The organism is Streptomyces sp. B3I8 (assembly GCF_030816915.1).
Lineage (GTDB): Bacteria > Actinomycetota > Actinomycetes > Streptomycetales > Streptomycetaceae > Streptomyces.
Genome location: NZ_JAUSYN010000002.1, coordinates 6,807,124 through 6,922,466, shown reverse-complemented (window position 1 = coordinate 6,922,466; position 115,343 = coordinate 6,807,124). Strand labels below are relative to the sequence as shown.

Sequence of the window (115,343 nt, the reverse complement as noted above, 5' to 3'; positions counted from 1 at the left end):
GCCATCCGGCCGTCGGCGGGCAGCGGCAGCACGGCGAGCCCGCCGGGGCCGACCTCGGCGAGGGCGGGTTCGAGTACGGCGCCGGCGGGCCGGATGGTGATACGGCCCTCGCGCAGGGTGGCGGCGAGCGTCGGCATGGCGCCCACGGGGGCGTCAGGCCACTCCGAGCGCCATTCCGAGCGCCACAGGGCGGGCCAGGCCTCGGGGTCGGGCGGGTCGAGGACGGTGACGACGAGGCGGTCGCCCTCCAGCTCGGCGAGGGCTAGGCGGTCGGCGCGGAGCGGGACGCGCAGTGCGGTCGCCACCGCCTCGCCGACGCCGCGGACCGTTCCGGCGGTGGCCAGGGCGGCGGCGAGGCGCTGGATGCGGGTGACGTCGCTGAAGCCGGGGCGCAGGGTGGAGGCGTCGGCGACGGTGCCGACCAGGCGCGGCGGGCCGGGTGCGCCGCCGCCCCGGCCCGCGCCCGGAGCCGCGGAGGAGACCGGAGCCGCTGTGAGGTCCGCAGGGGCGGCCGGGTCCGAAGCCTCGGAGGGACTCGCGCCCGCGGAGACGCCCGTGTCCGCCGGCAGCAGCCGGCCGCGCATCCGCAGCCAGCGTGGCTCCCCGGAGGGCTGGAGGATGCGGAACTCCAGCTCGCGTTCGCCCAGCGACATGTGGTCGGGCTCGACCAGGGACATCAGGGAGGGCAGGTCCTCGGGGACGGTGCGGGCGAGCAGGGTCTCCACCCGGCCGTCGAAGTCGTCCCGGGCCAGACCGAACAGGTCGAGCACGGCGTCGTCGACCTCGATGCGGCCGGTGTCCATGGCGAGACTGAAGAAGGCCGAGCGCGGGGTGTCGTGACCGTCGTCGGGGACCGGGGCCGGGGTGCGACTGGTGAGGGCCTCGGCGATCACGGCGAGGCAGGCGCGGTCCTCGGTGTCGAAGCCGCCGGGCGCGTCGTGGACGACGACGAGGCAGCCGCCGTCCCGCAGCGGCAGGACGCCGAGGGAGAAGTCGGCGAGGGGCGGAAGGAAACGCGGGTCGGAGCGCCGGGCGAGGTCGGCGGCGGTGAGCCAGTGGGGGGCACCGGCGCGGTGGGCGTCGACGAGGAGCGAGGAGGCGGTGAGGGGGTAGGTGTCGCGGAGCCCGTACAGGGTGCGGGGGACGCCGACGGACTCGGCGAGGGTGAGGGCGTCGGACGCGTCGGCGGTGTAGAGCGCGGCGGCGGTGGCGTGGGCGAAGACGAGGGTCTGTTCGAGGGTGCGGCGCAGGCGGTCGTGGGCGGAGAGGTCGGCGGCGAGGGTCTTGAGGGCAAGCTCGGTACGCGGTGTTCTCGATCCGCTTTCCGCGGTGCGCCGCTCACTGACCACGCCGTCATTACAGCGCGTATGGGGCGGATGTGCAGCCCCTGTGACACCTACGCGGTTTCCCGCCCCTGCCGCCTCCCGGGGTCCGGGCGCCGTCGGGGGCCTTTCGCCGTGCGGGCCGGGCGGCCGTGCGGGAGGCTGGATTCCGTGTCGAGGGAAGGGAGGAGGTGGTCGGCGTGGCCGACGTACCGCCGTCGCCGCCGGTCTCCGACCCGCCCGGTCACCCTTCGCTGTCCTCGACCCTCGCCGCCGTGCTGGACGACCTCCACGCCCTGTCCGGCGCCATCTACCTGCTCTCCTCTCGCGAACCGGTGCTGGAGATGACGGTCATGGCGGGCCTCCCCCGCGTGTTCGCCTCGCCCTGGGAGCGCGTGAGCCTCGGCTCGTCCATGCCCGTCTCGGACGCGCTCCGCGAACGGCGCCTGGTGTGGGTGGGCGGCGAGGTCGAGATGGCCCACCGCTACCCGCGCATCGCGGCCGTCCTCCCGTACCCGTTCTGCCTGGCCGCGCTGCCCCTCGCGACGGACGACACCGCGTACGGCGCGGTGTTCGTGACCTGGCCCCAGACCCACGCCCCGCAGCTCTCCGACCGCGAGCGCCACCACCTCGACGCTGCCTGCGACCGGCTGGTGAGCCGGCTGGAGCGGGCGGCCGCCGAGCACCGTCCGGTCGGACCCGAACCCGATGTGCTGCCGCCGCCCGCCGAGGCGGAGGTGAGCGACCCCTCCGGTGCGCTGGCGGCGGTCCGCACGGCGGCCCGGCTGCCGTACGGGCTGTGCGGGCTGGACCTGCACGGCAGGATCACCTTCGCCAACCGGGCGGCCGGCGAACTGCTCGGCATTCCGGCCGCGGAGCTGCCGGGCGCCCTGCTGTGGGCGGCCGCCCCCTGGCTCAACGACCCCGGCTACGAGGACCGCTACCGGGCCGCGCTGCTCACCCGGCAGGTCACCACGTTCGTCGCGCTGCGACCGCCGGGGAGCTGGCTCTCCTTCCGGTTCTACCCCGGCGACGACGGGCTCAGCCTGCGCATCGCCCCTTCCGACGCGGCCTCCCGCGACAAGCGGGGGGGCCGGGCCGACACCGTCGATCCCACGCGCCAGGTGGGGGGCAGACGGCTGGTGACCATCGGGCACGTGCTCAACCTGGCGGGCGCGCTCACCCAGGCGGTGGGGGTCGAGGACGTCGTCCAGCTCATCGCGGACGAGATCGCGCCGGCCGTCGGCAGCCAGGGCTTGATGATGCTGGGCACGCACGCCGGCCGGCTGCACATCCTCGGCCACCGCGGTTTCCCCGACGACGCCGCCGTCGAGCGCTGGAACGGTACGCCGCTGACCGCGCCGATCCCCAGCGCCCGGGTGCTGGCCACCAGCGCGCCGGCGTTCTTCGAGTCCCCCGAGCAGCTCGAGCGGCTGTACCCGCGACGGACGCCCACCTCGGACGGCATGGCCGCGTGGGCGTGCCTGCCGCTGATCGCCTCCGGGCGGGCGGTGGGCACCTGGGTACTGGCGTACGCGCAGCCGCACGCGTTCCCCGCCGACGAGCGGGCGGTGCTGACCAGTCTGAGCGGCCTGATCGCGCAGGCACTGGAACGGGCGCTGCTGTACGACGCCAAGCACCGGCTCGCGCACGGGCTGCAGCAGGCACTGCTGCCGCCGTCGCTGCCGTCGCTGCCCGGTCTGGAGACGGCGGCCCGCTATCTGCCCGCCACCCAGGGCATGGAGATCGGCGGCGACTTCTACGACGTGGTGCCGACGCAGGACAGGGCGGTGGCGGCGATCGGGGACGTGCAGGGGCACAACGTGACCGCGGCCGGGCTCATGGGGCAGATCCGTACCGCCGTGCGCGCGTACACGACGGTGGGGCAGGGTCCCGGAGAGGTCATGCGCAGCACCAACCGGCTGCTGATCGACCTGCGCACCGATCTCTTCGCGAGCTGTGTGTATCTGAGCATCGACAGGGAGCGGGAGCGGATGCTGCTGGCGCGGGCGGGGCATCCGCCGCCGTTGCTGCGGCGGCCGGACGGGCGGGTACGGGTGCTGGACCTGGCAGGGGGGCCGCTGCTGGGGATCCAGGAGTCGGCGGTGTATCCGACGGTGGAGGTGGCGTTTCCGCGGGGGGCGGTGCTGCTGCTGTACACCGACGGGTTGATCGAGTCGCCGGAGGTCGACCTCGACGATGCGCTGGGGGAGCTGGCGGAGCGGCTCGCGGGGGACCCGGTGGAGCCGATGGACGCGTTGGCGGACCGGTTGCTGGGGCGCGAGGCGGCGGGTGGCGAGCGCCTGGACGACGTGGCGCTGCTCCTGCTACGAGCGGTGTGAGGCCGGTCCTTCTCCGCCCCCGCCGCCCCTGCCCTTCCCCTCCCAGGGGGGCTCCGCCCCCGGACTCCCGGAAAGATCGCGCCCACGTGGCGGGGCCGCATGTCGACACAGCCCCGCGCCCCTTCCGGGGGCGCGGGGAACCGCGCGAGCAACCACCCACCAACCGCCACGTCCGGGGTCGAAGGGGCAGCGCCCCTCGAGGGACGGGAAGGGCAAGGGCGGCGGGGGCGAGAGAATTGTTCTTCGCGGACCCCCGCCTCACCCGTCAGCGACCGCGCCGGTGCCCGTGGTGCGCCGACTCCAGCCCGGCCCCGCCGGCCTGCGCGTCCCCACCGGCCTGCGCGTCCCCACCGGCCTGCGCGTCCCCACCGGCCTGCGCGTCCCCACCGGCCTGGTCACCGGCCTGGTCACCACTCTGATCGCCTGCCTGGTCACCGGCCTGGTCACCCGCCTGACCGCCGGCCTGATCACCCCCGCCGTCCCCCAACGTCGCCCCCGTCGCCTGCAACGCGGTCGTCACCGGCTGGAAGAACGTCTCGCCCCCCGCCGTGCAGTCCCCGCTGCCCCCGGACGTGAGCCCGACCGCGCTGCCGTCCTGGGTGAACAGCGACCCCCCGCTGTCCCCCGGCTCCGCGCACACGTCGGTCTGGATGAGCCCGGTCACCGTTCCCTCGGCATAGTTCACCGTGGCGTCGAGGCCGAGCACCGATCCGTCGTGCAGCCCCGTGGTGCTGCCCATCCGGAACACCTGCTGCCCGACCGTCGCCTCCGCGGCCTGGGTGATCTTCACGACCTGACCGCCGCCCACGTTCACCTCGCTGGGCGCCTGCGTGGCCGGGTCGTCGTACTTGACCAGGGAGAAGTCGCCGTCACCGGGGAAGGTGGCCTGGTCGACCGCGGCGATGGGCTGTCCGTTCTGGTCGTCTGCCCACTGGTCCGCCGCGACCCCGCAGTGACCCGCCGTCAGGAACGCCGGGCTGCCGTCGCCCGCGGTGACGTTGAAGCCGAGGGAGCAGCGCGCGTTGCCGCCGAAGATGGCGTCGCCGCCGGAGACGAACGTCTTCAAGGTGCCCTCGGACTTCTTGAGGGTCGCCATGCCGGAGCCGAGGCTCTTGACGGTCGACTGGAGCTTGTCCCACGTGGCGCCGGTGACGGTGCTGTCGGCGGTGACCCGGATCTCGTTGGTCTTCGGGTCGACCGCCCAGGCCGTGCCGGGGATCGTGGCGTCCGTACGCAGCGTCTTCGCGGCGTTCTCGAGCGCGTCGGTGCTGTTGCGCACCTGGTGCGGTACCGCGCCCGCCTCCTGGACGGCGTTCATCGTGCTGTCGTCGTCACCCACGACGTTGACGACGATCCGCTTGGTGTCCGCGTCGTAGTAGGCGCCCGCGAAGGTGTCGCCGAGCCGGTCCTGGAGCCGGGAGGAGAGGGCGGGGACGTCGACCGCCTTGAACGTTCTGGGCGTGGTGTCGTCCGAGTCCGTCTGCGAGGCGTTGGCGTTGGGCAGCAGGAGCGCCGCCGCTCCGAGTGCCGCGACGCCACCCACCGCGATGACGGCTTTGCGCTTGGGTATGCGTTTGTGACTCAACTCTGGACCTCCTGGGGGACCAAGTCGCGTGTTCGCCGCCGTGCGGCAGCGGGCTGGGGACGCCTTGTTGCCCGTTGGTACGCGAGAGAGCTGTCGGATGTTCAAATGTCTTTCGGGCGATCCGATTTGACCGGTTCCGTGACGCCCGCGACGCTCCGACGGTCCGTCACCGGAGGGGCACCCTCCGCATTTGCGATGGAGCGGAACGTCGGCTTCAGCAAATCTGCACATCGAATACGCAACGGGGTCACCGGTCGCCACGACCGTCCACATCCCCGGCACCGGTCGGCGCCCGCGGGGGAGGACGCCCCCTCGTGCGGGGCGCTCCGCAAGGGAGGAGACGCGGCGATGCCGCGCAGCATGTGAAGAAGTGACCGGCGCGACGTGCCCGCGTCTGCACCCGACGAGCCGTCCCTCCGGCGTCCGTGCTGGTGAGCGTCGCTGTCGGGTGGAAGCCCGGCGCGGGGTCGTGCTTTGATCCATCGCACCGCGGCGGTCACCCCCACGGCCTCGTCTCACACAGGGCCCGACCGTCCGCGGAACGCGGCCGACCACTGTCCGCAGAGGCCATCTGCCGGCGATGGGGGCCGCTCCCCCCTTGTTGCACACACTTACGAAGGGAAGTTCCCTGATGAACTCCACCCCCCAGGTCGAGACCGCCGAGATCTCGGACGCCGACCTCGACGCCGTCTCGGGCGGGCTGTCCCTCCACGCCGTCGGCACCGTCACCGGCCTGGTGGACGGCGTCGCCCCGGTGTCCGGTGTGGTGAACACGGCCGTCAACACCGTCGAGGGTGTCACGGGCCTGAACACCGCCCCGGTCACCGGCCTGGTCGCCGGTCTCTGACCGAGCCCCGCTCGCGGACGTCCCGGAACCGCCCCCCGGTTCCGGGACGTCCCGGTGCCCGCCCCATGCATCGGGACGTCCCGATGCCCGCCCCCATGTCCCGGGACCGCCGGGTGCCCGCCCCGTTCCGCCGTTCGTCACCCACCAGGTGAGGCAGTAGCCCCGTGCAGTTCCGACAGCAGGCCCTCGCCAAGCTGCAGTCGCCCGAGGAGCTCGATCTCCCGGTGCGGCTGGCCCGCCCGCAGGGCTGGCTGGTGCTCTGCGTGACCGTCCTCGTCATGGCGGCCGCCTCGGTGTGGGCGGTCACCGGCTCGGTGCCGTCCACCGTCGACGCCCCCGCCGTCCTCACCCACGCGGAGGGCAGTTACGTCCTGCAGAGCCCTGTCGCCGGGCAGGTGACCGCGGTCCTGGTGAAGGAGGGCGAACGGCTGTCCGCCGGCGCCCCGGTCGTCAAGGTCCGTACGCGCGAGGGTGACGCGGTGGTGCGTACGGTCGCCGCGGGACGGATCTCCGCGCTCGCCGCCGACATCGGCCGCATCGTGCAGGCCGGTACGGACATCGCCGCCGTGGAGAAGGTCGCGCACGCCGACGACCCGCTGTACGCGACGGTGTACGTCCCCGCGCGGAACGCGGCCTCCGTCCCGGAGAACGCGGTCGTCGATCTCACCGTGCAGTCGGCGCCCGCCCAGCGGTACGGGGTGCTGCGCGGGCGGGTCGTCCGGGTCGACCGCACCGCCCAGACCCGTACCCGGATCGCCGCGTTCCTCGGCGACAGCTCGCTCGCCCGGCAGTTCACCGCGGACGGCCCCCCGGTGGCCGTCCTGGTACGGCTGCCGACCTCGTCCACCACGAAGAGCGGTTACCGCTGGTCGTCCGCGGACGGACCGCCGTTCCGGCTCACCTCGATGACCACGGCCACCGCCTCGGTCCGGCTGACCGACCGGCGTCCCCTCGATTGGCTGCTGCCGTGACCCCTGCACAGGAAACCCTCCCCCCGCGCGGCCGGCGCCGCGCGGCCCCGCCGAGGCGCACCCGGCCGAGCGGCACCCCCCGCACCCCGCGGGGGCGGCGCCGCACCGTGCGCACCCCCACCGTGCTGCAGATGGAGGCGGTGGAGTGCGGGGCCGCCTCCCTGGCCATGGTGCTCGGCCACTACGGCCGGCACGTGCCGCTGGAGGAGCTGCGGATCGCCTGCGGCGTCTCCCGCGACGGCTCACGCGCGAGCAACCTCCTGAAGGCGGCGCGCAGTTACGGGCTGACCGCCAAAGGCATGCAGATGGACACCGCCGCCCTCGCCGAGGTGGCGGCGCCCGCCATCCTGTTCTGGGAGTTCAACCACTACGTCGTCTACGACGGCACCGGCCGCCGCTTCGGCCGGCGCGGTGTGTTCGTCAACGACCCCGGAAAGGGCCGCCGGTTCGTGCCGAGGGAGGAGTTCGACACCGGTTTCACCGGGGTCGTCCTCGTCATGGAACCCGGCGAGAGCTTCACCGAGGGCGGCCGCCGTCCCGGGGTGTTCGGTGCGCTCCCGGCGCGGCTGCGCGGCACCGCGGGCACGCTGCCCGCCGCCGTCCTGGCCAGCCTGCTGCTGGTGGTGGTCGGGGCGGCCGTGCCCGCGCTGAGCCGTACGTACATCGACACCTTCCTCATCGGCGGGCAGACCTCCTCGCTGGGCGTGCTGTTCGCCTCCATGGCGGCGTGCGTGCTGCTCACGGTGGTGCTGACCTGGCTGCAACAGGCCAATCTGCTGCGCGGCCGGCTCATCTCCTCCACCCTGTCCAGCGCCCGCTTCCTGCGCCATCTGCTGCGGCTGCCGGTCACGTTCTTCGCCCAGCGCAGCCCCGCCGACCTCGTCCAGCGCCTCGGCTCCAACGACGCCGTCGCCGAGACCCTCGCCCGGGACCTGGCGGCGGCGGGCGTGGACGCGGTGGTCGTCGTGCTGTACGCGCTGCTGCTCTACACCTACGACCCCCAGCTCACCTTCGTCGGCATCGGGGTGGCGCTGCTCAACATCGTGGCGATGCGGGTCGTCGTACGGCTGCGGGCGACCCGGACGGCGAAGCTGCGCGCGGACACCGCACGGCTCACCAACACCGCTTATACGGGCCTGCAGTTGATCGAGACGATGAAGGCGACCGGCGGCGAGGACGGCTACTTCCGCACCTGGGCCGGGCAGCACGCCACCACGCTGGAGGAGCAGCAGCGCCTCGGGGTGCCGAGCGCCTGGCTGGGCGTGGTGGCGCCGACGCTCGCCACGCTGAACAGCGCGCTGATCCTGTGGATCGGCGGGCTGCGCGCGGTCGAGGGGCATCTCTCGGTGGGGCTGCTGGTCGCCTTCCAGGCACTGGTCGCCCGGTTCACCGCGCCGCTGACCCGGCTCAACGGGGTGGCGGGCCGGGTCCAGGACTTCGCGGCGGACGTGGCCCGGCTCAAGGACGTGGAGAGTTTCCGCGCCGACCCGCTGCACACCCGGGGCACCGGCCGGACGTCCACGCGACGGCTCCAGGGGCACGTCGAGCTGGCGAACGTCTCCTTCGGCTACAGCCCGCTCGACGAGCCGCTGCTCACCGGGTTCGACCTGACCGTCGGGCCGGGCCGGCAGGTGGCGCTGGTGGGCGGCTCGGGCAGCGGCAAGTCGACGGTGTCCAGGCTGATCGCGGGTCTGTACACGCCGTGGGAGGGCGTCATCCGGATCGACGGACAGCGCCTCGACGACATCCCGCGCGGCGCGCTCGCCGCCTCCGTCTCCTTCGTCGACCAGGACGTGTTCCTCTTCGAGGGCTCGGTCCGCGACAACGTGGCGCTGTGGGACCCCTCGGTGCCCGACGAGGCGGTGGTGGCGGCGCTGCGGGACGCGGCACTGTACGAGGTCGTCGCGCGCCGCCCGGGCGGGATCCACAGCCGGGTCGAGCAGGACGGCCGCAACTTCTCCGGCGGTCAGCGCCAACGTCTCGAGATCGCGCGGGCGTTGGTGCGCGACCCGAGCATCCTGGTGCTGGACGAGGTGACCAGCGCGCTGGACGCGGAGACCGAACAGGTCGTCATGGACAACCTGCGGCGGCGCGGCTGCGCCTGCGTGGTGATCGCGCACCGGCTGAGCACCGTGCGCGACAGCGACGAGATCGTGGTCCTCGACCGCGGCACGATCGTCGAACGCGGCCGGCACGCGCAACTGGTCGCGGCCGGCGGGGCGTACGCGGCCCTGGTCAGGGAGCGGTGACGTGATTCCGGAGCAAAGGGGCCACACGGCCCACGCGGACCGTTCGGGCCACACGAACCACATGGATCACGCGCCCCACGCGGACCAAGTGGGCCACGCGGGCGAGGTCGACCCGGTGCTGTCCGCCCTCGGCGGGCTCGGCACCTCCCTGGACCGCGCGGCGGACGGGTCCCGGCTGGATCTGGACGGCCCCCAGGTGCTGTGGCTGGTGACGTCCGGCGCGCTGGACCTGTACGCGGTGGACGCGGCCGCTCAGGGACACTGGCACCACCTGGGCCGGCTGGAGCCGGGGGCGCTGCTGCTCGGCCCGGTCGCGGGGCCGCGCCACACCCTGGTCGCACGCCCGGTGCGGGAGTGCGCGGTGCGCCGCATCGCGCTGCGCGAGCTGTACCAGCAGGCGGAGACGGCGACCTGGTCCTACGACGCCTACGGCAACCCGCAGTACGTGCCGCCGGCCACCAGCCCGCTGGAGCACGCCCTGGCGCTCGGCGTCGGCCGCGGGCTGTCCGTCCTGTTCCAGGCGCCGATGGCGGGCGAGGCGGCGGCCACGCCCGCGGACGACGACGTGTTCTGGATGCAGGTGCCCCCGGGCAGCGTGGCGTACGGCTCGCTGTACGGGGCCGAGGCCGCGGCCGACCTGCTGATGGACCCGGGGCTGTGGCAGGGCCTGGTCGACCAGCAGTACCGGCTGCTGACCACGCTCGACCGGTGGATAGAGGAACTGGAACGCGGCCACGAGAACCGTACGGCGGCGGGCATCCGCGCCGGTGAGGCGGCCCGCGCGCAGGCCGACCGGACGCTGCTCGCCTCCCTCGGCCCCACGACCGGTGCGACCGGCGCAGCCGGCCGGCGCGCCACGGCCGCCGACACGGACGCCACCTACGCCGTGTGCGCGCTGGTCGCCGAGGCGGCCGGCCTGGCCCTCACCGACCCCGCGCGGGGCGGCGCCGGCAGCGAACGCCTCGACCCGGTGGAGCGCATCGCCCTCGCCTCCCGGGTGCGCACCCGGACCGTGCGGCTGGCCGGACGCTGGTGGCGGGAGGACATCGGTCCGCTGGTGGGCCGGCGGGCCCTGTCCGGGGCGCCGGTGGCGCTGCTGTGGCGGCGCGGCGGCTATGTCGCGGTGCACCCGGCGACGGGGCGCGAGACGCCGGTGGAGAAGGTCAACGCGGTGGAGTTCGAACCGGGGGCGGTGATGTTCTACCGCCCGCTGCCCGAGCGGCGGCTGTCCCTGCCGCGGCTCGCCCGGTTCGTGCTGCGCGGCAGCCGCCGCGACCTGGGCCGGCTGCTGCTGAGCACCGTGGTGACGCTCACGATCGGCGCGCTGGTGCCGGTGGCCACCGGCAAGGTGCTCGGCTCGTTCGTGCCGCGGGCCCGCGAGGACCTGATCGGCCGGATGTGCCTGGCGGTGATCGTGGCGGGCGTCGTCTCGGCGGCGTTCACGCTGCTGCAGAACATGACGCTGCTGCGCCTGGAGGGCCGCATCGAGGCGACGCTCCAGCCGGCCGTGTGGGACAGGCTGCTGCGGCTGCCGACCGCGTTCTTCGCCGAGCGGTCCACCGGCGAACTGGCAAGCGCCGCGATGGGGGTGAGCGCGATCCGGCGGCTGCTCGCCGGAATCGCGCCGGTGCTCGTGCAGTCGGTGACCGTCGGCGCGATGAACTTCGGCCTGCTCCTGTGGTACAGCGTGCCGCTGGCGCTGGCCGCGCTCGGCATGCTGGTGGTGATCGCCGCCGTGTTCCTGGGGCTCGGGCTGTGGCAGGTGCGTTGGCAGCGGCGGCTGAACGTGCTCACCAACAAGCTGAACAACCAGGCGTACCAGACCCTGCGGGGGCTGCCGAAGCTGCGGGTCGCGGCGGCCGAGAACTACGCCTACGCCGCCTGGGCACGGCAGTTCGCGCGCAGCCGGGAACTGCAGCGCGGGGTGGGCGGGATCAAGAACCTCAACACCGTGCTGGGCGCGGTCTATCTGCCGCTGTGCTCGCTGCTGATGTTCATGCTGCTGGCCGGTCCGGCGCGCGGGTCCCTGTCGGCGGCGGCGTTCCTCACCTTCAGCACCGCTGTGACCATGGTGCTCACCTCGGTGACCCAACTCACCGGCGCGTTCGTGTCGGCGGTGGCCGCGCTGCCGCTCCTGGAGGAGATCCGCCCGGTGCTCGACACCCCGCCCGAGGTCCGTTCCGGCAGCACACCCCCGGGCGAACTGAGCGGGGCGCTGGAGGCGCGGCGGCTGTCGTTCCGGTACGGCGACGACGGCCCGCTCGTCCTGGACGACGTGTCGTTCGCCGTCCGGCCGGGCGAGTTCGTGGCGGTCGTCGGGCCGAGCGGCTGCGGCAAGTCGACGCTGCTGCGGCTGCTGATCGGCTTCGACCGGCCGGTCTCCGGCAGCGTCCTGTACGACGGCCAGGACCTCTCCGCGCTGGACCGCTCCGCGGTACGGCGGCAGTGCGGGGTGGTGCTGCAGCACGCGCAGCCGATGACGGGGTCGATCCTGGACGTCATCCGGGGCACCGAGCCGTGCACCCCGGAGGAGGCGATGGCGGCGGCCGAACTGGCCGGGCTCGGAGAGGACATCCGCCGGATGCCGATGGGGCTGCACACGATCGTGCAGGGCAGCGGCTCGCTCTCGGGCGGCCAGCGCCAGCGCCTGATGATCGCCCAGGCGCTGCTGCGCCGCCCCCGTGTCCTCTTCCTCGACGAGGCGACGAGCGCGCTGGACAACGCCACGCAGCGCACGGTGATCGAGAGCACCCGCGCGCTCAACGCCACACGCGTGGTCATCGCCCACCGCCTCTCCACGGTGCTGGACGCGGACCGTGTGGTGGTCATGGAGGACGGCAAGGTGGTGCAGGAGGGCCCGCCCGGCGAGCTCCTGTCCCAGGAGAACGGCCGCCTGCGCGAACTGGTACGGCGGCAGCTGGCCTGACCGGCCGCGGCACGCACCGCACGGGCGGTCGCACGGGCGTCGCACGATCCCGCCCGCGAACGCCGGGCACCCGCCCGCCGCCGTGTCCCGCAGCGCATCGTTGCGTTCGCGGGGCGCACTCGGCCGCCGAAGGCGTGCGCGGACGCAATCCGGGTAGGCGAACACCCATGCGTGTGAGTGTGGTGGACGTGGGGTCGAACACGGTACGGCTGGTGGTCGCGGACGCGGTCGGCGGCATACCGCTGCCGGTGCACACCGCGAAGTGGCGGCTGCGGCTCTCCGAGCACGTCGAGCCGGGCGGTCCCGTGCCCGAGGAGGCCGTGGAGCGCCTGGTGGCGGCGGTCGCCGCGGCCGACGCGGCGGCGCGGCGGTGGGGTGCCCCCGACCCGTCGGCCTTCGCCACGGCCGTCGTACGCAACGCGCCCAACCGTCAGGAGGTGCTGGACGCCGTACGGGCCGGCACCGGGGTGCCGCTGTGCACGCTGCCCGGCGAGGTCGAGGGCGAGCTGACGTTCCTCGGGGCCCGGCGGTGGATGGGCTGGCGTTCGGGGCCGCTGGCCCTTCTCGACATCGGCGGCGGCACGCTGGAGGTGGCGTTCGGTCGGGGCCGGCTGCCGGACTTCGTGGCCTCGCTGCCGCTGGGGGCGCGCCGGCTGACGCACGAGTTCTTCGCGGACGAGGACGACCCGCCGTCGGCGGAGAGCATCCGGGCGATGCGGCGCGCGGTCCGCCACCAGTTGCGGGACGCGGCCGCGCGGATCCGCTGGGAGGGCCCGCGCACGGCGGTCGCGACCTCGCGCACGTTCCAGCAGCTCGCCCGGCTCTGCGGGGCCGCGCCGGGCCGGCGCGGCCCGTTCGTGGAACGGGAGCTGCACCGGGACGAGTTGGGCCGGCAGCTCGACCGCCTGGCCGGCCTCCCCGCGGCCGAACGCGCCCACCTCCCCGGCATTTCCGCACCGCGGGCCGGCCAGAGCCTGGCGGGCGCGGTGGTCGGCCACACGGCGATGAAACTGACGGGCATCAAAACCGTGACGATCTCCCCCTGGGCGATCCGCGAGGGCATTCTCCTCCGCCACATAGAGGACGGCCCCACCTGGTGGTCGACCATCGCCCAGACCCCCACGGACCCCCACCCCGCCCCTCCGGTCCCCCTGAGAGTGGCCCCACGAAGCGCCCCGTAGGAGAAACTCCCGTGGGCCGCGCCGCGTAGGGGCGCGGCCCATGAGGGGCGCGGGGCTGTGCGTGTCTGCGGCTGCCGCCGCGTGGGCGCGGGGAGCCCCACCGGCGGTCGGCCCGGAACGCACCCCGGCGTCCAAAGGGCTCCGCCCCTTGAAAGGACGGGCAGGGCAGGGGCGGCGGGGGCGAAAAAGGGTACCCGCACCTCATGACCGACCGCACGCCCCGCCGGGCAGGCCCCGCCGCCCTCCCCACCCCCCGCGGCCCCCTCTCCACCACCGTCCTCGACCACCTCCACCACCCCGAAGCCCCCCACCCCCTGCCCGACACCGCCACCACCACCGCCGACCCCTACGGGGAGGACCTCCACCTCGCCCTCTACACCTGCTACGAGCTCCACTACCGCGGCTTCCCCGGCATCGACCCCGACCTCGAGTGGAACCCCGCCCTCCTCCGCCTCCGCGCCGCCCTGGAAGACCGCTTCCTCACCGCCCTGCGCATGGACGCCCCCGCCCACAAGACGCTCTCCGACGCCCTGGAGGACCTCCTCGTCGAGCCGGTCGACACCCCCGGCACGCCCACCGCGACCGGCGCCTCCCACTTCCTGCGCGACGAGGGCACCCCGGAGCACCTGCGCGAGTACGCCGCCCACCGCTCCCTGTACCACCTCAAGGAGGCCGACCCGCACGCGTGGGTCCTCCCCCGCCTCTGGGGCCGCCCGAAGGCGGCGATGGCGGCCGTGGAGTTCGACGAGTACGGCGGCGGCCGCCCCGACCGCGTGCACGCCCAGCTCTTCGCCGACCTCATGACCGACCTGGGGCTGGACACGACGTACGGCCACTACCTCGACGACACGTGCGCCGAGATGCTCGCCAACGTCAACCTCATGTCCCTGTTCGGCCTGCACCGGGGCCTGCGCGGCGCCCTCGTCGGGCACTTCGCCGACGTCGAGATCACCTCCTCCCCCGGCTCCCGCCGGCTGGCGGAGGCGATGCGGCGGGCCGGCGCCGGACCGGCCGCCCGGTTCTTCTACGACGAGCACGTCGAGGCGGACGCCGTCCACGAGCAGATCGTCCGCCGGGACGTCATCGGCGGCCTGCTGGAGCAGGAACCCGAACTGGAGGACGACATCACCTTCGGCATCGACGCGACGGAGTACCTGGAAGGCCGCTTCGGCGACCGGCTCCTGGCGGCCTGGCGGGCGGGGCGGTCCTCCCTGCGCACCCCTTTGCCGCCCGCCGAGGTGCCCGTCCCCCGGTCGTCGGCACGGCAAGATAGGTGAGGAGATCCCGGGTACCCGGCACACGTGAAACCTCTGGTTCTCCCGGGTGTCTACGCCCCACAAGACGACACGGCCCTCCTGGCCGGTGTCCTGTCCGACGAGCCACTCGCACCGGACGCCCTGGTCCTCGACGTGGGCACCGGCTCCGGCGCCCTCGCCCTGGTCGCCGCGCGCAGGGGCGCCCGTGTGACGGCGGTGGACGTGTCGCGTCGCGCGGTCTACGCGGCCCGTATCAACGCCTGGCGGGCCGGCCTGCGGATCCGTGCACTGCGCGGAAACCTGTTCACGCCGGTGCGCGGCGAGGCCTTCGACCTGGTCCTGGCCAATCCCCCGTACGTCCCCACGCCCGACGGCCACCGTGAGCCCCGGGGCCGGGCCCGGGCCTGGGACGCGGGCCACGACGGGCGGCTGATCCTGGACCGGATCTGCGAGCAGGCGCCGGCGCTGCTGCGGCCGGGGGGCGTGCTGCTCCTGGTGCACTCGGTGCTCAGCGGCCCCGAGCGGACCCTGGAGCAACTGAGCACCGTCGGCCTGACGGCGGAGGTCACCGACCGTCGCTGGGTGGCCTTCGGCCCGGTGCTGCGGGAGCGGCGGAGCTGGCTGCGGGAACGGGGCCTGCTCGCCGCGGACCCGGACGCGGGCGACAAGGAGGAGCTGGTGGTGATCCGTGCCGTACGACAGCCCTGAAGCGCCCTGCCGGCGGAACGGCGGGTACGGGCGGGACGGGCAGGACGGCCGGGAGGGGCGGGACGGCGGTGACACCGCGTCCGGTGCGCCGCGTCGGATCTCCATGGACCGCACCGGTCCGATCCTGGTGGAGGGCCCGGTGGAGGTCGAGTTGGAGGACGGCACGGTGGTGTCCTCCGACCGCTTCCGGGTCGCCCTGTGCACCTGTCGGCGCAGTAAGCGCTTCCCGTGGTGCGACACCAGTCACCGCCGTCGCGCCCGCGCACCGCAGTGAGCACCGAACGAAACACGAAATGCGGGGGCCGGCCGACAACCCCACTTTGTCGGTCCGGCCCCCGTACGGGACCGCGTGAGACCGTGACGGAGGTGCGTTACTCCCCAGTCACGCACCCCCGAACCACGCTCACGGGCTCACACGGTCCCGAGCTCTGCGGGACTGGCGGGACTAGAACGCGAAGACGGCGGGGCCGTACGCGTTCTTCTCGCACGGGTTGGCGAAGCTCCGTTCGTAGGAGAGCCGCTTGCCGCGCCACACCCCCTCCACGGTGACGACCACCGGGTCGTACTCCTTGGTGCACAGGACCCCGTCCGCCGGGCGGAGGGACGCCGGATCGCCGTCGACGGCTCTCAGGCCGGCGCAGGCCTCGGCCGGGGCCGGATGCGTGCCCGAGGGCGTGGGCGCGCAGCTGAGGGTGACGGCCCGCTCGGCGGTGGCGTCGGCCGCCCGCTCGCCGTGGCCCACGGTCAGCACCAGCGCCGAGGGCGCGTAGAGCGAGGCGGGGCCGGCGGGGGTGGCCTGCGCCGCCGGTGCGGGCAGGGCCAGGGGTCCGCAGACCGCGGCCGCGCTCAGGGTCAGGGCCGCTGTCCAGCGGGCGGGGTTCGGCATTGTGTGCATCCTTCCGCTCGATCGGACGGCCGGGTGCGGCTCCGGGGACGTGTGGCCCGCGGAGCCGGCCGGCCGGGTGCCGGTTGGGCGAGCGTGAGTCTGTCGAACGCCCATCGAAAACACACATCGGCCCCACACTTTTCGGTAACTTTGAGTGTTGAATCAGTGGCGCGAAGTCACGCGGGTCGCACACGTGTCCCCCGCAACAGAGCCGCCGTAGGGTGACGGGGTCGCCGAGGTGGCGAGATTGCGGCGGTTGGCCAATCGGCCGGAATCATTCCGCTCCGGGGGGCGGGAAGAGAAGCGGGAGGACGGATGGCGCGGCACTGGGCGGACTTCCAGTACGAGATCTACCTGAACGGAATGACGGGGGCCGTGCCCCGGCTGCCCACCGATCTGACGCGGCTGGAGGAGATGGCCGAGCGGCGGCTCGGCCCCGGCCCGGTCGGTTACGTCGCGGGCAGCGCGGGCGACGGCAGCACCGCCCGGGCCAACCGGGCGGCGCTGGACCGCCACCGGATCGTGCCGCGGATGCTGCGGGACGTGCACGAGCGGGATCTGTCGGTCGAGGTGCTGGGACGCCCGCTGCCGGCGCCGCTCGCGCTGGCCCCGGTCGGCGTGCTGTCGCTCATGCATCCGGACGCGGAGTCCGCGGCCGCCCGGGCCGCGACGGCGCTCGGCGTGCCGTTCACGCTGTCCTCGGCCTCCAGTACGCCGCTGGAGGCGGTCGCCGAGGCGTCCGGGGACGGCGAGCGCTGGTTCCAGCTGTACTGGGCCAAGGACCGCGAGGTCACCCGGAGCTTCCTCGGGCGGGCGAAGGCGGCGGGGTTCACGGCACTGTTCGTCACGCTCGACACCCCCCTGCTGGCCTGGCGCCCGCGCGACCTCGACCAGGCGTACCTGCCGTTCCTGCACGGAGTGGGCACCGCCAACTACTTCACCGACCCGGCGTTCGCGGCGGGGCTCGCCAAGCCGGTGCACGAGGACCCGAACGCGGCCGTGCTGCACTTCGTGAACATGTTCGCGGACCCCGGCAAGACCTGGCCGGACCTGGCGTTCCTGCGGGAGAACTGGGGCGGTCCGATCGTCCTCAAGGGCGTGCTGCACCCGGACGACGCCCGTCTCGCCGCCGACGCGGGGATGGACGGCGTGGTCGTCTCCAACCACGGCGGCCGCCAGGTGGCCGGCTCGATCGCGGCGGCCGACGCGCTGCCGGCGGTGGCCGACGCGGCCGGCGACCGGCTGACGGTCCTGTTCGACAGCGGCATCCGCACCGGGGACGACGTCGTCAAGGCCCTGGCGCTGGGGGCCGAGGCGGTCCTGCTGGGCCGCCCGTACGCGTACGGCCTGGGCCTGGACGGCCAGGCCGGCGTCGAACACGTCCTACGGTGCGTACTGGCGGAACTGGACCTGACCATGGCCCTCGCGGGCCACGCCGGGGTGCGGACACTGACCCGGGAGGTCCTGGCGCGGGGATGAGGGGCGCGGGGAACCGCGCATCTTCTGGGGGGTCCGGGGGGCGGAGCCCTCCGGGGACGATGGGGGTCCCCTGCCCGAACGAAGTTGAGAGCTCGGGGAGGGAAGGGGCGGCGGGGGCGGGATGACCCGCCGCCCCCGCCCCCTCCTCCCCCGCCCCTCAGATCTGCCAGGACCGCAACCGGTCCGCCGCCCCGTACACGTCCGCCTTCCCCGCGATCAGCTCCCGCACGAGATCCACCAACGCCCCGTACGGCGGATCGATCCCCACCCCGCTCGCGAACATGTACGCCACCGCCGTCGCACAGGCGAACCGCGCGTTCGCCGAAGGCAACGGCTTCAGCAGCGCCAGCGTGTGCAGCAGCGCCGCCGCCCGCCACGCCGGGTCGGAGTCCACACCGAGCCGCGGCGGGTCGACACGGTGCCGCGCGACCGCGGCGACCAGCGCCGAGAAGTCGTTGACGAGGGGTTGGTCCGGCAGCACCTCTTCATGGCGCTGGAGCAGCCAGGGCACATCGACATGGAGGTCCGGTGGCATGGCTCAGACGTCCCGCCCCTCGCTTCCGCCGGGTGACTCGTCCTCGGGGAAGGCGGCGGCGAACTCCGCGGCGTGCGCGGTGAAGAAGCGCCGGAACGCCTCCGCGCCTTCCTGCAGCGCCCGGTGCCGGGCGATGTCGGCGGCTGCCGCCTCGCGCACGAGTGCCTTCATCGACGTACCGCGCTCCTTGGCGATCTGCCGGAGGTCCTCGAGCTCACGCTCGCTGAACTCCACATTCAACGCTGGCATGCGCCAACGGTACTCCGAGGGTACTTACCCGTAAATACTGGCTGGTGGGAGCGGGTGTGCCTCGGTACCCGGCGCCGAACGTCCAGGAGGCCGCCCGGTACCGGCAGCGGGCCGGAACGCGTCGCGGAACGGACCGCGAACGGACCGGGTCCGCGCAAGTTGGCCATGCGCTTGTCAAGGGTCCGGCAGGGCTGATCCAAAGGACAGGCTCTAACCTGGGAACGACGTGTGACGCCCCTGTTCACCCGGAGTGTGCGCAAGGAAGTGGCGAGGATGATCCCGGAGTACCCGTACGACGACGCCGCCACGGCGCGGGCGGTCGTCGACGACGGCGGCACGCTGCGGGAGTGGAACGAGGGCGCGCGGCGGCTGCTCGGGTACGCGGCCGACGAGGTCGTGGGGCGCCCCGCCGCCGGGCTCCTGGCCGACCCCGCCGGTCCTGTCCTCCCCGCGGACCCCTCCTACCGCGTCGACGGCCTCCTGCGCCTGCGCCACCGGGACGGGAACACCGTCTCCGTGTGGGTCCTCGCCCACCACCGCCCGGCCGGCGCCGACGGCCCCGCCCACTGGCTGGTGGTGACCCCGCTGGAGGACACCGCGCCCCTCCCCGACGACGACCCGCTGGCCCGGACGGCACTGGCCCAGTCCCCGTGCGCCACCGCCGTCTACGACGAGCGGCTGCGACTGCGCCGGTTCAACCGGGCGATGTCCCTGATCATGGGCATTCCCGAGGAGCGCGTCCGCGGACTGCGTCCCTCCGAGGTCGGCGGCCGGCGGGAGAGCGAGGAGATCGAGCGGGACATGTTCCACGTGCTCACCACCGGCCGCGCCGACGACGTGCGCACCCTCGTCTCCGCCGACGTGGCCGGGCGGACCAGCGCCTGGCTCTTCCGGGTGGCTCCGGTGGTCGACGACGGGGGCCGGGTGCGCGGCGTCTGCATGACGATGCACGACTTCACCGAGGAGCACCTGGCCCGCAAGCGGCTCCAGCTCGTCAACGAGGCGAGCGTGCGCATCGGCAGCACACTCGACGTGGCCCGCACCGCCCAGGAGCTGGCCGACGTCTGCGTGCCGGCGCTCGCCGACTTCGTCAGCATCGACCTGCTGGACGGGCCGGAGGACGGCAGCGACCCGTCTCCGGTTTCCCTCACCTTTCCCGTCGCGCTGCGCCGCACCGCGCACCGGTCGTCGACGCCAGGCGGCCCCGAGGCGCTGACCGGGCTCGGCACCACCCGGTCGTACCCCGCGCCCTCGCCCCAGGCCGCCTGCCTGGCCACGGGGAACACCGTCCTCGCCGGGGACCCGACGGCCGCCCTCACCGAGTGGCTGGCCGAGGACCCGGTGCGGGCCCGGCGGATCCGCGCGCTCGGCATCCACTCCTCGATGTCGGTGCCGCTGCGGGCCCGCGGCAGCACCCTCGGGGTCGCCGTCCTCAGCCGCTTCCTCCGGCCCGAGGCGTTCACCCCGGACGACGTGCTGCTGGCCGAGGAGGTCACCGCGCGGGCCGCCGTGTGCATCGACAACGCCCGCCGCTACTCACGGGAGCGCGAGACCGCGCTGGCCCTGCAGCGCAGTCTGCTGCCCCAGCGGCTGCCGCGGACGGCGGCGGTGGAGGCGGCCTCCCGCTATCTCCCGGCCGCCCGCGCCGGGGTCGGCGGCGACTGGTTCGACGTGATCCCGCTGTCCGGGATGCGGGTCGCCATGATCGTCGGGGATGTCGTCGGCCACGGCATCCGGGCCTCGGCGACGATGGGCCGGCTGCGCACCGCCGTCCGCACCCTCGCCGACATCGACCTCGCCCCCGACGAGCTGCTGACCCACCTCGACGACCTGGTGCTGCGGCTGTCCGTGGAGAGCGGGCCGGACGGCACGACCGGGGAGGTCGGCGCGACCTGTCTGTACGCGGTGTACGACCCGGTCTCGCGCCGGTGCACCATGGCCCGCGCCGGGCATCCGCCGCCGGTGCTGGCGCCGCCCGGTGGCGGCCCGGCCCGCCCGGTCGACGTCCCGGCCGGGCCGCCGCTGGGGCTGGGCGGGCTGCCGTTCGAGGCGGTCCAGCTCGAACTGCCCGAGGGCACCGTGCTGGGGCTGTACACCGACGGCCTGGTGGAGAGCCGGGAACGGGACCCGGAGATCAGTCAGCGGCTGCTGTGCGAGGCACTGTCCCCGCCGCCGGTGACCGGCACGGCGTTCCCCCACGACGGCACCGCCGGCGCCGGCTGCGCCCACAGTGCCGACACGCCCGGCGGGTCCGACTCGCTGGACGCGGCGTGCGACCGGGTGCTGCACGCGCTGTTGCCGACGGGCGGGGCCGCGGACGACGTGGCGCTGCTGCTGGCCCGGACCCGGGGGCTGCCCGCCTCGCAGGTCGCGACGTGGGACATCCCCGCGGACCCGTCGCTGGTCGCGGCGATCCGCAAGCAGGTGGTGGGGCAGCTGGAACGGTGGCGGCTGACGGAGACGGCGTTCACGGCGGAATTGGTGGTGAGCGAACTCGTCACCAACGCGATCCGCTACGGGGAACGGCCGATCCGGCTGCGGCTGATCCACGACACGTCCATCCTGATCTGCGAGGTGTCGGACACGAGCCCGACGGCACCGCATCTGCGGCGCGCGAAGACGTACGACGAGGGCGGGCGGGGGCTGCTGCTGGTGGCTCAGCTGACCCAGCGGTGGGGGACCCGCCACACCCCGGAGGGCAAGACGATCTGGGCGGAGATGGCGCTGCTGGAAGGGTGGTAGCGGCTCGCCCGGGGGTCGGCCCCATGACCTGCCCCGAACCGGGAAAATGGGGCGTGCGGGCAGACCCGCACCTCACCGCCGTCGGAGGCCGTCCCTGAACACCCCGCTCGCCGAGACCCTGTCCGTCCTCCTCCTCGCCGCCGTCCTCGCCTGCGCCGTGGCCAGGCCGTTCAACTGGCCGGAGGCGGTCGTCGCCGTACCCGCCGCCACCCTGGTCGTCGCCACCGGCGCGCTCTCCCTGGGGCACGCCGCGGACGAGATCTCCCATCTCGCGCCCGTCGTCGGCTTCCTCGCCGCCGTCCTCGTCCTCGCCCGCCTCTGCGACGAGGAGGGGCTGTTCCGCGCCTGCGGCGCGTGGACGGCCCGCTGGGCGGCCGGCCGGCCCGGCCGGCTGCTGACCGCCGTCTTCGCGCTCGCCTCGGCGATCACCGCGGTGCTGAGCCTGGACGCCACCGTCGTCCTGCTCACCCCCGTGGTGTTCGCCACCGCCGCCCACATGGGCGCCCGCCCCAGACCGCACGTCTACGCCTGCACGCACCTGTCCAACACGGCCTCGCTGCTGCTGCCGGTCTCCAACCTCACCAACCTGCTCGCGTTCACCGCCGCCGGCATCGGCTTCGTCCGGTTCGGCACGCTGATGGCGCTGCCGTGGCTGGTGGCGGTGGCCGCCGAGTACGTCGTCTTCCGGCGGTTCTTCCGCCGGGACCTCGGCACGGTCGCGGCCGAGGGTCCGGACGGCGGGGAGCCGCCGCCGATGCCGGTGTTCGCGCTGCTCACCGTGGTCGGCACCCTGGCCGGCTTCGTCGTGGCCTCCGCCGTCGGCATCGACCCGGCGTGGTCGGCGCTGGCGGGGGCGCTCACCCTGGCCGTGCGCGCGCTGGTGCGCCGTCGTACGACCCCGCCGGCGGTGGTGCGGGCGGCGGCGCCGGGCTTCCTCGCGTTCGTGCTCGCGCTGGGCGTGGTGGTACGCGCCGTCGTCGACAACGGGCTCGCCGACGCGCTGGGGCACCTGCTGCCGGACGGCACCGGCTGGGCCGCGCTGCTCGGCGTCGCGGCCCTGGCCGCGCTGCTGGCCAACATGATCAACAACCTGCCCGCGGTCCTGGTACTGCTGCCGCTGGTCGCCCCGGCCGGCACCGGACCGGTGCTGGCGGTGCTGCTCGGCGTCAACATCGGCCCGAACCTCACCTACGCCGGTTCGCTGGCGACGCTGCTGTGGCGGCGCATCCTGCACCAGCACGACCACGGCGTCGATCTCGGCGAGTTCACCCGGCTCGGCCTGCTCACCGTGCCGGCGGCTCTGGTCCCGGCGACGACGGCACTGTGGCTGTCGCTCCGCTTGTTCGGCGGCTGAGACCGGAGGTCAGCGGTCCCCGGGCGTGCCCTCGGCGCCCCGGTCGACGGGCCGCGTGTGCGGCGCGCCCTCGGTGCCGGTCTGCCAGCGCTGTTCCGTGTCGCCCGTCGCGCGCGGCTTCAGCACGAGCGCGGTGCCGGGGTCGGGGTCGGACCCGGGCGCTGCCGGGGTGAGGGCCAGGTCCTCGTCCTGGCGCGATATGAGGTTGCCTTCGGCGGTGAAGTCGTAGCGGACGTCCGCCGCCCCGTGCGCGGACCGGCCCGCGCACGGGGCGAGGACGACCGAGTAGCCGAGGCGGGAGTCGAGGCAGAGCGAGGGCGCGGCGAGGCTGCGCAGCAGACCGTCGCCCTCGTAGGCCCAGCGCTGGGTGCGGGCGGGGCCGCAGCCGGCGAGGACGGCCTCGGCGCCGGTGTCCGCCTTCCCGCCCCGGACGTCGAGGCACAGCCCGTCGCCGGCGTTGCGCAGCCGGCTCCGGAGGACGCCGTCGGAGGCGTCGGCGGCCGTCCCGGCCCACGGAGGCAGGGAGGACGCCGTGCCCCCGGCCGCTCCTTCCGCCGTGCCGGCCGCGCCCCCGTCGGACCCGTCGGCCCCCATGACGGCCCACGCGAGGAGCGGTACGACGACACAGGCCCCCACGATGCCCACCACGAGAAGCGGCTCCCGCCCGGCCGTCCCCCTTCCCGAGCGATGCGACCCCGCCCCGAAGGGCCCTCGCAGCGTGCCGCCGAGTGAGGCTCGCGGCGCGCCGCCCAGCGATCCTCGCAGCGTGTCCCCGAGCGGGTTTCGCAGCGTGCCACCGGGAGCCCGGCGCCTGGACCGGTGCCGGGCGGCTTCGGCGGGCGCGGGCCCGCCCCCGGCGCGGAGGTTCCGCGCGGCGGGACCGACGGGCGGCACGGGCCGCTCCGCCGCCGGCGTGTCCTCCCTCGTCGGCTCCCCGCCTGGCGGGCCCTCCTGCGGGCCCTGGTCCGCGGGGGTGCGGCGGGCGGGGCGGCGAGGGCGGGGGGCGGTGATGCGGAGGCGGTCGGCGAGAGAGCGCATGTGGGCGGCGGCCGTGCGGACCCGGGTGCGCGGGCGGGGGGCGGCGGGCACCGGCGGGCTGTCGGGGGCCGTGAAGTCCATGCGCGTGTCGATCGCCGTCGGCCCGCGCGGGGGCGCCGGCTCGGGCTCCCGGGGGCCGCGGGTGTCGAGGTAGGCGCGTGCGGCCCAGCCGAGGACCCCCTCGGTGAGCAGGACGGGCAGCCGCCGGTCGAACCCGTCGAGCTGCTCGGCGGCGCCCCGGCAGTGCGCGCAGCCGTCCATGTGGAAGAGCAGGTCGGGGTCGAGGACCCGGTCCCCGCGCCGCAGCGCGACGTCGAGCAGCCGGGCGAACCGCCGGCAGTCGTCCCGGGGCGCGGACTCCCGGTGGATCTCCAGGCAGGCGTCGCGCAGCCGGGCCCTGGCCCGGGCGAGTCGCACGGGGACGTCACCGGTGTCGATCCCGAGCAGCGCGGCGGGCACGACCGCCTCCTCGCGTTCCACCTCCATGTGCCAGAGCAGGCACCGCGCCGGTTCGGCGAGCCGCTGGAAGGCGGCGGAGACGAGCCGCCGGTTGGCCGTCGGCCGCAGCCGGGCCGCCGCGGAACCGGCGCCGGAGCGCAGCTCGGGGTGGAGCATGTCGCGCCGGTGGTCGGTGTCCCACTCCCCCGCGATCCGGCCGACGGTGACCAGCAGGGCCGGCCGCCACGCCGCCGTGGGCCCGCCCTGCCGGCCGGCGTTCTCGAACAGGCGGCTGAACGCGGAGGTGGTGAGCATCCCGGCGGGGTGCGCCCCGGTCACGCACAGGCGCGCGTAGGTGTACACGGCCTCTCCGTGCCGGGCGAGGAGTTCCTCCACCGGCCGGTGGACGGGGCCTTCGGCACCGGACTTCTTGAGCTCCGCGGCGAGTTCCGCGTCGGGCACCTCGCGTGGCCGGCCGGGCTCGGGGGAATGCGGCACGGCCCCGTCGTTCACGTTCACTTTCCTCCACTGCCCCTGGGCGCGAGACCAGGTACGGACCGGTGACGCATCGCCCGGCCGACCGTCCCGCGGGGAGCGTCCGCAATCCACATCCGCGTTTTTCTCGACATCCCGCACGCGCGACCACGACCGCGTTCTCCTAGAGGGGAGCGAACGGCGTACCGGGCGCGTCCGGCGGAATGGGAATTGTCCGCACGTCGGCGCCCCACACCTTCGCACACGCCGGGGAGCAGTAACAAGACAGGGGCTCATTTTCCCGCGAAAGGGACCTCACCCGAACTCGGAGTAAGTTGACCGACCGTCAACTACTCAGTCCATACGGGGTAATTGCCCGGACCGGAGGTGCTCTCCCGTCCCTTGTCGACAGAAATTCAGGAAGGCGCCGGAACGTTACGGGAAATGCATGTCGGGGTCATCGCACGGTGAACGCGAGGACCTCCCCGGGGACCCGCACGCCCTTCTCACGCGCCGTCCGTGTTCTCCCGTGCGGGCGGCTGCGGGAGCAGGTCGAGCACCCGTTCCCAGCGGAACACCGGGCGGTCCCCGTCCGAGTCCCCGTCCCCGTCCGAGTCCCCGTCTCCATCCGCGTCCGCGTCCGCGTCCGCCGCCGTGCCCGTCCCGGCGTACGGGTCGGCGAACCGTACGCCCATCTCGCGCAGCCGCCGCAGACCGGCCGCGTAGGCGGGGTGGGCGGCCAGCGCCTCGCCGACGCAGGGCAGCACGCCGATGGGGACGCCGAGCCCGTACGCCTCGTTGAGCGTGCCGAGGGCGAGGGTGTCGGAGATGCCGGCCGCCCACTTGTTGAGCGTGTTGAAGGTGGCCGGGGCGACGGCCACGGCGTCCGGCGGCGGGAAGGGCCGCGGCTCGCCCGGCAGCCGCCACGCGGACCGGATCACGCGTCCGGTGCGCGCCTCGACGGCGGCGGTGTCGAAGAAGCCGAGGGCGAGCGGTGTCGCGAGGACGCCGACCTCCCAGCCGCGCTCCTGCGCCGCGGCGATCAGCTCCTCCACGCCGGAGGCGACCCCCGCGGCGCACACGACGACGTAGAGGAAGGGCTTCCCGGGTGCGGCGGCCTGTGCAGTCACCCGGGAACCCTACTCACCCTCGCTCGCCTACCCCACCCGCTCATCCGCGGCGGTCTCGCCCTCGCCCCGGATGCCGCGCACCGCCACCGCGCCGACCGGGCAGGCGCGGGCGGCCTCCCGGACCAGGGGGTCGCCGCCCCCGTCGCGGCGGCCGGGCAGCACGGTGCCGAAGCCGTCGTCGTCCTGGGTGAAGACGCCGGGCGCGGTGAGCGCGCACTGGCCGGCGCCGATGCACACGTCGTGGTCGATGCTGACGTCGAGCGTGCCGTCGTCGCTCATGGGTGCCCTCCTCACCAGGCCACGGGGAGTTCGACCATCCCCTGGATGGTGTCGCCGGGCTTGTGCGGGATCTCGTCCGGGGGCGCGGCGAGCCGCAGCTCGGGGAACCTCTCGAAGAGCGAACGCAGGGCGATCTCCAGTTCGGCGCGGGCCAGGTTCTGCCCGAGGCACTGGTGGATGCCGAAGCCGAAGGCGGTGTGGCCGCGCGCCGAGCGGTGCCAGTCGAGGGAGTCGCCGCCCGGGAAGACGGCCGCGTCCCGGTTGACGACGACGTTGGAGAAGACCACGCCGTCGCCCGCGCGGACCGTCTCCCCGGCGACCTCGATGTCCTCGGTGGCGACCCGGGTGAGCCCGTCCACGATGGACAGGAACCGCAGCAGTTCCTCGACGGCGGCGGGGACGAGCCCGGGATCGGCGCGCAGTTCGGCCAGGCGGCCGGGGTTCCGCAGAAGGGCGAACGTGCCGAGCGAGATCATGTTGGCCGTCGTCTCGTGGCCGGCGATCAGCAGCAGCACGGACAGCGAGATCAGGTCCTCCCGGTCGAGTTCGCCGCTCTCCAGCCGCTCCGCGATGAGTTCGTCGAGGATGCCGTCGCCCGGTTCCTCGCGTTTGCGGTCGATCAGCGCGCCGAGGTACGCGTCGAGCCGCTCCCGGGCGTCCTCGACGTCGGCCGCGGCGGGGCCGCGCAGCAGTCTGCGGGACTGCTCCTCGAAGAAGTCGTGGTCGGCGTAGGGGACGCCGAGCAGGGCGCAGATCACGGTCGACGGCAGGGGCAGCGCGAAGGTGCTCACCAGGTCGACGGGTGATCCCGCGGCGGCCATGCCGTCGAGCAGCCGGTCGACGGTCTCCTGGATGCGCGGGCGCAGCGCGGCGGCCCGTTTGAGGGTGAAGTGCGCGACGAGCATGCGGCGCTGGGTGCGGTGCTCGGGGTCGTCCACGCCGAGCAGGGGGAACCGGCGGGTGCGGCGGACGGCCGCGATGCGCTCGTTGAGCATCGGGAAGTCCGGCCGGGTGCGGTCGGCGGAGAGCCGGGGGTCGGAGAGCAGGGCACGCGCGGTGGCGTGGCCGGTGACCAGCCACACGCGGCGGCCGTCGTAGAGGGTGGCGCGCGCCAGCGGCCGCTGCTCGCGCAGTGGGGCGTAGCCGGCGGGCGGGTGGTAGGGGCACGTGCGGTCCTGGGGGAACCGGGGGACCGGCGCGTCCTGGGGAGCGTCGACGGGTGCTGCCGCGCGGGCAGTGGAGTGCGTCATGAAGAACCTCGCATGCGAAGACTCGCCCTTGCCATGCGCCATTGGATGCCTGAGGCGACCATCGGGTCACCAGGAAGTTCGGCCAGATCACCCGGCGGGCGGAACTGGCCGAAGCCGTACGGGTGGCGGACCGGGCGGCGGGCGGGCGGGTGCGCGGGACGGGGGACGCGTTCGCCCGCCGAATCCGGGTAGTCCCCGACCATGAGCAGCCCCGCCGGGACCGTCGCCGTGTGGGGGGCCGCCCCGATGCCGTTCGGGCGGTCCTTCCGCGATCAGACCGTGCGCATGGTCGTCCGCCCGAGTGCCTCGGGGAGTCGTGCGCGGCTGCGGCTGTCCCATCTGTACGGCGCCGAGGAGCTGACCGTGGGCGCGCTCTCCGTGGCGGTGGAGGGGTCCCGCCCGCGGCCCGTGACCGTCGACGGCGCGCCGAAGGCGGTACTCGGCGCTGGCCGGGAAGTGCACACCGACGTGCTGCCGGTCGAGGTGGAACGCGGCCGGGACCTGACGGTCTCGCTGTATCTGCCGGACGCCACCGGGTCCACGACCCACCACCGGGACGCCTTCACCACCACGTACCTCTCGCCGCCCGGCTCCGGCGATCTCACCCTCGCGCCGGACCTCGACGGCTTCACCGGGCCGGCCCCGCGCTCCTGGTACCTCCTGTCGGGGCTGAGCGTCGTCCCGGCCGAGGCGGAGGGAACGCTGGTGGCCTTCGGGGACTCGATCACGGACGGCGCGTACTCCACCGTCGACGCGAACCGGCGGTGGCCCGACCTGCTGCGGCCGGACCGGCTGGCGGTGGTCAATGCCGGGATCGGGGGCAACCGGCTGCTGTCCGACTGGACCGATCCGTCGGGTGAACGGCGGTTCGAGCGGGATGTGCTCGAACAGCCGGGGGTGCGGGCGGCGGTCGTCCTGCTCGGCGTCAACGACCTGCTCGCCGGGCTGTGGCCGCAGGGCACGGCGGTGTCGGCACAGGAGGTGCTGGACGGGTACGGGCGGCTGGTGAAGGAGGCGCGGAAACACGGGGTGCGGGTGGTGGGCTGCACCCTGCCGCCGGCGCGGACGCTGCGCCGGGAGCGGGACGCGGTGCGCCGGGAGGTGAACGAACGGCTGCGGGCGGGCGGGGTGTTCGACGCGCTGGCCGACGTGGACGCGGCGTTGCGCGATCCGCGGGACACGGGGCGCCTGAGGGGCGGGTACGACAGCGGGGACGGCCTGCACCCGAACGACGCCGGCATGGCCGCGGTGGCACGCGCGGTGACCCCCCATGTCTCCCGCGTCCCCTGTGAGCCCCCGTGACCCGCGACGCGCCTCACCTCGCCCCCGCCCGGCCGTCGCGCGTGGCGGGCGGAAGAAGTCGGTCCGCGCTCGTGTTGAATCGTGACACCTACGAGGAAAGGAGACGTATGCCTCTCGAGGGCGAGTACGAACCCAGTCCCAGCCCGATGGTGCGTGAACAGGTCGAGTTGTACGAGAGCTCCGGCGGCACCGAGGGCACGGTCCACGCGGAGACGGGCCTGCCCGTCGTCATCCTGACCACCCGCGGCGCCCGAAGCGGGAAGATCCGCAAGACCCCGCTGATGCGCGTGGAGCACGAGGGCCGCTACGCCGTGGTCGCCTCCCGGGGCGGCGCCCCCCAACACCCCGTCTGGTACCACAACGTGGTGGCGGACCCCCGCGTGGCACTGCAGGACGGCCCGGTCCTGCAGGACATGACGGCACGTGAGGTCACCGGCGAGGAGAAGGCCGTGTGGTGGGAGCGCGCGGTCGCCGCGTACCCCCCGTACGCCGATTACCAGAAGAAGACCGACCGGGAGATCCCGGTGTTCGTGCTGGAGCGCACCGAGGGGCGCTGACCCCGGCGGACGGCGGCGCACCGCCCGGGTCCGGGCCCGCAGGACAGGCCCCTACGCCCCCCGGCGGAGCGCCGCCATCTGGTGTTCGAGGGGGTCGAGCCCCACGTCCCCACGGCGCTCGTCGACCGTCTCGGGGCAGCGCACCGGATACGGCCGCAGCGTCACGGGGTTGACGCGGGTGCCATAGAACTGCGGTTCGCCCCGGGCCACCGCGCAGTGGTCGGCGATGAAGGCGAGGTGCACGGCGGGGCAGTGGCCGTCGGCGGCGGCCTCCGCGATCAGGTCGCGGCAGCGGAGCTGGAACGGCAGGTCGGGGGCGTGCAGCAGGATCATCAGGGCCGCGGTCGAGGCGGGTTCGCCGACCAGTGGCCCGGTGGGCCAGCCGTGCCGGTGGACGATGGTCCTCAGGGCCTCGGTGTTGTCGGCGCGGCAGCGGGCGAGGCGGTGCCGGGCGAGGGCACCGGGGTCGCTCCGTGCCCGCCGCATCAGCTCCCGCTCGTCCGCCGCGCGGCGCAGGAGCTCGCGCCCCGCGGCCGACGTCGCCGCCGGGAGCGCCCAGACCTCCGCACTGGTCACGGCGTCACCTCACCGGTCATGGCGTGACCTCCGACGGGGCCGGGTTCGCGAGGGTGAACCAGACGCGCTTGCCGGGCTTGCCCGGCTCGGCCGGGGCGACGCCCCACGCGTCGGCGAGCACGCTCACGATGGCCAGTCCCCGCCCGGACTCCGCCCCGCCGTCCACCGTGCGCAGCAGCGGCGGCACGGGCGAGGGGTCGGCGACCATGACGCGTACGGCGCCCCGGATCAGTTCCATCGTGAGGGTGACGGTGTCGTAGGCACGAATACCCGTGTGGGTGACGGCGTTGGCGAAGAGTTCGTCCGTGGCGAGGACCACGGAGTCGCACAGTTCCTCGGGCAGGCCGAGCCGGGAAAGGTGGTCGGTCACCCTGCGTCGCACCAGCGCGGCACGCGAGGCGTGGGCGGGGACGGTGAACCGCAGCGGGCTGTCGCCGGGCGGATGCGGGCGCGCGGGCGCCATGGGCTTCGCGCGGAACGGCGCGGCCGGGCCATGCTCCTCGGCGGGGTCCGTGTCCGGCACGGCCGAGGGCGGCCAGGGGCGCCGGGTCCCGGGCTCGCCTCTCGTCCCGCCGCCGTCGGGCGCGCCGCGCGGTGCGTCCTCGTGCGGTGCGCCCGCGCGCGGCGCGAGTAAGGCACGGGTGCGGTCGGCCGCTCCCGGCGCGGGGGCCGGCTTTTCGCCGGTACCCGCGGAGGTCCGGCCCGAGCTCCTCGGTTGTCCGTCGGTCACGGTGGCCATCCAGGTCTCGCCTCACGGTCGCGTGCGCCGCGCCCGTGTCCGACGGCACGTCAGAACCGTCTCGCACGGGCGCTGTCGACCTCTCCGCCCACGGAGTGTGCGGCAGGTCACCCGGTCACTATGGTGGCGTACCAGCTCAGTACGCAACCTGCGTTCTGATAATTTCAGATCTATCCGCATCACCCTGTCCGTCCTCCCCCGCCGCGTGCCACACTGCACGCGGTGACGGCCGTTCCGGGGAGGCAGGCGTGAGTGACAACCGCCCCGCCGGCAGCGCGCCCACCGTCCTGCGGATGGTCCTCGGCAAGCGGCTGCGGCAGCTGCGCCAGCAGGCCGGGGTCTCCTTCGAGGAAGCGGCACGGGCCATCGAGGTCACGTCGCTGACGGTCCGCCGGATGGAGAAGGCCGAGGTCGGGCTCCGCATCCCTTACGTCAAGGAGCTGCTGCGCACCTACAGGGTCCCGGCGAAGGAGATCGAGGACTTCGTCACCATGGCGAGGGAGGCCAACAAGCCCGGCTGGTGGTACGGATACCGCGATGTACTGCCGGACTGGTTCAAGGCCTACGTCAGCCTGGAGAGTGAAGCCAGCGTCATCCGCGTGTACGAGCCCCACTACGTACCCGGCCTGTTGCAGACGCGCGACTACGCCACCGCGCTGCTGCGCGTCGGTTTCCCCAACGAGTCCGAGGAGGGGATCGCCCGCCGCGTCGACCTGCGCGTCAGACGCCAGGACCTGCTCGACATGCCGAAGTCGCCGATCCTGTGGGCGATCCTGGACGAGACGGTGCTGCGCCGCCCGGTCGGCGGGGCGGACGTGATGCGCGCGCAACTGGACCGGCTGAACGAGGAGCTGGACCGGCCCAGGGTCCGCATCCAGATCATGCGGTTCGGAGTGGGCGCCCACCCGGGCGCCTTCGGACCCTTCCACCATTTCCGTTTCGGGTTCTCCGAACTGCCCGACGTCGTCTACACGGAGAGCCTCGCCGGCGCCTCGTACGTGGACCGGCCCTCCGACGTCGTCAGCTATCTCGAGGTACTGGACCGGATGGCCGTGCAGGCCGAGCCGGTCCGCCGCACCAGGAGCATCCTGGCCGAACTGCGTAAGGAGTTGTGATCATGGCAACCGAGGGTTCCGTCTACAGCGGCATGCCGGCCGGCGAGTTGGGCACCGAGGGCTGGGAGAAGCCCTGGAGCGGTACGAACGGCGGAAGTTGCGTCGAGGCCAAGCGACTGCCCGACGGCAGTGTCGCCTTCCGCCAGTCCAAGGACCCGGAGGGGCCCGCGCTGGTCTACTCCCGGGAGGAGATGATCGCCTTCCTCGACGGCGCCAAGTCCGGCCGGGCCGACTTCCTGGTCGCATAGGGGCCGGCCGTCCACGACGCGGGCGGGCGGGGCACCGGGAGGGTTCCGGCCCCGCCCCCCTCTCTCTCTCACCGGGTCAACACCGCTTTACAGCAATGGTGTTGACGGTAGGTTGAGAGGCATACCCGTGACGCACGGCAGGAGACCCCCCATGACGGACGGCCCGATCCCCGACTCGGAAGCCTGGTCCAAGATCGACACCACGGTGCCGCACTCGGCCCGCATCTGGAACTACTGGATGGGCGGCAAGGACAACTACGAGGTCGACCGGATCGCGGGCGACGCCTACCGGGAGACCGCGCCGAACATCGAGACGATGGCCCGCGCCTCCCGGCAGTACCTGATCCGCACGGTGACCTTCGTGGCCGGCGAACTCGGCGTCCGCCAGTTCCTCGACATCGGCACCGGCCTGCCGACGTACGACAACACCCACCAGGTGGCGCAGCGCATAGCTCCGGAGTCCCGGATCGTCTACGTCGACAATGACCCGCTGGTGCTGCGGCACGCCCAGGCCCTGCTCACCAGCACGCCCGAGGGCGTCACCGACTACATCGACGCGGACCTGCGCGATCCGGAGCGGATTCTGGAGCGGGCGGGCAAGATACTCGACTTCGACAAGCCGGTCGCGCTGATGCTCATGGGCATCCTGGGGCACATCCAGGACTACGAGGAGGCCAAGTCGATCGCGCGCCGGCTGCAGGAGGCGCTCTGCCCCGGCAGCTACTTCGTGCACTACGACAGCACCGACACGGACGCGGCACTTCAGGAGGCGCAGCAGGGGTACGACGACACCGGGGCGGTGCCGTACGTGCTGCGCAGCCCCGAGCAGGTCGCCGCGTTCCACGAGGGCCTGGAACTGCTGGAGCCGGGGATCGTCTCGTGCCCCCTGTGGCGGCCGGAGCCGGGGGCCGCGGCGGAGCCCACGGATGTCTACGGGGGGGTCGCCCTCAAACGGGGGTGAGCCCTTCCGCGCGCCCCTGGACGGGCACGGGTGTGCAATGGAGTGGATGGGGTCCTGTCTGTTGACGGAGGTCGTGATGTCCGCTCCGCCCCGGGTGCTGCACGCCCTTTCCCCGGAGCACCGCGCCCTTCTGCTGTCCGTGGCACGGGAGGTCGTGTTCGCCGAGGACACCAGGATCTTCGACGCCGGTGGGGTCGCCGACCGGTTCTGGGTGCTGCGCTCCGGTACGGTCTCGCTCTTCCAGCAGGTCGTCGCCGAGCGGCGCATCTCCGTGGCCACGCTCGGCCCCGGCGACCTGCTGGGCTGGTCCTGGCTGTTCCCGCCGCACCGGTGGGACTTCGGCGCCGAGGCGTTCAGTCCGGTGCGGGCCTACGAGTTCGACGCTTCGACGGTGGCCGCTCTCGGGGAGCGGAACGCCGCGCTGGAACTGGCCCTGACCCGCACGGTCGGGACCATCCTCGCCCACCGGCTGGAGATGACCCGGACCGCGTTGATCGAGCGCTACGCCCGTCCCGGTGGCCGGCCGGACTGACCGTCGCCCGCCACCCGCCACCCGCCGCGGCACCCGGCCGTACCCGGTGGTTCCGGCCGTACCCGGTCCGGAAATATTCTTCCGCTGTTTCCACCGGCGCGCGCATGGCGCGGTCCGGACCGGGCACGCGTAGGTCAGGCCCCGCCGCGCTCCCCCGTCGCGGCGGGGCTTTCGGCCGCCCGCTCCCGGCGGCGCTCCTCGGCGACCGTGGCCGCGTCCGTCACGTCGAGATAGATCCGGCCGGCCGCCTCGGGGACCGCCCCGGCGATCTCGCGCTTGATGCGGACGGCCACCTCCTCGACCCGCTCGCTGTCCATGCCGGGCATCAGGTCGACGCGGGCCGCCACCAGGGTCGAGTCGGGGCCCATCTGCATGGTCAGCAGCGACTCCACGCTGTCGATCTCGGGCTGCCCGGCCAGCAGGTCCCTGATCCGGTCGCTCTGCTCAGGGTCGGCGGCCTGCCCGATCAACTGCTCGCGGGCCTCGCGGCCGAGCCGGTAGGCGACGTACACCAGCAGGGCACCGATGGCGAGGGAGGCCGACGCCTCGTACGCCACCTGGCCGGTGACCATGTGCAGCGCCATGCCGATCATCGCGAGGGTCACGCCGAGCACGGCGGTGCCGTCCTCGGCGACGACCGTGCGCAGCGCCGGGTCCTTCAGCTTCTCCCTGCTGAAGCCGCCCTCCTTGCGCACCTGGTGCACGGCCCGCAACAGCGAGGCGCCTTCGAACAGCAGGGCGAGTGCGAGGACGATCAGGCCGATCACATAGCCCCGGGTGGTCTCGTCCGCCCCGTCCCGCAGCGCCTCGTAGCCCTGGAAGAAGGAGAAGCAGCCGCCCATGACGAAGATGCCGACGGCGGCCAGCAGCGACCAGAAGAACCGCTCCTTGCCGTAGCCGAAGGGGTGTTCCCGGTCGGCGGGGCGGCGGCTGCGGCGCAGCGCGGCCAGGAGGAAGACCTCGTTCAGTGTGTCGGCGACGGAGTGCGCGGCCTCCGACAGCAGGGCGGGCGAGTGCGCCAGCAGTCCGCCGACGGCCTTGGCCGCCGCGATCAGCAGATTGGCGGCGAGTGCCACCCAGACGGTGATCCGTGTCCTACGGTCCGAGGATGTCCCTGTCACGGTGGCCGACTGCCCGTGCGCGGGCGTCTCACACCGGGGCGCCGGGCGGGAATCGGACGGCGCCGACGAGGGCACCCGTATCCGGACACCGTCGCGGACGGGCCCGACGGGCGCGCGCCGCAGGAGGGAGCAGGCCATGGGCGAGGGCGAGAGCGAGAGCGAGGGCAACCGCACGTACGGGCACAAACCGTTCAAGCGGTCCCGCAGTCACTTCGCGGACCGGATCACGGCCGACGGGCGGGACGGATGGCCGGTGGAGGCGGGCCGTTACCGCCTGGTGGTCAGCCGCGCCTGCCCGTGGGCGAGCCGTGCCCTGGTCTCGCGCCGGCTGCTGGGACTGGAGGGCGCCCTGTCGCTGGCGGTCGCCGATCCCGTCCAGGACGACCGGAGCTGGCGGTTCACCCTGGACCCGGACGGCCGCGACCCGGTGCTGGGCATCCGCTACCTGGCGGAGGCGTACGAGGCCCGTGAGGCCGGTCATCCGGGCGGCGTCAGCGTCCCGGCGGTGGTGGACGTGCCCAGCGGGAAGCTGGTCACCAACGACTACCAGCAGCTCACCCTGGATCTCGCCACCGAGTGGACGGCCCTGCACCGTCCCGGCGCCCCGGACCTGTACCCGCGGGCCCTGCGCGCGGAGGTCGACGAGGTGATGGAGGGCGTCTACCGGGACGTGAACAACGGCGTGTACCGTGCGGGCTTCGCCACCTGCCAGGAGGAGTACGAGGAGGCGTGCGCGGGGGTGTTCCGTCGCCTGGAGCGGCTTGCCGAGCGGCTGGCGGGGCAGCGGTACCTCGTCGGGGACACGATCACCGAGGCGGACATCCGGCTGTTCACCACTCTGGTCCGTTTCGATGCCGTCTACCACGGTCACTTCAAGTGCAACCGCTGGAAACTGGCCGAGAACGCGGTGCTGTGGGCGTACGCGCGGGATCTGTTCCAGACCCCCGGGTTCGGCGACACGGTCGACTTCGACCACATCAAACGGCACTACTACCAGGTGCACACCGGTATCAACCCGACCGGAATCGTTCCGCTCGGCCCGGACCTGGACGGCTGGCTCGCCCCGCACGGTCGCGAACGGCTGGGCGGCCGCCCGTTCGGCGACGGCACGCCTCCCGGGCCGGTGCCCGCAGGCGAGGAGGTGCCGGCGGTGTCGGCCTGAGCCACCCCGTTTTCCCGATCAAGGAGAGGTACATGGCGAAAAAGAAGAAGCAGTTGTCGCTCGCCTACAAGCCCGTCGGCTTCGCGCTCGGCTGGGTGAGCGGTGCGCTGGCCGGGAAGGCGTTCCAGATCGCCTGGAAGGCCATCCGGAACGAGGACGACGCGCCCGACGCGCTGGACAAGGACCGCGGCTGGGGCGAGGTCCTGCTCGCCGCGGCGGTCCAGGGCGCCATCTTCGCGGTGGTGCGCAGCGCGGCGGACCGGGCCGGCGCGAAGGCGATCGAGCGCTCCACGGGTGTGTGGCCGACGGCGGAGAAGAGCGGCCGGGACTGACGTACGGCGGGCACGGCACGCGCGCGGGGTGGGGGGCGGTTCCGCCGGAACCGCCCCCCACCCCGTGTACGCCCGCCTCAGCCCTGCTTCGGCGCCGGGTCCGTCGTGCGGCGCAGGGTGAAGGAGTGGCCGGCCGGATCGGAATAGCCGCGCTCCTCGAACAGGCCCGACGCGTCCTTGGTCTCCAGCGGGCGTCCGCCGAGGGCGACCACCTTGCGCTCCGCCTCGTCCAGGTCGTCGACCAGGAAGTCGAGGTGGACCTGGAGGGAATTCTCCGGGCGCGGCCAACTCGGCGGGGTGGCGTTCGCGTCCCGGCGGAAGGCCAGCCGCAGCCCGTCGGCGCTGCGCACCTCGATCCGGTTCGCGCTCGCCCCGCTCTCCTCCGCGTCCAGGAACTCCTTGTAGAACGCGGCGAGTTTCTCGGGTTCGGCGCAGTCGAGGACGACGACGCCCGTCACTACCTGTCCCATGTCTCCTCCGTACGGGGTCGGGCGCGGGCTCCGTGCCGGCCGCCCTGACACGGGGCCCGCTGCCGCCGTCCGCCCTGTCTCCTGGTGCGGCTACCCCGTCCGGCAATCGTCAACTCCCTTGTTAAATGGCTGACATATGTCAATCGAACATGCTGGAATCCACTCGATCGGGGTAACTTGCAGACGGGGCAGGAGCAGGCAGAAGGAGACGTCGTCGTGCAGCAGGACCCCGCACCGCTCAGCCGGCATCTCCGCGTCCGCCGGGAAGGCGACCTCACGGTGCTCGAGTTCCGCGGTGACATCGACATCGCGGCGGCGGTCGAGCTGGAGCCGTTCCTGGACTCCGCGACGGAACGGCCGGCCCCGCACATCGTGGTCGACCTCCGCTCGGTGGACTTCTTCGACTGCTCCGGCCTGCGGCTGCTCACCCGCGCCCGGCTGCGGGTCCTGGACCGCGGCGGGCGGATCCACCTGGTGTGCACGCACCCGCTGACGCTGCGGGTGCTGCGCGTCACGGGCGTCGCCGAGGTACTGCCGCCGCGGCCCAGTCTGTCGGCCGCACTGGGCCCTGTCTGACAATGCCCGCCTGCCGGGCGGACAACGGCAATCGTCGGACAGGCCTCGGGCCGTCCGGGGACAAGGTCGGGAGGCGGCGTCCGAAGGCGACGTCCGGCCGCTCCTGACGCCGGGTGCGCCGGGGCTCCTCCCGACAACCTTCAACCGGGCGTTGTGCCGGGCGATTTGGCGGGCATCCGGCAGGAGGAGAAGGGAGGACAGTCGACATGACGACGTCCCGCAAGGAAACCTCCGCACCGCCCCCCGCACAGTCCCCCTCGCGCTCCCCCGTCCGCCGGATGCCCGGCTGGGCCAGGGCGCTGGTCGCCGTGGTCGCCGTACTCGCCGTGTTCTTCGCCGGGCTGCGGCTGGCCGTGCTGCCGGGGCTGCGGGACCTGTTCGGCGAGGAGACCCACGACCGTTCCGGCCCCGCCCTGCTGAAGTCCGTCCAGGACCTCAGCCGGTACGACGCCGCGTCGGGCAACTTCCAGGTCGTCGTGGACCTGGAGAAGGACGCGAAGTTCCTCCCGGACGCGGTCCGCGGCACGCGCACGCTGTACGTGGGCGCCGGCACCGTGGACGCCTACGTCGACCTCGGCCGCCTCGGCAAGGACGACGTGAAGGTCGACAGCGACCGCACGTCCGCGACGCTGCGGCTGCCGCACGCCGCCCTCGGCAAGCCGGCCCTCGACCCCGACCGTTCGTACGCCGTCTCCAAGCAGCGGGGCCTGTTCGACCGGCTCGGCGACCTGTTCTCCGACAACCCCAACAGCGAGCGCGCGGTGCAGAAGCTGGCGGTCAAGCACATCGGCGAGGCCGCGAAGGAGAGCGAACTGACCGGCCGCGCCGAGGACAACACCACCGCCATGCTCGACGGTCTGCTGCACTCCCTGGGCTTCGAGGACGTCAAGGTGACGTACGGGAAGTGACCGGAAGCCGGGGCACCGCGCGTCGTCAGCCGCCGAGCACCGCCGGCCACGCCGGCGCCCCCACCAGGGCCGCGCCCGCCACCAGCCACGCCACGTAGTCGCCCACATGGCCCGACTGCAGGCGCCGCACCGGGCCGGTCCATGCGTGCGGGGCGGTGACGTGCGGGCGGGTCACGGCGAGAGCGGCGAGGCCGGCCGCCAACGCCGTGGACAGCAGGCCGAGCAGCACTTCGGCGGCGGTCCGGCGGGGCGTGGTGACGACCGCCCCGCCGGACCCCGCCTCGCTCACCGCGTGCGAGACCAGCCCGGCGAAGCCCGGCACCGCGCCCGCCGCGAGGGCGGCGGCGAGCAGTACGGCGGGCACCACGACCATCGTGTCCGGCGGCCGGCCGAGCCGCCCGTGCGTCTCCGGCTCCTCCCCCGTGCCCTTGGTCTCGGCCTGCGCGGCCTCCTCCGGTCGCCGGCCGAGCCCGAGGAACACCCGTGCGGCGACCCGCAGTACGGCCCCGGCCGTCACCGCGGACACCAGCACGTACAGCACGGTGAACGGGCCGCCCGCCGCCGCCTCCGAGACCGCCTTGCCGAGCGCCGTGCCGAACGGCGGCAGCCCGGCCAGCGCCAGCCCGCCGACGGCGAACAGCACGGCGGGCACCCGCAGTTCGCGGGCCCTGCCGTGCAACTCCTTCTCGTCGACGCTGCCGTACCGGTCGAGCAGGACGCCGGCCACGGCGAACAGCGCCGCCTTCACCTTGGCGTGCCCGAGGACGTAGAGCGCGGCACCGTCGTCGCCCTCCGGGGTGAACGTGCCGATCGCGACGAGGAACACCCCGACGTGGGAGACGGTCGAGTAGGCGAGCATCCGTTTGATGTGCCGCTGGTACCAGCACAGGAAGGCGCCGCCCGCGGCGGTGAGCGTTCCGAGCACGAGCAGGGCACGCTCCAGTCCGGCCGTCGGGATGCCGCCGGGCCCGGCGAAGACCGTGCCGTAGACCCGCCCCACCCCGTAGACGCCGAGTTCGACCATGACTCCGGACAGCAGCATGCACACCGGGGTCGGGGCGACCGCGTGCGCGTCGGGCAGCCAGAAGTGGAAGGGCACGGCGGCGGCCTTGACCAGCAGCCCGGTCAGGACGAGGACGAACGCGGCGAGGGTGAGCGCGTCGGGCCCGCCGTGTGGCAGCACGCGCCGGCGACGGCACCGGGGAGCTCTCGCCCCCGTCGCCCCTACCCGTCCCGTCCCCCCGGGGGGGCTCCGACCCCGTACCCCGAAACGATCGCGTGGTTCCCCGCGCTCCTGTTCAGGGGCGCGGGGAACCGCGCGAGAAGCCCCACCCACCCGCGCGTTCGGGCCAAGGGGCGGAGCCCGTCGAAGGGATGGGAAGGGTAGGGGCGGCGGGGGCGAGGAAGAGCCGCGGCACCCACCCCGCATCAGCGACCCGACCCCGGGTAACCGCCCCGGTACACGCGGCAGTTGACCTCAGAGGGGACCGGACGGAATGACCACCATGGCCGAGCGCCTACGACACGCGACCCGTACCCGGCGGCGCACCACGAACCGACCGGCCCCCACGGAACGGCCCACCTCCACAAAACGGCCGTCCCCCGCGAAGCGGCCGGCCCCCGCCTCCCGGGACCTCACCCCCCACCCCCTGCCCCTCCCCCTCCGCATCCTCGCGATGCTCCTCGCCTTCGTCGCGATGGTGGCCTTCGCCGCCGTCCTCGCCCGCCTGACCCTCGAACCCTCCCCCGCCTCCGTCTCGCTGACGCACAGCAACCTCCACCCCGGCCGCTCCCTGCGCGCCTACGCCGAGCAGCCGGGCCTGCGCGACGCCGTCAAACAGATCGGCGGCAACGTCCTGCTGGGCGTGCCGTTCGGCGTGCTGCTCCCGGTGCTCTCCCCCGGCACCCGCCACCTGCTGCGCGTCCTGCTGGTGACCGCCCTGGTCATGCTCGCGGTGGAACTCGTGCAGGGCGCGCTGATCACCGGCCGGGCGTTCGACATCGACGACGTCATCCTGAACACCACCGGCGCGCTCATCGGCCACCTGCTGCTGGGCCGCCGCATGGGCCGCGCGGTCCACGCCCGCAGGCCCCGCCCGAAGCGGGCCGGCTGACCCCGTCCGCCGCGACGGCTACCGCGTGCGCACCGTCCACGTGAACTTGTCGCCGCCGACCCACCGGATCACGTCGGGGTCGTCGAGGTCGTGGACCGGGACACCGGTCGCCGCGGCGACCGTGAGGACGTCGATGGGGCCCAGGGCCTCGCCGACGACCTCGCCGTCGATCAGTACGATCCGGAACGGCGGCGTGCCCGGCTGGACTCCGAGCACCAGGATCCGAGGCCAGGAGATGTGGGGGCTCGCACTTTCGGTCATGTCTTCGAGGGTAGTGAGTGTTCAGCGGTCGAGCAGTTCCAGGGCGATCTCGCCGCGGCCGCAGGTGACGTGCTCGCGCGCAGCTCGGGCAGTGCGCGGGCGACCTCGCGGACGTGCTCGTGCTCGGCCTCGTCCTGCCGGGCCCGGAACTCCTCGTGGCAGAGGTACTGGCGGCGCCCGGCGTCGTCGGTGCCGACCGCCTGGAGGTGCGGTGCGCGGTCTCATGGTGCGCGCGGGGCTCAGGGCCGGCGCCAGTCGTCGGCGTCCAGGTGGGAGCCGGCCATCGGGCCCATGCGGAGCATGCCGCCGTCGGCGGCCCAGGAGGAACCGGTGACGTAGGAGGCGTCGGGGCTCGCGAGGAAGGCGATCACGGCGGCGATCTCGCGGGCGTCGCCCGGCCGGCCGAGCGGGATGCCCGGCCGGTGCACGGTGTGCGGGGCGCTGTCCTCCTGCCCGGTCATGGGGGTGGCGATCTCGCCGGGCGCCACCGCGTTGACGGTGATGCCGTGCTCGGCCAGTTCCAGCGCCATGACCTGGGTGAGAAGTCCGAGGCCGCCCTTGGCGGCGCAGTAGGGCGCGGCGCCCACACGGGGCGCGTGCTCGTGCACGGAGGTCACGTTGACGATCCGGCCGCCGTCGCCCTGCGCGATCATCCGGCGGGCGGCGCGCTGCCCGCACAGGAACGGGCCGAGCAGGTCGACCTCCAGGACCTCGCGGACGTCGTCGAACGCGAGATCGAGGAAGGGGGTGGCGGTACCGGTGCCCGCGTTGTTGACGAGGACGTCGATGCGGCCGAGGCGTCCGGCGAGCTCGTCGACGACGTCGGCGGCGTCCGGCAGCCGGGTCAGGTCCAGGCGGGCCGTCTCGGCACGGCGGCCGTGCGCGCGGACCTCCTCGGCGGTGCGCTCGGCGCCCTCCTCGTCGGTGTGCCAGGTGATGCCGACGCCGAGTCCCGCCTCGGCGAGGCGCACGGCGGTGGCGCGACCGATCCCCGAGTCCGAACCGGTGACGACGGCCACGCGGGCCGGTACGGCCGGGGACACGCCGGACGTGGTCATTCGAGACTCTCCTCTGCGTGGTACCGGCGTTGCGCGGGTGGTCCCGGGATTGCTCGCAGTACCCGGCAGGGGCAGGGGAAAACCGGGCCGGCGCCGGGTCGCTGCCGGGCCGGGCGCGGGTCCGGCGCACGTCCGGCAGGGGTGAGCGACGCGCGGCGGGGCACCCCGTGGACGAGGCACGTCAGGGCAGGCGAGGAGGCACCGATGGACCCGCTGCAGGCACTGGACCGGATCGCCTTCCTGCTGGAGCGGGACCAGGCGCCCACCTACCGCGTCCGCGCGTTCCGCACAGCGGCCGCCGTCCTGGCCCCGCTTGCCGCGGACGACATCGCCGAGCGGGCCAGGACCGGCTCCCTGGAGCGGCTCAAGGGCATCGGCCCGAAGACCGCGCAGGTGGTGCGCGAGGCGCTGGGCGGCGGCACGCCCGCCTATCTGGAGAAGCTGGAGGCCACGGCCGGCGAGCCGCTCGTGCGGGGCGGGGAGGGGCTGCGGGCCCGGCTGCGCGGCGACTGTCATCTGCACTCCGACTGGTCGGACGGCGGCAGCCCGATCGAGGAGATGGGCCGCACCGCGGCCCGGCTGGGCCACGAGTGGGCGGTCCTCACCGACCACTCCCCCCGGCTCACGGTGGCCCGGGGCCTGTCCCCGGACCGGCTGCGCGAGCAGCTCGACGTGGTCGCCGCGCTCAACGAGCGGTGGGCACCGTTCCGGCTGCTGACCGGGATCGAGTGCGACATCCTCGACGACGGCTCGCTCGACCAGGAGCCGGAGCTGCTGGAGCGGCTCGACGTGGTCGTCGTCTCGGTCCACTCCAAGCTGCGGATGGACGCGCGGGCGATGACCCGGCGGATGGTGGCCGCCGTGCGCGACCCGCACGCGGACGTGCTCGGGCACTGCACGGGGCGGCTGGTGACCGGGAAGGGGCGCCCGGAGTCTCGGTTCGACGCCGACGAGGTGTTCGCGGCGTGCGCGGAGTCCGGGACGGCGGTGGAGATCAACAGCCGGCCCGAGCGGCTGGATCCGCCGCGGCGGCTGGTGCGGCGGGCGGTGGAGGCGGGGGTGCTGTTCTCGGTGGACACGGATGCGCACGCGCCGGGGCAGTTGGACTGGCAGGTGTACGGGTGCGCCCGCGCGGAGGAGTGCGGGGTGCCGCCGGACCGCGTGGTCACGACATGGCCTGCGGCCCGGCTCCTAAAGTGGGCGGGCGGTGCCACCTGAGGACTGTTCCCGCCCCCGCCGCCCCTACCCGTTCCGTCTCCGGAGGCTCCGCCCCGGACCCCCGAAAAGATCGCGCGGTTCCCCGCGCCCCTGTCAGGGGCACTGCCCCTTGAAGGGCCGGGACGGGCAGGGGCGGCGGGGGCGGCGGGGGCGGCGGGGGCGGAAAAACTTGCCGTGCCCACCCCGGCGTGATCCGTCACCCCTCGTGGTACCTGTCCCCCCACGACAGAAAAGGAGCACCGATGGAGCGCGCCGCCGTGTTCGACGTCGACGGAACCCTCGTCGACACCAACCACCTGCACGTCACCACCTGGTGGGAGGCCTTCCGACAGGCTGGCCACCACGTGTCCATGCACGCAATCCACCGCTCCGTAGGCCTCGGCTCCACCGACCTCATCACCCACCTCCTCGGCGACAACCTGGAGGACGACGAGATCGAGGCGCTCAGCGCCGCCCACAAGGCGCTGTACGGCACGTACTTCGACCGCCTGCCCGCCTTCGAGGACGCCGGCCGTCTCCTCAAACGGCTGGACGCGGCCGGCTGGGCCGTCGTCCTCGCCACCTCCGCCGGCGGACGCGAACTTTCCGCCCTGCGCGCGGCGATCGACGCCGACGACGCGATCCGCGCGACGGCGAGCGCCGACGACGTGGACGCGGGCAAGCCCTCACCGGAGCCGGTCCGGCACGCGCTGGACCTCGTCGGCATCGCACCCGAGCACGCGGTGTTCGTCGGCGACACGGTGTGGGACATGCGGGCGGGCACCCGGGCCGGGGTGACCTGCGTGGGCGTCCTGTGCGGGGGCATCCCGCGGGCGTCCCTGGAGGACGCGGGGGCGGACACGGTCTACCGGGACCCTGTGCACCTGCTCACTTCGTTGGAGGAGGGCAGCGGCCCGCTCGGGCGGGCGCGGACGACGCCGGAGGAGTGACGGCGCCCTGCGCCTCGCTTGACTTCGAGCACGCTCCAATCCGTAGCGTGCTCGCATGACCACAGCACAGCACAGCATCGGATCCGGTTTCGGCGCGACGAGCACGGCGGACGACGTCCTGCGCGGCATCGACCTCACGGGCAGGCTGGCCGTCGTGACCGGCGGCTACTCCGGGCTCGGCCTGGAGACCACCCGGGCGCTGGCGAAGGCGGGCGCCCGGGTGGTCGTGCCGGCCCGGCGGCCGTCCGCCGCGGCCGAGGCGCTCACCGGGATCGACGGTGTCGAGGTCGACGCGCTCGACCTCGGCGACCTCGACAGCGTGCGCGGCTTCGCCGAACGGTTCCTGGCCACCGGCCGCACCCTCGACATCGTCATCGACAGCGCCGCCGTGATGGCCTGCCCCGAGACCCGGGTCGGACCCGGCTGGGAGGCGCAGTTCGCCACCAACCACCTGGGCCACTTCGCACTCGTCAACCGGCTGTGGCCGGCCCTGGAGCCGGGCGGCGCGCGTGTCGTCTCCGTCTCCTCCATCGGCCACCACGCCTCCCCGATCCGCTGGGCGGACCCCCACTGGCGCACCGGCTACGACAAGTGGCAGGCCTACGGCCAGGCGAAGACCGCGAACGCGCTGTTCGCCGTCCACCTCGACCGGCTCGGCCGGGAGCGCGGCGTCCGGGCGTTCTCGCTGCACCCGGGCGGCATCCTCACCCCGCTGCAGCGGCATCTGCCCAAGGAGGAGATGGTCGAGCGCGGCTGGATCGACGAGGACGGCCGGCCGCTGAACCCGGCGGGGTTCAAGAGCCCCGAGCAGGGCGCGGCCACCCAGGTGTGGGCCGCCACGTCACCGATGCTGGCCGACCGGGGCGGGGTCTACCTGGAGGACTGCGACATCGCGGAGCCGGCCCCGGCGGACGGCGCCCGCAGGGGCGTGAAGGACTGGGCGAGCGACCCGGAGCAGGCCGCCCGGCTGTGGGAGCTGTCGGCGGAGCTGACGGGCGTGGACGCGTTCGGGGGCCGCGCCGGCTCCTGAGACGGGACGGCTCCTCGACCGGACGGTACGCGGTACGGGTGAAGGGTGCCGCCCGCCGGGTACCCGGGCTGCCGGTCGCGCCGTATCGACCGGTCTTCGCCGTACCGAGAGGAGCCGATGGTGAGCAGCGCAGTGGGCAGCAGGGTCGTCGTCACGGGCGCCACCGGCAATGTGGGCACGAGTGTGATGCGCCTGCTCGCCGGGGATCCGGACATCGCGTCGGTCGTCGGCCTGGCGCGCCGGCTCCCCGCGGAGCGGCCGCCGGGGACGCAGTGGTCCGCCGTGGACCTCGCCTCCGAACAGGCCGATCTCGTGCGGGAGTTCGAGGGTGCGGACGCGGTCGTGCATCTGGCGTGGGCGTTCCGGCCGACGCACGACCCGGCCACCACCTGGCGCACCAACGTGCTCGGCAGCATCCGGGTCTTCGAGGCGGTGGCGGCGGCCGGGGTGCCCGCGCTGGTGCACGCCTCCTCGGTCGGCGCGTACTCGCCGGGGCCGAAGGACAGGACGGTGGACGAGTCCTGGCCCACGCACGGGTGGCCGGACGCCGCGTACACCCGGGAGAAGGCGTATCTGGAGCGGACGCTGGACGCGTTCGAGTACCGGCACCCGGAGGTGCGGGTGGTGCGGATGCGGCCGGCGTTCCTGTTCAAGCGGGAGTCGGCGAGCGAGCAGCGGCGGATCTTCGGAGGCAAGTTCCTGCCGGGGCCGCCTGCGAAGCCGGAGTCGCTGCCCTTCCTGCCGGACGTGCCGGGGCTGCGGCTGCAGGCGCTGCACACGGACGACGCGGCGCACGCGTACCGGTTGGCGGTGCGGGGGGATGTCCGGGGGGCGTTCAATCTCGCGGCGGAACCGGCGGTGGACGCGGGGGTGCTCGGGGAGTTGCTGGGGGTGCGGCGGCAGATGCGGTTGCCGCGGGCGGTGGCGCGGTCGGCGGTGGCGGCGGCGTGGGGGCTGCGGTTGTTGCCGGCGTCGCCGCATCTGTTCGACGCAGTCCTGAGGTTGCCGTTGATGGACTGCACGCGGGCGCGGGTGGAGTTGGGGTGGCGCCCGACGAAGCCGGCGACGGAGGTGCTGGAGGAGTTCCTCCAGGGCCTGCGAGAGGGCGCCGGCGCCCCCACGGAACCCCTACGGGGCCGCAAGGTGGGGTGACATCCTCAGGGGGGGCTCCGCCCCTTGCACCCCGGAGAGCTCGGGTGGCCGGAGGCGAGTCGGGCCTGCGGCTCGGGCCTGCGGCCGGGTGGGGGCTTCCCGCGCAGGAAGCAGGACCCGCCCACGCACCCGGCTCAGGACTCCCGCGCCACCCCCGCCGCCAGCCGCTCCCGCTGGGGGACCACCGTGTACCTGGGGTCCTCCGCGGACGCCGTGCCCGCCGCGAAGACACCGAAGCGGGTGCAGGCGGAGCCTGCGAGCAGCGCCGCGCCCGCCGCCACCGCGGCAACCCTCGACCGCCCGCCGAGCACCGCCGCCGTCACCGCCCCACCGACCGTGAGCGCCTTCGCCGTCTTCAGCAGCATCCCCGCCCGCCCCGACTTCCACGTCTCCGCGACCATCCCCAGCCGCCGCTCCGCCGCCTGCGAGATCGCCACGTCGGCCACCGCCGCGATCCCCGCCGCCCAGCGCGCCGGCGCGTTCTCCCGGGTCGGGCCGACGGCCAGCGCCATGCCCGCCGACGCCGCTGTCGCGGACGCCACGAACAGGTACGGCAGCTCCCGGTACACCCCGTGCCACGCCGGTACCGCAGTGTCGGCGGCGAGCACCCCGGTGTACGAGGCGACGGCGGGGCCGAGCAGCGCGGCGGCCCCGGTCGCGACCGCCCCGATCCCGGGCAGCCGCCCGGTGACGGCACTGGCGGCGGCCGCCCCGGCCGCGGGACCGTACGCCGCCAGCAGCCAGGACCCCACGCTCATCGGGGACGTCGGCTTGGCGACGCGCAGCATGTTGTAGAAGCGGCTCGGCACGCCCAGGTCGTGCACGAGGGCCGCCGCGGACAGCGAGACGGCGGCCAGTGAGGAGACCTTCATGGCCTTCGCCGTCGTGGTCCGCCCGGTCAGGTGCGCCCCGGCGGCGAGCACCGAGCCTCCCCCGGCGAGCCCGCCGAGGAAGAAGTACCCGGCGATGTCGCGCGCCTCCCAGGAGGGCGCCTTGATGACGGGGCGGCCGTAGTACGACTCGAACTCGGCCTTGGGCACCATGAGTTGCTCGCCCCGGCGGCGTCCGCCGCGCCGGTGCCTGCCGTGCTGTCCGCCCTCGCCGGCCCCCTTGGGCAGGGAACTGTCCGCGCTGGTCATCGTCGGCCCCTTCCGGTGAGGACGAAGGCCGCGCCGCACGCGCCCAGCAGGGACAGCGCCGCCACCCCCGCGTGCTTCCACATCGCCGGCAGGTCACGGGTGGTGACGACGGGGTCCGGCGGCAGCCCGTACACCTCGGGTTCGTCGAGCAGGAGGAAGAACGCGCCGTCGCCGCCCACGCCGTCGTCCGGGTCCTCGCCGTACAGGCGGGCCTCGGTGACGCCGGCCTCGTGCAACTGGTCGACGCGCAGCGCGGCCCGTTCCCGCAGTTCGTCCAGCGGGCCGAACTGGATGGAGTCGGTGGGGCAGGCCTTGGCGCAGGCGGGTTCCTGGCCGGCGCCGAGGCGGTCGTAGCACATGGTGCACTTGAACGCCCGCCCGTCGTCCGGGCGTTGCTCGATGACGCCGTACGGGCAGGCGGGGACGCAGTAGCCGCAGCCGTTGCAGACGTCCTCCTGGACGACGACCGTGCCGAACTCGGTGCGGAACAGCGCGCCCGTGGGGCACACGTCGAGGCAGGCGGCGTGGGTGCAGTGTTTGCACACGTCGGAGGACATCAGCCAGCGGATGTCGCCGCCGCTGCCGCCCACCACGGTCTCCTGCCCGGTGGCGCCCCCGGCGACGCCCGCGCCCTGTTGCTCGGTGCCCGCCGACCGCCCGTCGAGCAGCGGGAGTCGGGTGCGCCCCTCGGGCGCGGGCCGGGTCTGTTCGACGAAGGCCACGTGCCGCCAGGTGGAGGCGCCGAGGACGCCGGTGTTGTCGTACGACATCCCGGTGAGGGTCATGCCGTCCTCGGGGATGGCGTTCCACTCCTTGCATGCCACCTCGCAGGCCTTGCAGCCGATGCACACGGAGGTGTCGGTGAAGAAGCCCATACGTTCCTGGCCGGAGGCCGGGTCCATGCCGTCCGGCACGTCGCGGCCCCCGCTCGTGAGGGTGCTCCGGGTGCCCGCCGACTCGCTCGCCTCCGTCATTTCCTGACCTCCGTCCCGGTCCGCTCGGTGATGCCCGCGCGCCGCCGGTAGTCGGCGACCAGCTTCGGCAGGTCCGGTCCGCGCGGCCGGCGGCCCGGGCGGATGTCGGCGGTCAGCGCCTTGTCCTCCTGGATGTGGGCGTTGGGGTCGAGGGAGATGGCGACGAGTTCGTTGGCCGCGTCACCGGTGGCCACGCCGTTGGGGCCCCAGTGGAAGGGCAGTCCGATCTGGTGGACGGTGCGGCCCTGTACGCGCAGCGGGCGGATCCGCTCGGTGACCATGACCCGTGCCTCGACTGCGTTGCGGGCGGTGACGATGGTGGCCCAGCCGCCGTGTTCGAGCCCGCGTTCGGCGGCGAGCTGCGGGGAGATCTCGCAGAAGAACTCCGGCTGGAGTTCGGAGAGATAGCTCGACCAGCGGCTCATGCCGCCCGCCGTGAAGTGCTCGGTGAGCCGGTGCGTGGTGACGACGTACGGGAAGACCTCGGCACCCGGGTCGTCGCCGCTCGGATGGTAGCGGTTGCCCTCGCGAACCAGCACCTGCCGGACGGGCGAGCGCGGGGTGGAGGGGTACAGGGCGTTGGGGAAGGGCGAGTCCTGCGGCTCGTAGTGGGTGGGCAGCGGTCCGTCCTCCAGGCCGGCCGGGGTGTACAGCCAGCCCTTGCCGTCGGCCTGCATGATGAACGGGTCGTCGCCGCGCAGTGCCGCGACGCCTTCGGCGCCGTCCTCGGGTACATGGTCCGGGGCGAGGTCGGGGATGAAGTCGGGCACGTCGTGGCCCGTCCACGTGCCGGTCTCGGCGTCCCACCAGACGTAGGCCTTGCGCGCGCTCCAGGGGGTGCCGTCGGGGGCGGCGGAGGCGCGGTTGTAGAGGATGCGGCGATTGGCGGGCCAGGCCCAGGCCCACTCGGCGGCCACCCAGTCCTGTTCGGTGTGCGGTTTCTTGCGGGCGGCCTGGTTGACGCCGTCGGCGTAGACCCCGCAGTAGATCCAGCAGCCGCAGCGGGTGGAGCCGTCGTCCTTGAGTTCGGTGTACGCGCTCAGCGGGCCGCCGTCCGGGCCGTGGCCGCTGATCTCGGCGAGGACCGCGTCGGCGACGGGTTCGTCGAGCGGGCCGGTGACCGGGTAGTCCCAGGCGAGGTCGAGGACCGGGCGGTCCATCGGGTCGGTGGAGCCGGCCAGCTTCTCCCGGATGCGGCGGCCGAGGTGGTACATGAACCACAGGTCGCTGCGCGCGTCGCCCTCGGGCTCGACGGCGGCGTAGTGCCACTGCACCCAGCGGTTGGTGTTGGTGAAGGAGCCGGACTTCTCGGTGTGCGAGGCGGCGGGGAAGAAGAACACCTCGGTGCCGATGTCCTCGGTGCGCAGCTCCCCGCTCTCGATCTCGGGGCCGTCCTTCCACCAGGTGGCGGACTCGATGAGGGAGAAGTCGCGGACGACCAGCCACTCCAGGTTGGCCATGCCGAGCCGTTGCAGCCGGGTGTTGGCGGAGCCGACGGCCGGGTTCTCCCCCATCAGGAAGTAGCCCTTGCAGGTGCCGTCGAGCTGGGCGGCGACCGTCTGGTAGGTGGAGTGGTCGCCGGTCAGGCGTGGCAGGTGGTCGAAGCAGAAGTCGTTCTCGGGGGTGGCCGCGTCGCCGTAGTACGACTTGAGGAGGCTGACGAAGTACGACCGCATCTCGGACCAGAAGCCCTTCTTGGTGCGGCTGGCCTCGATGAAGTCGTCCAGGGTCTCGTGGGCGTGCGCGTGCGGCATCGGCAGATAGCCGGGGAGCAGGTTGTACAGCGTCGGGATGTCGCTGGAGCCCTGGATGGAGGCGTGGCCGCGCAGCGCCTGGATGCCGCCGCCGGGGCGGCCGATGTTGCCGAGCAGCAGCTGGAGGACGCTCGCGGCACGGATGTACTGGGAGCCGACCGTGTGCTGGGTCCAGCCGACGGCGTAGCAGAACGCGCTGGTGCGGTCGGGGCCGGAGTTGGCGGTGAGCGCCTCGCAGACCTGCAGGAAGGTGTCCTTGGGGACGCCGCAGATCTCCTCGACGACCTCGGGGGTGTAGCGGGCGTAGTGCCGCTTGAGCACCTGGTAGACGCAGCGTGGGTGGCGCAGGGTCTCGTCGCGGGGCGGCCGGGGGCCGGTGCGGGCGCCGCCGGAGCCGTGGGTCTCCGAGCCGCCGAAGCCGCCCACCCGCTCCTCGTACTGGTCGTCGGGGTCGCCGGTGGGCTGCTGGACCTCGGTGCCCTCGTACTGCCAGCTGTGCGGGTCGTAGGTGTGCCCGTCCTCGTCGAGGCCGGAGAAGACGCCGTCGAGGTCCTCGGTGTCACGGAAGTCCTCGCCGACCAGGGTGGCGGCGTTGGTGTAGTGCAGGACGTAACTGCGGAAGTCCTTCTCCTCGGTGAGGACGTGGTTGATGATCCCGCCGAGGAAGGCGATGTCGGTGCCGGCGCGCAGCGGGACGTGCAGGTCGGCGAGCGCGCTGGTGCGGGTGTAGCGGGGGTCGACGTGGATGACGCGGGCGCCGCGCGCCTTGGCCTCCATCACCCACTGGAAGCCGACGGGGTGGGCTTCGGCGAAGTTGGAGCCCTGGATGACGATGCAGTCGGAGTGCTGCAGGTCCTGCATGAAGGTGGTGGCGCCGCCGCGCCCGAAGGAGGTGCCGAGGCCGGCGACGGTGGCGCTGTGGCAGACCCGGGCCTGGTTCTCCACCTGGACGACGCCGAGGCCGGTCAGCAGCTTCTTGATGAGGTAGTTCTCCTCGTTGTCCAGCGTCGCGCCGCCGAGGCTGGCGATACCCATGGTGCGGGCGGTGCGGGCACCGTCCTTCTCCCACTCCCAGGTCTCGCGGCGGGTGCGGATCACCCGTTCGGCGACCATGTCCATCGCGGTGTCCAGGTCGAGGGTCTCCCAGTCGGTGCCGTGCGGGCGGCGGTGGAGGACCTGGTGCTCGCGGGCGGGGCCGGTGGTGAGCTGGAGGGTGGCGGAGCCCTTCGGGCAGAGCCGGCCGCGGCTGACGGGCGAGTCGGGGTCGCCCTCGATCTGGACGACCTTCTCGCCCTTGACATACACGTCCTGGCCGCAGCCGACGGCGCAGTACGGGCAGACCGACTTGACCACCCGGTCGGCGGTGTCGGTGCGGGGGCGCAGGTGAGCGGTGGAGGCGGACCTGGCGGCGCCGCCGCGGCCGGAGCGGTCGCCGGCGTCGCCGGTGAGCTGACGGTAGACGGGCCAGTCGCGAAGCCGGTCCGAGATGCGCATGGGTGACTCCCGTTCCCCGGCCGGCGTCAGGCGGTGGGCTCGTCGGGCGTGGGCTCGTCCTCGGGGCCGGTGGTGTCGTCGGCGTCCCCGTCGATGGCCTCCGCGTCGTCGTCGGTGTTCTCCGCCTCGCGGCGGGCGGGGGCGGCCTCCCAGGGGTCCTCACCCTCGCCGGCCTGCTGGTCGGGCAGATCACGGGGGACGGGGTCGCCGTTCTCGCCGGGGCCCTCGAGGCGGTGCTCGGTCACGTGGTCCTCCCTTGTCCCTCCCCGCAGGCAGGACGGCCACGAGGAGCGACGCGCAAGTACCCGGGCGGCCCCCGCCGAAACGCGCGGGAAGCGGCGCGTCACCCGGGCGGGTGCCGATGCCCCGTCAGGGCCGGCGGGTGGCTGCTCGCCTGTCTCATCCGGGGGCCGAGAGAGTACGCCCGGGGCGCCGGAGAGCGCTCCGACGTACGGAGCCGCGCGTCCCCTTCACAACGGGCTTCGCCTCGGTCCCGCCTCTCCGCTCGGCCTCAGGACACCGCCCGTCGCCGCGTGAACCCTGCCGGCTGACCACCTCCCCGCACGGCGCCCGGCGGGCGCGCGGAGTGCCGCGGGCCGTGCGCCGCGGCAGCGGGCGGCCCCGCCCCTGGCAGCGACGCGGCCTACCGCGCCGCACCCCCCGACGACCGGTCCTCCAGAGCCTCGCGCCAGCCCGGGGCCCGGTGTTCGGGGGCGCCGGCGGTGGTCGTCCTGCGTCCTCCGGCCGCGAAGAAGTCCGCCAGCGGCAGGATCGCCGCCCCCACCGTCACGGCGTCCGGTCCCAGCCGCCCCAGTTCGATCGCCACCCGTTCGGCGGGATACCGCAGGGAGTACGCCACCGCGTGGCGCCGCACCGCCGGCAGGAACCGGGCGCCGAGTTGCAGACCCGCCCAGCCGCCGATCAGGATGCGCTCGGGCCGGAAGAGGTTGATCAGGTCGGAGAGCCCCGCGCCGAGGTACTCGGCCGTCTCCTCCAGCACCGCCGACGCCACCGGGTCGGCGGCCCCCGCGCCCTCCTCCGGGTACGCCGCCGCGAGCAGCGCGGTGAGCGCGGTCTCCTCGTCGGCCTCCTCGGGCACCGCTCCCCCGGCCTCCCGCCACCGCGCGAGCAGCGCCTCGGCGCCCGCGTACGCCTCCAGGCAGCCCAGCGCCCCGCACCGGCAGCGGCGCCCCCGCACCCGTACCGTGAGATGGCCGTACTCCACCGCCCGGCCGCCGGTCATGTCGCCGGTGACCACGCAGGCGCCGACGCCGGAGCCGAAGAGGACGACCACCGCGTCCCGGGCGCCGCGGCCGGCGCCGAACCACATCTCGGCCTGGCCGAGGGTGCGGGCGCCGTTGTCGGCGAAGTAGGGCACGGAGTCGGGCAGCAGGCAGGCGGAGCGCAGCAGTGCCTCCAGCGGGACGGCGTCCCAGCCGATGGTCTGGCCGTGCACGACGGCTCCCCGTCCCTCCTCGCGGGCCACGATGCCGGGGACGCCGATGCCGACGCCGAGCAGCCGTTCGGGGGCGAGGCCGGCGGTGGTCAGTACCTCGGCGATGCCGTCCCGGATGTGGCCGACGACGACGTCGACGTCGTACCGGTGGTGTTCCAACGGGCGTTCGGTGCGGGCCAGTTCGGTGAGGGCGAGGTCGAACAGCTCGACCCGGACGCGGGTCTCGCCGACGTCGACGCCGATCATGTACCCGGCGGTGGGGGCCACGCGCAGCAGGGTGCGTGGCCGGCCGCCGTCGGAGTCGACGGAGCCGGCCTCCTCGACCAGGCCGTCGGCCACCAGTTCGGCGACCACGTTGCTGACCGATCCGGAGCTGAGCCCGGTGACCGGGCCCAGTTCGAAGCGGCTCATCGGGCCGTCGAAATACAACCGTTGCAGTACCTCGGCGCGATTGCCGCGCCGCAGGTCACGCACCGTCCGCCCGTTCCGCCCCGCCATGTGGCTCCTCCCGGCCTGCCCCTCGACGCAAGATACCTTTGCGAGACACCTTGACGCGACTTTCCGCGAGGTCTTAACTCACGCTCTAAGTTAAGTCATGAGGATCGTTCGGGAAATGAACGCGTCCGGGCTCGTCCCGGATCCCCGTCCGCTCCCCCCGGACGAGCCCTCGCGCTCGCCCTGAGGAACCTGAGGAAAAGGACGCCTGAGCCATGCGCAGAACCCGAGTCGCGGCCGCCGCCGCGGTCACCGTCTCCCTGCTGACCGCCGTGACCGCGTGCGGCGGCGGCTCGTCGACGAGCGGCGGGTCCAACGACTCGCCGAAGACGCTCACGTACTGGGCCTCCAACCAGGGCGCCAGCATCCAGGTGGACAAGAAGGTCCTCCAGCCGGAGCTCGACAAGTTCGAGAAGCAGACCGGCGTGAAGGTCAAGCTGGAGGTCGTGCCCTGGTCGGACCTGCTGAACCGGATCCTGACCGCCGCCACCTCGGGCCAGGGCCCGGACGTGCTGAACATCGGCAACACCTGGAGCGCCTCGCTGCAGGCCACCGGGGCGCTGCTGCCGTGGGACGCGAAGAACTTCGCGAAGATCGGCGGCAGGGACCGCTTCGTCGACTCCGCGCTCGGCTCGACCGGCGCCGAGGGCAAGGACCCGGCCGCGGTCCCCCTGTACTCGATGGCGTACGCGCTGTACTACAACAAGCAGATCTTCGCCGACGCGGGCATCCAGAAGCCGCCGGCCACCTGGGCCGAGCTGGTCGCCGACGGCAAGAAGATAGAGGCCAAGGGCAAGAACGCGCTGGGTGCCGAGGGCTCCAACCTGTCCGAGAACATCCACCACGTGTTCGTCTTCGCCAAGCAGCACGGCGCCGACTTCTTCACCGCCGACGGCAAGCCGGACTTCACCAGTGACAAGGCCGTCGCGGCGGTCAAGCAGTACGTCGACCTGATGGCGAAGGACAAGGCCATCCCGGCGGGCAACGCCGAGTACGCGCAGAACCAGTCGGTGAGCGACTTCGCCAAGGGCAAGACGGCGATGCTGCTGTGGCAGTCGGCCGCCTCCAACCTCAAGTCGCAGGGCATGGCCGACGACGCCTACGGCATCGCCCCGGTGCCCGTGCAGTCCGGCGCCCCCGGCACCGGGACGCAGGTCAACTCGATGGTCGCGGGCATCAACATGGCCGTCTTCAAGAACACCCACAACCTCGACGGCGCCACGGACTTCGTGAAGTTCATGACCAGCGACGCCGAGCAGAAGATCCTCAACAAGGCCTACAGCTCGATCCCGCCGGTGAAGGCGGCGCAGTCGGACCCGGCGTTCAACTCCGGCGCCACCGCCGTCCTCAAGACCACCCTCGCCACCTCCGCCGCCGCGCTGCCGCAGGTCGCCGACGAGTCGCAGTTCGAGACGACGGTCGGCACGGCCGTCAAGGAGCTGTTCGCCGACGCCGCCGACGGCCGTTCGGTGACCACCGCGTCGGTGAAGGCGAAGCTCGACAAGGCCCAGCAGCAGATGCCCAAGAAGTGAGCCGCATGACCACCACCGCCCCCGCACGGGAGCCGGCGGTGCGCAAGGATCCGCCCGACGTGGCGCGCGGCCCCCGCCGCCGCACCGGGCGGCTCCGCCGCGTCACCCTGCCCTACCTGCTCCTCCTGCCCGCCCTGATCCTCGAACTCCTCGTCCATCTGATACCGATGGTGATCGGTGTCGTGATGAGCTTCAAGGAGCTCACCCAGTTCTACATCCGCGACTGGGGCACCGCGCCCTGGTCCGGGTTCGACAACTACAAGATGTCGGTGGACTTCGACGCGCCGGTCGGCGAGGCGCTGCTCCACTCCTTCCTCGTCACCGTCGCCTTCACCCTGCTGTCGGTCGCCCTGTGCTGGCTGATCGGCACGGCGGCCGCGATCTTCATGCAGGACACCTTCCGCGGCCGCGGACTGCTGCGCGCACTGTTCCTGGTGCCGTACGCGCTGCCGGTCTACGCGGCCGTCATCACCTGGGTGTTCATGTTCCAGCACGACAACGGCCTGGTGAACCACGTCCTGCACGACCAGCTCCACCTCACCGACAAGCGCTCCTTCTGGCTCATCGGCGACAACAGCTTCATCGCGCTGCTGACGGTGTCGGTGTGGAAGGGCTGGCCGTTCGCCTTCCTCATCGTGATGGCCGGGCTGCAGAACATTCCCAACGAGCTGTACGAGGCCGCCGCGCTGGACGGCGCCGGGATGCTGCAGCAGATCCGCCGGATCACGCTGCCCTCACTGCGCCCGGTCAACCAGGTGCTGGTGCTGGTGCTGTTCCTGTGGACGTTCAACGACTTCAACACGCCGTTCGTGCTGTTCGGCAAGGGCGCCCCGCAGGCCGCCGACCTCATCTCGGTCCACATCTACCAGGCGTCCTTCGTCACCTGGAACTTCGGCACCGGCTCGGCGATGTCGGTCCTGCTGCTGCTGTTCCTGCTGGTGGTCACCGGCGTGTATCTGGCGCTGACCTCGCGCGAGCGCACCGGCAACCGAAGCCGTGCCCGCGAACGCGCCCGCACCGGGCTCCGCCGCCGTAAGGAGACGGCCGATGTCTGACACCGTACGCACGGCAACCGTGCCCCGCTCCCCCATGGCGCCGCCGCGCACCTTCCTGTGGCTCCGGCGGATCTTCCTCACCCTGCTCACCGGCTTCGTCCTGGTGCCGGTGTACGTCATGATCTCCAGCTCGCTGAAGCCGCTCGCGGACGTCACCGGCACGTTCCACTGGCTGCCCAGCGAGCTGACGATCCGCCCGTACATCGACATCTGGTCGACGGTGCCGCTGGCGAAGTACTTCATGAACTCGCTGATCGTGGCGGGCGCGGCGACCGTCTGCTCGGTGGTCATCGCGGTGTTCGCCGCGTACGCGGTCAGCCGCTACAGCTTCCGCGGCAAGCGCGTCTTCACGGTGACCGTGCTGTCCACGCAGATGTTCCCCGGCATCCTCTTCCTGCTGCCGCTGTTCCTGCTCTACGTCAACATCGGCAACGCCACCGGCATCGCGCTGTTCGGCTCGCGCGGCGGGCTGATCCTGACGTACCTCACCTTCTCGCTGCCGTTCTCGATCTGGATGCTGATCGGCTACTTCGACTCGGTGCCGCGCGACCTGGACGAGGCGGCGCTGGTCGACGGCTGCGGTCCGCTCGGCGCGCTGTTCCGGGTCGTCGTGCCGGCCGCGATCCCCGGCATCGTCGCGGTCGCCGTCTACGCCTTCATGACCGCGTGGGGCGAGGTGCTGTTCGCCTCCGTGATGACCAACGACGCCACCCGCACGCTCGCCGTCGGACTGCAGGGCTACTCCACGCAGTACGACGTGTACTGGAACCAGATCATGGCCGCCTCGCTCGTCGTGAGCGTGCCCGTGGTCGCCGGATTCCTGCTGCTCCAGCGGTATCTGGTGGCCGGCCTGACGGCGGGAGCCGTCAAATGACCGCGACCGACGCCGCCACGCACCGCCCTTCCGAAAGGACTCCCGTGACCATCGACCTCGGCGCCTTCCCCCGCGACTTCCTGTGGGGCACGGCCACCGCGGCGTACCAGATCGAGGGGGCCGCCGCCGAGGACGGCCGCTCGCCCTCCATCTGGGACACCTACTCCCACACCCCCGGCAAGGTGGCGGGCGGGGATCACGGCGACGTGGCCTGCGACCACTACCACCGGTGGGAGGAGGACATCGAGCTGATGCGCCGGCTGGGCACCAACGCCTACCGGCTGTCGGTGGCCTGGCCGCGCATCGTGCCGGGCGGCACGGGCGAGGTGAACGCCAAGGGCCTCGACTTCTACGACCGGCTGATCGACGCGCTCCTCGCGGCCGGCATCACCCCCTCCGTCACCCTCTACCACTGGGACCTGCCGCAGGCGCTCCAGGACCGGGGCGGCTGGCCGGAGCGCGACACGGCGCTCGCGTTCGCGTCGTACGCGGGTGTCGTCGCCGAGCGGCTCGGGGACCGCGTCAAGATGTGGACCACCCTGAACGAGCCGCTGTGCTCCGCCTGGATCGGCCACCTCGAGGGCAAGATGGCCCCGGGGCTCACCGATCTCACGGCCGCCGTGCGCGCCTCCTACCACCTGCTCCTCGGCCACGGCCTCGCCGTCCGCGCGGTGCGCGCGGCGGTCCCGGACGCGCGGATCGGCATCGTCAACAACCTGGCATACGTCGAACCGGCCACCGACCGGCCCGAGGACGTGGCGGCGACTCGACGGATGGACGGCCACTCCAACCGCTGGTGGCTGGACCCGGTACACGGCCGCGGCTTCCCCGAGGACATGCGCGAGGTCTACGGCGTCGAACTGCCCGAGCGGGAGGGCGACCTCGCGGCGATGGCCGAGCCGCTGGACTGGCTGGGCCTGAACTACTACTTCCCGTCCGCCATCGAGGACGACCCCACCGGCCCGGCGCCCCGGGCCCGCGCGGTACGGCAGCCCGGGCTGCCGCGCACCGGCATGGACTGGGAGGTCGACGCGGACGGCATCGAGCGGCTGCTGCTGCGCCTCACCGAGGACTACGGCGCCCGGCGGCTGTACATCACGGAGAACGGCTCCGCCTACCCCGACGTGGTGGGCCCCGACGGCACGGTCGACGACCCCGAGCGCACCGCCTACCTCGACCAGCACCTGGCGGCGTGCGCCTCCGCCGTCCGCAAGGGCGTGCCGCTGGCCGGGTACTTCGCCTGGTCGCTGCTGGACAACTTCGAGTGGGCGTACGGCTACGACAAGCGGTTCGGGCTGGTCCACGTCGACTACGCCACCCAGCGCCGCACCATCAAGGGCAGCGGGCACCACTACGCGGACCTGATCCGCGCCCACGGGCGACTGGAGGCGTAGCGCGGTACTGCGCCACACGGGTGCGGTGGTGCCACAGGGACGCATAGGGCGCCCGTAATGGGCCACCCGTGCGGCATGGGGTTCGGCAGAGTGCCCCGAGGACTCTCCGTCGCGAAAGCGCGCGGGGGGTCCTCCCCCTTTTTACGGGGAACGGGCCGGGAAGGGGACGGGGCCCGGGGGCCGGGCCGAGAGGGGCCGAGCCGGTCCCCAGAAATCGCGTGGCGTCCCAGGCCTTCGCTCTCTACCGTATGTGTGATCCTAGAAACCTAGGAACCCTAGGCTCATACATAGACCCTTCAGGAGCACGTCATGCGATCCCTCACCGAGCGCGACATCCGCGGCTCGTTCGTCAACTGTTCGAAGGGGGAGGCGCAGCGGCTCTCCGTGCCCCGTGACCTCGGCGAGCGGGACTGGGACGCGCTCGACTTCCTCGGCTGGCGCGACCCGGGCGCCCCCGACCGCAGCTACCTGGTCACCGAACGCGGCGACCGACTGGTGGGCGTCACGCTGCGCTTCCCGTCCGCGCAGCGCGGCTTCCTGCACCGCAGCATGTGCTCGCTGTGCCTCACCACCCACCCGGGCAGCGGCGTCTGCCTGATGACCGCGCGCAAGGCGGGCGCGGCCGGCCGTGAGGGCAACTCGGTCGGCCTGTACATGTGCACGGACCTCGCCTGCTCGCTCTACGTGCGCGGCAAGAAGGTCCCGGAGGGCGGTGGCCGGTTCCAGGAGAGCCTGACCACCGAGGAGCAGATCGCCCGCACCGTGGGCAACCTCACGGCATTCCTCGACAAACTGGATGTTCCTCGCGCCAAGTGACGCATGTCATCCCGTGTGCGGCCGGTGCACGCAGGTGAGCGGAGGGGCGGATGTGTTCGAGGTGCCGGTGAGGGGGAAATGGTCCAGGGATGCAAGAGGTACGTAGGCCATGGTCCGTGATCACCGGTCAGGTGGCGAAGTGGCACCGCGATCCGGTGATCGTCCAGTCGGTCCGCTCCACGGCCGCGGCGACGGTCGCGTACGTCGTCGCCCTGCGGCTGAGTCCTGAGCGTCTGCCGCTCACCGCACCCCTGACCGCCCTGCTGGTCGTCCAGGTCACCCTGTACTCGACGCTGACGACCGGCATCCGGCGGGTCAACGCGGTGGTGGCCGGGGTGGTCGTGGCCATCGGGTTCAGCGTCCTGGTGGGGCTGACCTGGTGGAGCCTGGCGCTGCTGATCCTGGCCGCGCTGGCGGTCGGGCAACTGGTGCGGGTCGACGAGTTCGTGGTCGAGGTGGCGATCAGCGCCATGCTCGTCCTCGGCGTCACCCAGGTGGGCTCGACCGCCTGGCTCCGGGTGCTCGACACCCTGATCGGGGCCGTGGTCGGCATGGCCACCAACCTGCTGTTCGCGCCGCCGTTGTGGGTGGGCACCGCCGGGGAGTCGATCGAGGAACTGGCCCGCGGGATGCGGCAGCTGATGCTGCGCATGGGCGAGGAGGCGGCCGGCCGCACCGAGGTGGAGCGGGCCACGGCCCGGCTCTACGAGGCGCGCCGGCTGGACCACGACATCGTCGGGGTGGACGCGTCCCTGCGGCAGGCCGAGGAGAGCCTGAAGCTCAACCCGCGTGTGCGCGAGGGCCTGCTGCACCGGGTGGTGCTGCGCACCGGCCTCGACACGCTGGAGATCTGCACGGTGGTGCTGCGGGTACTGGCGCGTTCCTTCGCCGATCTGGCCAAGGAACGCGATCCCGGGCCACTGTTCCGGCCGGGGGTCGGGGCGGTGGTGGAGGAGCTGCTGTCCCAGGTCGCCGACGCCGTCGTCAGTTACGCGGTCCTGGTCACCACGCACGTGAGCCGCAGCGCCGAGTCGGCGGAGGAGCGTCTGACCAACGAGCTGGCCACCGCGGCGGCGACCCGCGACAGGCTGGCGCGGTTGATGCTGGAAGAGGTGCAGCGCGACCCCAGCCAGTGGCAGTTGCAGGGGGCGGTACTGACCGAGGTCAACCGCATCCTGGACGAGATGGACACCGAGCACCGCTCGCGCCGGCTGCTGGAGGAACTGGACCGCTGCACCCGCGAGCAGCGGGAGCGCGCCCGCCGGCTGACCCGGCTGCGGGACGCCCTCGGCGCCGCCCGCCCGCGCCGCCTCCGCGACCGCTTCCCACTGCCCCGCCGCGGCCGGAACCGGCCGGCCCCCTGACGACGTTGAGTCAGAAGAGGAACCAGACAGGGGGACGGCGCATGTCCGAGAACGACAACGACACCGGCAACGGCAGCGGTGCCGGCACCGTACGGATCGACGGGAACGCGCTGCGGCTGCCGGGCGGGGTGCAGGTGCGCTTCATCCGGACGCTGCGGCTGCCGGAGAAGGGCACGCACCCGCTGCCTCCGGGGCTCGGTGAGTTTCCGGTACGGCGGGTGGAGGACTACGCGGACACCGTTCCGGCCGAGTGGCGCACGCGCGGCGGGGTGATGCTGCCGGTGTATCTGCGCGAGGCGATGTGGCTCGCCTTCGGCGGTTCCGCGGAGCCGGCCGCGTTGCAGGTCGGGGTGGGCAAGGTGTGCGCGGTCTCGGGCAGACCGTGGAGCGGCCGGCTGAGCCGGGACCCGCAGAACTACGTGGTGCTGCCGCGCCAGCCGTGGCTCGACGGCATCAACTCCGGCAAAGGGACCGTACGCCAGTTCGTGGCGGTGCCGCTCGGGCTGGGGGCGACGGTGGAGGGCCAGGTCACCGGCGAGGAGGTGTGGGGCGGCATCCAGTTGCAGTCGTTCCCGCTGACCCCACAGAAGCTGGAGCAGTGGCAGGCGGACCAGCGGCGGCCGGCGCGGACGTCCCCGGCGGGCGCGGCCGGGGGCTACGGCGCACCGCCGGCGCCGATGGCGATGGCGGCACCCGGGGCGGCCGGGGCGCCGCCCGCGCCGGGGTCGGCGCCCCGCCGCCGGGCCGCCACGATGGGGCTCGGAGTGGGCGGCACGATGCGGCAGGAGATCTACCGGGACGAGCGGCCCGCTGCCGACTGGGCCGGCGAGCCGGGGGCGCGGGTCTTCGTGCACCTGGTGACACCGCCGGAATGGCGCCGCATCACGGGCGAGGAACCACCGCCGTCGCCGGTCGACCGTGCGGCGTACACGAACGCGGGGCTGCCGTGGTTCGACTACTACGACGAGGACGGGGTGGACCTGGCACCGGCGGACGGCCTGACGGCGGTGCAGCCGGTGGGCGAGTGGCTGGGCGAGGACCACGACCCGTGGCAGCCCCCGGCCCCGGGCCAGACCAAGCCACTGGGCGACGCGAAGGGGAAGCCGGTGACGGACGGGGACTGGTGACCTGACGTCGTCGTCCTGACCTCGTCCGGACGGGAGCCTGACTCCGTCCGGACGAGGTCCGCGGGGTACGGCCCGCCCCGGCCGGTTGGCACCTCGCCGATTCGCGCGCCTCGGCCGATTCGCGCGCCTCGGCCGGTCCGCGGACCCGACCGGTCGCGCACCCCGGCCGGTGCGCGCGCCGTGCCGGTCCGGCCGACGCCCGGTGCGCCGTGCCGCACGCCGACGCGGGCTGACACAGATCGTCAACCGATCGATCCTCATGGGACTGGTCGCCGGACCGGTGCTGCGTAGGGTTTTCCACAGGCGCCGGCGCGCCGGTTCGCACACTCGGCCTGGCGCCGCGCCGGACGCGCGAACGCCCGCGCGGAAGAACCCCACGACGAAGGAAACACACCCCTATGCATGCCCTTGTGGTCGATCACAGTGAGGCCGGACCCGTCCGGTTCGCCGATGTCGACGAGCCCGTTCCGTCCGGCGGGGAGACGCTGGTGGAGATACGGCACATCGGTCTCAACTTCGGTGAGCTGAAGTACGTGCGGCAGTGGCCGGACGGCGCGGTGCACGGCCACGACGCGGCCGGGATCGTCGTCCGTGCCGCGTCCGACGGTTCGGGGCCACCCGAGGGCACGCGTGTCGCGCTGGGGCTGGCGCCCTACGCGTGGGCGGAACGAGTGGCCGTCGGCACCGACTGGCTCGGTACCGTGCCCGAGGGGGTGGACCTGGCCGACGCCGCCGCTCTGGGGGTCGCCGGCGTCACCGCGCTCCGGGTGCTGCGCACACGGTCACTGCTGGCACGGGACGTCCTGGTCACCGGCGCCGGCGGCGGCGTGGGCCGCTTCGCGGTCCAGTTGGCGGCGCTGGCGGGCGCCAGGGTGACGGCGCTCGTCGGCTCGCCGGAGCGGGCCGCCGGACTCCGCGAACTCGGCGCCGACGAGATCCTGACCGACCTGGACGGTACCGAGGGCCGGTTCGCCCTCGTCCTGGACACGGTGGGCGGGCCGCTCACGGCCCGCGTGTGGGGCTCCCTGGCCGAGGGCGGCACCCTTCATCTGGTCGGCACCACCTCGGGCGAGGACACCACGTTCCCCTCGGGAGCCCTGTTCGGCTTCGGGGAGCCCAGGACGATCGCCACATACGGTGATCTGACACCTCCCGGCAGGGAACTGACGGATCTGCTGGGCCTGATGGCCGCCGGACGGCTCACGGCACCGGTCGGACTGCGCGGTGACTGGAAGGACGTCACCGGCGCCGCCCGGGCGCTGTTCGACCGGAAGGTGCGCGGGAAGATCGTCCTCGACGTGGCGTGAACGCCGGCGGCGCCGCACCGGGCGGGACCGGGCACGCTCCCGTCCACCGGCGGCCCCGTCGGGAGCGGGTCGGCGAAAATGGGGTCATGGACGTACTGGCGGAGGTACTGCGCGTCTCGGGCGCGCGCGGTGCGCTCGGGGTCGTGCTGAAGGCCGGCGGACTGTGGGGCCAGTGGCTGGACTCCTATCCGGGAGCCGCACTGCACCTGGTGTCCCGCGGCACCGTGTGGCTCCACGTCGCGGGCGAGAAGCCCTTGGAGATGCGGGCCGGGGACGCCGTCCTGCTGTCGCCGGGCACCGCGCACGGGATGGCGAGCGGCCCCGGCGTGACCATGGGCAGCTGCGACCGGGAGGCGGCGGTCCGGACCGTCGCGGACGGAGGCGCCCTCCACCTGGGTTCGGCGCCGGCGCGGACGGAAGTGATCACCCTGCACTACGAGCAGGATCCCGAGGTCAGCATGCCGGTGCTCTCCTCCCTGACGCGGCCGATGCACGTCGCGGCCGGGGAGAACGCGCAGTTCGGACGGACGGTCGAGCTCCTGACGGCGGAGCTCACGCAGCCGCTGTTCGGTGCCACCGCCGCCGTCAACAGCATCGTCGATCTCCTGCTCGTCCAGTTCGTCCGCGCCTGGCTGGCCCGCCACCCGGAGGAACGGGCCGGCTCCTGGCTGGGCGCGATGCGCGATCCGGTCGTGCGCGACGCCCTGGCACGCGTGCACGCCCGGCCGGAACACCCCTGGACCACCGAGTCGCTCGCCGCCGCGACCCGCGTCTCCCGCGCGACGCTGTCCCGGCACTTCCGGTCGGCCCTCGGACAGACGCCGGGCGCGTACGTCGAGCAGTGGCGGATGAATCTGGCGTCGGTGCGGCTCCGGGACACCGACGAACCGGTCGAGTCGATATCCGGTGCGGTCGGTTACGGCTCCCCGCACGCGTTCAGCCGCGCCTTCCGGCGGGCCCGGGGCGTGGCCCCCGGTGAGTACCGTTCCCTGGTGCGTGGGTGACCGCGGGCGGGGCGGCCGTCGGGTGCCGCGCGCTGCGGAGCGGGGCGGCCAGCGAAGGCCGGCGTAGGGATTCCCCCACCCCCGTCCACGTTCCGCCTCCCCATGTGCTGGACTGATCACCACCCGCCCCACCGTCCGCACGCCCCAGGGAGACCCCCTTGAGCCTCACCTACCGCCAACCCGGCGTCGTCCTCACCGATCACCGGTTCACGGTGCCCCTCGATCACGACGACCCCGCCGGCGAGCAGATCGAGCTGTACGCCCGTGAGGCCGTCGCCGGAGACAAGGCCGGGGACGACCTCCCCTGGCTGGTCTATCTGCAGGGCGGCCCCGGCTTCGGAGCGAACCGTTTCATCGGGAAGCAGGCGTGGCTCGGCCGGGCGCTGGAGGAGTACCGCGTCCTCCTGCTCGACCAGCGCGGCACCGGCGCTTCAACCCCCGCCAACCGGCAGACCCTGCCGCTGCGCGGCGGCCCGGCCGCCCAGGCGGACTACCTCGCCCACTTCCGCGCCGACGCCATCGTCCGCGACTGCGAGGCCGTCCGCCGCCGGCTCACCGGCGGCGCCCCCTGGACCGTCCTCGGCCAGAGCTTCGGCGGCTTCTGCGCGGTGCGGTACCTGTCGACCGCGCCCGAGGGGCTGAGCGCGGCGCTGATCGCGGGCGGCCTGCCCTCGCTCACCGCCCACGCCGACGACGTCTACCGTGCCGCGTACCCCCGCATCGAGCGCAAGGTCGCCGCGCACTACGACCGCTACCCGCAGGACGTCGAGCGCACCCGACGCATCGCGGAGCACCTGCTCACCCACGAGCCTGTCGTGCTGCCGAACGGCTACCGGCTCACCGTCGAGGCGTTCCAGTCCCTCGGCATCGTCCTCGGCACCGGCGACGGCAGCCACCGCCTGCACCACCTCCTGGAGGACGCCTTCGTCACCACCCCCGGCGGTCCGGCGCTCTCCGACAGCTTCCTGGAGCAGGTCCAGGCCCAGCTGTCGTACGCCGGCCATCCGTTGTACGCACTCGTCCACGAGGCGGTCTACGCGCAGGACGACCGCCCGACCGGCTGGTCCGCGGAGCGCGTCCGCGCCGAGTTCCCGCAGTTCGACGCGGCGAAGGCGCTGGCCGGGGACGGTCCGGTGCTGTTCACCGGGGAGTCCGTGCACCCCTGGATGTTCGACTCCGACCCGGCGCTGCGCCCGCTGCGCGAGACGGCGGACCTGCTCGCCGCCCGCACCGACTGGACGCCGCTGTACGACCGCGAGCGCCTCGCCGCCAACGAGGTGCCGGTGGCCGCCGCCGTCTACCACGACGACATGTACGTCGACCCCGGGCACGCTCTGGAGACGGCACGCGCGATCCGGGGCCTGCGGACGTGGGTCACCGACGAGTTCGAGCACGACGGGCTGCGCGTGAGCGGCCCCCGCGTCCTGGACCGCCTGCTGGCACTGGCCCGCGACGAGGCATGAGGCAGGGCGGGACCACGCAGTCGGGCCCGGCTCCGGAGGGGGCGAGGTGTGAGGCCGGTCGTTCGAGCGACGTTCGACCGCCGACTAGGGTGGGCGTCATGCCCGCCTCCCCCGCCGACCCCGCTCCCGCCCTCCGCGCGGACTGTTCCCGCTGCTTCGCGCTGTGCTGTGTCGCCCTGCCCTTCACCGCCTCCGCCGACTTCGCCCGGGACAAGGCCGCCGGCACCCCGTGCCCGAACCTCGGCGGCGACCACCGGTGCGGGATCCACGACCGGCTCCGCCCGGAGGGATTCACCGGCTGCACGGTCTACGACTGCTTCGGCGCGGGGCAGAAGGTCTCCCAGGTCACCTTCGGCGGGCGCGACTGGCGTACCGGCGGCCGGGCGCACGCCCGGCAGATGTTCGACGTCTTCCCGGTCGTCCGGCAGCTGCACGAACTGCTGCACTACCTGGGCGAGGCCCTGGCCCTGCCCGCCGCCCGCCCGGTCCACCCCGAGCTGCGCCACGCCCGGGAGCGCGTCGAGCGGCTCAGCCTCGGCACCCCGGAGGAACTCGCCGCGCTGGACGTCGGACCGTTGCGGCAGGAGGTGGGCATGCTGCTGGCGCGCGGCAGCGAGCTCGCCCGGGCGGGGCTGCGTGGCCGCCGCAAGGACCGACGCGACGCCGACCTGGTCGGCGCCCGGCTCAAGGGCGCCGACCTGCGGGGCGTCAGTCTGCGCGGCGCCTGCCTGATCGCCGCCGACCTCACCGGCGCGGACCTGCGCGGCGCGGATCTCCTCGGCACCGATCTGCGCGACGCCGACCTCACGGACGCCGATCTCACCGGCACCCTGTTCCTGACCCAGCCCCAGCTCACCGCCGCCCGCGGCAACGCGGGCACGACGCTGCCGGCGTCACTCACCCGTCCCGCGCACTGGACGGCGCGGAGCTGACGCCTGCGTCTCGTCCGGCGGCGGCCAGGTAGTACAGGGCGAAGGAGAGTGCGCCGGAGGTGGTCTCGTGCCCGGCGACGAGGAAGGTGATGACCTGGCGGCGCACGTTGTCCGGGGCGAGCCGTTCGCCGGTCCCGGGGTGCACGGTGTCGAGCATCCGGTCGAGCAGGTCACCGGTGGCCCCGGTGCCGTCGGCGTCGCGGCGGGCGGCGACGACCGCGTCGACCGTGCGCTCCAGCAGCGCGATGTCGTCCGCGTTGCGGCGGGCGGCGGCGCGCAGGAGCAGCGGGGCCAGCGGCCCGGGGACCGCGTTGCGGCGCTGGGCGTGGGTGAGGGTGCCGACCATCGCGGTGACGAAGGGATGCGGGCGGGAGCGTTCGAACGAGCCGAAGTCGTGCCCGAAGCCGGTGCGGGCGATCGTCTCCAGGGTCAGCTTGGTCATGTCGGCGGGCACGTCGACGGTTCGGCCCGCCGCCTCCTCCGCGTCCCAGCGGTCGAGGAGCCGCTCGGCGACGTCCAGCATCAGCGGGTGGTAACCGCTCATCGCCTCGCGGCTGAAGCCGGGGGCGAGCACGTCGTGCGCGAGCTGCCAGTTCGGCTCGTGGTTGTAGGCGGTGAACAGCCCGTCCCCGGCGACGGGGCGCAGATTGGCCACGCCGAGGCCGACGTGCTTGGCGAACCGGGACTCGTCGGCCAGATCGGCGGCGTACCGGCTGCCCCAGACGAACACGAACTCCCGCCGGAACACCTTGCGCCGGTAGACCGGGCCGAGCATCCGGCCGAGGCGCACGGCGTCCTGCAGCGGGCGGCGCACATCGGCGCCGAGCAGGTCCCCGGCGAGCGGCAGCCGGCGCGGCGGGTGCGGTATGCGGCGCAACTCGGGCCAGCCCAGCTCCGCACCGCGGAACCCTTTGGGCAGCCCGTCCGGCGTCCCCGGCGCACCGGGCGCCGTCGGGCAGGTCACCGTCGTCCGGTCGGTCCCCGTCGTCCGGGCCATGACGCCCTCCCCGTCGGTGCGGCAGCTCGGGAGGCCGGCGCAGGCTCCCGTCGGACCGCGTGTTGTACGTGGGTTCAATAACGCGGCCAGTGTCGTCCTGGACCGAATCTTCGTCAAGACGGCAAGGGGTTCGCGCGCCCCGGGAGCCCGGACCGTCAGGTCGGGGGTGGCGGCGGGACGAGCTTCGCGGAGACGGCGTCGAGGACCCAGTCGAGGCCGGTCGTGAAGGAGGTCTCCGGGTCCGTGTCCGCGGCGTCGTGCACGGCCCGGGAAAGAGCGGGGAAGCGGCCCGTGGCCAGCGCCTTCGTGAGGTGCGGGCCGCGGGCACGCTGCCAGTCGTGCTTCGACAGACCCGTCGCACGCTCGGCCCGCAGGCGGGTGATCTCGCGTCGGATCGCGCCGATGTAGTAGGCGCTGACCGTCTCCACGGCCCGCATGGCCGTGTCGATGTCGGCGTGGCCGTCGAGGGCGGCCAGCGTGGACTCGCTCAGGGCGAGGCCGTTCGGGCCGAGGGCCGGACGGCCGCCGAGAAGGTCGGCCAGCCATTCGTGGCGGAGCGCGGCCCGTCGGGTGCGGTGGGCGAGTGTGCGCAGCGCCTCGCGCCAGTCGCCGGGCCGCTCCTCGGGGAGAATCTCGGCCTGCACCTCGTCCACCATGAGGTCGAACAGCTCCTCCTTGGTGGCGATGTACCGGTACAGCCGCATCGGGCCCGCGTCCAGCCGGGCGGCGACCTTGCGCAACGACACCGCCTCCAGCCCGCCCTCGTCGGCCAGCGCGACGGCGGTGGCGACGATGCGTTCCCGGTCGAGCGGCACGGGGCGCTTCGGCGGTTCCGGCCGGTCCCAGACAGTCATAGGGACACCGTACCGACCCTTGCGATGCGCCGTAGCGTGTCAATACAGTGTATCGACATGAGACACCGTATCGCCGTGGTCGGCGCCGGCCCCGGCGGGCTCACCCTCGCCCGGGTGCTGCACCGCCACGGCCACCCCGTCACCGTCCTCGAACGCGACCCCGGCCCCGACGCCCGCCCTCCGGGCGGCACCCTCGACCTGCGGGAGGGGCAGGGGCAGCGTGCGCTCGACGCGGCGGGGCTGCTCGCGGAGTTCCGGGCGCTGTCCCGTCCGGAGGGCCAGGCCATGCGCATCCTGGACCCCGACGGCACCGTCCTGCGCGACTGGCTGCCCCGCCCCGGCGACCTGGCCAACCCCGAGATCGACCGGGGCCGGCTCCGCGACCTGCTGCTCGGCCCGCTCGACGTCCGGTGGGGCCGGGCCGTGACACATGTGGAGCCGGGAGCCCGGGACGGCGTCCTGGTCCACTTCCCGGACGGTGGGCCGGAGGCGTTCGACCTGGTCGTCGGCGCGGACGGCGCCTGGTCACGCGTACGTCCGACGGTGTCGTCCGCGACCCCGCACTACACCGGGGTCACCACGGTCGAGACCTCCCTCGACGACGTCGACGACCGCCACCCCGGCCTGGCCCAGCTGATCGGCGACGGCTCCGTGGCGGTGTACGGCGTGAACCGGGGGATCGTCGCCCAACGCAACAGCGACGGCCATGTGAAGGTGTACGCCCAGTTCCGCGCGCCACTGGACACCGAGGCCGATCCCGTCACCGGCACCGGAGCCGGAATCGATGCCGATGCCGTACGGTCGGCCCTGCTGACCCTGTTCGACGGCTGGGCCTCCCCCGTCCTCGACCTCCTCCGGCACGGCACCGCCTTCACCAGCCGCCCCCTGTACGCCCTGCCCGAGTCCCACACCTGGACCCATGTCCCGGGAGTGACCCTGCTCGGCGACGCCGCCCATCTGATGCCACCGCTGGGTGCGGGCGCCAACCTCGCGATGCTGGACGGGGCCGAACTGGCCGAGTCGCTCGCCGCCGGCCCCGCCGACATCGACGAGGCCGTCCGCGCTTTCGAGACACGGATGTGGGAGCGGGCCGGCCGGTGGGCACGCATCACGACGACCGGCCTGGAACGCCTCGTGGGCCCCGACCCCGCCGAGGCCCTCGCCCTCTTCGAGGAGGTCCAGCCCTCCTGACCGCCCGGCCGGAACCGGCCGCCGCCCGTGGCACGCCGACGCACGACCCTCCCGCACAACGCCGCAGTACAGTGCGGCAATGACCGACGGGGACAAAGCGCGTGTGCGGCGGCGGTTGAGTACGCGGGAGCGGCGGGAGCAGTTGCTGTCGGTCGGGGCGCGCCTCTTCTCGGACGACCCGTACGACGACGTGTGGATCGAGCAGGTCGCCGAGCTGGCCGGCGTGTCGCGAGGGCTGCTGTACCACTACTTCCCCACCAAGCGGGACTTCTTCGCCGCCGTCGTCGCCCGCGAGAGCGAGCGGGTGCTGCGGATGACGGCGGCCGTGCCGGGCGTGTCCGTCCGCGCGCAACTGCCCGCCGGACTCGACACCTTCCTCGGCTATGTGGAGGAGCACGCGCACGGCTTCCGTGCCTTCCACCGCGCCGACGCGGCCGGGGACCAGGCGGTGCGTCAGGTGTACCGGCGGTCGCTGGCCGCCCAGGAGCGGCAGATCCTCGCGGCGCTGGCGGCCGACCCCGAGTTCGGGTGGACCGTCGAGGAGCGGCCCGAACTGCGGATGGCGGTACGCGGGTGGCTGGCCTTCACCACGGCGGTGTGCCTGGAGTGGCTGCGGCACGGGGAACCGAGCCGGGAACAGGTACGGGACCTGTGCGTACGAGCGCTGTGGGGTGCGGTCACCCCCTGACGCGCCGAAGTGCCGACGTGGTTGGCGTACTCCTCGTTCTCCGATAAGTTAGGTCAGGCTAACCTAAGGAGGCTGGGGCATGGCTGACCCTCACACCTGGACGGCGGCGCCCACCGCGGCGGAACACGCCCGGTCGGTGACGGCCGTCGCATGGAGCTGCGCGGTGACCTCGGAGGGCGGCAAGGAGGAGTTCGTCGGCGCCCACCGCGTCGACGCCGACGGCAGGATCCTGCTGACCGTGCCCGAGGGCAGCGGGCTGCTCACCGCCGCGGTCTGCGCACCGCGCGGCGAGCCGTCGGCAGTGCTGGAGTTCGCCGATGTCGCGCCCGTACCGGTGCGGGCACGGATCCGCGCCCGGCTGTGGATGGCGGGCCGGCTGGCGCCGTGGGACGAGCACCTGGTCTTCCGGCCGACCCGGATGGTGCTACGACGGGCCACTGGAGCGGCGCTCGTCGACCTCGACGAGTACGCCGCCGCGGGACCGGATCCGCTGGCAGAGGCGGAGGCGAGGCTCCTGACCCACCTGGCCGACTGCCACCCGGCCGCGGTGGAGCGACTGAGCCTGCTGATGGAGCGTGAGCAGTTGCAGGGGGCGGTCCGGGTACGGCCACTCGCGGTGGACCGCCACGGGCTGACGCTACGGGTCGAGCGGGTGCGCGACCACGGGGACGTCCGCCTGACGTTCCACCGCCCGGCGGACGACGTGACGCAACTGTCGGAGCGGATGCACGTCCTGCTGACCCAGGCGGCACGGACATGCGGAGCGAGGTCATTCCCACGCGTGACGGAAAACGGCGCGTGACGCGCCGTTCCGTCCACCGACGGGCACAGGCGCGTCACGAGCGGACACACCCGAACCACCCCCTGCATCCGTCGTCCACCGCCGTTGCCGTTAACCGCTGCCGTCACAACGTCTTGTGCCCCCGCTGAATGGGTCCCGACGGGGGCACAGGTTCGCGCTAGGAACACGCAACCCACGTCACTTATGTTCGCCTGCGCGCATTGCGAGCCAGTTGAATGTCTTCATCGAGCAAGCTGCCTCTAAGACCGTGTCCTATGTGGTGAGGCGTCGTTGGTCCGTCCATGGGGCGGGGTACGTGGAGTTGGATTGTTCCGGACGGGTTGTGGGAGATCGCGAAGCCGCTGATCCCGCCGTCGAAGGTGCGGCCGCAGGGCGGCGGAACGCAGGACATCCCTGATGAGACGTTGTTCGCGGCGATCATCTACGTGCTGGTGTCCGGCTGCGCCTGGCGGGCCCTGCCGCCGTGCTTCGGGATATCGAAGTCGACCGCCCACCGGCGGTTCCTGATCTGGTCGAGAGCCGGTGTCTGGGGGCGGCTGCACGAGGCCGTGCTGCACCGGCTCGACGACGCCGGCCTCCTCGACGTCACCCGCGTCGTCCTTGACACCGCCCACGTGAGGGCGAAAAAAGGGGCGAACACACAGGTCCGAGCCCCGTGGACCGGGGCAAGCCGGGTTCCAAGATGCACGTCCTGTCGGACGCGAACGGACTGCCCCTTCTCGTCGGCGTCTCGGCCGGCAACACCCACGACAGCGAAGGTCTGAAGCCGATGGTGGAGGGTCACCAAACGAGACACGACCCCCACCGCGGCCGCTACTTCAAGCCCCAGCGTCTGCATGCGGACAAAGCCTACGACCGCGCCGATCTGCGCAGATGGCTCCGCGGGAAGCGCATCGGCGTGCGCATCGCCCGCAAGGGCATCGAGTCCAGCGAGCGATTAGGGCGACGCCGCTGGGTGATCGAGCGCACCATGTCGTGGCTGTCCGGCTACCGCCGGCTCAGCCCCCGCTACGAACGCGATCCCCGCAACTACCTGGCCGCCTCGCCGCCGCCCTCTGCTGCTACAAGCGACTTGTCCGCCTCACCACGTAGGACACGGTCTAAGCGGGGCCCTCCCCCACCCGACGCGGCGTCGTACAGCTCTCTGCAGCGCATGCGGTCGGCATCGCTTCTGGGCTGGCTCACTGGGCACCCCCGGCCTGGGTCACTGATCGTGGACACACTGACCGTAGGAACTGACCGATCGTCACCCCAGTGGGAGGCATGGCAGTTCGCGACCCGTGGTTCACGAACTGCCACGTTGCGTGGCAGCTACCCGACGACGCCCAGATAGTCGGCCATTTCGCGCATCTCCGTCGTGAGGGTGCGCTTGCGCTCCGGAACGTCCGCACCGGCACGCCCCGCCCCCGACGCTTCCAACCCTTCAACGTCGACGAAGCCCGTCAGTTCCTCACCGCAACGCACAATCACCGGCTGCACGCGCTGTTCGAACTCGCCCTCCACACCGGACTCCGCAAGGGCGAACTCCTCGGACTGCGCTGGGAAGACCTCCACCTCGACGCGGGCACCCCCGCAATCCGCCGAACCTTGCAGCGCACCAGCGCGGGCGGGCTCACCACACTGCCCACCAAGACGCGCGCCTCCGAACGATGCATCGCCCTCCCCACCCGCTGCGTCCAGTCGCTGAAGCTCCACCACGAGCAGCAGAAACGCGAGCACGAGGCAGCGGGCTCCACGTGGCAGCACGACGGGCACGTGTTCACCACGGTGCAGGGCAGACCGATCGACCCGACCAACCTCACCCGCACCTTCAACACGCTCCTCCGCACTGCCCGCCTCCGCCGCATCCGCTTCCACGACCTCAGACACTCCACCGCCACCCTGCTCCTGGAACAGGGCATCGAACTCGTCGTGATCAAAGAACTCCTCGGCCACGCCCACATCGGCGTCACCGCCACCGTCTACGCCCACCTCCGACTCCGCCTCCAGCGTGACGCCATCAACACCCTCAGCACCGCACTCGACGGTCCCGCCAGCCACGAGCCGACCCGCGATGACGCACTGTGCGGAGCCATCGTCCGCTGACGTTGCCGCTGAGGTTGAAAGGGTGGGGTGACAGCGGGCGTTGGTGGTGCTATGTCCTCGTCATGAGGTACGCGGATGGCGGCGGTCTGACCGCTGCGGGGCGGACGAAGCGTGAGACGGTGCGTTTCGAGGCCGCGGAGATGTTCGGGCAAGGGGCGCGGCCGCCGGAGGTGGCCCGCAGATTACGGGTGTCGCGGAAGTCGGCGTACGCCTGGCACGCTGTCTGGCGCGAGGGCGGCCACGCGGCCCTGGCTTCCAAGGGGGCTGGCGGCTTTCCGTGCCGGCTGGACGATGTCCAGGCCGAGCGGTTGCAGGCCGAGTTGGAGGCGGGGCCGGCGGCGCATGGCTGGAGCGAGGACCAGCGGTGGACCCTGGCGAGGGTCGCGGAGCTGATCCACCGGCTGTTCGGGCACCGGTACACCCCGCGTGGGGTGTCGTACCTGCTGCACCGGGTGGGCTGGTCTCCGCAGGTTCCCGTGCATCGGGCCGCCGAGCGGGACGAGCAGGCCGTTGAGTCGTGGCGGACGGAGCAGTGGTCACGGGTAAGAGGACGGCCCAGCTCCTGGGCGCGTGGGTAGTTTTTGAGGACGAGGCCGGGCAGGACCTCAAACCCGGCAAGGGCCGGACCTGGTCACGGCGCGGCAGGACGCCGCTGGTCAGGGTGACGGGCAAGGGGTCCGGCCGGGTCCTGATGGCCGGGATGATCTGCGTCAGACCGGGCCGCGAGACCAGGCTGGTCTACCGGACCCAGACCTACCGGGGCCGGACCGGCGAGAAGAAGGGCTTCCGGGCCCGCGAGTTCGCGGACCTGCTCACCTCCGCCCGGCGGCAGCTCGGCGGTGCCCCGCTGATCGTGGTGTGGGACAACGCCAGCACCCACCACGCCAAGGCCCTGCGGGAGTTCTGTGAGCGCAACAGCGACTGGCTGACCATCGTCAAGCTCCCGCCCTACGCACCCGACCTCAACCCCGTCGAAGGCGTATGGGCCCACCTGAAGAAGTCCCTGGCCAACCTCGCACCCCGCACGATCGACGACCTCACCCCACTCGTGAAGAACCGCCTACGAGGCATCCAATGCCGCCCCGAAGTGCTCGACGGCTTCATAGCCGAGACCGGACTCGGGCCGGAGCCTCCGTAACCCCGTCACCCCACCCTTTCAACCTCAGCGTCAACTACTGCCGTCACCCCATGCAGAAGCCCCGTCAGGACGCACCTGACGGGGCTTCAACTATGCGGTTCGGAATGGCGCGGGAAGGTCGACATCCCCCAGCGGAACGGCGCCCTCACACCGCATAGAGAAACTGGCGAGACCCCCGAATGGAACCTCGCCCGTTCCCGCGAGCGCCAAGAGCTACTTGCCTTCTGCCCTCAGCAAGATCTGAACCTTTGACGGAAATTGCGGATCATCCGCCATTACCGAACAGATCACAGAGTCACGGAATCCCGTGAATTGCATTCGGGCATATTCGTTCGGGTCGTGCAATACGAGCCACCCGGACGGACATGGAAGTGACACCTCAAAGAGGTTCGCCGGAAGCACCACAGGCGGAGCCGACTTCCATACCTCGCATTCGACAGGACCGTCGACACTGGCCTGAACGCCGAAGATGAGTGAACTGCCCTCTCGATACCAGCTGCTGGACGCCGGGTCCCAGTCACTGACGTCATCGTCACTTCCCGCATCTCGCAAGATCAGGCATCCGTGCTCGATTTTTGCCAGGAATGCAACCACAGGGCTATTAGCTACCATTCCTTCTTACTCTTTCCTTGTGAAAGTTGCGAGACAACCCCACCCTGCCGCCTAGCGCAGGGCAGACAGTGAGGATACGCCGTCTGAGGAGATCCGGGGGCCACGAGACTAGACGGCGGCTGGTGATCTGGAATCCATTCTCCTTCTTTGGTGCCAGGGGTCGTGGCATCGCAGGTGTGGCAGCCGTGCGCATTTCCGGATTCATTGATCAGGTCTCGAACGCCATCTGCTTCAATGTCACCGTTCTCCAGGCCGACTCCCTCTCGGGCATTCGGACCAGCACCCAGCGTCAGGTCGCACTTCTGACCTGGCGTTGCATTGTGAACGAGGACCGGCGTAGCCCCCGCCAGCACATAGTACGTGTGCTACGCGGACCCCTCCACCTGCTTTTCCGCAGGTCAAACCCAGTTTGCTGGTCCGGCGACGTGCGTGGGTGTCCGTGGTTGTGCGGGGTTGTTGCCGTCAGCTACTGCCGTCAGACAGTTCAGCCCAGGTACGGCTTCTCGCGGTGTTCCAGGAAGTGCTGGATCCTGAGCCGTTGGGTGTGGTGCATCGGCAACTGCTCGATCTCTTCCGGCGGCACGAACCGGAGTTCGGTGGACTCGTCGGAGATAGCCAACTGACCGCCGGTGATGCGGGCGGTGAAGCAGACGTTGAACTGGCGGCGGACCTCGCCGTCGGTGTAGGCGATGATGTGTTTCGGGTCGGTGTAGGTGCCGACCAGGCCGGTGATCTCGACGTCGAGGCCGGTTTCTTCCTTGACTTCGCGGACGGCCGTGCCTGGCAGGGAGTCGGTGAGGTCCATTCCGCCTCCGGGCAGGGCCCATAGGTCGTTGTCGCGGCGGCGCTGGAGGAGGATGCGGCCGTGGTCGTCGGTGACGACGGCGGATGCGGCGACGACCATGCTGTTCGGCTTGGGCGCGTTCGGGTCGTCGTAGTACTCGGTGCGGGCCACGGTCAGCCTTCCTCTCGTACGGGGGTTGCTGTCGTCCACACGGCGTCGAAGCTCTCGGCGTAGGTGTCGAACATGCCGCCTGCCTCGTGTCGGCGAAGATGCCATACGGGGGCGGCGTAGGCGTTGACACCCCAGACGTGTGCGTTGACGAGTTGCTGGTCGTCGGCGCGGTAGAGGGAGTTGTAGAGCGTGGTGCTGTGGGTGCGGACCTCGATGCCGGGGGTGCCGGCGAGGGGCCTGTAGTGCATGAGCGCGAGGCGGCAGCGGGATTCGATGCCGTGGCCGAACCGCTCCTCTTGGCCGCGGGCTTGGACGTTGTCGCTGTCGGGGTCCCCGATCGCGATGCGGACGGTGCAGCCTTCGGCGGCGCGTTCGGTGAGGAGTTCGTTCAGTCGCGGGTACGCCTCGTGGAGGAAGACTGCCGCGTAGACGAGGATGTCGATCCGTTCCCGGGCCTGGGCCATCAGGTCGGTGAACGTCGAGGCGGGGATGTCGGCCCGCTGCTCGTAGAGCGCGACCAGTTCGGGGCTGATGGCGCGGGCGGGGCGGGCTTGGCGGAGCGCCGGCCAGAGTGCGTGCACGTCTTCTCCCAGGGCCTTGGCCGCCTGGAGGGCGGTGGCACGGCGTGGCATACGCCCGAGGTTCACCCAGCGCTCGACCGACTTGGGGTCGACCTCGACCTGCTGAGCGAGTGCGGCGTACATCCAGCCTCCCGCCGCCATGACGGCTCGTAGTCTCTCGTTCGGCACGAGTCTCCCCCCTTGTCTCAGGACGACACTAGGGACGTTCTACACGGTGCAGGACGTCCCGAAGTGGGGTTTGGTGGAGGTTCCTTCGTCCCGGTGACCGGCGTGAGGATCGGTGCCGACCCTGCGGCACCAACAGGCCCAGGGGCACGCATCAACGCCGCCGAGGAGCGTCACCGTGCGAATGAGCGCCACCCCATGTGTTCCCGCCCTACGACTGGACGCCCGGTCGCGCACCGCCTCGCGGGGGTGGTCACGATGACGGCCCCCACCCCTGATACCGACGGGCACACCGTCTCGCCCGATGTCGGCGACCTGGTGGTCGACCGGCGGAGCAACAAGGTGGGCGTGGTGATGGGGCATGTGGGGCCGTACGTGCAGCTTCGACCGCCACACGGTGGCCGGGAGTGGGACGTGCCGCCAGGGGACGTACGTATGCCGACTCCGACGGAGGAGTTGAGCGCGAAGGTGGCCGTGGCCAACCGGAGGTGGGGACGGTGACTCCTCGCTCGGTCCTGCGGTACGAGACCTGGACGCTCCAGCCCGATCGCGAGCCGGATGCGGAGCCGGTCCTGTACGCGATGCAGTGCGCCGTGGACGGAGAGGCCTCACCGTCAAGTGAGGACTTCGCCGAACCGCAGAACTGGGTGCTGCGGCACTGCGGCCAAAACCCGTCCCACCACACCTACCGGGAGATCATCACCCGGCCCTGGCGGACCTGGCGCCAGATGTGACCTGCCTCGTTCTTGCCCAGGCGCCGCACCGCGCTGACCCACCCGACTCCCGTCCCTGCCGGGCGCGGCCAATCGAGGCTCCCCCGTCCTCGTCAGCCCCGGCAGGGACGGGCCTTCACGTGTGCGCCGCGCCCATGACCGTGAGGTTCTGGCCTCAGCCCCAGAAAGTCAGCCACGACGGCGGGCGCGCCAACGGATCACCCGCCACGTGTGTCTCGCTCAACCCCGCACCGGCATCAGCCCAGTTATCTCCATCGTCACGGCCCCAGCCAAGCACAATGGCCGCGTTCCGGACGACAGCTCCGCCGGGGTGCCGACGCCGCACGGTACGAGATAGCCGGACGGCCTCTCGGGGACCCGGCCGGTCTGCTGCTGAGCGGTCGGACAGCGGGGCTTCCGATTGACAGTCCGGCCTGCGCCTCTGGGCCCTGCGCGCCGAGTGGTCGGCGGCCGTCGCCAGCGGGGCGGCAGACAGGAGCGGGCGGCGGCCACCAGGCGCCGACGCGCGGCGGCCCGCGTCAGCGGGGCGCCCTTGATCAAGTAAAGAAACTCTGAACAGCTCACCCACTGGCCGAGCTGTCAGCCTGGTCGTCAGGGGCCCTGCGGGCGGCGCTTCTTCGCGTCGGCGAGTCTGTCTTCAAGTTCCTTGCGAGCGGCTGCGGGATCGTCGTGGAGCGGTGGCGCAAGTTGGCCACGGTGGGCCAGTTCGCGGGTGATCTTCCGGCCCTTCTCAACCGCTGCTTGGTACGCCGTGCGGGCCTGGTTGAGCTCGTCATGGATTTGGTTGGCAAGCGCTTTGAGCTCGGCGTCGGAGAGGTGCGCAAATTCGCCGGCGGTCCTGCGGGCCTGGCGTTCGATCTCCTCGCGCTGGAGGTGCTGGACGACCTTGGAACTGTAGTTCTTGCCAGGTGTCGGGGCGGTGCGGACGAAGACGCCGCGCCCCTTGACGGCGTAGATCAGCCCCTCGCTCTTGAGAAGACGAAGGGCGTTCTGCGCAGTGGAGTTGGCGATGGTGAACCGCTCTTGCAACTCACGAGCGGAGGGCAGCTTGCTGCCCGGGGGGAAGAGTCCTTCCTTGATCTCTTCGCGCAGGGTGTCCGCGGTCCGGACGAAGGGGGGGCGGTTGTCCTCTGCGCGGGCCGAACGCCCCCCAGGAGGGAAGGGACCGTCTCCTGCCGCGCCTTCGTCGCCGTCCTTTTCTTCGGTGTCCTGTTGGTCGAGGGGCAGGCTGACGTAGCTGCCCCGGCCGAGGACGGAGTAGACGAGCCCTTCCTGCCTCAGGACGCGCAGGGCGTTTTGGACGGTGGAGCTGGCGACACCGAACCGCTCTTGGAGATCGCGCGCCGACGGCAGACGCTCACCGGGCTGAAGCTCGCCGCTCAGGATGGCGGCCCGCAGCACTTCGGCGGCCTGGAGGTAGGGGGGCCGCGGGTCGTCGTCCAGGGGCAGGGTCATGGGCCAACCGTAGCGTCCGTAGCGCCTGGTGCACACGCCCGCACCACCGTCCTTATCGACCGTCCCACCTATGCGTGCGTTGCATCTGTATCGCCGTAGCGCTATGGTCATCGTCGAGTCGATCAAGCGGCTCCATCTCGAACGATGAGGGTGTGATGGCATGGCCATGTCTCGAATCCGTGTTGCTCTGCTGCCGTCGGCGGTGTGCATCGCGGGCACCGAACCGGTGCTGAAGATCAAGGACCAGCAGACCGGGGAGGTCGCCACCGACCGGGAAACCGGCGCATCGCTGTACACGGTGACCGTGATGCTCATGGAGGACGGCCGGGCGGAGGTCCTGAAGATCACGGTTCCGGAGTCGGGTCTGGCGGCCGGGCTGAAGCCGGGGGTGATGGTGCGGCCGGTGGAGCTGTTCGCTACCCCGTGGGCGCGGATCTTCAACGGTCAGCTCTCCGACGGCGTCGCCTACCGCGCCAACCGCCTGGAACTGGTCGTGGCAGAGGCCGCCAAGTGACCGGCAGCGACAACCAGGGGCCGCAGCGCGGGCCGCATGTGCTGCGGCCCCTGCCGGGCACTGAGGGCAAGGCAACGTTCTCCGCCTCCGGCGCGGTGCTCGGACGGCTCGGCCTGACCCCGGCGGAAGCGGCCGGGCTGGACCTGGCCGACATCCTCCGCCTGATATCCGAAACCGAGGGGGACACGTGGAAGCCGTGACGGATTACGGACCGGATGCTGTGCTGGTCGCGACCGTTCTGGTCAGCGTGACGCTGCTGCTGGTCGTGGTGCGCTACGTGCGCGCCGACCGGGGCACGCGCGCCAGCATGCGGCAGGCCCTGCTGGTCCGCTGGGGCTGGGTGCGCCTCGCGCGGATGGCTGGTCTGACGGTCACCGACAAGACACCGGGTCTGCTCGCACAGATCAACGCCCAGAAGGACGGCCCCGCCCCGGCGCCCCGGGTGCTGACTCCGAAGATCAAGGTGAAGCCGGACCGGTTCGGCGTGATCGTGCGAGCCAGGACGCTGCCGCAGGTGGGTCTGGAGGAGTACCAGAAGGCGGCGCGGTTCCTGGCGGACGCCTGGCGGTGCACACGGGTCTCCGTACTGCCGGACGGGCCCGGTCGGGTGGTGATCCGGGGCGTGCGTTCCGACCCGTTGACCACGCCGACCGAGCACCGGCCCACCGGCCGCCCGCTGGAGGAGGTGGCGCGCTGGGAGCTGGGGGTGGACGAGTACGCGGCGCCGGTGTGCGTGTCCTTGGCGAATGTGCCGGGGGTGACCGTGGCCGGCACGCCGGGTGCGGGCAAGACTTCGGCGGTGAACAAGTTCGTCTGTGACCTCGCGCCGTCGGCGGCGGTGCAGTTCGTGGGCTTCGACGGGAAGGTGTCGCGGGCCGAGGAGGGCGACTACGCCGACCTGGTCAAGCGGATGTTCGCGTTCTGCGGCGATGACCTGGACGAGGCCAACGCGCTGTTCAAGCGGCTGGTAGAGCTGCGTCGGCGGCGGTCGTCGGTAATCCGGGACGTGCTGGGCGTGAAGAACATGTGGCACGTCGGCCCCTGCCGACTGTGGCCGCTCACCGTGGTGCTCATCGACGAGGCGCACACATTCTTCCGCGAGTACAAGGGCAGCGACGCCGAGACGAAACGTTTGGCCGCCCTGACGACGGAGAACGCCCGGCTGGTGGAGGACCTTGTCAAGAAGGGCCGCAGCGTCGGCATCCTGACCATCCTGATCAGCCAGAAGACCACCGGCGACGCCATCCCGACCTTCATCCGCGATGTGTGCCCAGTGGGGCTGTCGTTCGCGCAGAAGACCGTGGAAGCCGCGGTGGCCGCACTCGGCGACGACATCCGCAACTGGCCCGATGCCAGCCCGGTCACCTTGCAGGACCCCGCCTACGTCGGCGTCGCCGTCATGGCGATGCAGGGCCGCCCCGGCTTCACCCGCATCCGCACCCCGTACGTCTCTGACGCCGACGCCGCCCGCATCGCGGAAGTCACCTCCCACCTGACCGCCGACCCCGCCCTGTGCCTGGACGCCCTCCTCGACACCACCAGCAACACGAACCCCGGCGACGACGGACCGGACGGTCCGGCCGTCCCCCTGGCCAAGCCCTGAACGCCCCCGATCCCACGCCCCGAGAGGAGGCCCGCGCATGGCGGAGGAACGGTTCACCCGGCGCACCGTGACCATGGTGATGGCGGTCATCGCGGCCTTGGCCTTCGTCTTCTCCTTCGGCAACGTCTGGGCGCTCGCCCTGCGGCTCGGCGTCCCCCGCCCCATCGCCCCGCTGATCGCCCCCATGGTGGACCTGTCCGTCGTCGGCCTCCTGGTCGCGCTCCGGTACCTGGCCCTGCGCGGCGTCCCCAAGGCGGAGCTGAAGGCCGGCACCCGGCTGCTGCACCTGTGCGGGCTGCTCGCCCTCGCGCTGAACACCGCCGAACCCCTGCTGACCGGACGCTACGGACGGGCCTGCCTGGACACCGTCGCCCCGCTCCTGCTCCTGGGCTGGGGCCACGTCGGCCCCGCCTTCCTCGCCCACTTCCACACGGCCGCACACCGGGAGGACACCACCGCAACCATCACCCCCGCACCCCTCGCTGAGCCGGTGGCCACCTCGGCGCCCGCTCCCGAAACGGCGGCCCCGGCCCCTGAGCCGGTCCCCGCCGCGACACCTACGCCGCCTCCGGCCGAAGTGCCTACCGTGCTCAAGGTCCCCGACTCCGCCCCCGCCTCGGCCGTCACCACGGCGCCTGCCACCGGCTCCCGACCGGTCCTCCCCGCCGCACTGCTGAGTGCGGCGCGGCGCATCGCGGACACCCACCACGCCGAGCACGGAACACCGGTCACCGCCGCCCAGCTCGCAGCCCGCATGGGCGTCGCCCTGCCGGTGGCCACAGCCGCCCTCGCTCAACTCTGAGCCACCCCGGCCACCGGCCGGATCACCCCTCCCTGAAATCCACGCCCACCCCATGGGCCTGGTTCGTCATGCCCCGAGCAGCACCAACACGCCCACAGCCATGGCCGGTTGCTGCTCGGGGCCCCATCCCGACAGAAGGGACACGCCTCGAATGGTCACCCTGGACCTGCGCCACGTGGCAAGCCCCGCCGTGCGGGACCTGCTCCACCTCGTCAACCACCCCGACTTCGACCGCGCACAGCAGCAGATCGAACGCCTCGGCGGCTGCACCGAACCCGTCCGCCTGACCGGCCACACCACCACCGTCGACACCACCACCGGCGAGGTACAGCGCTCCTACACCACCTCCGACGAACCCACCGGCAGCCTGCTCACCACCTGCGGCAACCGCCGCTCCTCCCGCTGCCCCGCCTGCTCCCGCCTCTACGCCGCCGACACCTACCACCTCATCCGCGCCGGCCTCTCCGGCGGCAAGAACGTCCCCGACACCGTCCGCACCCACCCCCGCGTCTTCGCCACCCTCACCGCCCCCTCCTTCGGCCCCGTCCACAACCGCCCCACCACCCCCGATGGCGACATCCGGCCCTGCCGCTGCGGCACCCGCCACGAACCCACGGACGTCCTGCTCGGTACGCCTCTCAATCCGGCGACGTACGACTACGCGGGCGCGGTCCTGTTCAACGCCCACGCCTCTGCCCTGTGGGCACGCTTCGCGACCTACCTCCGTCGGGAGCTCGCCGCTCGGCTCGGCATGACCCAGAAGGCCGCTCGCGCGGTCCTGCGGGTGTCCTTCGCCAAGGTCGCCGAGTACCAGCAGCGCGGCCTGGTCCACTTCCACGCCGTCATCCGCCTTGACGGCCCCGACGGCAGCACCCAGCCCCCGCCGCCGTACGCCACCGCCGCCGTGCTCACCGACGCCATCCGGGCCGCCGCCGCCCGGGTCCGCGTCACGGTCGAGTCGGACGCGATCGGGGAACGCGAACTCGGCTGGGGCGAACAGCTCGACGTACGCGAGATCACGGCCTTCGGCACCGACGCCGAATTCACCGACCAGGCCGTGGCCGCCTACGTAGCGAAGTACGCCACCAAGTCCGCCGACGCCTCCGGCGCCCTCGACCGCGCCCTGTTTTGCCGTCCCTGCCAGGGACGCGGCGCCACCCTCCTGCCCCACGGAACCCCGCTCCCCTGCACCACATGCGACGGCACCGGACAGGCCCGGCCCCTGCCCCGCCTCGCGGTCGCCCGCCACGTACGGCAGATGATCCGCACCTGCTGGGAACTGGGCAAACTGCCCGAGTTCGCCGAACTGAAGCTCTGGAAGTGGGCACACATGCTCGGCTTCCGGGGCCACTTCTCCACCAAGTCCCGCGCCTACTCGACCACCCTCGGCTCGCTGCGCGCCGCCCGCCGGGCCTGGCGCACCGAACAGGCCCGCACCCACGCCGGCCTGCCCGAGCCCGACCCGACGACCACGCTCGTCCTCGGCCACTGGGACTACCTCGGCTCGGGCTACAGCCCCGGCGCCGCGCTCCTCGCCGCTGCGGTTTGGCACCGCAGAGAACTGGAACGCCAGTTCATCGCCGAAGGGGGCTGCTGATGACCTCGCCCCCGCCCACCGTCCTCCACCTGGAGACAGAGCCAGCGCTGGACCTGCTGACGGTTCCCCAGGTCATGGCCCGCCTCCAACTCGGCCGCTCCGCCGTCTACGACCTGCTCCGCACCCGCCAGCTCGCCTCGATCACCCTCGGCCGCGCCCGACGTATCCCCGCCCACGCCCTCACCGACTTCATCCGCACCCGCCTCGAACAGGAAGCCGCCGCCTGATGACCACGCCCCGCGACACCCCCGCCTCCCGCCGTGTGCGCGCCAACGGCGACGGGACCGTCTACCAGCGCAAGGACGGCCGCTGGGAAGCCGCCGGATACGTCCTCGCACAGGGCAACACCCGTCGCCGCGTCCGCGTCTACGGCACCACCCGGCAGGAGGCCCTGGCCAAGCTCACCGAGAAGATCGCCAACAGCAACCGCGGTCTTCCCGTCCCCTCCGCGCAGGGCAGCGTGGCCGCGTACCTGACGTACTGGCTGGAGAACGTCGCCGTCCACCACCTGCGCGAGAACACCCACACCCGCTACACCGCCTGCGTCCACCGCTACCTCATCCCCGGCCTGGGCAAGAAGAAGCTGGCCAAGCTCACCGCCAAGGACGTCCGCACCTGGCTCAACCAGCTCCGCACCACCTGCCAGTGCTGCACGCGCGGCCTCGACGCCCGGCGCGACCAGCCCCGCTGCTGCGCCGCCGGCCAGTGCTGCCACAAGCTGCTCTCCCCGCTGACGCTCACCTACATCCACTCCGTACTCAAGTCCGCCTTGGAGCACGCCGTCCGGGAGGAAGAGATCCCGCGCAACGTCGCCCGCAACGTCCGCACCGGCACCCCACGGCCCCGACGCTTCGAACCCCTCACCGCCGACGAAGCCCGCCGACTCCTCACCGCCTCACAAGGCCACCGGCTGCACGCGCTGTTCGAACTCGCCCTCCACACCGGACTCCGCAAGGGCGAACTCCTTGGCCTGTGCTGGGAAGACCTCGACCTCGACGCGGGCACCGCCGCAATCCGCCGCACCCTTCAGCGAACCGCCGCAGGCGGGCTCACCACACTGCCCACCAAGACGCGGGCCTCCGAGCGCCGCATCGCCCTCCCCACCCGCTGCGTCCAGTCGCTCAAGCTCCACCACGAACAGCAGCAGCGCGAGCGCGAGGCCGCAGGCACCACATGGCAGCACGACGGGCACGTCTTCACCACCGCGCAGGGCCGACCGATCGACCCGACCAACCTCACCCGCGCCTTCACCACGCTCCTCCGCACGGCCGGCCTCCGCCGCATCCGCTTCCACGACCTCAGGCACTCCACCGCCACCCTGCTCCTGGAACAGGGCGTCGAACTCGTCGTGATCAAGGAACTCCTCGGCCACGCCCACATCGGCGTCACCGCCACCGTCTACGCCCACGTCCGACTCCGCCTCCAGCGAGACGCCATCAACACCCTCAGCACCGCGCTCGACGGTCCCGCTGGACGTGATCCGACCCGCGACGACGGCAACGATCCACGACCCGGGAACACTCCTGTCCGCTGACGTTGCCGTCAACTACTGCCGTCACCCCATACAGAAGCCCCACCAGAGAACACGTGGCGGGGCTTCTGCATTACTGTCGCACATTCTGGATCCAGGGAAAGATCCTACCCTTGGCTACAACGACAGAGCCTGTCGATCACTCAGCCAGGCAGGTGCATATTTTCCACCCGGAAAGTTTCCATCCCTGTCGGGCCACACTAGCTGGAGTGCAGCAAATGGCCTGTCTCCGTAGAAGACGGAAGCCTGCGCCAGGCTAGAGATCAAGAGATCTTGTGGAATCTCCCGGAACTGCACATCGAATCCCTCAAGAATATCGCCCGACGTGTCACCGTCTCCATACGTGACCCCTTCAGCGAGCATGGCTTGAACTGAGCTCAAAACGCTTTCCGAAGTCTCCTCCGGAAGCCCAGCAACGATCACTTCGGGATGATCGAAGCTGGAACCGAACCCGATGCTGTACGCAAAGGGAGGGCGCTCTCCATCAGGGTCAAAGACCCAGATCCAGCTCCATCCTTGAGCTGCCACATCGCTATGGATCTTTCGCTGAATCGAGCTGAGACCCACCCCGCCCAGTTCATCACTCACAGGAGCACTTCCTTCAGTTATCTGACTTTGCCCTGTTGCAGACCCGACACAAGACCTGACCATTAGACGGGTCACCCGACCCACCTCGCGACTTGGGCTGAATGTGATCGATCTGCCATTCGTTTTCTGGAGGTGTCACTCCACGCTGAGACTTCTGAGGGCGAATAACCTCCTTGCCGCATATCTCACACGTTGGCACTCCGTACTTTTCCTCGTTCTCCCCGACGACCTTACCCTTGCCAGCGGGTGTAAACGGCTTACCCGGCCTACTGCCAGGAGCGCCCCCGACGACGCAGTTAGGGTTGCTGTTGTGAACGAGGACCGGCGTAGCCCCTGCCAGCACATAGTACGTGTGCTCGCCCGCGACCGTGAGGTTGTGAACCGTCGCCCGTTGGACCGTCCACCGCTTGACTGCTGTGATCTGGACGTGCGTGCCCGCGCTGGTACGAAGCCACTCGCCGGCCTTCAGGTCGGTCGCCTTGATCCAGTCACCGAGTTGCGGGACCCAGAAGGGGTGGCCGTCGGTGGCGGTGACGGAGGCCTTCTTGTGGCCTCGTTTGCCGTCGATGTCGACCGTCACCTTGACGAGGTGCTTGAGACCGGTGCCCTTGATCTCGGCGGTGACCGTCTCTTTCTCGGTCTTGCCGGTTTCGGGGTCTGTCGCCAGGACCTGATCGCCGGTGTCGACGTCTTCTATGCGTTTCGTGCTGCCGTCGGCCATCAGAACCAGGGTCCCGCCGACGAAGCTGTTGCTGAGGCAGGCCGCTTTCGCGAACTTACTGGTCTTGGTCCAGTCCTTGAACGCTCCCCACAGCGTCTTCGCCAGATGGACGATCCGCTTGCCCAGGGCGTACGCCTTGTTGACGCGGTACCAATATTTGGCGATGAGCTTGCCGAGCGGTCCGCCGCTGACGACGGAACTGACGATGTTCAGAGCGGTCGATCCGCAGGCGCCGAGCGCACCTGTGGTGAAGCAGTCCAGTGCGTCGGTGATGCCGAGTTCGTCGGCGACTATCTTGCCCAGTTCCTTGGCTATGGCGACGGCTCTCGCCTTGGCGGCGTCCGCCTTGTCCTGGGCCGCCCGTGCCCTGACCGCGGCGGCGGAGTCCTGGCCCAGCGCCTGTCCCAGCGTGAATCCGGCCGCTATCGCGTTCGCGGAAAGCCGGATCGGGCCCGGCTCCTGCCCCGGCGTCGTGTTCTCGCACAACGGGCACGGACGCGTGGGGCAGTCGACCTCCGCGCAGGTGCCGGACGGATCGGAGTAGGTGACGGGGTTGTTGTAGCTGTAGGCGTAGCCGTTGATCTGTTGCGGGTTGTCGAAGTTGACGACCGGGTCGGCCGATATGAAGCGGCCCGTGTCCGTGTCGTACTCACGGGCCCCCATGCTGACCAGGCCCGAGGTGGTGTCGTTCGTACCTCCCACGAAGCCCTTGTCGTCGACCCACTTGCCGGGGTCCGCCGAGTCGGAATCGCGTGCCGCGCCGAACGGGTCGAGCCGGCGGCGCTGAACCTCACCCGTCGTCGCGTCGATCGCGAGTTCGGCGGTGCCGTGGTGGTCACCCGCGAGGAAGGTGACGCCGCCGGAGTCGCGCACCGCCACGGTCTGGTCGCCCAGTGAGTAGTAGCGCTTGGCCGTGACCGCCTTGGTGGAGGCGTCGAGGTGCAGCTCCATTCCCGGGAGGTAGAACGTCGTCTCCGTCTTCGTCTTGCGGAGCAGACGGGTGCCGGACGCGTCGTAGGTGTACGCCGATGTGCTGCCGTCGGCGTTGGTGACCTTGGTCAGCTCGTTCTGTTTGTCCCAGGTGAGGGTCTGGGTGTCGCCGCCCAGGACGCGGGTGTCGGCGTTGCCCGCCGCGTCGTACCCGTACGTGTCCTGGGACTTGACCGCCGGAGTGGTGTCGGTCGCGGTCGTGTCGGAGACGACCGTGGTCAGCTGGTGCGGGCCCTCACCCTTCTCCCCGTAGGTGTAGCTCCTGGTCGCGGTGGCCGCGCCGGCGATGCCGTGATCGGTCTCGCCGGTGCGGTTCCCGAGGTTGTCGTAGGCGTAGGAGCGCCAGTAAGGCGACACCCCGCCGACCGTCGACGCGGAGGGGGCCTGGGTGCAGGCCGCGTTCGTGTTCCCGGTGCCGACAGCTCCGTTCGGAGTTGTGGAGGACGTCCAGTCCTCCGTCATCCGCTGCAGCCCGTCGTAGCGGAAGCACTGCACGTCGCGGGTGCCGCCGGCCGGGTGGTCGACGATGGAGGTGACGTTGCCGCCGTCGTCGTAGGTGTAGTCGGCGTCGTATGCCGCTGAGGACGCGCTGCCGACGTTGACGTGGGCGTTGGTCAGGCGCTTCGTGCCCTGTTCGTAGGAGTAGGTGAGCCAGGTCTTCTTGCCGGACGCGCCTCTGGTGTTCAGCTCCAGTTGCTTGAGCTCACTCGTCGGCGAGTAGTCCACGTCCGTGACGTAGCTTCCCCCGCCGAGGGAGCTCCCGAGAGCGATCGGCCGCTGGAGGTGGTCGTACTGGTAGGTGATCGCCTCGCCCGGGAGCCCACCCGCTGCCGGGAAGTTCTGGCCCTGGACCGTCCCGTCGTCGTTGTACTGGGTGTTGAACTCGTAGGTGCCGCCCAGTTCCGGCTCGGCGGTCTTGGACAGCAGGTATTTGGTGCTGGTGGGCTGGTAGTCGTTCGCCGGATCGAGGACCGGATAGGTCACGGACGAGTAGACCGCGCCGTCCTTGTATGTGTAGGTGCCGTACAGCTCGCCCTTGGCGACGGAGTCGTATGTCGAGACCGAGAGCTTGGTGCCGGTGTCCGCGGCGCCCTGCCAGGTGGACTTGATGCGGCCGAGGTCGTCGTAGACGGTGGTCGTGGTGTTGCCGCGGGAGTCGGTGACCGTTGTCTGTTTGTCCAGGTCGTCGTAGCCGAACGTGGACGTACCGGTGTCCGGGTCGGTTGCCGACGTCTTGCGTCCACGCTGGTCGTACGTGTACGTCCAGATGTTGCCCGCGTCGTCGGCGACCTTGGTCAGCTTGCCGTCGACGGTGTGGGTGTACTTCGTGGAGAGGTAATCCGCCCGCGTGCCCGTGGGCCGGGGAGCGCCGTCCTTGTACTGGCGCAATTCGACGGTGTTGCCGCGGACGTCCGTGATGGTGGTGGTCGGGGTCTGGCCGGTCGGCGGGTCCATGTGCACCCGGTCGCCGTCATAGGTGTAGGTGGTGCGGTACTTCTCCACGTCGGCGACCTTGAAGACCGTGGCCTTGACCCGGCCGTCACCGTCGTACTCGGTGACCGTCTGCCCGTCGATGTCGGCGTCCCGCGGATCGAAGAGCGTGCTGCTCGGCGGGTCGGCGACCGAGTAGGTGTCGTTGGTCTCGACGATGCGGCCGGAGCCGTCGTAGGCGGTGTCCGCGATCAGACGGGTGCCGTTCAGCCCCTCCGTCTGGACCTGGCGGGGCCTGAGCAGGCCGTCGTAGAGCGTGTACTCGGTCCCGTAACTCGTTCCGCCGTTCTCCAGCCGCTCCGTCTTCACGTAGTCGGGCCCATTGGTGCGGATGCCGTAGGTGTACTTCACCGAGGCCATGAAGTCGGCCGCCTTGGGGCGATCGGGCAGCCATACCGACGTGAGACGGCCCAGGCCGTCATAGGCCATGTCGGTGCGCTTGCCGTTCACGTCGACCTGGGCGGTGACGTTGCCCCACTCGGGCGCGTACTCGGTCTTCGTGGTCCAGCCGAGCGGGTTGGTCTCGGTCTTGGCGGTGGCCAGGCCGTACGTGTCGGTGTAGTCGACCTTCTTGGTGTGACCGAGCGCGTCCTTGATCGTCTTGGGGCGGCCGTACTGGTCGTACGTGGACGTGGACACGGTCTGGTACGTGGCGACCGTGCCGTCGTGTGCCGACAGGCGCTTGGTGGTGGTCACGTCGCCGACCGTGGGAGCCGCGCCAGTCGTGGTCGTGCCGTCGTAGAGCGACACCTCGTCGGAGAGCACGTCCTTGGAGCGGTCGGGTGACGAGGAGCAGTCCACACCGACCACTTCGACGCGGGCGACATACGCGTACATGTGCTTGGCCGCGTTGTCGGCGTACTGGGTGCGCGTGCACTTGTTGTCGGCGACGTCCGTCTCGCCGTAGTCGGCCACCTGGATCACTCGGCCGAATGAGTCGTAGCTCGTGGTGGACGCCGACTGCCGCCAACTGCCGTTGGACAGTGCCTCGTATGTGTCGGTGCGTGCGGGGCGGATGAAGCGGGCGGTGCGCGTGCCCCAGTCCTCGGTGCGGGTCGCGGTGACCTTGTCCCAGAGCGTGTTGATGGACTTCTCGACGACTTTGTCGCCGTCGTACGTCGTGGTCTCCAGTTCGAAGCCGGACTTCCAGTCGTCGTCCGTGTACGTGGTGCCGGTGGAGTCCTTCACCGTCGACGACGTGGCGCCGCTGTCCAGGCCGCGGAAGAAGACGTGTTCGGTCCTGGTGTTGGAGGCGTTCTCGCTGCCGTCGGAGGTCTCGACGCGGACCTTGCCGTAGCCGCGCCAGTCGTTCCAGGTCAGGTACTCGGACTTGGTGATGCCGTCCGGCTTCGCCTTGCGCCAGCCGGCGTCACCGAGGTAGCTGTACGAGGTGACCTGGTCGGGGCTGTCCGCCACCAGATCCTGTTCCACGACGGAGGAGACGACGTACTTGTGGAACCAGTCGGTGATGGGGTCTTTCTCACCCGGTGGATTCCACTTGACCGGATAGCAGCGCACCGTGGACTTGCCGGCCTCGGGCACATTGGACGACGTGCACTGCGTGTCCGCGTAGTTGACGGACAGCACACCGCCGGACTCGCTCTCCACCGCCGACATGCGGAAGCGGATGAAGGGCTGGATGTTGTCGCCGGCGGCGTCGACACGGTTGGCCAGTTGCTTGCCGTACAGCTTCACGGAGGGGACCGACGTGTCGGTGCCGACCTTGCCGGTGTGGTCGACGGAGCTCAGCCACAGCGACTTGGAGCCGTCGCCATTGTCGGTGAAGATGTGGCCGAGCGTCCAGGTGTCGACATCCTTGTAGGTGGAATCACCTGTGCGGATCCTGGTGGTGATCTTGTCGAGCTGCTTGCGTGTCCAGAATGTGGGGGAGTTCTGCCCGGCACACTTGGTGTCGGCCTTGCAGTTGCTGTCCCAGGGAACGTCGGGCCAGTCCGCGGCCTTCGAGTCCGTCAGCGCGTCGGGGGAACAGTCCGTGAGATCGCCGATGCAGCGCTCGGACGTGGTGAAGACGATGCGGGCGGCCGGCGGGGTGTCGTAGACCTTCTGGTCCCGTTGGCCGTAGTCGATGCGCTTGAGATAACCACCGCGCACGTACGGCTTGCCGTTCTCGCCGGTTTTCAGACCCTGCGTGTAGTAGTTGGTCTCCTTGCCGTAGTAGTAGGACGTGGCGTTGCCGTGGGTGTCGACGACGTAGTCGAGATTCCAGCGCCACGCCTGGGTGCAGTAGGCGTTGGCGAAGGTGGCGTCGTAACACGGCTCGCCGTTGTCGTCACCGTAGACGGGAACGGTCCAGGCGGAGCCGGTCTCCTCGTCTCCGGAGGCGTATCCGGGCAGGTGGCTGAGGCCGAAGTAGTACTGGGTGCCGGTGTCGTCGGTGACCTTCCAGTACTCACCGTTGTTGTCACCGTTGGTGGCACCGGTCAGCTTCTCGATCTTGGAGAAGTCGTCGGAACTGAGACGCCACTCACCGGTGGTGTCGTCCTTGACCAGTTCGCCGGTGGCCCCGCCCGCGAGGGAGATGGTCGCGTTGTCGCTCGCCCAGCACTCGTCACCGTACGTGTCGTCGTGGCCGTCGTCGGCGCACGGCTTGTAGCGGCGCTCGATGAACCCGGGGTCGTAGGAGAAGCCCTGACCGATCCACGACCCCTGGTTGTTCGTCGTCGCGGTCTGGCCGTCGATGGACTGGGAGCTGTATCCCAGGGACACGCCGGGAGCCGAGCCGCCGGGCACCGGCGGCGCGCTGATCGGGTACGACCAGTTGAAGGCGCCCGAGGAGTTGGACACACTCCACTGCGAGGACGCCTTGAGCGGAGTCGCCGCGTAGTCACCCTGGTCGCCGGAGGCTCCGGCGGTGGCCGCGAGTACGGTCACCGGGCTCGCGTCGTCGGTCGCCGCGTCCGCGGCGACCGTCTGGGTGCCGACGCCAGAAGTGTCGGCGGCCGCGGCGACGCGGGCCGTCAGTGTGTGCTCGGTGGCGTCATTGCTGCTGACCAGCGGTTCCGGCGTGGCACACGCCTTTTTGTGGGGGGTGGTCAGTACGCAGGACGGGTATTGGACCAGCCGCAGTCGCGAGCCGAAACCGCCGCCGTAGGCGTCGGCGAAGTCCGCGTAGTCCAGGGTGAGCCGGACGGGCCCCGTCTTCTCGGCGCCGTCCGTACGGGACAGCGTCATCAGCGGCCCGTCGACGCCGGCCGCCTTGGACTTCTCGCGGTCCAGCAGAGCAACGTGCACGGAACCGGGGCTCGTCCTGCCGGTGGCCGCCACCTTGACGGGCAGCCCGTCGGCCTTCCCGGTCTTCGCGGCCGGAGCCAACGCGATGTCGTCCGAAGCGGCCTTGGGCCACTTCACGTCGTCGGCGGACTTGACGGCGGCTTTCCTCGCCTGGTCCGTGCCGGTGTATCTCTTGGCCTTGGCGTTCCTGCCGTCGACCGGATCGTCGAAGTTCTTCTGGGTCGCGGGTCTGGTCGGGCCGTCGTCCTTGGCCGCCGCCTCAGGGACGTATTGCGGTAACAGGCCGACGGCGAGGGCGATCCCGATGCCGAGCACAGTGCTCCGCACCGGTACGCGCCACCGCGACCGGGAGGGCAATCTCATGACAACTCCGTGAGAAAGAGTGAATCGTTGGCGTGACAGAACATGAAGCGAGCCCACGAGAGGGGCGGGTGCCGGGCTCCCGGCCTTCGGGCCGGGCACGGGACACCCGCCCCGCAGCGTTGCTGTCAGGTGACGGTGCCCTCGATGCTTTCGCCTGCCGGGAGCACGGCCACTTCGGGCACCAGGCTCGCGTCCAACGCACCACGGAAGAACCGCAGTTCGTCGACGGCGCCGTTGAAGTACGCGGTCCCGGTCGCACCGGTGAGCGTCCGCCCGACCTGCACCGACGCGGTGGTGAAGTCCCACGTATTGCGCCAGGGTGCCTGTGCGGCGAGCGCTCCGTTCACGTACAGGAGCACATCGCCGAAGACCGCCGAATAGACGATCGTCAGGTGGTCTCCGTCCTCGTCGCTGCTGGGCAGCGCACCTACCGCTGTGACGGCCACGGACGTCGCCGTGCTGGAGTCCTCGGCGGTGGTCGTCAACTGCCAGCGGTTCGCCGATGCCAGATATTTCAGCGTCACCGCACTGCCGTTGGCACCGGCCAACGAGAGAACGGTCTGGTCCTTCGTCGATCCGGCGGTGGCGAGCCGGGCGCGTGCGGTGAGGGTGAAGCTGTCCTCCTTGGCCAGCAGCCCCGCCCCCCTGGTGGCGTAGGCACCGGTTCCGTCGAGGACCAAGTGGCCATCGCCCCACAGAGGTTCGGCGGGCGCCACGCACCCGGGGTCGGCTGCCGGGTCGCACGAGTCGTCCGGCAGGTAGATGGAGGCACCGCCGCTCAGGGTGAGGCCGGTTCCGCCGGCCGCCTCGGGCGCGACGCCGTTGGTCGCCGAATCGACCTGCCAGTACGCCAACTGGCGGGCGGAGACGCCGCCGAGCTGCTCGCCCTCGGCCTCCGGCACGACCCGGTCGTACACCTTGACGTCCGCGATGCTGCCCGTGAAGCTGCCGGTGTAACCGTCCAGGGACAGCTTCCGGCCGATCTGCAGGGGGCCCGTGGCGTTCCAGGTCGTGCGGCGCTTCTCGACGTCCTTCTCCAGCAGGTCGCCGTCGACGAACAGGCTGAGGGTGCCCGGTTCGTCGTCGTAGACGCCGATCAGGTGTGTCCAGCTGCCCGGTGTGGCCTTACCGCCGGACACCTTCCAGGTGCCCATGCCTTCCATGTCGTTGGCGGGCGTGCGGAACGTCCACGACTGGGTGTCCACGTCGTAGCCGAGGTCGAAGCCGGGAGCTCCGGTGCCGTCCTGGCTGACGACGGTCACGTCGTCGGTGGGCCGCTCGGGGAGGTTCACCCAGGCACTCACGGAGAACGTCCGGCTGGTGTCGACCGCGGCCTTGCCCGCGTCCAGGTAGGCGCCGTCCGATCCGTCGAGTGTCACGGCGGTGTCCGTCGATCCGAGCGGTCCCTCGTCACCGAAGGTCACACCGGATCCGGGCGTCGCGTCCGGTGAGCCGGACGTACCGACCGCCTTGGTGGAACCCTTGGCGTCACCCAGTGACCAGCCGGCCACCGGGGCACGGCCGTCACTGACCAGGAAGGTGTACGCGGTGGTCGTCTTCTGTGCGTTGCCGGCGGCGTCGACCGCCTTGGCCTCCACATACATGGGGCCCTCGTCCGGCGGCATCCAGCGCACCGTGCCCGGTCCGCCGGGAGATTTCGCGTTCACGCTCTTCCAGGTGCTGTCGCCCTTGAAGCGGTACTTGTACGAGACCGCGTCCGCGGAGGCCGAGTCGAAGGTGAAGTCGCCGTAGTCGCCCACGCCCGCATGCCAGGCCTCGTCATCCGGGTACACGGCGGAGCTGACCGTCGGGGCCTTGGGAGCCGTGTCGTCGTAGATGAACTCACAGCGGGTCGCGTCACCCGCGAGTGACCACGGTCCCCACGACTGTCCGTCGGAACCTCGCACGGCCCAGCCGATGGTGGCGTTCTGCGGGATCGCATAGGCCGCATCGTCGGGATCGTACGTCGAGTCCGTTCCCACGGTGTAGGAGAAGAGGGCCCGTCCGGTCTGGCCACTGGCTGTGGCGTCCGTCGTGCTGATCTTTTTCGACAGCGTGTACTTGTCATGGGTTGTACCGCCCGAGGTCCACCACACGTGGAACTGTGCCTGCAGCGTCTCGGTGTTGCTGCCCGTGTCACCGTGGTCGAGGTCCTTGATGACCGCCTTCAGCTTCGGCGCCTCGTCGACGTAGTGCTCGGCGGCATTGCCGTACTCGCAGGCGCCGCCCGGTGTCATCGTCAGGTCGGTCATGGCCGGCTGCAACGGCGGGCGGTTGTAGGTGACCTCCAGGTGAGCGTTGCCGCAGAAGCGCTTCCAGTACGAGTAGTCGCCCTCGTCGCCGGCCTTGAGCCGGAACGTGGTCGTGTCCCAGCCGCTGTCGGCTGCCTTCTGCACGGTGCTCTTCACGTTGAAGCGCACGTTCTGGTTCGTGGAACCGCACGAGCCGGCCGGATTCGTCGGTGACTGCGAAGTGATCGCGTCCTTGAGCGAAGGCTGGTTGATCCAGTCGGTTCCGGAGTTGATCGCGCTGGCGCCGGACGAGTTGACCCGCCCGAGTTGCACCTCCTTCGCGGAGTCGCTGTAGGTGTGCACCATCGTGACCGCGAACTCGGCCTTGACGATGTCCTTGCCCTCGAACGATCCCGTCGGCAGCGCGAAGAACTGGCGTTTGACGTCACTGCTGCTGGTGCAGCGGTAGGAGACATCGGCGGGACACCGGCCCACGCCCTCGTCGTCCTTGAACTTCCAGAAGGACGAGCCGGAGTAGTACGAGGACACCATCGTCCAGCTGGTGCGGTTGGCCGTCTTGTACACCGGGTCGATGTAGACGGGGTAGACGGTGTCCTTCCCCTGGAGGAGGCCGGCGTCAGGGGTGAGGGTCACGCGGTCCGCGGTAGCGTCCACCGCCACGTCGGCCACCTGGGCACCGTCCGGCGGGGTCACCGCGCCGTTCTCCCCCCCGCACCGCCCGGTGCCGGAGTGGTCGGCGACGGTCCGGGGGACGCGCCGCCGTCCGCCGCCGTGCCCTGGCTGGAGTCCCACATCATCGGCTGCGGCGCCTCGAACACGGTGCCACCGCTGGCCCTGTCCTCGGCTTCGAGACCGCTTTCCGCCGTCTTCTCCAGCGTGACGGAGTCGGTCCTGACCGGGAGTTGGAGCTCGGCGAGGTCCGGGTTGGCCGCGGCCTTCGCGTCCTTGACCACCAGAACGTGGGAGAACCCCTCGGCACTGGCGGTGATCTCCATGTCGACGCCGTCGAAGACATCGGCGTACGTGGCGGTGGACCCGGCGATGCTCGGCTCGGGCAGTGCACTCTGCCAGTCCAGGGAGAGTGACCGCCCGTCCTTCTCCAGCCGGGCGAACGTCCTGTCACCACCGCCCGAGAAGGCCATGGCCGTGGGCGCGGCCTTCGGCGCGTACGTGCCGTTGGCCTGCTTGACGAGCGTGGTGTCGATGTCCTGCCACGTTCCGTTCTTGCGGGTACGGATGGGCTGGACGTACTCGGTGGTCGTGAAGGTGCCGTCCGGATTGGCCACAGTGGTGCTGCGTTCGTCACGCAGGGCGAGCACCTCGACCGCCTCACCGGACCGGGCCGCCGCGACCTGTGCGTCGCCGGTACCCACCTCGGTCGGGACTCTGCCCCCGCCTGCGGCGACAGCGGCCGGGGCGTCTCCGCCGGAGCCCGGCAGCAGGCCGAGGCCGGAGGCCAGGAGCGCGGTCAGCGTCGCGGCGACGACGGCGGTGCGTCTACCTCGACCGTCCCTGGGGGAGGAGTGGTTCACCGTAGGGTTCTTGCCCGCCATCGCCGTCACCCCACCACGCCGAAGGAGGCGCCGGCGTCGGGGATGCCTCCGGCGCCCGGCCTGAAGACAGTCGTCCCGGTGCTCGTGGTGCCGTCGACGTCGGTCCACGGAATCACGTACAGGACACCCTTCGCGGTGTCGGGCTCCTTGCTGTACGGAATCCCGACGTAGAGGTTCGCGCTCCCGGAGGTCAGGCTCATACCGGTGTAGTCACGTGTGGTCACCGTGCCGGGCAGGACACTGCCGCCCGCAGCCCGACTGATGATCTTGTCGTTGGCCCCGAGGGTGCTGTCCAGCGGCCGGAACACCTGCAGGACCCCCGCGTCCTTGACGCCGCCGACGTCACGTCCCGGGATACCCACGGCCAGCCGGATGGTGGCGTCGCTGCTGACGACCGAGGGGTCCGTGTTGGTGATCGCCACACGCTGCCCGAGGAAGTCGCCTTCCGTGGCGGTGCCTTCGACGTCCGTCTTGTCCGCGTCGATGGGCGCCAGTTCGGTGTAGGCGCCCGACGGCTGAATGCGGATGACCGTTGCCCCTCCCGCTCCGGCGGCCGTGCCGATGGCCTCACCGGGAGAACCGACGGCCAGGAGCGCGTCAGAGTTGTAGGTCTGGCCGCTCGGCCGGTAGTTCGTCATGTCGATCGACGAACCGAACTGGTCGTTGGCCTCGGCGACCCCTGCCAGGCCCTCGCCCGACCCACCCTGGTCGAGGCCGACGAGGGCGGTGGGCACACCGTCGGTGAGGGTGTGGTCGAACACCGTGACACCGCCCGCGAAGGCCGCGTCGTCACCGATCGTCTCGCCCGGCACGCCGACGGCAAAGTAGCGGTTCGTGCCCGCCAGCGAGTAGCCGAAGCGGTCATGTGCCTCGACGACACCCGGCACACCGGGATCGTCCTGATTCACGGTGTACTTCGTCGCACCCCGCATGTAGTGGACGCAGCCGGCATCCACCTGATTCTCGCCATGGCTGGTGATGTCCTCGCCCGGCACGCCTATCACCAGGTAGGGCAAGTCGGCGGACGTCGTGCCCGTGTGGAGGGCGAAGCCGAATCGGTCGTAGCTCTCGGTCGCCGTGCTCGCGTCGAACGCGTCCTGTGTATAGCTCTCGATGGCCGAACCGGTGCCGATGCCCGCGGGTGTTCCGTGGATGATCCAGAGGGCACCGGCGTCCACGAGCTGGGAGCCGTCCTCGAGGACGTCTTCGTACGGTGCTCCGACCACCAGGTCCGTGCATCCGTCACCGTCCGCGTCGTAGGCCGCACGCGAGTAACCGAACTGGTCCCCGCGCTCCGGAGCGGCCTTCATACCGCTGGTCGCCTGCGAGATCTCGGATACACCCTTGCCGCCACCGAACACCACACGCACCAGCCCGGCCCGCGCCGCGCCGTTCACCGTCGCGTTCGGGTCCGCGATGACCGTGTCGGTCGAACCGTCGCCGTTGAAATCGCTCGACGTGCCACCCGTGCACGTCGCTGCGGCAGCCGCCGGCTGCGGCAGCGAGACCAGTCCCCCGGCCATGGCCAGAGCCGTGGCCGCTAACGCGGCCAACCCGACTGAGCTCATGCGTCTACGCATGAGACATCCACCCCACCCCTCATTATGCCGTTGTCGCCCCGAGCCGAAACAGGCGTTGGGACATATTCCACGGCCCCTAAAACGATGATCCAAGCGCTCGCAAAACTTCCGGCATCAGCAACTTCCATGTCAAGGGCACGTCCGATTTACGTCCGATTTACGCCGTAGAATCATGCCCAAGACTTACAAACGACCGGAATGCCGCCTTGCGCCGACATCACGGACAAGTTTGGTGAAGTCGCAGGTCCGCGCTTGACGAGACATCTATGTGGAGCTCATAGTTTCTTCACCGTCAACCCGCACGCCGTCCGCGGTTTCGGCACGCCATGGGCGCACCGAGAAGGGTCACAAGGGTGCAGATGGGCGGTTTCCGTTCGCCACCCGTCCGTAGTCCGAAATGAGGACAGAACCCGTGGAACGCCTGTGGGTGTGCTTATCCGCATGCACAGCACATGCCGCCGGTCGGTCGTTCTCCCATAAGCACGACGACACCGGCGGCGAGCGATGCGGAGCCCCACACCCTTGCGGATCGTCCGCGCGGCGAGAATTCGACGCCTCCTGCGGCCCGTCGAATTCCAAGCGGTCCAGGACTGCCGTTCCGCACTGCGGATGCCGTGACGAGAGTTTCGGCCGGGCGATCCGCCCACACCGCTTCGGCGACGACCAGGAAGACGCTCTTCCTTCCATTCGCCTTCGGCTGGAATTCGATGTTGTCCGAATCGAGGACAACGCCTCACTGTTCGGTCTCGCCCCAGGCAGCATTGTTCGCCCGGTCCTTTCCTCGGCGGCCGGACCAGGATGACGGCCGACATGACGGAGGAACAGCACAAGGCCGGTGACACCGTCGCCGCCCGTCTGTGCGGCACCCCCTCAATGCCCAAGGGCGGAACCTCGCCTGAGTAGGGTTCCGTTCCCGATCGCACCGCGCACGAGATCCGTACCGCGGGCGACAGCTTCGATCTCGCAGATGCCGCCACGCACGGCGACTCAACGGGGTGGTGCCCGCACCGGACGCCGCCTCAGGCAGGAATACCGCATGCCTTCCCGTATCCACCACCTCACCGACCGTCTGCTGCCGGGCCGTGCGCGTGCCCGCGAGGAAGAGACCGCACAGGCCGCACACGCCGCCGAGGCCGCACAGGCCGCCGCGGCGGCCCGGAAACGCCAGGAGAAGATCGCGGCCCGGCGACAGGCCCTGCTGGACTCGGACACCGCGGTGCGCACCATTCTGTTCGAAGGCCGCGGCTACTTCGGGCGTACCGTCGACCGGTTCACGGCCCGCGCCGCCGGCGCGCACAACCTCGCTCTCGTCGCCGACGTCCTGGAAGAGGCCGGCATCGCGTACTTCCTCGTCCCCGGCCGCTCACGCACCCGCCATGTGGTCGCCCTGAACCGGGCCGACCGCAAGGCGTTATTGGTCGCCCTGCGCGACGCGTACGGGGCGAGTCCGCTGTACGCGCTCAAGCCCGGCAGCAGTCCCCTGCCCGACGACGCGGTCCTGTACGCCGACGGCTCCCTGCCCACCGCGCTCAAGCGCCAGGACGTCATCCGTTTCGGCGAAATCCTGCTCGGGCCCAACCAGCAGATCCTCGCCGACCTCTCGTACGGCTGCGACGTCGAATTCTGGCAGGACGGCCGACTGCTGCTGGACGACGAGGAACGCGGCGCCGCCCGCATCGAGGCACTGCGCACCCAGGCTCCGCCCGCGGTACTCGCCGACGCCCTGGTCGCCCCGCGCCCCAACGCCGTCGCCGACGTGCTGCCTTCGGCCGCTCGCGTCACGGCGGTGCGCACTGTCGAGCGCCGCGACTACCCGACGTTCGAGAGCTTCGTCCAGCCCCGCCTCGACACCGTCGACTTTCCCATCGACCTCGTCTACACCTGGGTCGACGGTTCCGACCCCGAGCTCGCCGCGCGCCGCGAGTCCTTCCGTACCGGCCCGGACTCCCCGCGCATTCACGCCCGCGAGACCGGCACTTCCCGCTACACGAGCCGGGACGAGCTCAAGTACTCCCTGCGCTCGGTGACGATGTACGCCCCGTTCGTCCGGAACATCTACCTGGTCACCGACGGGCAGACACCCGCCTGGCTCGACACGAACGCCCCCGGCCTCCAGATCGTCGACCACAAGACCGTCTTCACCGACCCGACGGCGCTCCCCGTCTTCAACTCCCACGCGATCGAGACCCAGTTGCATCACATACCGGGCCTCTCGGAGCACTACCTCTACCTCAACGACGACGTCTTCTTCACCCGTCCGGCCGCCGCGGAGCAGTTCTTCCACGGCAACGGCATCGCCAAGCTCCCCTTCTCCCCTTCCCAACTCGGCCTCGGCGAGCCGCACCCGGACGAGCCGGCACCCAACTCGGCCGGGAAGAACGTCCGCGCGCTGATGCTCGACCTCCACGGCCGCTTCACCGTCAGCAAGTTCAAGCACACCCCGCACCCGCAACTTCGGTCCGTCATGGAAAAGTTGGACGCGCGGTTCGGCGAGGAGATACGTCGCACCAGCCGGTCCCGGTTCCGTGCCACGACGGACATCGCCATGGCAGCCTCACTGCACCACCACCACGCCTACCTCACCGGCCGCGCGGTGCCGGGAAAGAGCAGGCTTCGCTACGTGGATGTGGGCAGGCCGGGCCTGGAATCGGCTCTCGCGGAGTTCACGCCCGGTCACCCGTACGACTTCCTCTGCCTCAACGACGTCCATACGGCCGAGGCCGAGCAGGAACGCATCGCGGCCACCCTGCACGCCTTCCTGGAGGCACGGTTCCCGTTCGCCAGTCCCTGGGAGAGGCCGGGCTCCGGTGCGGACCGTGACACGCCCCCGGACCGCCGTTGACGTAGGAAGGAGCCGCCTCGCGGCCGTTCCGGGACGTGAGGTGGCCGGGCGCCCACGCGGGTCGCGGGGGGCCGGGCGCTCCTCCCGATCACGCGGGTTGCGGAGGCCGGGCGCTTCCTCCGGCCACCTCCGGAGGACGGAACCGCTCAGCGCGGCGAGAGGCTGGAGCGGCGGACCACCAGTTCGGGCTGGAGGACGACCCTGCGGTGCTCGTGCGGGCGGGCCGCCGCCTCCGCCTCGGCCTCCGTCTCCTCCAGGAGGAGTTCCGCCGCCAGCGCGCCCATCGTGGCCGCCGGCTGCCGTACCGAGGTGAGCGGCACGGCGGCGGCCGCCGCGAACTCGATGTCGTCGTACCCGACGATCGCCAAATCCTCCGGCACCCGCACGCCGGCCGCGAACATCGCCTGCAGCACGCCCAGCGCCAGCAGGTCGTTCGCGCAGAACACCGCGGTGGGCCGGTCGGCCAGGCCGAGGAGGCGGGCCCCCGCGTCGCGGCCCGCCGCCACGTCGAGCCGTTCGGTGGGCAGTTCGCGCAGCACGTCCGCGTCGAGTCCGGCCTCGGCGAGCGCGTTCAGCGCGCCGGTGCGCCGGTCGCGCACCTGGTTCAGCCCGGGCGGCCCGCTGACGTACGCGAGGGAGCGGTGCCCGGTGTCCACCAGATGCCGTACCGCGAGCGCCCCGCCGGCGACGTCGTCGACCGAGACGGAGCACTCGGTGGTGCCCTCGGCGACCCGGTCCACGAGGACGAACGGGATGCGGTGGCGTCGGAAGGCGGCGATGTTGCGGCCGCTCGCGTCGGTGGGCGTCAGCAGCACGCCCCGCACCCGCTGTTCGGCGAACAGCGCGAGGTACTCGGCCTCCTCGCCGCTGCTCTGGGCGCTGTTGCAGACCATCACGCCGAGTCCGGCGTCCCGGGCGGCCCGTTCGGCGCCGCGGGTGACGTCGACGAAGAAGGGGTTGCCCATGTCGAGCACGAGCAGCCCCATGATGCGGCTGCGTCCGGCGCGGAGTTGGCGGGCGGACTCGCTGCGGACGTAGCCGAGCCGGTCGATCGCGGAGAGCACCCGGGCGCGGGTCTCGGAGGCGACCGTGTCGGGCCGGTTGATGACGTTGGACACGGTGCCCACGGAGACTCCGGCGGCACGGGCGACGTCCTTGATACCCACTGAACGGGCCATGGCGCGGGGACCTCCAGTGAGGGCGCAGGGGGTGGAGTGGTCGAGCGGGGTGAGCGGACGGGGTAAGGCGAAGCAAACAGCAGGACAGTGGGCCGGGCGGGGTGCTCAGGCCAGGTGGAACACCTCGGTGAGCGGTTTCATCGCCTCGTCGGGACGGCTTCCGTCGAGTGTCTCGAAGAGCGGCCCCATCTCGGCCTGCCAGCGGCCGTTGACCTCGGTGGCCTCCATGCCGGCCCTGGCCGTCTCGAAGTCCTCGGTCTCCAGGTAGCCGACGAGCAGGCCGTCCTCGCGCAGGAAGAGCGAGTAGTTGTGCCAGCCGGTGGACGACAGCGCCTCGCGCATCTCCGGCCACACCGAGGCGTGCCGCTCGCGGTACTCGGCGATCCGGTCCTCGCGGACCTTGAGGAGGAAACAGACGCGCTGCATGAACTACCGGCTCCCTGAGGGGTGGAACGGGCCGGCCGGGCGGCCGGTGACCTGGCGGCCACCGGTGCTGCGACCGGCCCGCGCTCGCCGAGGAGGCACGCTCAGCGAGATCGAACGATCAGTGAAGAATAAGGCACCGCCGGACCGTCGATCAGAAGTTGAACTGGTCGATGTTCTTCTTGTCGAACACGGTGGGCTTGCCGAGCGCGATCACGCCGTCCTTGCCGATCGTGTACTCCCCGAGGTCGCCGGCCTTGAAGGTCTCGCCCTCCTTGCCGGAGATCTGCCCGGAGGACAGTGCGACGGCGGTGCGGGCGGCGAGTTCGCCGAGCTTGGCCGGGTCCCACAGCTCGAACGCCTCGACGGTGCCGTTCTTGACGTACTTGCGCATGTCGTTCGGGGTGCCGAGGCCGGTCAGCTTGACCTTGCCCTTGTACTTGGAGCCGGACAGGTACTGGGCGGCCGCCTTGATGCCGACGGTGGTGGGCGAGATGATGCCCTTCAGGTTCGGGTGCTCCTGCAGCAGGCCCTGGGTCTGCTGGAAGGACTGCTGGGCGTCGTCGTTGCCGTAGGCGACCTTGACGAGCTTGATGTTCTTGTACTTGTCCTGCTTCAGCTCGTCCTTCATGAAGTCGATCCAGGTGTTCTGGTTCGTCGCGGTCTGCGCGGCGGACAGGATCGCGATCTCGCCCTTGTAGCCGATCTGTTCGGCGAGGAGCTGCACCTCGGTGCGGCCGAGGTCCTCGGCGGAGGCCTGGGAGATGAAGGCGTTGCGGCAGTCGGTCTTGGTGTCCGAGTCGTAGGTGACGACCTTGATCTTGTTGGTCATCGCCTGCTTGAGCGCGGTGCACAGCGCGCCCGGGTCCTGCGCGGAGACGGCCATCGCGTCGACCTGCTGCTGGGTCAGCGTGTTGACGTAGGAGACCTGGCCGGAGGTGTCGGTGGCGCTGTTCGGGCCGACCTCCTTGTAGGAGGAGCCGAGCTCCTTGACTGCCTTCTCGCCCCCCTTGTCGGCGGTGGTGAAGTACGGGTTGTTGACCTGCTTGGGCAGGAAGGCGACCGTCAGGCCCTTCTTCGTCGCGGCGTTCGGGTCGGCCTTGCCGGCCGACTTGTTCGTGCCGCCGTCGTCCTTGACGTCGTTCTTGGTGGTGCCCCCGCACGCGGTCAGGGCGAGCGCGAGGGAGGTGGCGGCGGCCAGGGCGGCACAGGTGCGGCGGATGTTCGGCGAGCGCATGGCGGCTATTCCTTTACGGGACTGGATCAACGCGGATACGGGAGTGGACCTGCGCGGATACGGGAGGACCGACGCGGATACGGAGACCGGCCGCGACGCGGACGAGGCAGGGCTCACGGGGTCGGGGCGGCCGCGGGTTCGCGGCTCGCGGGGTTCGCCGGTGGCGCGGCCCTGCGGCCCGCCCGTGCGGCGGAGATCTGCCGTGCCACCCGGGGACCGAGCACGGAGACGACCAGCAGGACGCCGGTGACGACGATCTGCGACTGGGCGGAGACGTTGAGCAGGCTCATCGCGTTCTGCAGCGCGCCGAGCAGGAACACGCCGGCGATCGCGCCGCCGAGGGTGCCCTTGCCTCCGTCGAAGTCGATCCCGCCGAGCAGGACCGCGGCGACGACGGAGAGTTCGAGGCCGGTGGCGTTGTCGTAGCGGGCGCTGGCGTAGTGCAGGGCCCAGAAGATGCCGGTGAGGGAGGCCATGAGGCCGGTGGCGACGAAGAGGATCAGCTTGTGGCGCTTGACCCGGATGCCGGCGAACCGGGCGGCCTCCTCGCTGGCGCCGATGGCGAACAGCGACCGTCCGAACGGGGTGGCGTGCAGGACGACCACGGCGATCGCGAGCAGGACGAGGAAGGGGAGGAACGCCTGCGGGAGGAAGGAGTCGCCGAGGCGGCCGGCCGCGAAGTCCAGGTACTGGGTGGGGAAGTCGGTGACCGCGTCGGAGCCGAGCACGATCTGTGCGATGCCCCGGTAGGCGGCGAGCGTGCCGATGGTGACGGCGAGGGAGGGCAGTCCGAGCCGGGTGACCAGGAGCCCGTTGACCAGTCCGCAGGCCACCCCGAGCAGCAGGCAGACCGGGATGATCGTCTCGATCGTCATGCCCTGGTTCCACAGGGCGCCCATGACGGAGCCGGACAGACCGGCGGTGGAGGCGACGGACAGGTCGATCTCGCCGGCGACGACGAGCAGGGTCATCGGCAGCGCGATCAGCGCGATCGGCAGGGTGTTGCCGATCAGGAACGACAGGTTCAGCGCGTTGCCGAAGCCGTCGACGAAGCCGAAGGAGAGCAGCAGCAGGACGATGAGAAGGGCGCCGACGGCCGTGTCCCATCGTGCGAGGGCGGACCCGCGGAGCGCGCGCGTCAGGGAGTCAGGCATGGCGGGCGTTCCTCTTCTTCAGGGTGTCGGCCACGCGCAGGGCGACGATCCGGTCGACGGCGATGGCCAGGATGAGCAGCACACCGTTGATGGCGAGCACCCAGACGGAGCTGACGCCGAGGGCGGGCAGCACGCTGTTGATGGAGGTCAGCAGCAGGGCGCCCAGCGCGGCGCCGTAGACGCTGCCGGAGCCGCCGGTGAAGACGACACCGCCGACGACGACGGCGCTGACGACGGTGAGTTCGTAGCCGTTTCCGGTGCCGGAGTCGACGTTGCCGAAGCGGGCGAGGTAGAGCGCGCCGGCCAGGCCCGCGAGGGCGCCGCAGAAGGTGTAGGCGAGGAGGATGCGCTTGCGGACGGGGATGCCGGCGAGGCGGGCGGCCTCCGGGTTGGAGCCGAGCGCGTACAGCTCGCGGCCGCTGCCGAAGTGCTTGAGGTAGTACGCGGTGCCGACCACCACCACCAGGGCGATGAGCGCGAGCCAGGGCACGGCGGACAGGCCGCCGGAGCCGAAGTCGACGAACCCGCCGGGCAGGTCGGCGGCGGTGATCTGCCGGGAGCCGACCCAGATGGAGTCGATGCCGCGGATGATGTAGAGCGTGCCGAGGGTGACGACGAGCGCGGGCACCTGGCCGAGGCTGACGAGCAGCCCGTTGAGTAGACCGAAGCCGATGCCGAGCAGCACGGCGAGCACGATCGCGACGACGGGGTTGCCGCCGCCCTGGAGATAGAGGCCCGCGGCGAAGGCGCTGATGCCGAGGGTGGAGCCGACCGACAGGTCGACGTTGCGGGTGATGACGACCAGGGACTGGCCGGTGGCGACCAGCACCAGGATGGTCGCGTTCAGCAGCAGGTCCTTGATGCCCTGTTCGGACAGGAACTCGCTGTTGCCGGCCTGGGTGAGGGCGATCATCACCAGGAAGACGACGAGGATGGCGAGTTCGCGCATCTTGAAGACGCGGTCGACCAGCCGGGTGCCGCTGGATTTCGGCACCTCGTCGGTGGCGGCGGGGTGCGGAGTGGTCACCGTCATGCGGCGGCCCTCCCGGTGGCAGCGGCCATCACGGTTTCCTCGGTGGCGTCGGAACGGGGGATCTCGGCGGTGAGCCGGCCCTCGTGCATGACGAGGACGCGGTCGGCCATGCCGAGGATCTCGGGCAGGTCGGAGGAGATCATCAGGATGGCGACGCCGTCGGCGGCCAGTTCGCCGAGCAGGCGGTGCACCTCGGCCTTGGTGCCGACGTCGATGCCGCGGGTGGGCTCGTCGACGATGAGCACCTTGGGGCCGGTGGCCAGCCACTTGGCGAGGACGACCTTCTGCTGGTTGCCGCCGGACAGCGTGTTGACGGTGTCGGCGAGCCGCGCGTACTTGACCTGGAGCTTGACGGCCCAGTCCAGGGAGCGGCTGCGTTCGGCGCCGCGGTCCATGAGACCGGCCTTCACCGTGGTGCGCAGACCGGTGAGCCCGATGTTGCGTTCGATGGACATGTCCATCACCAGGCCCTGGGCGCGGCGGTCCTCGGGGACCAGCGCGAGCCCGGCGGCCATCGCGGTGGAGGGGGCGCCGTTGGTGAGCCTGCGGCCGTCGAGCTCGACCTCGCCCGCGTCCCAGCGGTCGACGCCGAACACCGCGCGGGCCACTTCGGTGCGGCCCGCGCCGACGAGTCCGGCCAGGCCGACGATCTCGCCGCGCCGCACCTCGAAGGAGACGTCGGTGAAGACGCCCTCGCGGGTGAGCCGGCGGACGCTGAGCGCCACTTCGCCGGGCTCGACGTCCTGCTTGGGGTAGAGCTCGTCGAGGTCGCGGCCGACCATGCGGCGGACCAGGTCGTCCTCGGTCATGCCCTCGATGGGCTCGCTGGCGATCCACGCGCCGTCGCGCAGCGTCGTGACCCGCCGGCAGATCTCGAAGATCTCCTCCAGCCGGTGCGAGATGAACAGCACCGCGGCGCCCTGCTCGCGCAGGGTGCGCACCACGCCGAAGAGGCGGGCCACCTCGCTGCCGGTGAGGGCGGCGGTCGGCTCGTCCATGATCAGGACGCGGGCGTCGAAGGAGAGCGCCTTGGCGATCTCCACGATCTGCTGGTCCGCGATGGACAGCCCGCTCGCCGGGCGCTCGGGATCGAGATCCACGCCGAGCCGCGCCATCAGGGCGGCCGTGGCCGCGTGGGTGGCCTTGTGGTCGATGCGGCCGAGAGCGCGCCGCGGCTGGCGGCCCATGAAGATGTTCTCGGCGATCGACAGATCGGGGAAAAGGGTCGGTTCCTGGTAGATCACGGCGATGCCGGCATCCCGTGCGTCGCCCGGACCGTGGAACACGGCCGGCTCGCCGTCGAGCAGGACCTGCCCGGAGTCGGGCCGGTGCACTCCCGCGAGTGTCTTGATGAGGGTCGACTTGCCCGCACCGTTCTCGCCGGCGAGGGCGTGCACCTCGCCGGGGAACAGTTCCAGGGACACGTCCCTCAGGGCGCGCACGGCGCCGAAGGACTTCGAAATGCCCTTCAGTGCGAGCACGGGGACCGGGACCTTGTCGGCCGGCTGGGTCATGAGGACTCCTCGACGACGTGCGGAGGCGGGCTCCACCACGTCGTGAAAGGTTTCAACTGGATGGCCGGGACGTTAGAAGTTCGACACAGGCGGCGTCAATGGGTTCCGGACACAATTCTCACCAGCGGTAGGTCACAACCCCATCACGGGTAACGGCTGCTTCTCAAAGGGTTGACAGCCTTGTCGAGCCGCCCTAGCTTCCCTTCTGAATCGTTTCACAACCTGCCACTTCGCGGCGCGGACGCGCAGTCCCCGGCCGTGAAGATCGTTCCGACGTCACGGGAGTCACGAAGTGACCGAGCTCGCCGCGGTGAAGGCCGCTCTCAAGACCCAGGCCATCGAGACGCCGTCGTGGGCGTACGGCAACTCGGGAACCCGGTTCAAGGTCTTCGCCCAGCCGGGCGTGCCCCGCGACCCCCGCGAGAAGCTGGACGACGCCGCGAAGGTGCACGAGTTCACGGGCGCGGCCCCGACCGTCGCCCTGCACATCCCCTGGGACAGGGTCGACGACTACGCCGCGCTGGCCCGGCACGCCGAGGATCGCGGCGTGCGCATCGGCGCGATCAACTCGAACACCTTCCAGGACGACGACTACAAGCTGGGCAGCATCTGCCACCCCGACGCCGGCGTGCGCCGCAAGGCGGTCGACCACCTTCTCGAATGCATCGACATCATGGACGCCACCGGCTCCCGCGACCTCAAACTGTGGTTCGCCGACGGCACCAACTACCCCGGCCAGGACGACCTCCGTTCCCGCCAGGACCGGCTGGCCGAGGGCCTCGCCGAGGTCTACGCGCGGCTCGGCGACGACCAGCGGATGCTGCTGGAGTACAAGCTCTTCGAGCCCGCCTTCTACGCGACGGACGTCCCGGACTGGGGCACCGCCTACGCCCACTGCCTCAAGCTCGGCGAGAAGGCCCAGGTAGTCGTCGACACCGGCCACCACGCGCCCGGCACCAACATCGAGGCCATCGTCGCCACGCTGCTGCGCGAGGGCAGGCTCGGCGCCTTCGACTTCAACTCCCGCTTCTACGCCGACGACGACCTGATGGTCGGCGCGGCCGACCCCTTCCAGCTCTTCCGGATCATGTACGAGGTCATCCGGGGCGGCGGCCTCACCTCCGACATCGCGTTCATGCTCGACCAGTGCCACAACATCGAGGCGAAGATCCCGGCGATCATCCGCTCGGTGATGAACGTCCAGGAGGCGACGGCGAAGGCTCTGCTCGTCGACGCGGAGGCGCTGGGCGCGGCCCAGCGGGCGGGGGACGTGCTGGAGGCGAACGCGGTGCTGATGGACGCGTACAACACGGACGTGCGTCCGCTGCTGCGGGAGCTGCGGGAGGAGTCGGGGCTGGCCCCGGACCCCATCGCGGCGTATCGCTCCAGCGGGTGGCAGGAGCGGATCGTTGCGGAGCGGGTGGGTGGGGAGCAGGCGGGGTGGGGTGCCTGAGCCCCACGAATTCGTCTGCCTGGTTTCGTTGTTCGCGGGCTGCGGGCCGGTTCGCGCCTGGTCGCGCCCCGCGGCGGAGCCGCACATGGATACAACCCCGCGCCCCTTTCGAAAGCGCCCCGCTCAGGCGTGTCGACCCGCACTCTCTTCGAAGGACTGATCATCCCCATGGCACCCCATCCCGCTGCCGAGGAACTGCTCGCACGGTCGCGTCGGCTCGGCGCCGACCCTCGTAACACCAACTACGCCGGCGGCAACACGTCCGCCAAGGGCACCGACACCGACCCCGTCACCGGTGGTGACGTGGAGCTGATGTGGGTGAAGGGGTCCGGTGGCGACCTCGGGACCCTGACCGAGGGCGGGCTCGCCGTGCTGCGGCTGGACCGGCTGCGGGCGCTGAAGGGCGTCTACCCGGGGGTCGAGCGCGAGGACGAGATGGTCGCCGCGTTCGACTACTGCCTGCACGGCAAGGGCGGCGCCGCGCCGTCCATCGACACCGCCATGCACGGCCTGGTGGACGCCGCCCACGTCGACCACCTGCACCCCGACTCCGGCATCGCGCTGGCCTGCGCGGCCGACGGGGAGAAGCTGACCGCCGAGTGCTTCGGCGACACCGTGGTGTGGGTGCCCTGGCGGCGGCCCGGGTTCCAGCTCGGCCTGGACATCGCGGCCGTCAAGGAGGCCAACCCGCGGGCCGTCGGCTGCGTGCTCGGCGGGCACGGCATCACCGCGTGGGGCGACACCGCCGAGGAGTGCGAGCGCAACTCGCTGCACATCATCCGTACCGCCGAGAAGTTCCTCGCCGAGCGCGGGAAGGCGGAGCCCTTCGGACCGGTGTTCGACGGCTACGCGGCGCTCCCCGAGGCCGAGCGGCGCGAGCGGGCCGCGGCGCTGGCCCCGTACGTGCGGGCGATGGCCTCGCAGGACCGCCCGCAGGTCGGGCACTTCGACGACGCGGACGTCGTCCTGGACTTCCTGGCCCGGGCCGAGCACCCCCGGCTCGCCGCGCTGGGCACCTCCTGCCCGGACCACTTCCTGCGCACCAAGGTCCGCCCGCTCGTCCTCGACCTGGCGCCGGCCGTGCCGGTGGAGGAGGCCGTGGCGCGGCTGAAGGAGCTGCACGCGGAGTACCGCGAGGAGTACGCCGCCTACTACCGGCGGCACGCCGGGCCCGACTCCCCCGCGATGCGCGGCGCCGACCCGGCGATCGTGCTGATCCCGGGCGTGGGCATGTTCTCCTTCGGCAAGGACAAGCAGACCGCGCGGGTGGCCGGCGAGTTCTACGTCAACGCCATCAACGTGATGCGCGGCGCGGAGGCCGTCTCGGCGTACGCGCCGATCGAGGAGTCGGAGAAGTTCCGCATCGAGTACTGGGCCCTGGAGGAGGCCAAGCTCCGGCGGATGCCTGAGGCGAAGCCGCTGGCGACCCGGGTGGCGCTGGTGACCGGCGCGGGCAGTGGCATCGGCAGGGCGATCGCGCACCGGCTGGTCGCCGAGGGCGCCTGTGTGGTCGTCGCCGATCTGAACGCCGAGAACGCCGCGGCCGTCGCCGGGGAGCTGGGCGGCGCGGACAAGGCCGTCGCGGTCACGGTGGACGTGACGGACGAGGAGCGGATCGCCGACGCCTTCAAGGCGGCCCTGCTCGCCTTCGGCGGCGTCGACCTGGTCGTCAACAACGCCGGCATCTCCATCTCCAAGCCGCTGCTCGAGACCTCCGCGAAGGACTGGGACCTGCAGCACGACATCATGGCCCGCGGTTCGTTCCTCGTCTCGCGCGAGGCGGCCCGGGTGATGATCGCGCAGGAGCTGGGCGGCGACATCGTCTACATCGCCTCCAAGAACGCCGTCTTCGCGGGCCCGAACAACATCGCCTACTCGGCGACCAAGGCCGACCAGGCGCACCAGGTGCGGCTGCTCGCGGCCGAGCTGGGCGGGCACGGCATCCGCGTCAACGGCGTCAACCCCGACGGCGTGGTGCGCGGTTCCGGGATCTTCGCCGGCGGCTGGGGCGCCCAGCGGGCGGCGACCTACGGCATCGAGGAGGAGAAGCTCGGCGAGTTCTACGCCCAGCGCACCATCCTCAAGCGCGAGGTGCTCCCCGAGCACGTGGCCAACGCCGTGTTCGCGCTGACCGGCGGGGAACTGACGCACACCACCGGGCTGCACGTCCCGGTGGACGCGGGCGTCGCCGCCGCCTTCCTGCGATGATCGCGTCAGTGAACACGGCCACGAACACGGCCACGAAGGCGGCCATGAACACGTCCGTGAAGTCGTACGCCGCGGTCGACCTGGGCGCCTCCAGTGGGCGTGTCATGGTCGGCCGCGTCGGCCCCGACACGCTGGAGCTGACCGAGGCGCACCGCTTCCCCAACCGTCCGGTGCGGGTCCCCGAGGGGCTGCGCTGGGACGTGCTGGGGCTGTACCGGGGCGTGCTGGACGGGCTGCGGGCGGCGGGCCGGGTGGACTCCGTCGGCATCGACAGCTGGGCCGTGGACTACGGGCTGCTCGACGCGGACGGGGCGCTGCTGGGCAACCCGGTGCACTACCGGGACGCCCGCACCGAGGGCGTCGCCGAGCGGGTGTGGGAGACGGTGCCGGCCGCCGAGCTGTACGCGGCGACCGGGTTGCAGTACGCGCCTTTCAACACTCTGTACCAGCTCGTGGCCGCCCGTGGCACCGCACAACTGGCACACGCAAAGCGGCTGTTGCTCATCCCCGACCTGCTGGCGTACTGGCTCACCGGCGAGCAGGGCACGGAGCTGACCAACGCCTCCACGACCCAGCTCGTGGACCCCCGTACGGGTGACTGGTCGTACGACCTGGCCGCGCGTCTCGGCATCGACCTGAGTCTGTTCGCGCCGCTGCGGCGGCCGGGCGACCCGGCCGGGGTGCTGCGTCCTGAGGTGCTGGAGGAGACCGAGCTGACCGGCCCGGTGCCGGTCACGACGGTCGGCTCGCACGACACCGCCTCCGCGGTGGCGGCCGTCCCGGCGGACGGTGAGCGGTTCGCGTACATCTGCACCGGGACCTGGTCGCTGGTCGGTCTCGAGCTGGACGCGCCGGTGCTGGGCGAGGCGGGCCGGGCGGCCAACTTCAGCAATGAGCTCGGCCTGGACGGCACGGTCCGCTATCTGCGCAACATCATGGGCCTGTGGCTGCTCCAGGAGTGCCTGCGGGCCTGGGGCGAGCCGGATCTGGGTCCGCTGCTGCGGGCGGCGGCCGAGGTGCCGGCGCTGCGGTCGGTGGTGGACGCCGGGGACGCCGCGTTCCTCGCACCCGGGCACATGCCCGAGCGGATCGCGGAGGCGTGCCGGGCGACCGGGCAGCCGGTACCGGGCTCCCCGGCCGAGATCACCCGGGTCATCCTCGACTCGCTCGCGCTCGCCCACCGCAGGGCGGTCGCCGAGGCGCAGTCGCTCGCCGACCACCCGGTCGACGTGGTGCACATCGTCGGCGGCGGCACCCGCAACACGCTGCTGTGCCGGCTCACGGCGGACGCCTGCGGGCTGCCGGTGGTGGCCGGGCCGACCGAGGCCGCGGCGCTCGGCAACGTCCTGGTGCAGGCGCGCGCCCACGGGCTGGTCGGCGACCTGCACGAGATGCGCCGGCTGCTGACCCGTACCCAGCCGCTCACCCGGTACGAACCGCGCGGCGACACCGCCGCCTGGCGCGAGGCCGAGGCCCGGCTCGCCGCGCGGGGAGCCGGGTCCGCCGCCGTATGACATGGGATGCGGCGCGCGGTACGGGGTAGGGTCCCGTACCGCCGTCGCGTCGTACGCCGTACTTCTCAGATGATCGACAGCAAGGAGCCACCATGCGTGTCGCCCTCTTCCTGACCTGCGTCAACGACACGCTCTATCCCGACACGGGCCGTGCCGTGGTGAAGCTTCTGACGAGGCTCGGGGTCGAGGTGGACTTCCCCGCGGGACAGACGTGCTGCGGACAGGCGCACTACAACACCGGTTACCGGCACGAGGCCGAGCCGCTGGCCCGCAACTACGCCGAGGTCTTCGCGGACTACGACGCGATCGTGACGCCGTCCGGGTCGTGCGGGGCGATGGTGCGGGAGCTGTATCCGCGGATGGGCGAGCGGGCGCGGGCCGAGGGCCGGGGCGACACCCTGGCCCGGACGCTGGCGCCGGTCGTGCCGAAGACGTACGAACTCACGGAGTTCCTGGTCGACGTGCTGGGCGTGACCGACGTCGGCGCCTCCTACCCGCACACGGTGACCTACCACCCCACCTGCCACGGGCTGCGCTCACTGGGCCTCGGGGACCGGCCGCTGAAACTGCTGCGGGCGGTGAAGGGGCTGGAACTGGCCGAGCTGCCGGGGGCCGAGGAGTGCTGCGGCTTCGGCGGCACCTTCGCGGTGAAGAACGCCGACGTGTCCACGGCGATGGGCGTCGACAAGGTCCGCAACGCGGAGTCCACGGGCGCCGGGACGCTGTGCGCGGCCGACAACTCGTGCCTGATGCACATCGGCGGCACGATGAGCCGCCTGAAGGTGGACATGCGCCCGGTGCACCTCGCGGAGATCCTGGCGTCCACGGAAGAGGAGCCCCTGGTATGAGTGGCACGAGCGGGACGTTCGTAGGGATGCCCGCGTTTCCGAAGGCCGCGCACGACGCGGTCCGCGACACCACGCTGCGCGGCAATCTGCGCCACGCCACGCACACCATCCGCGCCAAGCGCGCGCACGCGGTCGCCGAGGTGTCCGACTGGGCCGAGCTGCGCGAGGCCGGAAAGCGGATCAAGGACCACACGCTGCGCCACCTGGACCGCTATCTGGTGCAGGTGGAGGAGGCGGTGACGGCGGCGGGCGGTGTCGTCCACTGGGCCGCCGACGCCGACGAGGCCAACCGGATCGTCGCCGAACTCGTCAGGGCGACCGGCGAGTCGGAGGTCGTCAAGGTCAAGTCGATGGCCACGCAGGAGATCGGGCTCAACGAGGCTCTGGAGGCCGAGGGCATCCACGCCTACGAGACCGATCTCGCCGAGCTGATCGTGCAGTTGGGCAGAGACCGCCCCTCGCACATCCTCGTCCCGGCGATCCACCGCAACCGGGGCGAGATCCGGGACATCTTCGCGCGCGAGATGGGCGAGTGGGGCCGCCCCGCGCCCGAGGGGCTCACCGACTCCCCCGCCGAACTCGCCGAGGCGGCCCGGCTGCACCTGCGGGAGAAGTTCCTGCGCGCCAAGGTCGGCATCTCCGGCGCCAACTTCGTGGTCGCCGAGACCGGCACGCTGGTCGTGGTGGAGTCCGAGGGCAACGGGCGGATGTGCCTGACGCTGCCGGAGACGCTGATCTCGGTGGTCGGCATCGAGAAGATCGTGCCCACCTGGCAGGACCTGGAGGTGTTCCTGCAGACGCTGCCGCGCTCGTCGACGGCGGAGCGGATGAACCCGTACACCTCGATGTGGACCGGGACCACGAACTCCGAATCCGACTCCGACTCCGACTCCGACTCCGCCGACGGTCCGAAGAACTTCCACCTGGTCCTGCTGGACAACGGGCGCACCGACACCCTCGCCGACGAGGTCGGCTGGCAGGCGCTGCGCTGCATCCGCTGCTCGGCCTGTCTGAATGTCTGCCCGGTCTACGAGCGGGCCGGCGGGCACGCCTACGGCTCGGTCTACCCGGGCCCGATCGGCGCCATCCTCAGTCCCCAACTGCGGGGCACCGAGAGCGAGATCGACGCCTCGCTGCCGTACGCGTCCTCGCTGTGCGGGGCCTGCTACGAGGTGTGCCCGGTGGCCATCGACATCCCGGAGGTGCTGGTGCACCTGCGCGAGCGGGTCGCCCAGGGCGGCACGGTGACGCGCGAGGGCGCCAAGGTGGTGCTGAAGCCGGCCAAGGGCCACGCAGCCGAGCGCGCGGCGATGCGGGCCGCCCGCTGGGCGTTCTCCCGCCCCGGTGTCCTGCGCGCCGGCCAGCGGCTCGCCTCGCGCACCCGCCGCCTCCACCCCCGTACGCTGCCCGGTCCGGGCCGGGCGTGGAGCGGGAGCCGGGACCTGCCGCCGGTGCCGGCCGAACCGTTCCGGGACTGGTGGCAGCGGACGAACGGCGGAAAGACCGACGGCGGAAAGGGCGGGGCCGAGTGAGCAGCAGGGACGTCATCCTGGGGCGGGTGCGGCGCGCGCTGGCGGACGTGCCGCCGGACGAGACGCCGTACGAACGGGCCCTCCCCCGCACTTACCTGCGCGAGCACGGCGAACGGTCGGTCGCGCAGACCGTCGAGCTGCTCGCCGAGAACCTGGCGGACTACCGGGCGGTGGTGCACCGGTGCGCCACCGTGCCGGAGCTGTCCGCGCTGATCGCCGGGCTGCTCGCGGGACGGGGCGCGCGGTCCGTGCTCGTCCCGCCGGGGCTCGACGAGGCGTGGCTGGCCGGCACCGGTGCGGACGTGACCCGGGTGGCGGACAGGGCGGAGAGCACCGCGGCCGAGCTCGACCGGGTGGACAGCGTCGTCACCGGCTGCGCGGTGGCGATCGCCGAGACCGGCACGCTGGTGCTGGACGGGAGCCCGGACCAGGGCCGCCGCCGGATCACGCTGATCCCGGACCACCACATCTGCGTCGTTCGCGTGCCGGACCAGGTGGTGGGCTCCGTACCGCAGGCCGTGGAGCGGCTGGCTCCGCGCCGTCCGCTGACCTGGATCTCCGGGCCGTCGGCGACGAGCGACATCGAGCTGGACCGGGTGGAGGGGGTGCACGGGCCGCGCACCCTGGAGGTCGTGCTGCTCGGCGGCGTGTGAGGTGACGGCCTTCAGCGCAGTGGACCGGTGGTCGTGTAGTCGTCCGGTTCGGTGAGGTACGCCTCGGCTGCCTTGCCGAACGCCGCCACCAGACGGCTGCGGTCCTCCGCGCGGGTGGCGAGGACGACATGGCTGGGCGGGACGTCGCGCAGGGGCACGACGGTCAGATCGGGGCGCGGTACGCCGCCGTCGCGGGCGGCGGGGACGATCGCCACCGCCTCCCCGCTCGCGACCAGCTCGAACTTGTCCTCGTAGGTCTCGGCCAGCGGTCCGTCGGGGACGGAGCTCCCGTCGGGCCGGGGTTCCATTCGCCAGTAGGCGTTCCACTCGGGGTCGGGCACGCGCAGCAGCGGCTCGCCCGCGATGTCGTCGAGGCCGAGCGACTCCTTGCCGGCCAGGGGGTGGTCGACCGGCAGCAGCAGCATCCGCATCTCCTCGCGCAGCACCGTCACCCGCAGTCCCGCGGTCGGGACGGGCAGCCGGGTGACCATCGCGTCGACGCGGTGCTCCAGCAGGGCCGGGGCCGCCTCGCCGAACTCCACGAACACCGCCTGTACGTCGGCGTCCGGGTGGCGGCGGCGCAGTGCGCGGACAGCGGGGGTGACGATCAGGCCGCGGGTGTAGCCGACGAGGAGTCGGCTCGGCTCGGCGGCGGCCCGGGTGGCGGCCACGGTCTGGCCCGCGGACCGCAGCAGGGTCCGGGCGCGGGGCAGGAAGACCTCCCCGGCCGTGGTGAGGGTGTTGCCCTGCGGAGTGCGGTCCAGCAGGCGTGCGCCGAGCAGCTGCTCCAGCCGGTGGATCTGGCGGCTGAGCGAGGGCTGGGTGAGGTGCAGCTGCGCGGCGGCCCGACCGAAGTGCCGGTGCTCGGCGACCGCCAC

The 115,343-nt window shown here is 71.9% G+C and carries 95 protein-coding genes and 4 pseudogenes (2 of these 99 only partly in view); 61 read left to right on the top strand and 38 right to left on the bottom strand.

Annotation, left to right across the window (positions count from 1 at the left end):
* A protein-coding gene (locus QFZ64_RS32605; protein WP_307071065.1) for a SpoIIE family protein phosphatase crosses the window boundary here: on the bottom strand, positions 1-1,349 show its 5' portion. Its footprint begins 1,216 nt before the window's first position; 1,349 of the gene's 2,565 nt are visible here — the first part of the coding sequence; its start codon is at positions 1,347-1,349; the stop codon falls past the left edge of the window.
* 164 nt (positions 1,350-1,513) lie between these two features.
* Between QFZ64_RS32605 and QFZ64_RS32600 the strand changes: the two genes are divergently transcribed.
* Entirely contained in the window at positions 1,514-3,664 is a 2,151-nt protein-coding gene (locus QFZ64_RS32600) for a SpoIIE family protein phosphatase (RefSeq protein WP_373430703.1), read from the top strand.
* 265 nt (positions 3,665-3,929) lie between these two features.
* On the opposite strand, the gene QFZ64_RS32595 is transcribed toward QFZ64_RS32600, so the two are convergent.
* Positions 3,930-5,249 (bottom strand): S1 family peptidase, encoded by a 1,320-nt coding sequence (locus tag QFZ64_RS32595; RefSeq protein ID WP_307071063.1) that lies wholly within the window; start codon positions 5,247-5,249, stop codon positions 3,930-3,932.
* A 631-nt stretch (positions 5,250-5,880) separates the two neighbouring features.
* Here QFZ64_RS32595 and QFZ64_RS32590 point away from each other — a divergent pair.
* From QFZ64_RS32590 to QFZ64_RS32555, 8 genes are all read left to right on the top strand, one after another.
* Entirely contained in the window at positions 5,881-6,096 is a 216-nt protein-coding gene (locus QFZ64_RS32590; RefSeq protein WP_307071062.1) for a type A2 lantipeptide, read from the top strand.
* Positions 6,097-6,260: 164 nt separating this feature from the next.
* Complete coding sequence (locus tag QFZ64_RS32585; protein WP_307071061.1) at positions 6,261-7,067, top strand: DUF2118 domain-containing protein; 807 nt, start codon at positions 6,261-6,263, stop codon at positions 7,065-7,067.
* Complete coding sequence (locus tag QFZ64_RS32580) at positions 7,064-9,316, top strand: NHLP family bacteriocin export ABC transporter peptidase/permease/ATPase subunit (protein ID WP_307071060.1); 2,253 nt, start codon at positions 7,064-7,066, stop codon at positions 9,314-9,316. The genes QFZ64_RS32585 and QFZ64_RS32580 overlap by 4 nt, the downstream gene beginning before the upstream one ends.
* A gap of 61 nt (positions 9,317-9,377) precedes the next feature.
* The gene (locus QFZ64_RS32575) at positions 9,378-12,242 is read left to right on the top strand and encodes an NHLP bacteriocin export ABC transporter permease/ATPase subunit (RefSeq protein WP_307071059.1); all 2,865 of its coding nucleotides are present in this window, start codon (positions 9,378-9,380) and stop codon (positions 12,240-12,242) included.
* Between the two features lie 167 nt (positions 12,243-12,409).
* On the top strand, positions 12,410-13,423 hold the full coding sequence (locus QFZ64_RS32570; RefSeq protein WP_307071058.1) for a Ppx/GppA family phosphatase: 1,014 nt from the start codon (positions 12,410-12,412) through the stop codon (positions 13,421-13,423).
* Positions 13,424-13,626: 203 nt separating this feature from the next.
* Positions 13,627-14,700: an iron-containing redox enzyme family protein gene (locus QFZ64_RS32565; RefSeq protein ID WP_307071057.1), complete on the top strand. Its 1,074-nt coding sequence runs from the start codon at positions 13,627-13,629 to the stop codon at positions 14,698-14,700.
* 24 nt (positions 14,701-14,724) lie between these two features.
* Positions 14,725-15,387 (top strand): HemK2/MTQ2 family protein methyltransferase, encoded by a 663-nt coding sequence (locus QFZ64_RS32560; RefSeq protein ID WP_307071056.1) that lies wholly within the window; start codon positions 14,725-14,727, stop codon positions 15,385-15,387.
* 103 nt (positions 15,388-15,490) lie between these two features.
* Entirely contained in the window at positions 15,491-15,661 is a 171-nt protein-coding gene (locus QFZ64_RS32555) for a CDGSH iron-sulfur domain-containing protein (RefSeq protein WP_307071948.1), read from the top strand.
* A 171-nt stretch (positions 15,662-15,832) separates the two neighbouring features.
* Here QFZ64_RS32555 and QFZ64_RS32550 read toward each other — a convergent pair whose 3' ends face one another.
* Positions 15,833-16,273 (bottom strand): subtilase-type protease inhibitor, encoded by a 441-nt coding sequence (locus tag QFZ64_RS32550; RefSeq protein ID WP_307071055.1) that lies wholly within the window; start codon positions 16,271-16,273, stop codon positions 15,833-15,835.
* Between the two features lie 315 nt (positions 16,274-16,588).
* Between QFZ64_RS32550 and QFZ64_RS32545 the strand changes: the two genes are divergently transcribed.
* Positions 16,589-17,752: a lactate 2-monooxygenase gene (locus QFZ64_RS32545; protein WP_307071054.1), complete on the top strand. Its 1,164-nt coding sequence runs from the start codon at positions 16,589-16,591 to the stop codon at positions 17,750-17,752.
* A gap of 157 nt (positions 17,753-17,909) precedes the next feature.
* Here the strand turns inward: QFZ64_RS32545 and QFZ64_RS32540 are convergent, their stop codons facing one another.
* Both QFZ64_RS32540 and QFZ64_RS32535 read right to left on the bottom strand, forming a co-directional pair.
* Positions 17,910-18,287: a toxin Doc gene (locus tag QFZ64_RS32540; protein WP_307071053.1), complete on the bottom strand. Its 378-nt coding sequence runs from the start codon at positions 18,285-18,287 to the stop codon at positions 17,910-17,912.
* A gap of 3 nt (positions 18,288-18,290) precedes the next feature.
* On the bottom strand, positions 18,291-18,536 hold the full coding sequence (locus QFZ64_RS32535; RefSeq protein WP_030381474.1) for a hypothetical protein: 246 nt from the start codon (positions 18,534-18,536) through the stop codon (positions 18,291-18,293).
* Positions 18,537-18,809: 273 nt separating this feature from the next.
* Between QFZ64_RS32535 and QFZ64_RS32530 the strand changes: the two genes are divergently transcribed.
* Both QFZ64_RS32530 and QFZ64_RS32525 read left to right on the top strand, forming a co-directional pair.
* Positions 18,810-21,278 (top strand): SpoIIE family protein phosphatase, encoded by a 2,469-nt coding sequence (locus QFZ64_RS32530; RefSeq protein WP_307071052.1) that lies wholly within the window; start codon positions 18,810-18,812, stop codon positions 21,276-21,278.
* A gap of 46 nt (positions 21,279-21,324) precedes the next feature.
* Positions 21,325-22,632, top strand: a complete 1,308-nt coding sequence (locus QFZ64_RS32525; RefSeq protein ID WP_307071051.1) for an arsenic transporter — start codon at positions 21,325-21,327, stop codon at positions 22,630-22,632.
* Between the two features lie 9 nt (positions 22,633-22,641).
* Here QFZ64_RS32525 and QFZ64_RS32520 read toward each other — a convergent pair whose 3' ends face one another.
* The 4 genes from QFZ64_RS32520 to QFZ64_RS32505 all read right to left on the bottom strand — a co-directional run bounded on the left by QFZ64_RS32520 (position 22,642) and on the right by QFZ64_RS32505 (position 27,241).
* Complete coding sequence (locus tag QFZ64_RS32520) at positions 22,642-24,621, bottom strand: RICIN domain-containing protein (RefSeq protein WP_307071050.1); 1,980 nt, start codon at positions 24,619-24,621, stop codon at positions 22,642-22,644.
* Between the two features lie 467 nt (positions 24,622-25,088).
* The gene (locus QFZ64_RS32515) at positions 25,089-25,712 is read right to left on the bottom strand and encodes a flavoprotein (protein WP_307071049.1); all 624 of its coding nucleotides are present in this window, start codon (positions 25,710-25,712) and stop codon (positions 25,089-25,091) included.
* A 27-nt stretch (positions 25,713-25,739) separates the two neighbouring features.
* A complete protein-coding gene (locus QFZ64_RS32510; protein ID WP_307071048.1) occupies positions 25,740-25,991 on the bottom strand; it encodes a ferredoxin in 252 nt (83 codons plus the stop codon).
* An 11-nt stretch (positions 25,992-26,002) separates the two neighbouring features.
* Positions 26,003-27,241, bottom strand: coding sequence for a cytochrome P450 (locus QFZ64_RS32505; protein ID WP_307071047.1), 1,239 nt, complete (start codon positions 27,239-27,241; stop codon positions 26,003-26,005).
* Between the two features lie 201 nt (positions 27,242-27,442).
* On the opposite strand from QFZ64_RS32505, the gene QFZ64_RS32500 reads away from it, so the two are divergent.
* Both QFZ64_RS32500 and QFZ64_RS32495 read left to right on the top strand, forming a co-directional pair.
* The gene (locus QFZ64_RS32500) at positions 27,443-28,543 is read left to right on the top strand and encodes an SGNH/GDSL hydrolase family protein (RefSeq protein ID WP_307071046.1); all 1,101 of its coding nucleotides are present in this window, start codon (positions 27,443-27,445) and stop codon (positions 28,541-28,543) included.
* A gap of 107 nt (positions 28,544-28,650) precedes the next feature.
* The gene (locus QFZ64_RS32495; RefSeq protein ID WP_307071045.1) at positions 28,651-29,100 is read left to right on the top strand and encodes a nitroreductase family deazaflavin-dependent oxidoreductase; all 450 of its coding nucleotides are present in this window, start codon (positions 28,651-28,653) and stop codon (positions 29,098-29,100) included.
* A gap of 51 nt (positions 29,101-29,151) precedes the next feature.
* Here the strand turns inward: QFZ64_RS32495 and QFZ64_RS32490 are convergent, their stop codons facing one another.
* Together QFZ64_RS32490 and QFZ64_RS32485 are read right to left on the bottom strand one after the other, a co-directional pair.
* Positions 29,152-29,676 carry a DUF6624 domain-containing protein gene (locus tag QFZ64_RS32490; protein WP_307071044.1) on the bottom strand — a complete coding sequence of 175 codons (525 nt, stop codon included), beginning with the start codon at positions 29,674-29,676 and terminating at the stop codon, positions 29,152-29,154.
* A gap of 16 nt (positions 29,677-29,692) precedes the next feature.
* Positions 29,693-30,199, bottom strand: coding sequence for an ATP-binding protein (locus QFZ64_RS32485; protein WP_307071043.1), 507 nt, complete (start codon positions 30,197-30,199; stop codon positions 29,693-29,695).
* A 464-nt stretch (positions 30,200-30,663) separates the two neighbouring features.
* Here QFZ64_RS32485 and QFZ64_RS32480 point away from each other — a divergent pair, with 464 nt between their 5' ends.
* The 4 genes from QFZ64_RS32480 to QFZ64_RS32465 all read left to right on the top strand — a co-directional run bounded on the left by QFZ64_RS32480 (position 30,664) and on the right by QFZ64_RS32465 (position 33,271).
* On the top strand, positions 30,664-31,530 hold the full coding sequence (locus QFZ64_RS32480; RefSeq protein ID WP_307071042.1) for a helix-turn-helix transcriptional regulator: 867 nt from the start codon (positions 30,664-30,666) through the stop codon (positions 31,528-31,530).
* A gap of 2 nt (positions 31,531-31,532) precedes the next feature.
* Positions 31,533-31,778 carry a DUF397 domain-containing protein gene (locus tag QFZ64_RS32475; RefSeq protein WP_307071041.1) on the top strand — a complete coding sequence of 82 codons (246 nt, stop codon included), beginning with the start codon at positions 31,533-31,535 and terminating at the stop codon, positions 31,776-31,778.
* 151 nt (positions 31,779-31,929) lie between these two features.
* A complete protein-coding gene (locus tag QFZ64_RS32470; protein ID WP_307071040.1) occupies positions 31,930-32,739 on the top strand; it encodes an SAM-dependent methyltransferase in 810 nt (269 codons plus the stop codon).
* Between the two features lie 76 nt (positions 32,740-32,815).
* Complete coding sequence (locus QFZ64_RS32465) at positions 32,816-33,271, top strand: Crp/Fnr family transcriptional regulator (RefSeq protein ID WP_307071039.1); 456 nt, start codon at positions 32,816-32,818, stop codon at positions 33,269-33,271.
* Between the two features lie 134 nt (positions 33,272-33,405).
* On the opposite strand, the gene QFZ64_RS32460 is transcribed toward QFZ64_RS32465, so the two are convergent.
* Positions 33,406-34,530, bottom strand: coding sequence for a cation diffusion facilitator family transporter (locus QFZ64_RS32460; RefSeq protein WP_307071038.1), 1,125 nt, complete (start codon positions 34,528-34,530; stop codon positions 33,406-33,408).
* On the opposite strand from QFZ64_RS32460, the gene QFZ64_RS32455 reads away from it, so the two are divergent.
* The gene (locus QFZ64_RS32455; protein ID WP_307071037.1) at positions 34,529-35,554 is read left to right on the top strand and encodes a glutathione S-transferase family protein; all 1,026 of its coding nucleotides are present in this window, start codon (positions 34,529-34,531) and stop codon (positions 35,552-35,554) included. The two genes, QFZ64_RS32460 and QFZ64_RS32455, sit on opposite strands and share 2 nt — an antisense overlap.
* A gap of 32 nt (positions 35,555-35,586) precedes the next feature.
* Positions 35,587-35,886, top strand: coding sequence for a DUF4235 domain-containing protein (locus QFZ64_RS32450; protein WP_307071036.1), 300 nt, complete (start codon positions 35,587-35,589; stop codon positions 35,884-35,886).
* 77 nt (positions 35,887-35,963) lie between these two features.
* Here QFZ64_RS32450 and QFZ64_RS32445 read toward each other — a convergent pair whose 3' ends face one another.
* On the bottom strand, positions 35,964-36,356 hold the full coding sequence (locus QFZ64_RS32445; RefSeq protein WP_307071035.1) for a VOC family protein: 393 nt from the start codon (positions 36,354-36,356) through the stop codon (positions 35,964-35,966).
* Positions 36,357-36,572: 216 nt separating this feature from the next.
* Here QFZ64_RS32445 and QFZ64_RS32440 point away from each other — a divergent pair, with 216 nt between their 5' ends.
* Together QFZ64_RS32440 and QFZ64_RS32435 are read left to right on the top strand one after the other, a co-directional pair.
* A complete protein-coding gene (locus tag QFZ64_RS32440; RefSeq protein WP_307071034.1) occupies positions 36,573-36,932 on the top strand; it encodes an anti-sigma factor antagonist in 360 nt (119 codons plus the stop codon).
* Between the two features lie 206 nt (positions 36,933-37,138).
* The gene (locus QFZ64_RS32435) at positions 37,139-37,840 is read left to right on the top strand and encodes a DUF4230 domain-containing protein (RefSeq protein WP_373430702.1); all 702 of its coding nucleotides are present in this window, start codon (positions 37,139-37,141) and stop codon (positions 37,838-37,840) included.
* A gap of 25 nt (positions 37,841-37,865) precedes the next feature.
* On the opposite strand, the pseudogene QFZ64_RS32430 reads toward QFZ64_RS32435, so the two are convergent.
* Positions 37,866-39,014, bottom strand: a pseudogene (locus tag QFZ64_RS32430) (complex I subunit 5 family protein); the annotation flags it as partial.
* A 331-nt stretch (positions 39,015-39,345) separates the two neighbouring features.
* Here QFZ64_RS32430 and QFZ64_RS32425 point away from each other — a divergent pair.
* The gene (locus QFZ64_RS32425; protein WP_373430782.1) at positions 39,346-39,954 is read left to right on the top strand and encodes a VanZ family protein; all 609 of its coding nucleotides are present in this window, start codon (positions 39,346-39,348) and stop codon (positions 39,952-39,954) included.
* Between the two features lie 18 nt (positions 39,955-39,972).
* Here the strand turns inward: QFZ64_RS32425 and QFZ64_RS32420 are convergent, their stop codons facing one another.
* Entirely contained in the window at positions 39,973-40,215 is a 243-nt protein-coding gene (locus tag QFZ64_RS32420; protein WP_307071032.1) for a hypothetical protein, read from the bottom strand.
* 239 nt (positions 40,216-40,454) lie between these two features.
* A complete protein-coding gene (locus QFZ64_RS32410) occupies positions 40,455-41,273 on the bottom strand; it encodes an SDR family oxidoreductase (RefSeq protein ID WP_307071031.1) in 819 nt (272 codons plus the stop codon).
* A 204-nt stretch (positions 41,274-41,477) separates the two neighbouring features.
* Here QFZ64_RS32410 and QFZ64_RS32405 point away from each other — a divergent pair, with 204 nt between their 5' ends.
* The 4 genes from QFZ64_RS32405 to QFZ64_RS32390 all read left to right on the top strand — a co-directional run bounded on the left by QFZ64_RS32405 (position 41,478) and on the right by QFZ64_RS32390 (position 45,602).
* A complete protein-coding gene (locus QFZ64_RS32405; protein ID WP_307071030.1) occupies positions 41,478-42,491 on the top strand; it encodes a PHP domain-containing protein in 1,014 nt (337 codons plus the stop codon).
* A gap of 242 nt (positions 42,492-42,733) precedes the next feature.
* Positions 42,734-43,420, top strand: a complete 687-nt coding sequence (locus tag QFZ64_RS32400; protein ID WP_307071029.1) for an HAD family hydrolase — start codon at positions 42,734-42,736, stop codon at positions 43,418-43,420.
* 55 nt (positions 43,421-43,475) lie between these two features.
* Positions 43,476-44,450 (top strand): SDR family NAD(P)-dependent oxidoreductase, encoded by a 975-nt coding sequence (locus QFZ64_RS32395; protein WP_307071028.1) that lies wholly within the window; start codon positions 43,476-43,478, stop codon positions 44,448-44,450.
* Between the two features lie 120 nt (positions 44,451-44,570).
* Entirely contained in the window at positions 44,571-45,602 is a 1,032-nt protein-coding gene (locus QFZ64_RS32390; protein ID WP_307071027.1) for an SDR family oxidoreductase, read from the top strand.
* Positions 45,603-45,736: 134 nt separating this feature from the next.
* On the opposite strand, the gene nrfD is transcribed toward QFZ64_RS32390, so the two are convergent.
* The 5 genes from nrfD to QFZ64_RS32365 form a co-directional block, all read right to left on the bottom strand.
* Complete coding sequence (gene nrfD, locus QFZ64_RS32385; protein ID WP_307071026.1) at positions 45,737-46,741, bottom strand: NrfD/PsrC family molybdoenzyme membrane anchor subunit; 1,005 nt, start codon at positions 46,739-46,741, stop codon at positions 45,737-45,739.
* Positions 46,738-47,643 (bottom strand): 4Fe-4S dicluster domain-containing protein, encoded by a 906-nt coding sequence (locus tag QFZ64_RS32380; protein WP_307071946.1) that lies wholly within the window; start codon positions 47,641-47,643, stop codon positions 46,738-46,740. Before QFZ64_RS32380 ends, nrfD begins: the two co-directional genes overlap by 4 nt.
* Positions 47,644-47,711: 68 nt before the next feature.
* Positions 47,712-50,963 (bottom strand): formate dehydrogenase, encoded by a 3,252-nt coding sequence (gene fdh, locus QFZ64_RS32375; protein ID WP_307071025.1) that lies wholly within the window; start codon positions 50,961-50,963, stop codon positions 47,712-47,714.
* 26 nt (positions 50,964-50,989) lie between these two features.
* A complete protein-coding gene (locus tag QFZ64_RS32370) occupies positions 50,990-51,208 on the bottom strand; it encodes a hypothetical protein (protein ID WP_307071024.1) in 219 nt (72 codons plus the stop codon).
* 398 nt (positions 51,209-51,606) lie between these two features.
* Positions 51,607-52,917, bottom strand: coding sequence for an ROK family transcriptional regulator (locus tag QFZ64_RS32365; RefSeq protein ID WP_307071023.1), 1,311 nt, complete (start codon positions 52,915-52,917; stop codon positions 51,607-51,609).
* Between the two features lie 212 nt (positions 52,918-53,129).
* Between QFZ64_RS32365 and QFZ64_RS32360 the strand changes: the two genes are divergently transcribed.
* The 11 genes from QFZ64_RS32360 (at position 53,130) to QFZ64_RS32310 (ending at position 65,782) form a co-directional block, all read left to right on the top strand.
* Positions 53,130-54,446: a sugar ABC transporter substrate-binding protein gene (locus QFZ64_RS32360; RefSeq protein WP_307071022.1), complete on the top strand. Its 1,317-nt coding sequence runs from the start codon at positions 53,130-53,132 to the stop codon at positions 54,444-54,446.
* A 5-nt stretch (positions 54,447-54,451) separates the two neighbouring features.
* The gene (locus tag QFZ64_RS32355) at positions 54,452-55,501 is read left to right on the top strand and encodes a carbohydrate ABC transporter permease (RefSeq protein WP_307071021.1); all 1,050 of its coding nucleotides are present in this window, start codon (positions 54,452-54,454) and stop codon (positions 55,499-55,501) included.
* Positions 55,494-56,375, top strand: coding sequence for a carbohydrate ABC transporter permease (locus tag QFZ64_RS32350; protein WP_307071020.1), 882 nt, complete (start codon positions 55,494-55,496; stop codon positions 56,373-56,375). Before QFZ64_RS32355 ends, QFZ64_RS32350 begins: the two co-directional genes overlap by 8 nt.
* Positions 56,372-57,769 (top strand): GH1 family beta-glucosidase, encoded by a 1,398-nt coding sequence (locus QFZ64_RS32345; protein WP_307071019.1) that lies wholly within the window; start codon positions 56,372-56,374, stop codon positions 57,767-57,769. The genes QFZ64_RS32350 and QFZ64_RS32345 overlap by 4 nt, the downstream gene beginning before the upstream one ends.
* Positions 57,770-58,078: 309 nt before the next feature.
* Positions 58,079-58,585: an FBP domain-containing protein gene (locus QFZ64_RS32340; RefSeq protein WP_307071018.1), complete on the top strand. Its 507-nt coding sequence runs from the start codon at positions 58,079-58,081 to the stop codon at positions 58,583-58,585.
* An 89-nt stretch (positions 58,586-58,674) separates the two neighbouring features.
* Positions 58,675-59,949: an aromatic acid exporter family protein gene (locus QFZ64_RS32335; RefSeq protein WP_307071017.1), complete on the top strand. Its 1,275-nt coding sequence runs from the start codon at positions 58,675-58,677 to the stop codon at positions 59,947-59,949.
* A gap of 41 nt (positions 59,950-59,990) precedes the next feature.
* Complete coding sequence (locus tag QFZ64_RS32330) at positions 59,991-61,076, top strand: hypothetical protein (RefSeq protein ID WP_307071016.1); 1,086 nt, start codon at positions 59,991-59,993, stop codon at positions 61,074-61,076.
* A 398-nt stretch (positions 61,077-61,474) separates the two neighbouring features.
* Positions 61,475-62,383: a zinc-binding dehydrogenase gene (locus QFZ64_RS32325; protein WP_307071015.1), complete on the top strand. Its 909-nt coding sequence runs from the start codon at positions 61,475-61,477 to the stop codon at positions 62,381-62,383.
* Positions 62,384-62,469: 86 nt separating this feature from the next.
* A complete protein-coding gene (locus QFZ64_RS32320) occupies positions 62,470-63,387 on the top strand; it encodes an AraC family transcriptional regulator (RefSeq protein WP_307071014.1) in 918 nt (305 codons plus the stop codon).
* A 158-nt stretch (positions 63,388-63,545) separates the two neighbouring features.
* Positions 63,546-64,850, top strand: a complete 1,305-nt coding sequence (locus tag QFZ64_RS32315; protein WP_307071013.1) for an alpha/beta fold hydrolase — start codon at positions 63,546-63,548, stop codon at positions 64,848-64,850.
* 98 nt (positions 64,851-64,948) lie between these two features.
* Positions 64,949-65,782: a pentapeptide repeat-containing protein gene (locus QFZ64_RS32310; protein WP_307071012.1), complete on the top strand. Its 834-nt coding sequence runs from the start codon at positions 64,949-64,951 to the stop codon at positions 65,780-65,782.
* 22 nt (positions 65,783-65,804) lie between these two features.
* Here the strand turns inward: QFZ64_RS32310 and QFZ64_RS32305 are convergent.
* Both QFZ64_RS32305 and QFZ64_RS32300 read right to left on the bottom strand, forming a co-directional pair.
* A pseudogene (locus QFZ64_RS32305) lies at positions 65,805-66,779 on the bottom strand (cytochrome P450); the annotation flags it as partial.
* Positions 66,780-66,934: 155 nt separating this feature from the next.
* Positions 66,935-67,633 carry a TetR/AcrR family transcriptional regulator gene (locus QFZ64_RS32300; RefSeq protein WP_307071010.1) on the bottom strand — a complete coding sequence of 233 codons (699 nt, stop codon included), beginning with the start codon at positions 67,631-67,633 and terminating at the stop codon, positions 66,935-66,937.
* 57 nt (positions 67,634-67,690) lie between these two features.
* Here QFZ64_RS32300 and QFZ64_RS32295 point away from each other — a divergent pair, with 57 nt between their 5' ends.
* From QFZ64_RS32295 to QFZ64_RS32265, 7 genes and pseudogenes are all read left to right on the top strand, one after another.
* On the top strand, positions 67,691-68,824 hold the full coding sequence (locus tag QFZ64_RS32295) for an NAD(P)/FAD-dependent oxidoreductase (protein WP_307071009.1): 1,134 nt from the start codon (positions 67,691-67,693) through the stop codon (positions 68,822-68,824).
* A 79-nt stretch (positions 68,825-68,903) separates the two neighbouring features.
* Positions 68,904-69,512 carry a TetR/AcrR family transcriptional regulator gene (locus QFZ64_RS32290; protein WP_307071008.1) on the top strand — a complete coding sequence of 203 codons (609 nt, stop codon included), beginning with the start codon at positions 68,904-68,906 and terminating at the stop codon, positions 69,510-69,512.
* Positions 69,513-69,591: 79 nt separating this feature from the next.
* Positions 69,592-70,314 carry a DUF2470 domain-containing protein gene (locus QFZ64_RS32285; protein WP_307071007.1) on the top strand — a complete coding sequence of 241 codons (723 nt, stop codon included), beginning with the start codon at positions 69,592-69,594 and terminating at the stop codon, positions 70,312-70,314.
* 281 nt (positions 70,315-70,595) lie between these two features.
* Positions 70,596-71,406, top strand: a pseudogene (locus QFZ64_RS32280) (IS5 family transposase).
* 285 nt (positions 71,407-71,691) lie between these two features.
* Positions 71,692-72,399 (top strand): annotated as a pseudogene (locus QFZ64_RS32275) (site-specific integrase); the annotation flags it as partial.
* Between the two features lie 62 nt (positions 72,400-72,461).
* Positions 72,462-72,977 (top strand): winged helix-turn-helix domain-containing protein, encoded by a 516-nt coding sequence (locus tag QFZ64_RS32270; RefSeq protein WP_307071006.1) that lies wholly within the window; start codon positions 72,462-72,464, stop codon positions 72,975-72,977.
* Positions 72,932-73,537: an IS630 family transposase gene (locus QFZ64_RS32265; RefSeq protein WP_307071005.1), complete on the top strand. Its 606-nt coding sequence runs from the start codon at positions 72,932-72,934 to the stop codon at positions 73,535-73,537. The genes QFZ64_RS32270 and QFZ64_RS32265 overlap by 46 nt, the downstream gene beginning before the upstream one ends.
* 1,096 nt (positions 73,538-74,633) lie before the next feature.
* Here the strand turns inward: QFZ64_RS32265 and QFZ64_RS32260 are convergent.
* Together QFZ64_RS32260 and QFZ64_RS32255 are read right to left on the bottom strand one after the other, a co-directional pair.
* A complete protein-coding gene (locus QFZ64_RS32260; protein WP_307071004.1) occupies positions 74,634-75,104 on the bottom strand; it encodes an NUDIX domain-containing protein in 471 nt (156 codons plus the stop codon).
* Positions 75,105-75,106: 2 nt separating this feature from the next.
* On the bottom strand, positions 75,107-75,826 hold the full coding sequence (locus tag QFZ64_RS32255; protein ID WP_307071945.1) for an XRE family transcriptional regulator: 720 nt from the start codon (positions 75,824-75,826) through the stop codon (positions 75,107-75,109).
* A gap of 282 nt (positions 75,827-76,108) precedes the next feature.
* Between QFZ64_RS32255 and QFZ64_RS32250 the strand changes: the two genes are divergently transcribed.
* On the top strand, positions 76,109-76,351 hold the full coding sequence (locus QFZ64_RS32250) for a hypothetical protein (RefSeq protein ID WP_373430700.1): 243 nt from the start codon (positions 76,109-76,111) through the stop codon (positions 76,349-76,351).
* Positions 76,339-76,584, top strand: coding sequence for a hypothetical protein (locus QFZ64_RS32245; protein WP_307071003.1), 246 nt, complete (start codon positions 76,339-76,341; stop codon positions 76,582-76,584). The genes QFZ64_RS32250 and QFZ64_RS32245 overlap by 13 nt, the downstream gene beginning before the upstream one ends.
* Before the next feature lie 591 nt (positions 76,585-77,175).
* Here the strand turns inward: QFZ64_RS32245 and QFZ64_RS32240 are convergent.
* Positions 77,176-78,039: a GntR family transcriptional regulator gene (locus QFZ64_RS32240; RefSeq protein ID WP_307071002.1), complete on the bottom strand. Its 864-nt coding sequence runs from the start codon at positions 78,037-78,039 to the stop codon at positions 77,176-77,178.
* Positions 78,040-78,199: 160 nt separating this feature from the next.
* Between QFZ64_RS32240 and QFZ64_RS32235 the strand changes: the two genes are divergently transcribed.
* From QFZ64_RS32235 to QFZ64_RS32205, 7 genes are all read left to right on the top strand, one after another.
* On the top strand, positions 78,200-78,553 hold the full coding sequence (locus tag QFZ64_RS32235; protein WP_307071001.1) for a hypothetical protein: 354 nt from the start codon (positions 78,200-78,202) through the stop codon (positions 78,551-78,553).
* Complete coding sequence (locus QFZ64_RS32230; protein WP_307071000.1) at positions 78,550-78,753, top strand: hypothetical protein; 204 nt, start codon at positions 78,550-78,552, stop codon at positions 78,751-78,753. The genes QFZ64_RS32235 and QFZ64_RS32230 overlap by 4 nt, the downstream gene beginning before the upstream one ends.
* On the top strand, positions 78,750-80,156 hold the full coding sequence (locus QFZ64_RS32225; protein ID WP_307070999.1) for an FtsK/SpoIIIE domain-containing protein: 1,407 nt from the start codon (positions 78,750-78,752) through the stop codon (positions 80,154-80,156). Before QFZ64_RS32230 ends, QFZ64_RS32225 begins: the two co-directional genes overlap by 4 nt.
* Before the next feature lie 37 nt (positions 80,157-80,193).
* Positions 80,194-80,958, top strand: coding sequence for a DUF2637 domain-containing protein (locus QFZ64_RS32220; protein ID WP_307070998.1), 765 nt, complete (start codon positions 80,194-80,196; stop codon positions 80,956-80,958).
* Positions 80,959-81,109: 151 nt separating this feature from the next.
* The gene (locus tag QFZ64_RS32215; RefSeq protein WP_307070997.1) at positions 81,110-82,555 is read left to right on the top strand and encodes a replication initiator; all 1,446 of its coding nucleotides are present in this window, start codon (positions 81,110-81,112) and stop codon (positions 82,553-82,555) included.
* Complete coding sequence (locus QFZ64_RS32210) at positions 82,555-82,782, top strand: helix-turn-helix domain-containing protein (protein WP_247463341.1); 228 nt, start codon at positions 82,555-82,557, stop codon at positions 82,780-82,782. Before QFZ64_RS32215 ends, QFZ64_RS32210 begins: the two co-directional genes overlap by 1 nt.
* On the top strand, positions 82,782-84,089 hold the full coding sequence (locus QFZ64_RS32205; RefSeq protein ID WP_307070996.1) for a site-specific integrase: 1,308 nt from the start codon (positions 82,782-82,784) through the stop codon (positions 84,087-84,089). The genes QFZ64_RS32210 and QFZ64_RS32205 overlap by 1 nt, the downstream gene beginning before the upstream one ends.
* A 114-nt stretch (positions 84,090-84,203) precedes the next feature.
* Here the strand turns inward: QFZ64_RS32205 and QFZ64_RS32200 are convergent, their stop codons facing one another.
* The 5 genes from QFZ64_RS32200 to QFZ64_RS32180 form a co-directional block, all read right to left on the bottom strand.
* Entirely contained in the window at positions 84,204-84,674 is a 471-nt protein-coding gene (locus tag QFZ64_RS32200) for a DUF4262 domain-containing protein (RefSeq protein ID WP_307070995.1), read from the bottom strand.
* A 13-nt stretch (positions 84,675-84,687) separates the two neighbouring features.
* Complete coding sequence (locus tag QFZ64_RS32195; RefSeq protein ID WP_307070994.1) at positions 84,688-91,491, bottom strand: polymorphic toxin-type HINT domain-containing protein; 6,804 nt, start codon at positions 91,489-91,491, stop codon at positions 84,688-84,690.
* Between the two features lie 125 nt (positions 91,492-91,616).
* A complete protein-coding gene (locus QFZ64_RS32190; RefSeq protein ID WP_307070993.1) occupies positions 91,617-94,436 on the bottom strand; it encodes a LamG domain-containing protein in 2,820 nt (939 codons plus the stop codon).
* On the bottom strand, positions 94,433-95,296 hold the full coding sequence (locus QFZ64_RS32185) for a hypothetical protein (RefSeq protein ID WP_307070992.1): 864 nt from the start codon (positions 95,294-95,296) through the stop codon (positions 94,433-94,435). Before QFZ64_RS32185 ends, QFZ64_RS32190 begins: the two co-directional genes overlap by 4 nt.
* A 5-nt stretch (positions 95,297-95,301) precedes the next feature.
* Positions 95,302-96,864 (bottom strand): integrin alpha, encoded by a 1,563-nt coding sequence (locus tag QFZ64_RS32180; RefSeq protein ID WP_307070991.1) that lies wholly within the window; start codon positions 96,862-96,864, stop codon positions 95,302-95,304.
* Positions 96,865-97,912: 1,048 nt separating this feature from the next.
* Here QFZ64_RS32180 and QFZ64_RS32175 point away from each other — a divergent pair.
* Positions 97,913-99,718: a stealth family protein gene (locus QFZ64_RS32175; RefSeq protein ID WP_307070990.1), complete on the top strand. Its 1,806-nt coding sequence runs from the start codon at positions 97,913-97,915 to the stop codon at positions 99,716-99,718.
* Positions 99,719-99,864: 146 nt separating this feature from the next.
* Here the strand turns inward: QFZ64_RS32175 and QFZ64_RS32170 are convergent, their stop codons facing one another.
* The 6 genes from QFZ64_RS32170 to QFZ64_RS32145 all read right to left on the bottom strand — a co-directional run bounded on the left by QFZ64_RS32170 (position 99,865) and on the right by QFZ64_RS32145 (position 106,257).
* Positions 99,865-100,896 (bottom strand): LacI family DNA-binding transcriptional regulator, encoded by a 1,032-nt coding sequence (locus QFZ64_RS32170; protein WP_307070989.1) that lies wholly within the window; start codon positions 100,894-100,896, stop codon positions 99,865-99,867.
* Between the two features lie 105 nt (positions 100,897-101,001).
* Positions 101,002-101,322: an L-rhamnose mutarotase gene (locus QFZ64_RS32165; RefSeq protein ID WP_307070988.1), complete on the bottom strand. Its 321-nt coding sequence runs from the start codon at positions 101,320-101,322 to the stop codon at positions 101,002-101,004.
* A gap of 151 nt (positions 101,323-101,473) precedes the next feature.
* A complete protein-coding gene (rhaS, locus tag QFZ64_RS32160; protein WP_307070987.1) occupies positions 101,474-102,556 on the bottom strand; it encodes a rhamnose ABC transporter substrate-binding protein in 1,083 nt (360 codons plus the stop codon).
* Between the two features lie 113 nt (positions 102,557-102,669).
* Entirely contained in the window at positions 102,670-103,710 is a 1,041-nt protein-coding gene (locus tag QFZ64_RS32155) for an ABC transporter permease (RefSeq protein WP_307070986.1), read from the bottom strand.
* Positions 103,703-104,743, bottom strand: a complete 1,041-nt coding sequence (locus QFZ64_RS32150) for an ABC transporter permease (protein ID WP_307070985.1) — start codon at positions 104,741-104,743, stop codon at positions 103,703-103,705. The genes QFZ64_RS32155 and QFZ64_RS32150 overlap by 8 nt, the downstream gene beginning before the upstream one ends.
* Positions 104,740-106,257 (bottom strand): sugar ABC transporter ATP-binding protein, encoded by a 1,518-nt coding sequence (locus tag QFZ64_RS32145; protein ID WP_307070984.1) that lies wholly within the window; start codon positions 106,255-106,257, stop codon positions 104,740-104,742. Before QFZ64_RS32145 ends, QFZ64_RS32150 begins: the two co-directional genes overlap by 4 nt.
* 292 nt (positions 106,258-106,549) lie before the next feature.
* Between QFZ64_RS32145 and rhaI the strand changes: the two genes are divergently transcribed.
* The 6 genes from rhaI to QFZ64_RS32115 all read left to right on the top strand — a co-directional run bounded on the left by rhaI (position 106,550) and on the right by QFZ64_RS32115 (position 114,465).
* Positions 106,550-107,710, top strand: a complete 1,161-nt coding sequence (gene rhaI, locus QFZ64_RS32140; RefSeq protein ID WP_307070983.1) for an L-rhamnose isomerase — start codon at positions 106,550-106,552, stop codon at positions 107,708-107,710.
* A 168-nt stretch (positions 107,711-107,878) separates the two neighbouring features.
* Positions 107,879-109,918, top strand: coding sequence for a bifunctional aldolase/short-chain dehydrogenase (locus QFZ64_RS32135; RefSeq protein ID WP_307070982.1), 2,040 nt, complete (start codon positions 107,879-107,881; stop codon positions 109,916-109,918).
* A gap of 44 nt (positions 109,919-109,962) precedes the next feature.
* Positions 109,963-111,432 carry a rhamnulokinase family protein gene (locus QFZ64_RS32130; RefSeq protein WP_307071943.1) on the top strand — a complete coding sequence of 490 codons (1,470 nt, stop codon included), beginning with the start codon at positions 109,963-109,965 and terminating at the stop codon, positions 111,430-111,432.
* 92 nt (positions 111,433-111,524) lie between these two features.
* Complete coding sequence (locus QFZ64_RS32125) at positions 111,525-112,280, top strand: (Fe-S)-binding protein (protein ID WP_307070981.1); 756 nt, start codon at positions 111,525-111,527, stop codon at positions 112,278-112,280.
* A 26-nt stretch (positions 112,281-112,306) separates the two neighbouring features.
* Positions 112,307-113,812, top strand: a complete 1,506-nt coding sequence (locus tag QFZ64_RS32120; protein WP_307071942.1) for a lactate utilization protein B — start codon at positions 112,307-112,309, stop codon at positions 113,810-113,812.
* A complete protein-coding gene (locus QFZ64_RS32115) occupies positions 113,809-114,465 on the top strand; it encodes an LUD domain-containing protein (protein WP_307070980.1) in 657 nt (218 codons plus the stop codon). Before QFZ64_RS32120 ends, QFZ64_RS32115 begins: the two co-directional genes overlap by 4 nt.
* A gap of 11 nt (positions 114,466-114,476) precedes the next feature.
* Here QFZ64_RS32115 and QFZ64_RS32110 read toward each other — a convergent pair whose 3' ends face one another.
* A protein-coding gene (locus tag QFZ64_RS32110; protein WP_307070979.1) for a LysR family transcriptional regulator crosses the window boundary here: on the bottom strand, positions 114,477-115,343 show its 3' portion. It continues 54 nt past the right edge of the window; only the last 867 of its 921 coding nucleotides appear in the window; its start codon lies off the right edge, out of view — the gene reads right to left on this strand; it ends in the stop codon at positions 114,477-114,479.

Bases quoted from the DNA above. Each gene is read 5' to 3' on its own strand.
- QFZ64_RS32405 (WP_307071030.1), top strand. From the start codon at position 41,478: ATGGACCCGCTGCAGGCACTGGACCGGATCGCCTTCCTGCTGGAGCGG.
- QFZ64_RS32545 (WP_307071054.1), top strand. From the start codon at position 16,589: ATGGCGCGGCACTGGGCGGACTTCCAGTACGAGATCTACCTGAACGGA.
- QFZ64_RS32495 (WP_307071045.1), top strand. From the start codon at position 28,651: ATGCCTCTCGAGGGCGAGTACGAACCCAGTCCCAGCCCGATGGTGCGT.
- QFZ64_RS32135 (WP_307070982.1), top strand. From the start codon at position 107,879: ATGGCACCCCATCCCGCTGCCGAGGAACTGCTCGCACGGTCGCGTCGG.
- QFZ64_RS32210 (WP_247463341.1), top strand. From the start codon at position 82,555: ATGACCTCGCCCCCGCCCACCGTCCTCCACCTGGAGACAGAGCCAGCG.
- QFZ64_RS32530 (WP_307071052.1), top strand. From the start codon at position 18,810: ATGATCCCGGAGTACCCGTACGACGACGCCGCCACGGCGCGGGCGGTC.
- QFZ64_RS32355 (WP_307071021.1), top strand. From the start codon at position 54,452: ATGACCACCACCGCCCCCGCACGGGAGCCGGCGGTGCGCAAGGATCCG.
- QFZ64_RS32150 (WP_307070985.1), bottom strand. From the start codon at position 104,743: ATGACGGTGACCACTCCGCACCCCGCCGCCACCGACGAGGTGCCGAAA.
- QFZ64_RS32130 (WP_307071943.1), top strand. From the start codon at position 109,963: ATGAACACGTCCGTGAAGTCGTACGCCGCGGTCGACCTGGGCGCCTCC.
- QFZ64_RS32470 (WP_307071040.1), top strand. From the start codon at position 31,930: ATGACGGACGGCCCGATCCCCGACTCGGAAGCCTGGTCCAAGATCGAC.
- QFZ64_RS32340 (WP_307071018.1), top strand. From the start codon at position 58,079: ATGCGATCCCTCACCGAGCGCGACATCCGCGGCTCGTTCGTCAACTGT.
- QFZ64_RS32565 (WP_307071057.1), top strand. From the start codon at position 13,627: ATGACCGACCGCACGCCCCGCCGGGCAGGCCCCGCCGCCCTCCCCACC.
- QFZ64_RS32555 (WP_307071948.1), top strand. From the start codon at position 15,491: ATGGACCGCACCGGTCCGATCCTGGTGGAGGGCCCGGTGGAGGTCGAG.
- QFZ64_RS32550 (WP_307071055.1), bottom strand. From the start codon at position 16,273: ATGCCGAACCCCGCCCGCTGGACAGCGGCCCTGACCCTGAGCGCGGCC.
- QFZ64_RS32290 (WP_307071008.1), top strand. From the start codon at position 68,904: ATGACCGACGGGGACAAAGCGCGTGTGCGGCGGCGGTTGAGTACGCGG.
- QFZ64_RS32590 (WP_307071062.1), top strand. From the start codon at position 5,881: ATGAACTCCACCCCCCAGGTCGAGACCGCCGAGATCTCGGACGCCGAC.
- QFZ64_RS32175 (WP_307070990.1), top strand. From the start codon at position 97,913: ATGCCTTCCCGTATCCACCACCTCACCGACCGTCTGCTGCCGGGCCGT.
- QFZ64_RS32335 (WP_307071017.1), top strand. From the start codon at position 58,675: ATGCAAGAGGTACGTAGGCCATGGTCCGTGATCACCGGTCAGGTGGCG.
- rhaS (WP_307070987.1), bottom strand. From the start codon at position 102,556: ATGCGCTCGCCGAACATCCGCCGCACCTGTGCCGCCCTGGCCGCCGCC.
- QFZ64_RS32195 (WP_307070994.1), bottom strand. From the start codon at position 91,491: ATGAGATTGCCCTCCCGGTCGCGGTGGCGCGTACCGGTGCGGAGCACT.
- QFZ64_RS32445 (WP_307071035.1), bottom strand. From the start codon at position 36,356: ATGGGACAGGTAGTGACGGGCGTCGTCGTCCTCGACTGCGCCGAACCC.
- QFZ64_RS32575 (WP_307071059.1), top strand. From the start codon at position 9,378: ATGGATCACGCGCCCCACGCGGACCAAGTGGGCCACGCGGGCGAGGTC.
- QFZ64_RS32125 (WP_307070981.1), top strand. From the start codon at position 111,525: ATGCGTGTCGCCCTCTTCCTGACCTGCGTCAACGACACGCTCTATCCC.
- QFZ64_RS32420 (WP_307071032.1), bottom strand. From the start codon at position 40,215: ATGACCGAAAGTGCGAGCCCCCACATCTCCTGGCCTCGGATCCTGGTG.
- QFZ64_RS32380 (WP_307071946.1), bottom strand. From the start codon at position 47,643: ATGGACCCGGCCTCCGGCCAGGAACGTATGGGCTTCTTCACCGACACC.
- QFZ64_RS32525 (WP_307071051.1), top strand. From the start codon at position 21,325: ATGGGGCGTGCGGGCAGACCCGCACCTCACCGCCGTCGGAGGCCGTCC.
- fdh (WP_307071025.1), bottom strand. From the start codon at position 50,963: ATGCGCATCTCGGACCGGCTTCGCGACTGGCCCGTCTACCGTCAGCTC.
- QFZ64_RS32450 (WP_307071036.1), top strand. From the start codon at position 35,587: ATGGCGAAAAAGAAGAAGCAGTTGTCGCTCGCCTACAAGCCCGTCGGC.
- QFZ64_RS32460 (WP_307071038.1), bottom strand. From the start codon at position 34,530: ATGGCCTGCTCCCTCCTGCGGCGCGCGCCCGTCGGGCCCGTCCGCGAC.
- QFZ64_RS32540 (WP_307071053.1), bottom strand. From the start codon at position 18,287: ATGCCACCGGACCTCCATGTCGATGTGCCCTGGCTGCTCCAGCGCCAT.
- QFZ64_RS32345 (WP_307071019.1), top strand. From the start codon at position 56,372: ATGACCGCGACCGACGCCGCCACGCACCGCCCTTCCGAAAGGACTCCC.
- QFZ64_RS32475 (WP_307071041.1), top strand. From the start codon at position 31,533: ATGGCAACCGAGGGTTCCGTCTACAGCGGCATGCCGGCCGGCGAGTTG.
- QFZ64_RS32425 (WP_373430782.1), top strand. From the start codon at position 39,346: ATGGCCGAGCGCCTACGACACGCGACCCGTACCCGGCGGCGCACCACG.
- QFZ64_RS32180 (WP_307070991.1), bottom strand. From the start codon at position 96,864: ATGAGCTCAGTCGGGTTGGCCGCGTTAGCGGCCACGGCTCTGGCCATG.
- nrfD (WP_307071026.1), bottom strand. From the start codon at position 46,741: ATGACCAGCGCGGACAGTTCCCTGCCCAAGGGGGCCGGCGAGGGCGGA.
- QFZ64_RS32250 (WP_373430700.1), top strand. From the start codon at position 76,109: ATGACGGCCCCCACCCCTGATACCGACGGGCACACCGTCTCGCCCGAT.
- QFZ64_RS32165 (WP_307070988.1), bottom strand. From the start codon at position 101,322: ATGCAGCGCGTCTGTTTCCTCCTCAAGGTCCGCGAGGACCGGATCGCC.
- QFZ64_RS32240 (WP_307071002.1), bottom strand. From the start codon at position 78,039: ATGACCCTGCCCCTGGACGACGACCCGCGGCCCCCCTACCTCCAGGCC.
- QFZ64_RS32535 (WP_030381474.1), bottom strand. From the start codon at position 18,536: ATGCCAGCGTTGAATGTGGAGTTCAGCGAGCGTGAGCTCGAGGACCTC.
- QFZ64_RS32215 (WP_307070997.1), top strand. From the start codon at position 81,110: ATGGTCACCCTGGACCTGCGCCACGTGGCAAGCCCCGCCGTGCGGGAC.
- QFZ64_RS32350 (WP_307071020.1), top strand. From the start codon at position 55,494: ATGTCTGACACCGTACGCACGGCAACCGTGCCCCGCTCCCCCATGGCG.
- QFZ64_RS32170 (WP_307070989.1), bottom strand. From the start codon at position 100,896: ATGGCCCGTTCAGTGGGTATCAAGGACGTCGCCCGTGCCGCCGGAGTC.
- QFZ64_RS32400 (WP_307071029.1), top strand. From the start codon at position 42,734: ATGGAGCGCGCCGCCGTGTTCGACGTCGACGGAACCCTCGTCGACACC.
- QFZ64_RS32285 (WP_307071007.1), top strand. From the start codon at position 69,592: ATGGCTGACCCTCACACCTGGACGGCGGCGCCCACCGCGGCGGAACAC.
- QFZ64_RS32155 (WP_307070986.1), bottom strand. From the start codon at position 103,710: ATGCCTGACTCCCTGACGCGCGCGCTCCGCGGGTCCGCCCTCGCACGA.
- QFZ64_RS32145 (WP_307070984.1), bottom strand. From the start codon at position 106,257: ATGACCCAGCCGGCCGACAAGGTCCCGGTCCCCGTGCTCGCACTGAAG.
- QFZ64_RS32300 (WP_307071010.1), bottom strand. From the start codon at position 67,633: ATGACTGTCTGGGACCGGCCGGAACCGCCGAAGCGCCCCGTGCCGCTC.
- QFZ64_RS32455 (WP_307071037.1), top strand. From the start codon at position 34,529: ATGGGCGAGGGCGAGAGCGAGAGCGAGGGCAACCGCACGTACGGGCAC.
- QFZ64_RS32365 (WP_307071023.1), bottom strand. From the start codon at position 52,917: ATGGCGGGGCGGAACGGGCGGACGGTGCGTGACCTGCGGCGCGGCAAT.
- QFZ64_RS32205 (WP_307070996.1), top strand. From the start codon at position 82,782: ATGACCACGCCCCGCGACACCCCCGCCTCCCGCCGTGTGCGCGCCAAC.
- QFZ64_RS32360 (WP_307071022.1), top strand. From the start codon at position 53,130: ATGCGCAGAACCCGAGTCGCGGCCGCCGCCGCGGTCACCGTCTCCCTG.
- QFZ64_RS32500 (WP_307071046.1), top strand. From the start codon at position 27,443: ATGAGCAGCCCCGCCGGGACCGTCGCCGTGTGGGGGGCCGCCCCGATG.
- QFZ64_RS32185 (WP_307070992.1), bottom strand. From the start codon at position 95,296: ATGGCGGGCAAGAACCCTACGGTGAACCACTCCTCCCCCAGGGACGGT.
- QFZ64_RS32410 (WP_307071031.1), bottom strand. From the start codon at position 41,273: ATGACCACGTCCGGCGTGTCCCCGGCCGTACCGGCCCGCGTGGCCGTC.
- QFZ64_RS32235 (WP_307071001.1), top strand. From the start codon at position 78,200: ATGGCCATGTCTCGAATCCGTGTTGCTCTGCTGCCGTCGGCGGTGTGC.
- QFZ64_RS32120 (WP_307071942.1), top strand. From the start codon at position 112,307: ATGCCCGCGTTTCCGAAGGCCGCGCACGACGCGGTCCGCGACACCACG.
- QFZ64_RS32570 (WP_307071058.1), top strand. From the start codon at position 12,410: ATGCGTGTGAGTGTGGTGGACGTGGGGTCGAACACGGTACGGCTGGTG.
- QFZ64_RS32255 (WP_307071945.1), bottom strand. From the start codon at position 75,826: ATGGCGGCGGGAGGCTGGATGTACGCCGCACTCGCTCAGCAGGTCGAG.
- QFZ64_RS32270 (WP_307071006.1), top strand. From the start codon at position 72,462: ATGAGGTACGCGGATGGCGGCGGTCTGACCGCTGCGGGGCGGACGAAG.
- QFZ64_RS32320 (WP_307071014.1), top strand. From the start codon at position 62,470: ATGGACGTACTGGCGGAGGTACTGCGCGTCTCGGGCGCGCGCGGTGCG.
- QFZ64_RS32510 (WP_307071048.1), bottom strand. From the start codon at position 25,991: ATGAGCGACGACGGCACGCTCGACGTCAGCATCGACCACGACGTGTGC.
- QFZ64_RS32295 (WP_307071009.1), top strand. From the start codon at position 67,691: ATGAGACACCGTATCGCCGTGGTCGGCGCCGGCCCCGGCGGGCTCACC.
- QFZ64_RS32330 (WP_307071016.1), top strand. From the start codon at position 59,991: ATGTCCGAGAACGACAACGACACCGGCAACGGCAGCGGTGCCGGCACC.
- QFZ64_RS32310 (WP_307071012.1), top strand. From the start codon at position 64,949: ATGCCCGCCTCCCCCGCCGACCCCGCTCCCGCCCTCCGCGCGGACTGT.
- QFZ64_RS32395 (WP_307071028.1), top strand. From the start codon at position 43,476: ATGACCACAGCACAGCACAGCATCGGATCCGGTTTCGGCGCGACGAGC.
- QFZ64_RS32465 (WP_307071039.1), top strand. From the start codon at position 32,816: ATGTCCGCTCCGCCCCGGGTGCTGCACGCCCTTTCCCCGGAGCACCGC.
- QFZ64_RS32325 (WP_307071015.1), top strand. From the start codon at position 61,475: ATGCATGCCCTTGTGGTCGATCACAGTGAGGCCGGACCCGTCCGGTTC.
- QFZ64_RS32220 (WP_307070998.1), top strand. From the start codon at position 80,194: ATGGCGGAGGAACGGTTCACCCGGCGCACCGTGACCATGGTGATGGCG.
- QFZ64_RS32505 (WP_307071047.1), bottom strand. From the start codon at position 27,241: ATGACGCACTCCACTGCCCGCGCGGCAGCACCCGTCGACGCTCCCCAG.
- QFZ64_RS32435 (WP_373430702.1), top strand. From the start codon at position 37,139: ATGACGACGTCCCGCAAGGAAACCTCCGCACCGCCCCCCGCACAGTCC.